This window comes from Pseudoalteromonas luteoviolacea (assembly GCF_001750165.1).
Lineage (GTDB): Bacteria > Pseudomonadota > Gammaproteobacteria > Enterobacterales > Alteromonadaceae > Pseudoalteromonas > Pseudoalteromonas luteoviolacea_G.
This window is the reverse complement of sequence record NZ_CP015411.1, coordinates 2,173,432-2,288,774: the sequence shown is the minus strand read 5'-3', so window position 1 is coordinate 2,288,774 and position 115,343 is coordinate 2,173,432. Positions and strand designations below refer to the sequence as shown.

The following is a 115,343-nucleotide window of genomic DNA, read 5'->3' as shown; positions in this document are numbered from 1 at the left end:
GCATAAATATAACTTAATCGCCTTTTATTTCCTTTCATTTTTAATGAAGATATTTTTATCAAATCTAGATAAGCTAAAATAATCATAGGAACTTACTTTAAACGCTCTACGGAGACATCCAAACCCAAGATGAACCCACTCATGATAACTCTTTGCTGTTAACCAAAATAATATTCCTATAAATTGCATTAGTTAACGCCTAATTCAATTGATTTTTAATACACACCAAAAAATTAAAAACTATTTTAATCATATAGTTAAGTATTTGAAATTCATTCATAACACGGGTATGCTTAAAGCGCTTCATTACATAATAACAATCAATTATCAAAAAAATGAAATAGAGGCTCTATGGCAAAGCAGTATTGGATTGGTGAGTTTTTTGTCGATTTGTCCAGAAATCAAATTACACAAAATAAACAGCCACAACTTGTTGCACCAAAAGCGCTGGCGGTATTAACTTGCTTGGCAGAAAAGCAAGGTAAGGTGGTAAGCCAAAACACATTGCTGTCTGAAGTTTGGCCAGATACCATCGTTTCTCCAAACAGCTTACAACGAAGTATTGCACAACTTCGAAAAGCACTAGGTGACGATGGAAAAGGACAAATTTATATTAAAACACATTCAAAGCAAGGCTACAGTTTAGAATGTAATGTCCGCTGGCAACCAGAATCTCAAACAGATTTGCATGCAAAACCGATACTCCCCGAATGCCAAAATAAAATAGGCCATCTCGAAAAGAATAATGATGTGCCTACTAAACTTTTGAATTGGCGTACAACACTTACTTTCCTCTTTATCACGTTAGCACTTAGCAGCCTTATCGGCATTCGTTATGCAACTTCCGATGAATCCCAACTATTTTCGGTTGGAGAAATACGTGCATTGACCGCTTCAGATGGACGAGAATTTGCCAGCATTTACTCCCCAGATGGCAAATACATTATCTTTCATCGCTTTTCAATGGAAGAATGTGTAAACAATATCTGGGCAAAAAACTTAGAAACTCAACAAGAATACAAACTCACTGAAGACATTGACAGCTACGGTACTCATAGCTTTTCACCTGATGGAAAGCAGCTGGTTTTTATTCGCACCATGGACTGTGAACAACCAACAACACAAAAGAAATGTTACCAGTTAATTAGTATGGACTTTAAAAAAGCGTTGCGAGAGCCGCAGCCTATGAACGTCTTACTTGAGTGTAAAACTTCGGAGATTCGCTTACCTCACTGGTTAAAAAACAATGACATTGCGCTGCTTCATAGAGAATCAACTCGGTCACAGCTGATCAGCTATTCCCCTAAAGACAAACAAAGCAAAGTGCTGTACCAAGTGGATAATGGCAATATTATTTATTATGACTATTCAGTAAAAGATGACCTATTTTCCGTCATTAGCATTCATAAAGATAGCAAGCACTACGTAGAAATCCTTGACTCAAACGGTGAGCTAATCTCCAGTAACCCTATAGTGTTTACACCTGATTCGGAGCGCAAAAAGTATTTAGTTGCAAACTTTTCCCCCATTGAGAACCACCTTATTTTTAGTACTGGTAGACAATTTTTTACGTTGTCCTATAACGGCGAAGTTAAAAACATTAGCATACCGCTAGATCAACCTACGTTTTCACCAAATTTTCACCCTGATGGAGAAAGAGCCCTAGTCATAAAAGGAAACTATGACAGTGATATTGCCGTAATTCCAATGAATCATTTAAGATCTGAACAGCTATCAGTAAACAGCCATATCATTGATCGTTCAGCCGTTGCAGAGGATACAGCGATTGCTGAACCTATTGGAAACTTGATCGCCTTTTCTTCTAACCGTTCAGGCAATGAACAAATATGGTTAAAAGGAAATCAACCCCTAGTCCAATTAACTAAGTTCCCCATTGATAGTTATATTTCAGGTATGCACTGGGATGAACGTGGCGAAAGCATATTAGCTAATGTAAATAACAAACTTGTTCAAGTACATATCAACGGCGAACAACAACATTATACGACCCCGCATTTAATTTTAGAACTACTACATTGGCACAGAGCAAGCGATAAAGTGCTCACCTTTGCCAACATTCGCGGGGTTCAAAAGTTAACCGAATACGATCTAAAAACATCACAGTTTAAAGTGGTAACAGATAAACGTATTAATTGGGCTGATAAAACAAACAACGGACTGCTAGTTTACACAGACAATATGGACCGATTTTGGCTGGTAGATGGCATTGACGCAGAGCCAATCACTGCGTTAGACAATCAAGGTGGAGATAACAAACGGTTTATAATTAAAGATAGCACTATTTATGGAATGAACAATGAGTTAGAACTTTGGTCATATAACCTGATAAATCAACATTTTAATACTCTTGGTTCATTGCCATCTAATACTATTAACATTGATGATATAGACAAAGAAAACGTACTAATTACAGTCAGAATAGCTTCTAAAAAAGAGGTCGTTGAAATTGTCTTAAAAGAATAGAATGTGCGAATTTCTCACTTGCTGCTTTATTAACTTTGTTAAAGCAGCACAGTCAATTCAATGTACAAACGTCACCATTAACAGTAAAAGCACCTAAATCAAAATTAAATCTTTGCTTTTTCTAGGTGTAACTCCCTCATTAAGAGAAATAACGGCAAGCCAAGCGATACTCCAACAATAAACGTACTTAAAATTGGCAACCACAATCGATTGATTTTTAGCTGCCTGCCTTCGTAAATGATGAAAGTCACTAATACAAAAGCAGAAACAATCACATCTAACCATGCCACAGAAGACAGTGGATTTGTGCTAATTTGAGTATATAGTAGAAAAACATTCGGCCCACTCTCAGCAAGCCAAGGAAGAAAAACACTGTAAGGCAATATCGTACCTAAAATACATAAAACTCCATAGATGTACTTCATTATCTTCCCTATATGCTTATTTATAAGTAATTAACGCTATTTATTGTCTAAAAAGAAACCATACTATAACGGAGGTCAAATTAACTACCCAATTGTACTGCAGAACATGTCATCAATAGTTCTGTCGTGAACCGCGATCTCAATAGGTGGCTGCGATTTCCATAAGACCTGTGGCAAGTCCTCTCAATAAAGTTAGCTTAAGGCCTCTAATAAAATAAGCCTTAAGCTGAGACTTTAAGTTAAACAACACCATACGCCAACATTGCATCCGCCACCTTTATAAACCCAGCTATGTTTGCACCATCAACGTAATTAACCCTTCCATTTTGAGTGCCATACTTCACACATTGGTCGTGTATTTGCTGCATAATGGTGTGTAACTTTTGCTCGAGTTCTTGCTCAGACCAAGACATTCGGATGCTATTTTGAGACATTTCTAATGCAGACACAGCCACACCACCAGCATTTGCGGCCTTGCCTGGCGCATATAAAATACCTCGTTGATGAAAAATATGTACTGCTTCTGGAGTACAAGGCATATTTGCGCCTTCAGATACCGCAATACACCCATGCTCAACTAAAATAGCCGCATCTATCTCATCGAGTTCATTTTGAGTTGCACATGGAAACGCAAGATCAGCCTTGATATGCCATGGCTTTTTGCCTTCAAAAAATTCACACGAGAATTGCTCTGTTAGCGTACTCAATCGCTTCCTTTGGCTCGTTTTTATATCTTTAATGAGATTGAGTTTATCTTGATCTAATCCCTCACGAACCAGCAACGTGCCACCCGAGTCAGACAGTGTCAGTACCTTTCCTCCCAATTGAATGATTTTCTCAGCACAATGCAACGCAACATTACCGGAACCAGAGACCAGACAAGTCTTTCCTTTTATTTCGTCATGCTGATGCCCTAACATGGATTGCATAAAGTATGCGTTACCATACCCAGTTGCCTCAGTTCGAATTAAACTTCCACCAAACTCAAGCGACTTACCAGTTAATACACTCTCAAACTGATGTGTTAAACGTTTGTATTGACCAAATAGATAACTTATCTCTCTAGAACCGACTCCAATATCGCCAGCTGGGACATCCATATTAGGCCCAATATGTTGATACAGCTGTGTCATAAATGATTGGCAGAAACGCATAATCTCACGATCAGACTTTCCCTTTGGATTAAAGTCTGATCCACCCTTGCCTGCACCGATGGGTAGTGTGGTTAAGCTATTTTTAAATGTTTGCTCAAAACCTAAGAACTTTAACACGCTTAAATTAACCGAAGGGTCAAAACGCAGCCCGCCTTTATATGGCCCTATTGAGTTATTAAACTGAACTCTATAGCCACGGTTTATACGAATGTTCCCCTCATCGTCTTCCCAAGATACTCTAAAAGAGACCACTTTATCTGGCTCAGTCATCCTTTCCAAAATATGTGCTTGTTTGTACTGAGGATGTTTATTGATAAATGGGATAACCGACTCAGCTACCTCTTTTACAGCCTGATGAAACTCTGGCTCATGAGGATTACGTTTTATCAGCCCTTCCATAAAATGCTCAAGTGTCAAATCGTCGTACATTTTTTACCTTCTTATCCGTTAAAATAGCTCTTTTTAAGAGCAAGCTACATTCAAGTTTTGGTATTTGTCATGATTACTCAGCTTTGATAAGCCAACATTTGGCGTTTTTAAAACATTTCTTTCGTAATATCAGGACATGCTGACTAGCAAAAGCGAGTGAGTATCTTTCTTAAAATATAGTTCGCTCTGTGACGTTTTATAAGACCGGTGATCACAGTAATCTTATTCAATTGGACAATCACACCGTGTTGATATTTATATACAAACAATATTTAGGTTTTATGTTGACGACAATACACCATCATACTTAGCCATGTTCAACCACAAGATAATGACAATGTGAGATTACTTTCAACAGCTTTGACTGGATTTGGAGTCAAAGCAACACACAGTACTTATGCCTGAAAACAAATTAATTTACTCACTCTATACAGGGCTGCTTGACGAACAATCCGATACAAACAAAACCATTCTAAAAATAAGAATGATATACGCTATTTATCGAAATTTTCAATCTTATAAATTAAACATAAGATGACTCCATCAAAGCAAAAAATTAATGAATTGGAGAAATGCTCATGTCTAATATTCTTATCATCGGTGCCGCAGGCCTTAACGGCATTGCAACCATTAACGCCCTTTTCGCTAAGGCTGACTTAAAAGATACAATTATTGCTGGTGTGCGAAGTGAAGAAAAAGCACAAGCACTAAAAAATCGTTTTCCAAACTTAAAGACGCGCATTATGGATATCGAACAGCCAGATACCTTGGCTTCCTCAATGCGAGGCGTGGATAAAGTCTTCTTCATTACAGGAAACATTCTTGAACGCGAGCAACACGCCAAACTAGTAATCGATGCTGCAAAAGCAGCAACATCGGTCACAGACTTCATATTTTACTCTGTTTTTGGCGCAGAATATGAATCGATTTTATTTGGACGTCAGTTCCGTTTTGGTGAGAAATACCTTGAAAATTCAGGCCTTAAATGGACGCATCTACGTACAATTTTCTTCCAAGACAATCTACTTGGTTGGGCTGACGGTATAAAGCAAGGCACCCTTTACCTCGGTACAGGTGCAGGTAAATTTGCCCCTTTAGTAGTGTCCGACATTGGTGAAATCGCTGCCAATGTCTTAACATCTAACACTCATCAAAATAAGGCCTACAACATCACAGGCCCTGAACTGCTGAGCGGTGCAGATATAGCACACATTTTTAGCACGACCTTAGACTCAGAAGTTACACATGTCTCACCGAACAATGAAACCACATTAGCATCATTAATTGATACTGGGTGGCCGCAGTGGCAAGCAGAGGGATTAATTGAGCTATTTAACCTATTTGCGGACAACCAGGCTGCTGTGGTTAGCCCTGATGGAGAGGCGCTGCTTGGTAGAAAGCTCACAACCCTTAAAGAGTTCATTACGGAAAATCGTACTGCATTTATCTAAAACATCAATTAATCGATATTAAACTGGTGAAGCGTCAAAAACCCGCTTTCAAACACGCTCATCATTTAACCGCCTAACCTGCTGGGTTAGGCGGTCAATAAATTAGAAAACAATAACGCTGAAAAGGCTAAGCAATCGTATCTAACATGAGGATTGATTTAAATTATCCAACTTTTTAAGTAACAAATTGATATACCCTCTACACAGCAGCACGACGTATATAAACACAACGGTATTTGTGACATGTAAAGTGAGCCATATTTGCTCAAGGTTAAATAAATAGCCGACCATTTGAACTGCGCCAGCAAACGAAAACACAAAATAGAACGCCACTAAGACCTTGTGAGGTATAAGTGCAACAGCTGCTTTGAGTTTAGGAAATTGAAATGTTTGCTCAGGCCAACATGATTTAATTAAATTAACTTGATAGAAAAGGATTTGCGCGAGATACAAAACACCTACAATCAAAGGGATTTCTGTATTTTCTATTAAACGGTAAGTAAAAAACAGCACAAATGGAATGGCATGTATGCAAGACCACCAATACCCCACATGTGTATTACTCATTTCTTGCCGATACAAAGCTATTAATGGACCAAGTAGTAACGGCGAGGCATGAATAAAAGCGATTGCAAACCATGGGATTTCAAATTCAAGCAAGCTTAAAAATTCAACGGCAGGTGACAAAATCATTACCCAACACAGCGCAAGTTCAAACCGCTGAAATTTGGGAAGCCCCTGTTGGATTGATATCAAGGATACCGTAATCAAAAATACAATCACTATGCTCGATAAATAGCTGATCTGTAATACATCTATCAACACACTTTAAAACCTCAATATTACTTTTATTTACTAAAATCTAATTTATGCACTCTGTTCAATGTAGCTTTTGACGACAAGTTTTCAAATCGAGTGCCTGAAAAAGGGGAATTTCTCCTTTGGCCATCAAAGAACAACTTTACTAAGAATTTAAATGCGTGTCATTAACATTAAAAGTAATTACCGAAGTCTTCAATCCAGAATGAAACTAAACTAGAGACAGTAAAAGTAAGGAACAGCACACATAGACACATCAAATTCAGCATTCATGTACACGCGAGTGTAACTTCACATTACACAATTAACCTGCGCAAAGGTACGTGAACTCGGCTCGTTATGGAACATAATTAGGGATAGAAATAGATTTAGATCAAAGGTGAAATTATTTTTAAACTTTTTATCGATTAATTTTTTGCATCAATAGTCATATAAAGACAATCAAAAATTCCATATTCATAACTCCAACTTGATCGACAGTCCACTGGTTGAACACGACAATTAACTTTCTTTTTTATCCTATATCATTATTTGAGCTAAGTATCTTAAGTGAATACAAACTTAAAACAATAAAAATTAATTAGTTAGATTTTAAGAAAATATTTTCATAACAGTCAAAAATTACATTATCGGAATATAAAATTGGTTACTTAAGAAAAATTTAAGAATAAAAAACCACAAAATTGAAGTTTTACATATGAAAATAATCATCAATCAGATCGGTTTTCATAGGGGTTTACACAATAAAAATTAGTCGTTAGGTTGTTAATCAATCCGCAACGGATGAAAAAAAGCTAGATATTAGAGCCCAGCTAACTATTTGCTTTCATTTTCAAGTACCGTTTCAAAATTGCTGTATACATTATAAATATATCAATAGCAGCGGATTAAATAGAATTCGGCGCATGAATAAATTTATATTCGAGATGAAAGACCCTTCTAAGGATACACATCTGCGTCAGACCAATAATCAGGAAATGTATCCTGTAAAATACAATGGAGTTACCAATGAAACTTAAATTACTCGCAGCGCTTACATCTAGCCTATTAGCCACTTCAGCATTTGCTCAGACAGCTATACAGGATCTAGATGGTTACAACAGATCAACATCTTATGTAAATGGTGCTGTAGATCGTATCGTGACAGATTCGTTAAGTGCACGTTCCTTTGAGGCTTGGGTTTACTATAAAGAAGCAGGCTCTGAGTGTACAAGTGGATACATTTTTGACGAACTAACTGGCCAACAATATGGTACCGTCAACATGGGTACTGGTGGCATTGGTGCGACTATGGTCGATACGGTTCACTTCAATGCAGGCTTCTCAGATGAGCAATTAAAGCGCAATCGTGTATTAGCTTTAAACTGCCAAACTTTAGCCGGCGATCAGTACAAGGTATATCACAAGTTCTCAGCATTACCGGAGATCACTTGGGAGACAAACCTAGTTGGAGTTGGTGAATATAAAATGCCAGATTGCACAGGTGCAAGTTCACACTGTGGCGGCCGTGGTTGGTATGATCAAGTAAGCTACACATCATCACTACATATTGATAATAAAAACAAAGATACGTACTGCTCTGCAACAATGAATGAAGGCTTTGAGTCTCGAGTATTTAACGGTTATGACAGCACGCCGTTATTCCACACAAATCATTATGGTTTAGAAAACGCTGTGTACAATTACTCAGGCCCGGCATTCAGACAAGTTGTCACTTGTCACAGCCCGGTTGGTAGAATCCAACGCACTCAAGTATGGGTTGTTTCTGGTGAAAACGATATCAACCTTGAAGTAGATTACACAGTTTATAAGTAATCGATACTTCTAAAACCTTAAAAGAAGCGCCTAGCGCTTCTTTTTTTGTGTGTACCCTCGCCGCTTGTCAACACGACTAAATAAACGTGTCAACGCTATATACGATGGGCCACACAAATAAAAAAGGCGCCTAATGGCGCCTAAATTGATACGTCATTTCGTTACTTAGTGTAGCCACGAGGCATTGACGAGTCTGTTGTATATCGCTCTGTTAACTTGTCATGGCGAGACTCTGTTGTTACTTGTTCACCATTAATCCAAATTTTATCAACACGCGTGCTGAACTCAAAAGGATCTGCGGTCCAAAGTACAACATCTGCACGCTCACCTTTAGCAATCTTGCCGCCTTCAATACCAAATGCATCTGCAACATTCACAGTCATTGCCTTTAATGCACCTTCATGTGTCATACCATTAGCTACCGCAATACCGGCGTTAAAGCGCATTTGATAAACATTGTGACTGCCGTCACCTGCTATATTTAAGATAACGTTAACACCCGCTTTTTCAAGTGTGCCAGCATTACCTAAATGTGCATGCAATGCGTCAAAACCTGTTGGTAGGTTCGCAACTGAGCTAATAATAACTGGAACTTTAGCTTTAGCTAGCTCATCTTTTACTAATACTGCATCTTGGGCACCATCAATAATCAGATTCAAACCAAACTGTTCTTTCAGTTTAATCAGTTCAAGTAATTGAGATGCACGAGAAGCAGATGCTACAACTGGTAGATCACCTTTTAAAACTTGTGTTAAAAGCTTTTCTTCAGCCGACGGGTCTTTATCATCCTTTTTGTCTTTTTTCGATGTTAGCTTTTTCTTCTGTTCAGATAGTTTCTTAGCAAACGCTTGCAACGACGCAGCGCGAGAACCATCGCCGCTGACAGCACCTAAATCGACAATAAGTGCAGATTGACTGTCTGTGACACTACCAAATTCGCCAGATAAATCAGCAACGAAGCCAAGACCCATAAATACGCCACTTTCACCCCACGGTAAAGAAGGAATACTCAAGTTTTGTGTCAAGCCTCCTTTTCTCGCATACGGGATCAAGCTAGAGCGTGGATTAAATGCACTGCTTGGATCAAACTCAATGCCTGATTTGTCATACGCATCTACTGAACGAGAAACCGCGCCCACTTCTACCAAGCCAAGTTGATTCATTGTGCCTATTAGGCCGGGAGTCAACACTTTGCCTTGTGCATTTACAGTGACATCAGCATTAAAAGATTTCGGGTTTACAGCCGTAATTTTTCCGTTTTCAATTAACACCGTCGCGTTTTCTAGTACACCTTGCTTTGTTAGCGTGTGCACAGTCGCATTTGTAATCGCTGTTACTTGTGCAAATACCGCTGAAGAACTCAGCAATGCACCAGTTAAAATAGATAATTTAAACTTGTTCATGGCGACTCCCCTAGCGCTGGCCTAACATAAAATCACTAACCGCTTGATATTTACTGTCGTTGCGGTCATATACCTTGGCACCATCAATAAATACTTTCTCAGCTTTTGAGTACACGCTAAATGGACTTTGATCCCAAATTACGACATCGGCTTGTTTACCAGATGCAATTGAACCTGTTAAATCTTCAATACCTAGAGATTTTGCCGCATTGTAAGTGATCCATTTAATCGCATGCTCTTCTTTAATATCGAAACCGACTTCATTTGCTGAATACATCACTTTTGCAGCTTCATGATTCAAACGTTGAATTGTCGTGTCAGAATCAGAGTGTATAACCGCACACGAATTTTTAGCTGCATCCACAATCGCTACGTTTTCAAGTGACATGTCATATGCTTCCATCTTGAAGCCCCACCAATCCGGCCAAAGTGCAGCACAGTTGCCATTTTCACCTAGTAAGTCAGCAATTTTATAAGCTTCAATACCGTGGTGGAAAGTACCTGCGTGATAACCAAACTCTTTTGAAAGGTCAATCATCATGGCCATTTCTTCTGCTTTATAACAGTGGTTATGGATCAAGATTTCGCCGTCAAGTACACCGCGCAGAGTATCAAGCTTAATATCACGATGTGGTGCATCTGGGTTCATACCCGCTGCATACTCTTTATCGTATTGTTCCCAAGCACGCTTATATTCTGTCGCTTCAATCCAAGCTTCACGATAACCTGCCATGTTACCCATACGTGTTTTTGGCGCAACGCCTTGGCCACCATATACACGCTTAGGGTTTTCACCACATGCCATTTTCAAACCATATGGTGCTTCAGGAAACTTCATGCCCTGCATTGTTTCCGATGGCACGTTTTTAAGCGTTACCGCTCGTCCACCAAATAAGTTTGCAGAACCAGGTAAGATTTGTAGTGATGTTATACCGCCTTCACGGGCTCGGTTAAAGCCAGGATCTTGAGGCCATACCGAATGCTCAACCCAAACTTGTGCAGTATTTGGGTGTATCATTTCGTTACCATCTTGATGAGATTCAACGCCAGGATTTGGATATGCACCTAAATGTGAGTGGTTGTCGATAATGCCAGGTGTTACCCATTTACCTGCTGCGTTCACCGTCGTGTCTGCGCTAACAGCTAAATCTTTACCAACTTGGCTGATTTTACCATCCACGATGTAAACGTCAGCGTCATCGATTCTTTCACCAGTACCAGTCAGTACAGTGGCATTGGTTATCAAGGTACTTGAAGTTGAATGAGGCTTGTAAGTACTTGGATATGGATTTTTCTCGATTGTGACTTTATCTTTTTGAGGACCAGTGTCTTGCTGGCAACCTAAAAGAGCTGTGCTAAGAGCAAGCACGATCACAGAGGGTTTGAACATATTCATATTTTCATCTCTGTAGTTTTTGTGACTGTAGTTATCAAACAGACTGTAGCGAAATTTCACAAAAATTTCGATGTAAAAACCTCAAAATGCCATAAATTACGATAAATTACGTGAGAAATTGCAATACTGTATGACATTCAGGCACATTTGTACCAACGGGGATTAAATTTCAGACACACTTACACACACTTATACATACTTTTGAAATAGGTTTTAATAGAACTAGAAAAAGACGCTAAAAGCTTTGAAACGTAGCGCTATTGAACTGTTAATCAAGTTTTATCGAAAATTTTTTTTAAGCATTACGAAACAACTATGAGATATATTTTCACTTAAGATAGATAGACTTATAGTTGCAAGAATACAAATACATAATTCCTTACATTCGTACAATCTTCCCTTACAGCAATTTATCTAATTGAGGCCAATACTGAAAAGGAATCGCACTTAACGACCTGCTTGGAGAACAAAGATGAAAGTACTAATGATTGCTACACTAACTGCGCTGGTATCTATGTCTAATGCACATGCTGTGGAGTTTGTCGCAGCTGATAACAGCCACGCTACTAAACTATGTATGGCGTTTGCCTCTGATCGCCCTCATGTGATGCTAAAAGCATTGCGAGGCCAGCACACAGCCAAACCACGCATAGCCAATAAACTAGAGTGTAACGATATGAGTTTAGACGAGTTTGCACAGGTTTATAGCCTGACTCGTACAGCCAAATTTATGAAAATAGATTTAGAAACCAAAACATCAATCAAAGATATTGCTAAAACAGAAACCTCGTTACCAGCAGTCTTAACAGGTTCTAAATAATGCTAAGTGGCATGGTGTGCATCAATTCTTAAAAATGCACACCATATTGCAAGACTTATAAAACACTTGCCAATATACCAAACACACCACCAAATACACCGCCCCAAACAACCAACCACCCTAAGTGGGTTTGTATCATATTTTGAACAATATTCTTTACCATCACAGGTGTTAGCTCGTTTAATCTTTCATCAACAGCATGTTCGATGGCCTTGCGAATTGAATCCAATGATTGCCCATTAGTTAGCACACCTGAAATTTTTTCTTTAAACTCAGGTTGCTCACTCATTTCCGTTAAAGCTTCTTTCATTTTCTCAGTAAAAGTATCTCGCATAGGTTCAATGGCTTCTTTTCCTCCGACCATAGCAAGCATGGCCCCGAATTGAGAACCTTCAATAACTTGCACTAACTTATTGAATGCAATAGACAGATCTGCATGCTCAATAACAGGGTTTAAATCTATATCAATCTGATTCTTTTCTGCAAAGCTTTTCAATTTATCTTGATTAAAGAACTCTCCTAAAATCAGATCTTTAATCGCAATTTTAAACTCTTTGAATTTAACGGTAATCACACCTGAACCATATAAACCAGGGACTTTTTCAAATAGCATATGCACTGCAAGCCAGTTGGTGACAGCACCAGATAAGGCAAATAGCCCCATTGTAAAGACCAAGTCATTGCCTGAGCCGTATCCTACTGCGACTAAAATAGCTGCAATTAGATTTGTTAAAGCACTTTTATTCAATGTAAACATCCAAAACATTTCAAAACTTTGGCTATTCTATTCGATTTAAATTTGCACTCAAGTATTTGTGTTATAGCAAAAATCGTTCATAGTTAGATAAAGTGCTCACACGCCATCGGGCTAACTATGTGGAACCTAGTAAACCAGTACATCAGTGAAGCGATTCATGACAAGTTTGAATTTACTCGAAAAACACAACTGCCGAGCAACCATAAATCCAAAAACTACCAAATAGAAAATGATAAGCACCGTTTTTTAGTCAAAGTTGATCATATCAGTGCACTTGAACGATACGAATGTGAAGCAGATAATCATGCTTTACTCACACGAGACAGTGATTTCTTAGTTGCAGACCCAATTACCATAGGGTCAAGCCTTGAATACTGCTTTAGTGTGTATGAGTGGCTGCCTTCTCAACTAGACAAAGAAGACTGGTATTTATGTGGTAAAACACTCGCAAAGATGCATAATCGGCATGAACAGGAAATGTTTGGCTTCGAACAAGACAATTATTTTTTAGGCCTTGCTCAACCAAATCAATGGCATAAAAAATGGTCTGTGTTTTTTGCAGAAGAACGAATTGCATGGCAATTGCAATTATTGCAAGAAAAGAGCATTGTACTTGTCGAAATTGATGATTTTGTCGAGTATATCAAACCTTTAGTGAACCACCCAGTGCAGCCTTCCCTGTTACATGGCTTTTTTTGGCGAGGTAACATTGCCTTTTCAAACGATAAACCGAGCGTATATTGCCCTGCTTGTTACTACGGTGATAGAGAGGTTGATCTAGCTAATAGCGAACTCTTTGCCCAATTACCAGAAGCATTTTACACAGGCTATAACGAAGTCTATGAAATAGAAAAAGGCTATCAGCAGCGTAAGTCAATTTATCAATTGTATAGTTTACTCTGCCATGCCAATGTCTTTGCTGGCGATTATGTCATTCAGTCCAAACAACAGATCGAACAGATCCTGAAATAGCTGTCATGGTGCGGTAATAATTGCAAAAACTGCTATAGTAAGTAAAGGAGTTTAAGACGGTTGTTGGAGCCATATTATGAAACAGCTGTATAACCAACGGATCAGCTGCCCCCACTGTGGTCATCACATATTTGTAGATTTAGACATCAGTGAGGGCGATCAGGATTTCTATGAAGATTGCGCCGCATGTTGCAACCCTATTCATTTGAACATGCACATAGACGAAGCAATCAACAAATTGGAATTACGCATCGACAGTGACGACGAACAAATTTTTTAGCCCATAGGGCTTAAGGTGTTTTTACGTAAATAATGCTCAACAGTGTTGACGATGGTGTAAGTTTGCTGGTCGACTTCAATGTTGAGCCTATCACCTCGTTTTGTCTGCCCAATGTTAGTAATAGACAGTGTCTCTGGAATTAAGTGTAGCCAGAAACCATCCTCGTCTACTTCTCCTACAGTCAGACTTGCGCCGTTTACTGAGATAAAGCCTTTATAAAACACGTATTTTGCCCAAGCTGCATCTAATAACAATTTGATCTTAACGTTGTCAGCTGTTTTGATCACACTCTCTACAGTCGCCATATCGTGGATATGACCTGATACAATGTGCCCACCAAGTTCAGTGCCAAAAGTAACTGAGCGCTCAAAGTTTACTTTGTCACCACATCTAAGCTGGCCCAAATTAGTCAGCTTTAATGACTCATCAATCACATCAAAACTGACTTGGCCGACGACATCTGAATGACTGGCCTCAAAATGCACAACAGTCAAACAACACCCGTTCACGGCGATACTGGCACCAATTGTTAGCTGCTGCAAATGCTCATTGCCAACGGATAATACCAAGCGCATAACGCCATCATTTAATAAAGCACTAACCACTGATGCCTGAGTTTGAACAATTCCCGTAAACATGTTTTTTCCGAGGTAAAAATAATGCCGCTATTCTACCTGAAGGTAATCCCACTCGGAAACAGATTTACACACTTATTTCGTAGATAAAAATAACAAACTTCAATAGAATACATTTTTTAAAATTTGCTGAGTTTTAAGATGAAGTTTGAACTCTGGGAAGCCAAAAAATTAATAAGACTGGCAACGCCTGTTCTGTTAGCGCAAGTCACCCTTGTCATGATGTCAGTTGTAGACACCATGATGGCAGGACAAGTCAGCCCAAACGATTTAGCTGCTCTCTCCATTGCAACTGGCGCGTTGCATCCACTAATGTTTTCTTTACAGTCAATTCTTTTAGCGCTGACGAGTATGGTTGCCCATAGTGTAGGTGCAAATGACCAAGACAGTATAAAACGCTATTTTCAGCAAGGTTTATATTTAGCTGTGATGCTTTCTTCAATTGGCTTTATCGCAAGCTATTTCACCCCCTACTTATTTGCCAGTACTGGCACTAGTCCTGAAATTGCAGGCATGGCGCAAGATTATATCGATTATGTTAAATATGGTCTGGTCGCTTTTTTAATCTTCTCAGTGTATCGAAATGTAACCGAAGGCATGGGAAACACAAAAGTGGCTTTTTATATCGGTTTACTTGGGCTAGGGATCAATGTGGTCGCCAACTACATCTTCATTTACGGGAAGCTCGGCATGCCAGCGCTTGGAGGAGCCGGCTGTGGTGTCGCCACCAGCATCGTAATATGGACAATGGCTATTGCACAGATATGCTACAGTTTGAAAAGTAAAGAGCTCAAAGGAAAATGGCTGATTAGTAACTTTATGCGACCACATAAAGACACTATTTTACAGATAACCAAGCTTGGATTACCTATCTCGTTTGCAACTTTTTTCGAGGTTACACTATTTGCGTGTATCCCACTTTTTATTGCCGACTTAGGCGCTGTAGCGGTATCTGGTCACCAAGTTGCAGCAAGTGTAACTATGATTTTGTTTATGCTACCACTGAGCTTGTCTATGGCTATAGGGATCCGAATAGGTAATATTAGCGGCCAAAATAACATTGAGAAACTTGTCAATGCCACGTTCACGAGCTTTATCTTAGCGGTAGGCGTTGCAGCGATTGTCGCACTGACAACCTATTTAGTGAGATATGATATAAGCTGGTTATACACACAAGATAAAGAAGTTGCAATGCTTGCCTCCAGTATCATTATTTTAGCGTGTATTTATCAATTGCCAGACGCACTTCAAGTATCGGCAAATGGTGTTTTACGCGGTCTAAGATACACAAAGCCAATAACAGGTGTCACGTTTATCTCTTATTGGGTAATCGGCTTTACGCTCGGATACGTATTAGCCAAAACAGATTATATTGTGCCAGCAATGGGCCCCACCGGCTTTTGGGTAGGCATCATTGTCGGACTTTCAGTAGCCGCAGTGCTGCTAATTTATTTTGTCAGGAGAAAACTTGTTGAAATGCAAACTGCTGCTATTAGCACTTAGCACTATATTATTGGGGTGTTCGCCAAAGCCTAGTGATACCAATCAAACTTATACCGAGCGCTTAGGTAAAGTCTTTGATACCGACGGGTTACAAATAGAAAAGCTGAGTGTGTTACCACACTCAGCAACTGATAAACCACTGTCCAGTTACACGATTTCCGTCATTGATCTTGCCAAATTAGGACATTGTCGAGTATCCACTCACATCGCAAACCACAATAATCAGTTAGGTAAACTTGCCAAACCCAGTGAGCAATTTAAATATAGTCTGAACTTTATTCAACTCGCCCAAGCCTGTATTAATAACGATAAAACGCCAGATGATGTGCGGCAGGCATTGACCATGGCAAGGCAAGAAAAACTTGCCCAGCTCTACCCTATGCTCGCTTACGTATTTACCCATGAAAAAGAGCTCACTCAGTTTTTTACTTTGACATTCAGTGAAATCCAGCTCGAAACCAGCCAAGGTGAAATACGTGCATTAGAATCATTAAATACACTAAGCAGCTTGATAGATTCATTACAAGAGCCTAGCCTTGCAAAGGGCGATACACTAACTACCGCACTTGAGAAACTCAACAACAATAATTATGTTCAGAGCTTAATCACCAGTACCAGAACACAGATTAAGTGGAACCAAACAACTACGGCATGGCTTAGCACTTTAAACTTAGATAACAAGGTCTGTCCTGCTGGAAAAAACAAGAAACGCGCCAAGGTGCTCAATAACGTTTTTCAAAAATTTTATATTCAAGATATCCAAGCTTACCAATCACAGCTAGCTAAGCGTTTACATGATATCGAGCCTCACTTTGCGGCTTTTTCGAATAAATTTGGTCAACACGACTACCCTAATGTCATTACACCTTTACTTGGAGAGTTGAAACAATCAGCGAAGGAACATGTTTTTTGGTGGCAAAATTTCTACAAAGTGTGCAAAGTTAATCCGTTGTGATCGAAAAAACCGCAGACAAACAAAAATTTAGCAAAGATACTTGATCCATTTCGCAGAGCACTATATATTAGCCGCCGTTGCCAAGAAACACGGCACATAGTACGACCGTAGCTCAGTTGGTTAGAGCACCACCTTGACATGGTGGGGGTCGGTGGTTCGAATCCACTCGGTCGTACCAACTTAATTTAGTTAAGTTATAAAACACTTTTATGATACGACCGTAGCTCAGTTGGTTAGAGCACTACCTTGACATGGTAGGGGTCGGTGGTTCGAATCCACTCGGTCGTACCAACTTTAGCTAAATTAAGAAACTCTCTATAGTACGACCGTAGCTCAGTTGGTTAGAGCACCACCTTGACATGGTGGGGGTCGGTGGTTCGAATCCACTCGGTCGTACCAACTTAACTTTGTTAAGTAACACATCTATAGTACGACCGTAGCTCAGTTGGTTAGAGCACTACCTTGACATGGTAGGGGTCGGTGGTTCGAATCCACTCGGTCGTACCAAATTTTTCTCTTTTCTTTATATCCCATTTTATTAAATCTCTATTTTCTACTCTGTTGTAAACTTCAATATTTCTACTATCAATTTTAATTTATTTGGCCCATTCAAAGCTTACTTTTACAGCCATTTTATTTGCATTCGCTTTTCGATTAATCTCGACATCCTGAACTTGTATATGGACTCCACTTGTTTGACAACATGTTTTTTAAAATTAAAGATGCTTGCGTATATACGGTTTCTTTTGAGAGCGCTACTCTCTAACCTTTGATTTATTCGCACCTTCTGTCCTAAACGCTTCGTTAGTGTATTCTCACTTCAAGTTCAGACAGGTTTTCAGAAGGTTGGTCTTACCTTTTAATTACATTGTTGTCGAACTCTTTTTAAAATGTTTTTTAAATCATTGCGGGTTGGTAATTCGTACCTTGTTTTAGCATTGCCCAAGCAGTTCTGATATTTTTATTCACCAGCGCAATACAAGCTCGCTTTACACCTGAACGAGCAACTAACCTTAACAGCCATTGCTGCTTCAATGTCTTGGGCTTTTCCGGCAGATTAGAAATGTATGACAATGCCCCCAAAAATAAACAGGACTTTAGCTGTTTATCTCCAGCACATTTATCAATCCCCAGCATCACAGTTTTACCGCCACTGCTAAATTGTTTTGGGGTGACGCCTAAATATACTGAAGCACATCGTCCATTTTTAAAATGCTTCGTTTGACTCAAACTGGCAATTAGCCCCGCTGCGCCTAAAACACCTACACCTTCAAGCGCAATAACACGTTGGCATTGCTCATTTTGAGAAACAAGCAGCTCTAGGTTTTTAGTGACATCATTTAGGGATTGCTCTATGTGCTGGTACTGAGCTTTTAAGACACTAAGTAATGGCAATAATACCTCTGGTAAATCATTACGCTCAGTTAAAACCCTTTTCAATGCTTTCTTGGAGCGAGGAATAGTGATGCCATATTCATAAAATAGGGCCCTAATATGATTACCGAGTTGTGTCAGCTGTTTATCTAAAAATTTACGACTCACAGTGAGCGTTTGGAGAATTTGCTGTTCTATATTTTTTACTGGAGAAAAGGACATATTTGGTTGTATAGCAGCAATCGCAATCCCGATAGCATCATTGGCATCTGTTTTTTGTTTGCTTATATAAGGCTTAACATGTTTCGGAGACATCCCTCTCACTTCATGACCATAGGATTGCGCAACCCGTCCCCAATAATGAAAGCTGCCACATCCCTCCATTGCCACAATGCTAGGGGAAGAGTTAGCGAGTATTTGGCGAACTTTAGATGGAGACTGTGCTTTATTAAAAACAATTTCGCCATGTTTAGAGACTTTTGCGACTTGGATAATATTTTTTGCCAGATCGAGTGCAATCACGTTACGGTTATTCATATATGGACTCCTTTGTTTTGGTCGACACCACATTACACTGTATGTGAGATGTGGTGGAGTCCATATATCGCTCTGGGCTACTTGCTGAGCCTGCAACTAACGCCCATAAACACTGGACCCTGAAGCCAGTTCAGGGTGACAAATAAGGCAACTATTTAATCTGGTCGCTCTAGATGAATGTTATACGAATAACAAACGCGTCGTCCCGGACTTGCTCCGGGATCCATGTTGAGCCTGAGACTAACGATAAATAATTAGCACCAGCAAAACTGCTCACTTCAACTTCCACAAAAGAAAAACACTCACTACACACACCGTCATTAACACTTTGTAAGATTAAAGATTAGGCTTGCGCTTTTTAAGATTTACCCACTAAAAACTGGGCCCTGAAGCCAATTCAGGATGACGAATATGGCAACTATTTAATCTGTTCGCTCAATATAAATGTTATACGAATATCAAACGCGTCGTCCCGGACTTGCTCCGAGATCCATGTTGAGCCTGCGACTAACGATAAATAATTAGCACCAGCAAAACTGCTCACTTCACCTTACGTAAAAGTATTACTCAGCACCAGCTAAAATTGCTCACCTCACCTTGCGCAAAAGTATTACTCAGCACCAGCTAAAACTGCTCACTTCACCTTACGTAAAAGTATTACTCAGCATCAGCTAAAACTGCTCACTTCACCTTACGTAAAAGTATTACTCAGCATCAGCTAAAATTGCTCACCTCACCTTGCGCAAAAGTATTACTCAGCACCAGCTAAAATTGCTCACCTCACCTTGCGCAAAAGTATTACTCAGCACCAGCTAAAATTGCTCACTTCACCTTGCGCAAAAGTATTACTCAGCACCAGCTAAAATTGCTCGCCTCACCTTGCGCAAAAGTAACATTGCTCCGCAATGTGTATTTTGCACTTAACTTGATAAATATCTGTTTTTAAAGCAAACTCATCTTATCTCTTGAGTATTTTAAGGAAAGAGTATGGATACTGAGTTAGTTTCCTTTGCATTTTATCTGTTTGTGTTTGTAGGGGCTGTGATTGCTTTTAAAGATCGAAGTCGTACAGACAAACTCATGAAAAAGGTTACACACCTTCAAAAAATCATCGATTTTCAAACAGTGCAAATTGATAAGCTTAAACAAGCATTGAACGAGTCTGCCTCAGCGCCCCTCTCCACTGATTATCCAGCAGCACAAATAGAATCAATAGAATCTAATACCGTGCAGACTGACAATCTGGAGCAACCACAATTATCTACCCCAGCAAAGCCAGACGTAAAAAGTTCGCCAAAGCAAACGATACAAAAGCAATTTACGCTACCCGAATTCAATTTAGATACTCTACTTAAAGGCAATGGTATTTTCTGGTTAGGTGCATTTGTTTTATCTATCGGTGGAGTTTTCCTCGCTAGATACTCTATTGAATCAGGCCTTTTGCCACCCGCAGCACGTGTTATTTTAGGCGCTCTTTTTGGCTGTGCCTTAATCACCGGTGCTGAACTGGTTAACCGCTTTAAAACTAAGCTCAATGTGAATACACCTTATATCTCTGCGGCGCTTGCCAGTGGCGGTGTAATCACCTGCTTTGCTATGGTTTTGGTGTCGTTTAATCACTATCACTTTTTACCTGCCAACCTCGCCTTTGTCTTTTTAGCTGTTATTGCTCTGTGCGCAACCTATTTGGCGCTGCGCTTTGGGCCTGTGCTTGCGGGCATTGGGATCATCGGTGCGTATGCTGTACCGGCGCTTGTCTCGACTGGCTCTAATAATATTGGGGCGTTATTACTGTACGTGGCTTTTGTGTCTTTATCTGCTGTATGGGTTGCTGATTACGTTAAACAAAAGTGGCTGTGGTGGCAAAGCTTTGTTGGCCATTGTATATGGTTTATCGGTGCCATTGTTTTAGGTGATAAAGGTGACTTTGCTGCTATTACCCTTTACACAGTTGCAACCCTATATTTTTATGTGATCTCAAACCTACTTGGCTGGCGGCTTAATTTAACCATGCATAACCCTCTGCCCATTAAGTCATTATTGATGGCAAGAAAAGAACAAGTCGCTACCCTTATCACTCTATTCTTGTTCGCCATTTACCTGATGTTTTCACCCGTGCTCAGTCACATGGTTGCAGCCGCTTTCATTGTCGCTACCATCGCTTTTGCTTCAGCTTACAGGCATAGTGCTCTTGATACTTGGCCATATTTGGCGCTGTGTTTTGCTTTGTTTATGTTTGGCACCATGCATCAAAAAGTCGATTTTAATGACATCCTTTATCCATTTACTGGCAAGTATTTGTTTATTCAAATCGCTGCATTGTTCGGTACGGCCTTCAGCGTGTTGATGATCAAGCGTGATGCGGCTCGCCATGCTTATTTACTGCTACTTGTGTTAGTGCCGCTCAGCCTATTTGGTTTCAGCTATATTTCTCTGCCTATGGACAGTGACGCCACCCTCTACCCTGTTTGGGCGTTTGAACTTCTGCTCATCGCCGCTGGCGCGGCACTTGCAGCTGCCAAATCATCGATATCTTTACAGCGCGTGACGTATTTAGTGTTAGCAAATGCCATGCTGACTCTGTGTTTGACCATGTTGTTATCTGCAAGTACGCTAACCTTGGCAGTAGCGGCTCAAGTCGCATCCATGAGCTATTTAAGCTGGAAATACAAGGTTAAGATCCCTGATTGGCTGTACAAAGCAGCTTTATTGGTTGTGGTTACTCGGTTATCTGTGGCCCCTTGGGCTGCTGATTACAAGCATGAAGCCATCTTAAGCATTCATTGGACACTCATCGTCTACCCGATTGCGATAGCTTTAGTGTGGTTTTCAGCGAAATATAATCCATCAAGGGTACTCAATACTTGGTTTATGGGGGTGTTTATTCACTTATGCGCGCTATTTGTCACCACCGAAACCAGTTATTTATTAGTCGGAGATTATCCTAACTTTGATAATTTAAGCTATCGAGAAGGTGTCGTGTTATCCCTAAACTGGTTAATCCTGGCGGGCGTATATTATTGGCGCAGCCAGCTAACGCACAACCTGCAAAAACTATATAAAATTGGTGGCAGCATTTTAGTCGGTGCAAGTACGCTAATGCATGTGCAATTCTCAGTGTTTGAAAGCCCATTTGTACACAGCCAAAACGTAGGCGGATTTTTTATAAACTGGCTGTGGATCCAATGGCTTACACCTATATTATGCCTGTATGGGTTTATACATTTTAAACTTGTCCAAGCACAGTTTAACCGTTTTATTTATATAGCAATGGCGATATTTGGCTTTATGTTTGTCAACGGTGAAATACGCACCTTATATAATAATGGCTTTATAAATTGGCATTTGGAGATAAAAGAAGCGGAGCTTTACACCTATTCGATTGTCTGGTTACTGATCTCAACTACAACCATTTTTGTTGCGCAGCACTTTAACCATAAACAGTTAATCAATATTGGTTTCATCGGCCTTGCCATGGTTATTTTTAAAGCCTTTATGGTTGATATGTCTAACCTTGAGGGGCTGCTCAGAGCCTTATCATTCATTGGCTTAGGTTTGTGCTTGGTGGGTGTGGGTTGGCTGTTTCAAAAAATGCAGCCAAAGTCCGTCACCAGCGTTCCTGACAAAAAGGTTTAATCACAAGTTTCATAAGCGAGTGCAAGTCACTCGCTTTTTTAATCACAAAAATATTAGCTTGTACTTTGATTTTTACTGGGCAGGACTTCTGCAAATTCGTCATCATACAAGTCAATCACACCTTCAAAACCATACTTTGGAGTCCAGCCCAATATATTTTGCGCTTTAGATGAGTCATAAACTCTGTCTAAACGCTGCGGTAAAGACCAACCACGCTGTTCAAACACCGCCACCAGTTTTGGGGATCGTGCACGTAAAACGGCCTCACAATCGTTAAACAATTGCTCACAGCAACTGGGATCAAACGGTGTTTTGCCTGAAATAATAAAGCGATTAAAGCCTAGTAACCCCTTTTCAATGGCGCAGCGGTGAGCGTTGGCCACATCACGGTAGTCTATTCCTCGATTCAGCCGATACAGTGCCATTTTCTCAACTGGCTCAGGAAAGCATCTCGACATTTGCAGAACAGTTACGGGCAAAGCAAGCGTATTACTTATCGCCTCGAGTCGTTGCTCAGCAGCAAATTTTGTATAGTGGTAGACGGTTTTAGGTAAAGGTTTTGTCTGCTCTGTCACCCACCCTGCTCGCCCATTCGGCGTGCTAGCATGACCATATAACGCCGTGGTACTTGTAAACACAAACTGCTTTACGCCATTGGCGCTGGCAAGCTCTGCTAGTTTTATTGTTGCTGCAACATTCACTTCATGAAACAGCTCGTCACTTACATGACCGATGTGCGGCGCATGGAGTGCCGCCGTATGCACAACCACATCAACGCCTTTAAGGGCCAGATATAAAAGTGCTTCATCTCGAATATCGCCGATAAAATCTGTAGTTGAACAAGGAGTGTTGTCTAAACCCTTCACGTTATAACTGCGCGCTAAGTGAATATAAATGGCTCGACCAACGCGTCCGGCAGATCCTGTTACTAAAACCTTCATAAACCACTCGTTCTGAATATCTTGTTTTTATTGTAACAAACGAAAAAGGGCCATTAAATCGGCCCTTGGGAGTGACTCAACAAAATAGCTTTGAAGATTAGTTTAATTTCTTTTTCTTAGTGACTTTTTCTGTATGGCCAAGTACACGAATTGACCAATTGGTGAATGTGCCCGGTTTGGCATTATTCTCAATTGTATAGCGGCTGCGTGGCTGACCAAACGGGTCGGTGACTATCGTGCGCTGTTGATTATTCATATCAGTAATATGTAACTTCCATGTGCCAACAGATCTTTCATCCCAGAATTTATAACTGAGTAGTTTATGATCGTCATAACCAAGTATGCTCTTTTCAGATGGCGCGATATAATCTGTATTTTGTCCAATCAGATTATTATTTGGCGACATTAATATGCTACGAGTGCCACTAGGTGATTCTAGCTCTACTTTTAAATCAGTAATACGGCCATGCTCAGCACTTAAACGTACTTGCACGCCCTCAATAAACATATCTTCAGTCACTTCAATTTCTGAAGTGGTTGTGTGTGTGATATCTTCTAAAATCGGCTTGCTAAAGATGTCGTGCTCGCCAAACCATTGAGTTTTTACAAAATCTGCTGGTAAATTTTCAACGGCATAACGGCGAATAAGCTCAGCTGCTTTATCAACATCGACTAGACCAAAGCCATAATAAGGCGAAAACTCAACACCCGCAGCATTGCTAGACCAGCCTTCCAATGCCACCACATTAGACACCGTAATGTCTTCCATATCTCGGTTTACTTTAGTGGCCGTATTGGCCAGTAAGTGCCTGATATCTCGTGCCGACAAGTCATGCCCCTGTTGCTCAGCAGCCGACATTAGCAATGCGACTGCGCCTGTTACATTTGCTGCCGCAGACGATGTGCCATTTACGCTAAAGTAATAGTCCTGAGGACCCGTGCACACTTGCTCTCGACCTTGATATTTCTCACGCCAATCGCAGCTCAATGTTGTTGTGACCATACCTGGCGTGTTGCGATCTGCACCTGCGGGCGCAGTAACAAAGATATTACTACCCACAGTAGAGCTATTGGTTAGCCTACCATCAGCACTCACACCACTGACATTAATTTTCCAAAAACTAGTTAAATGACCACTATTTGCATTGTGAAATGGGAGGCCGCCATTATTTATTGCATGGTGATATCCCGGCGTATCTATACCATTAGGCCCATACGCATTTATCAATGTTCGAAAGTGACCATTTCCCGCAGCCTGAACAAAAAGTGCGGTGCGTTTGTCTTGCTCTGTTGACAGTGTGATGCGCTCCATCACCTCGTCTCTAAGCCTAAAGTTAACCATCTGAATGGCCTCGCCAGTATCAGGATCCGTGGTTGTATACGCATAGTTATACGGCGTACTATGCACAGGAGTTACCCCAAAACTCGTATTAAAAACACGGGAATTTTGCGCAATCGAGCTTTTGCCATTTTTCAGGCCAACACCACGATGATAAGCCCACTGCTCATGACGACTCATGTATGAACCCAATCTATTGTGCACAATCACATCTGCTTCTGGAGCGACGCCTCTGATCCCAATATCGTTTTGCACAGCTGCGATCAAGCCAGCCATATAAGTCCCATGTGCCGACGCCCAAGGCTCCGTTGAATCAATATTGGGATCAAAAATTAAGTTGTCGATCAAATCCGAATGAAGCTCATCTACACCTGTGTCAATAAGCGATATTTGCACGCCTTGGCCCTTATGTCCCCAAAGGTGAGATTGCCACAAGTTCAAGTCGTGCCCTGCAACTGTATTATCTAGACTACCATCATTGAGTAAATTCCATTGTAGAGATAGGTATGGATCTCCATTTGGGTCTAACCACCTATTTTCATATTGACGGTCTGTTGGGTTTGCATTGACTTGGCATGCTAGCACAATAGCTAAACCAATTGGCGCAAATTTATACTTCATAGCATTTTCCTTTTTGTATTCATACTGCTAGAAACGAATTAGGAATAAAAACATAACACACGTACCCATTTTATGTACATAGTAATAAGTAACAAAATATTTTTATAATTAAATGCAAAAATTGAGAGGGATATAAACATTTAAAATAATTTAAATTACATATTTTGAATTTTTGATAGAAAATAGTTAATAACACCAAAAAACTCAGAACTATATTTTTTCGCATTAAAATTAGTAGCTTAGATTCTTGCATTGTAATAGTTCAGTAGTTTTATTTATTAAAAACCAAACAGGTAGTAAAGTTTAGGCATTAACTAACTTCTAATGGAAAGAATTTACTTATAATAAAATTTTCAATATGAACGAAGTAGTATTTAGCGTGGAGTATTTAAATTAAATATAGAAAAGTAAATTTATTTAAATGTAACAACTAATAATTGGTAGGGAAAGTATTCTTCTATAAGTAACCTTCACGGATATAAAGGCTACTTATAAAGGCAAATTATTAAACACCAAGTAAACTATTCAGTGCCGAGTGCACTTGCATCTTGGCCTTTTCTTCAGAGTAAGGCGTGACAGCCAAAAGCGGAAAATCAAGGCGTTGTTTTAACGTCTCTAGGTTCGCATCATACTCTGCCATATTTGGGTCAATTTGATTAGCAATCCAACCAACACATTTTGCGCCTGACGCCTCAATGGCTTGGGCCGTTAAAAAGGCATGGTTTAGACAACCTAACTTCATACCAACCACTAGAATAACGGGTAGGTTTTGCTCTGCAACCCAAGTAGACAGAAAGTCTGTATCATTGATTGGCAATGCCCAGCCACCTGCGCCTTCGACCATGGTAAACTCAGCACCTAGCGTAGAAATATCTGCCAGTTTATTGGTCAATTCTTGCTTTGAAATATGCACATCAACGCGACTTGCTGCAATATGGGGTGCTATTGGCGGGGCAAAGCAAAACGGGTTAATTTGTTCATATGTGCCGTGCACATTGGCCGCTTCCATTAAAGTTAAAGCATCTTCGTTGACCAGCTCGCCAAACGCCTCTTCTGCACCGGCGGCAATGGGTTTAAAACCAAGGGCCTTTTTCTTCTTTGATACAAGGTACTTCAACAGCAAACTGGTGACATAGGTTTTGCCAACTTCAGTATCTGTGCCGGTAATAAAAAACTGACTCATTATTTTGTTAACTCCAAAAATGCCACTTCGTAACTAACATGGGCAAAGCCATCAACGAGTGGATAGGCTTTTAACAAGGCTTGATAACTTTCTTTACCCACTAAACCACGACGCGTATCTGTATTATTTAACTGATTTGCACCGATGCTTTTTACCGACTTAAGTGCCTCGCGTGGGGTATTATAGATATCAACCAAGCAACGTTTACTCATCGACCGGATCGAAAACCCTGCTTGCCTTGCAATCTGCTGTATGTCTTCAAATCGCGTAAATTGGTTTACATGACAATGACCATCTACACCCTGCCAAGCTTTAGCAATTTCACGCAAAGAGCCATCAATAACAATGGATAAATGCGCACTGCCACCAGCCTTTAACACGGTATTCAGACGATTAAATAACGTTGGTAAGTCACTGCTCCACTGCATCGCAAAATTGCTAAATACACACTCAACAGACTCTGCTTGCAAAGGCAGTGCATCCATATCCGCACACACTTTCATGGCAGATGCTGGGCCTTGTTTTAGCATGCCTTCGCTCAGGTCTAACGCCACTAACGTATCGCACTTTTTAGATAGCACGCTACAATGTTGCATCGGCCCTGCCCCCAAATCCAACATTGTATTATAGCGACGGTTTAAACCTGCAAACAAGATTTCGGCTGAACGCTGTTGTACATTGGCATGCTTGATATATTGAGCAGACGCGCGTGAAAACTTATCTGCAATATTCAGTTTTAACATCGCACTCATATTACCTCCTTGAGGCATTCAACCAAGTATTCGATGTCAGCTTGCTGGTGTGCTGCGGTCAGTGTTACACGTAACCTTGCCGTATTGTGTGGCACCGTTGGCGGTCTAATTGCAGTCAGCCAAATACCTTTTTGTGCAAGGCTTTGCTGCGCATTTAGGGTGCTTTGCGCATCACCCAAAACAATAGGCTGAATCGCACTATTTGATGCCTGTACTGGAATACCTGCATCCCTACAAAGCGCTTTAAATTGCGTAATGTGGCGATGTAGTAAATCACGAGCATTATGACTATCACATAATCTTGATAACTGCGTCGAGGCAATTTCAGCTAAAGCTGGTGATATGGCCGTTGAGTAAGTATATTCACGGTTAAACTGTACCATGTAATCAATCACTTTTTTGCTTGAGAGCACAGCAGCGCCTTGACATCCCATGGCCTTACCGAATGTGATCACTAAAATATCCGGCCTCACACCGGACTCGACAGAGCCTAAACCATTTTCACCGCACACACCGAAACTGTGGGCATCATCAATCATCAACCAAGCGCTGTGGGTATCAGCCAAAGACTTCAGCTCATGCAACGGCGCACCATCGCCATCCATTGAGAAAATACCTTCACTGACAATAAGCTTGTTTTGGACTCGTGTTTTTTCCAAACGCGCACGCAAATGACCCATGTCGTTGTGATTAAACCTGACTAACTTAGCGCTGCTGTTCAGCCCACCATCGATGAGGCTGGCATGATTGAGCTTGTCTTGAAACATAGCACTATCTTGGCCAGCTTTATTATCATGAAATAAAGTGCTGAGCACACTAAAATTAGCGCCAAAGCCACTGGCAAATAGTATGGCTCGCTCATAACCGAGCAGCTCACATAATTTAGCCTCTAGCAATCTGTGGGTGCGCTGATATCCAGTGACCAGAGCTGAGCTCTTACTGCCAGCAACAAAGTCACCAGAGATAGTTTGATCTCCAAGCGCTAAATAATCATTACTGGCAAAGTTTAAGTATTGCTGCCCATCAACTTGGATATGACGAGCAGACACTTTATCTATGCAGGTACGGCGACGCTGCAGCGCGTCACGTGCTTTGTCTTCTAGCGCTTGATCTATAAATTCAAACGCCATTTATTTTGCTTCGTAGAACAGCTCTGACGTTGCTTTGTCTGCAATTGCAGAGTTAAGAGACGCTTCATACGCTTCATCTGAGTAGTCTTCACGAGTCTCAGGCTTCATACCTAGCTTTTTAAGTAGGTTCATATCCGCATCGGCTTCAGGGTTTTCTGTAGTTAGTAGCTTATCACCATAAAAAATCGAGTTTGCACCAGCAAAGAAACACATTGACTGCATTTGCTCATTCATCGCAGTACGACCTGCTGATAAACGCACATAGCTCTCTGGCATCATGATACGTGCCACAGCAATAGTACGGATGAACTCAAAATGATCTAAATCATCCACATCTTCAAGCGGCGTACCTGCTACTTTAACTAGCATGTTAATTGGCACACTTTCTGGTTGCTTTGGTAAGTTTGCTAACTGCATTAATAAACCATAACGGTCTGCAGCCTGCTCACCCATACCCACGATACCACCAGAACAAACCTTCATGCCTGCGTCACGCACGTGATCAATGGTGTTTAGTCGGTCTGCATACGTACGTGTTGTGATGATCTGCTCATAATATTCAGGTGAGGTATCTAGGTTGTGATTGTAATAATCAAGACCTGCGTCTTTTAAAGCATGTGCTTTTTGGTTGTCTAGCTTACCTAGCGTCATACATGTTTCTAGGCCAAGTGCGCTGACTTCTTTAACCATTTTTTCAATGTATGGCATGTCTCTGTCTTTTGGATCTGACCAAGCAGCACCCATACAAAAACGCGTTGCGCCCTTTTCTTTTGCCAACTTTGCTTGGTTTACAACCTTTTCAACTTCCATCAGTCGTTCTCTTTCTAGGTCTGTTTTATAATGACCTGACTGTGGACAGTATTTACAATCTTCTGGACATGCGCCTGTTTTAATAGACAGAAGAGTAGAGATCTGGACTTCATTTTGTTTGAAGTTTTTGCGATGAACGCTCGCAGCATAAAATAGTAAGTCGTTAAAAGGCATTTCAAATAATGCTTTTACTTCTGCGTGTTTCCAATCGTGACGAACGATGCCATATTCCATAACTTAATCTCTTCTTTTTCTGGTTTTTTTCGCCAGATAATTTGACGGTGATTGGCTTAGTCTACTTCTTGCTTTAGTATTGTCAACGAGTGACGAGCAAACAAGGTTTACAAATGAATAAAAATCAACCAATCGATCTGAATTTTGACAAAGCCCACATCTGGCATCCCTATACGTCAATGATCGATCCGCTGCCTGTTTATCCAGTGACACACACAGATAAGAATCGCATATTTTTAGAAACTGGTGAGTCTCTGATAGATGGTATGGCCTCTTGGTGGAGCGCTCTGCATGGTTACAATCACCCAAAACTTGTTAAAGCAATGACCGAGCAAGCCAGTCAAATGAGTCATGTTATGTTTGGCGGCATTACTCATGCTCCTGCTGTCAATTTATGTAAAAAGCTCGTCGAGATCACACCTGAGCCCCTACAACGGGTATTTTTGGCTGACAGCGGCTCTGTGAGTGTTGAGGTGGCCATTAAAATGGCGTTGCAATATTGGCTTAGTCAAGGTCATCACTCGAAAAATAAATTAATGACAGCCAAAAAAGGCTACCATGGTGATACCTTTGCTGCGATGAGTGTCTGTGATCCCGTCAACTCGATGCACAGCATGTATCAGGGTTTTTTACCTGAGCATATTTTTGTTGATGCACCACAATCCAAGTTTGGCGAAGAGCAAAACGACGCTGAGCTAATCACCTTAGAAAATACATTTAAACAGCACCACAATGAGCTTGCAGCCTTCATCATTGAGCCAATTGTGCAAAACGCGGGCGGCATGAACTTTTATAATACCGAATACCTTAGAAAACTCCGCCAACTTTGTGACAAATACGACGTGCTGTTAATACTCGACGAAATTGCCACAGGCTTTGGTCGTACCGGTAAAATGTTTGCTTGCGAACATGCTGACATCGCCCCTGATATTTTGTGTATTGGCAAAGCATTAACAGGTGGATGTATGACATTGTCAGCCACTTTAACCACAGACAAAGTTGCGCTGGGAATAAGCCAAGGTGAAGCAAAAGTACTTATGCACGGCCCAACCTTTATGGGCAACCCGTTAGCTTGTGCAACGGCAGTTGCGAGTCTTGAATTGCTTGAAGAAACGGATTGGCACGGCAATGTCACCCGTCTTAATAACGCAATGCAAGACTTACATCGCTGTGAATCACTCGAGGCAGTCAAAGAAGTCAGAACACTCGGTGCAATTGGGGTAGTTGAGCTATTTGATGTGGTCGACGTAGCAAAAATTCAAAAATTCTTTATCGAAAAAGGATTATGGATCCGCCCATTTGGCAAACTCATATACATTATGCCCCCTTACATTACTTCTAATAGCGACATCGCTCAGTTAATCGACGGCATATATCAAGCGATTGAACAAAAAGCTTACTAAAATCATAAGGTGTCAGCCTATACATCATATAAGAACTGACACCTTCTATCGCCACAGTGTTTATTTCTCACACAAGTCTGTATAAAATCCAACCACATACGATGAAAACTATCATTTTTTCAGGGCCTTTAACGATTTGTACCTGAATTTACTTCAGCTTTTTGCTATAATGCGTCTCTTTTTTAAAATCTAGCAAGCTGAGAAGTAGTAAGTATGCAACAATCCGTCCAATTGCAGCCGGCAGAGGCCTATCAGCCACCTCGCTTTACTGTGTACCAACACCGTCAAATTGATAAGATCGAACAGCTTGATAAGCTGCCTGAGCACCTGCGCTTTCAAATGAAAGTCGTTGCCAACGTATTCCCATTCCGTGTAAATAATTACGTTATCGACGAATTGATTGATTGGGACAAGGTACCAAATGACCCAGTATTCCAGCTAACATTCCCACAGCGCGGTATGCTTGATGACGAGTCATATGATGAAATGGCTGCTTTATTAAAGCGTGAACATACGCCAGAAGAAGTATTTGAACTGGCAACTAAGCTAAGACAAAAGCTTAACCCGCATCCGGCGGGCCAAATGGACAAAAACGTACCGTCTTTTGAAGGCGAAAACGTTGAAGGTGTTCAACACAAGTACAAAGAAACAGTTTTATTCTTCCCTGCACAAGGTCAGTACTGCCACTCTTATTGTACTTTCTGTTTCCGTTGGGCACAGTTCGTTGGTAAAGCAACGCGCTTCAACAATAACGATGAAGAGTTGCTACACAGATACCTAGAAGAGCATACCGAAGTGACAGATCTTCTGATGACGGGTGGCGATCCTATGGTAATGCGTACCGTTAAGCTACGTAAATACCTAGAGGCACTAAAAGAGCCAAGATTTGACCACATCCGTACTATTCGTATCGGTACTAAGTCTTTAACTTTCTGGCCATTCAGATACGTAACTGACCCAGATGCAGAAGATCTATTAGCTCTTATTAAAGAACTTGTTGACGCTGGTAAACATGTTTCATTTATGGCGCATGTCAACCATAAGCAAGAGCTTCGTACTGATGTTGCGAAAGAAGCGATTAAGCTTATTCGTAAAACAGGTGCACAGATCAGAACGCAAGCGCCTTTACTTAACCACTTAAATACAGATCCAAATATGTGGGCTGAAATGTGGAAAGAGCAAACACAAATGGGCATGATCCCTTATTACATGTTCATCGAGCGTGATACAGGTGCAAAGCGTTACTTTGAATTACCACTGCACAAAACGTGGGAAATCTTCCGAGATGCCTACAAGCAAGTATCAGGTGTGAGCCGTACGGTGCGTGGCCCGTCAATGAGTGCAGGCCCAGGTAAAGTTGAGATCTCTGGCGTGACAGAAATCAATGGCGAAAAAGTATTCGCTTTGCGCTTTATTCAAGCTCGTAACCCTGAGTGGGTACAGCGCCCGTTCTTCGCGGAGTATAACGAAAACGCACATTGGCTAGACGACTTGAAACCAGCATTTGGTGAAGAAAAGTTCTTCTGGCAAGAAGAATACGAAGCGATGTAAAACATAAAAAAGCCGACTTAAAAGTCGGCTTTTTACCATTCAAACATATGTGCCATTTTACTGATGGTTTTAAGTGCTACACCATGCTGATTACGTTTCGCATACAAGTGTTGTAGTGACTTATCTTTCACCTCACCAACAATGACTTCTTTTACTTGATAATTCATCGCATGTGCCGCGCTCACATACGCAATAAATTCCCACTTTTTAATATTCGTATTATCTAAAATGACCAGAGGGATGCCTTCAGCGAGCGCATTGACAAAACGCGCAATATTCAAATTGTGATATTGAGGTAGCTTCGCCTTGTTAAACTCATAATTACCCTGCTCGTCTGTAAAATAATCATCTGTAGAGCAAATTGTATATTGTGATTGATCACCAGCCACCAGCTCGTCGGCTAATGTTTGCGCGTAGTGTGTTTTACCAGATCCTGGTAATCCTCTTAAAATAAAAGCTTGTTTCATTTAATGAAAATTCATTCCGACTTTTTTTATTAATAACCGAGCTATAATGCCATAAAAATTGACCTTCGCACAGTGCTCTATACCACCACAAATACAGTGATTAGCCAAATTTTGGCCATTGTAGTCAAATTTTTTTAAAATTGGGTCATTTGGTAGTTTTTTTATGTAGCCAACGGGGGTAAGATACCGATCACGTGACTTCAAACATAACAAGCAGATTGCGTTAAAAAAACGAGTCACCGCAGAATTTGCGCTCAGTGCATTGAAATTTGCGCTGATGAGCATATATAGACAAAAACAAGCTGGGCAAATATGCCCTTATTACAAATCATTTTGGAGTAAAGATGAGCCACATAGCGATAACGGAGCTACTAGCAGGCACCGTTGCGGTAGACAGCCAAGTTACAATCAAAGGCTGGATCCGTACACGACGCGATTCAAAAGCGGGTATTTCATTCCTTGCCGTCCACGACGGTTCTTGTTTCGACCCTATTCAAGCAGTAGTACCTAATTCGCTTAATAATTATGAAGAAGTAACTCGTCTTACTGCTGGTTGTTCTGTTGCAGTCACAGGTGTACTTGTAGAGTCTCAAGGTAAAGGTCAAAGCTTTGAACTACAAGCGAACTCTGTTGAGGTATTAGGCTGGGTAGAAAACCCAGATACATATCCAATGGCAGCAAAACGCCACTCTATCGAATATCTACGTGAACACGCACATTTACGTCCACGCACTAACGTTATTGGTGCCGTGACACGTGTTCGTAACTGCTTATCACAAGCAATTCACAGATTCTTCCATGAGCAAGGCTATATGTGGATCAGCACGCCAATTATCACAGCGAGTGACTGTGAAGGCGCAGGTGAAATGTTCCGTGTATCTACTTTAGATATGAACAACCTACCTCGCACTGACAAAGGCGATGTTGATTACAACGAAGATTTCTTCGGCAAAGAAGCATTCCTAACCGTATCTGGCCAGTTAAACGGTGAGACATACGCAAGTGCAATGTCTAAAATCTACACCTTCGGCCCGACATTCCGTGCAGAAAACTCTAACACTTCTCGTCACCTAGCAGAATTTTGGATGGTTGAGCCTGAAGTTGCATTTGCTGACTTAGAAGACATTGCGAACCTTGCTGAAGATATGCTTAAGTATGTATTTAAAGCAGTGCTTGATGAACGTCGTGACGATATGGAATTTTTCGCACAACGTATCGAAAAAACAGCGATCTCTCGTTTAGAAGAGTTTGTTGAAAAAGATTTCGCACAAGTTGATTATACTGATGCAATCACAATCCTTGAAAACTGTGGTAAGAAATTTGAGTTCCCAGTTGAGTGGGGTGTAGACCTTCAGTCAGAGCACGAACGTTACCTTGCTGAAGAGCACTTCAACGCGCCAGTCGTTATTAAAAACTACCCGCGTGATATCAAAGCTTTCTACATGCGTCAAAACGAAGACGGTAAAACAGTTGCAGCAATGGATGTTGTTGCACCTGGCATTGGTGAAATCATCGGTGGTTCACAGCGTGAAGAACGTTTAGACGTACTTGATGCGCGTCTAGAAGAAATGGACTTAGATAAAGAAGATTACAGCTGGTACAGAGACCTTCGTAAATACGGTACAGTCCCACACTCAGGCTTCGGTCTAGGTTTCGAGCGTCTAGTTGCTTATGTAACAGGTATGGGTAACGTACGTGACGTTATCGCATTCCCACGCACTAAAGGCAGTGCAACTTACTAATTCAAATTCGTTTGAATAAAAAAAGCTCTGTTTTCACAGAGCTTTTTTTATGTCTTGCTACCATCTGACTTTAGAATGTTAACTTGCACACATGGATGCTGAGGCAAGCTCAGAATGACGTAGTTGGGTATCAAAATTGCTGAGGCTCTAGGACAAGTCCAAAGTGTCGGCGCTTACAAATAACACCATCACTCTGAACTTGATTAAGGGCCTATTTTTTAAGCTTAAATACATCCTTTAGCACACAGCTAATAGGCTCATTGAACAAAACGATTCCACTCGTTTTTATTTGTTCAATACATAGCTCTTACATGCACCAAGTTCGGTGTAGCGATGTGCATGGCCCAAGGTTTCAGGCGCAACACCATGTAAAGGTCCGCCATTCACACGCCAGTTTTTACCTTCAAAGCTGACTACATCCCCTGTGCTATAAACACTTGGATACGGCTGCCACTGCTCTGCACAAGGCTGACACTTAGGTAGCTCTTTGGCAATCACATCTAACAACTTATAGTCATCGTCTCTTGAGTCTTGGTGCAATTCCCAAATGAAGATGCCAGGGTAACCATTTTCAGACACAAAATCTGTTTTTGTTTTTAATAGCTCAGGCGTTTCCCAAAAATGCATAGAGTTATCTAGTTCGTAGTAACCTTGGTTATAATCTACGCCCTCACCTTTTACTATCGTATCAACGATTTCTCGTGCAGTTAGCGTTTTGACAGGGCCGCTAACTAATGGGAATGATTTATTGTAAAACGGCACGCCCAAACTGGTTTTAGCCACATCATATTTAGTGATCATGCTTTGACTCCACTCTGCTGGATGAACTAAACCACCATGGATATACTCCCAAGCCGCATGATGATTTTTGGGTGAACCGCCCCAACCTCCAGTGTAGTCATACGCCATAAAGCGAATGATATCGGCATGATCGTCCAAATCTTTATGAAAATTAATCCCTGACCATCCACCTGCCTGTACGTCTACAGACACCTCTAAGTGAGATGGTAATTTTTCACGTAACTCTTTGACTAAATCAAGCAGGTAGCCACTCTCGACTGGGTTTGGTTGGTTATAGGTACTCCAATCTTCCCAATCGACATCGATACCATCCAATTTATGTAATTCGGCATAAGCAACCAAATTATCGACCAAGTTGCTTCTGGCCTCGGCATCCATTGATAAGAAATCAACGCCAGCACCACCTACAGATAGCATAACACCCGTATTGTTCGCATGAGCATGCTCGACAATATCACCGATATATCTATCAGCCTGTGTCGTATCCATCGTGCCATCAGGACGAGGGTAAGCAAAAGCAACTATTATGTGCGTAAGTTGATCAGTCGCTAAGTCTTTAACATCCAAATCACCACCAGCTGGATAGTCCCAAGTAGAGTAAAACCCTTCGACTCTAGGACAAGACTCAGCCGCATCCGCACTCATTGTGATCGTTCCAATCGCAGCCGCGGTTAATGCCGCTATACAAGTTTGTTTAAACATAACCTTTCTCCATGTTGTAAAAATGTATCCTTAATTTAAGTAACATGAATACAGGTCATAGAATATTGAATTATTATACTGACATTTTTTCCCACTTCATGACTTTAATGCTAATAATCACAACAAATAAATACGCGTACTCAGGTAAATTAACAATCGCAAAAAAAAGTATTATTTAATGCTTCGTATTAAAAGCATGACTCTTCATTACAGTGGCTACTAGCCTAAATACATTGATCCAAGCTTCTCTCAGTTCTTGATTCCATTCACTTCCAAGCCCCTTTTTCAACGTATAAAGCAACGCATTGCCTACAAATGTAAAGTGCTGCGCTTTTACACCGTAACCAACATGTCTTTCTGCCAATTTATGTAAAACTGGAACAAGTCCATCTAGGTCATCCAATGAATTCACAGCAATCTTAAGTGTCGCCATTAACTTTTGGCCCTGACTTTTTATACTATTTTTAAACAACCTTTTTAGCGATGGGTCATATTCAAATAAGGTCGTATAAAATATCTCCGCCGCCTGCTCAGCTATCGGCTCTACCTTTGCGAAACTTTGCTGTACCAACTGCTTTTGTCTCGTTGTTAAACTCATTCTGACACTCAAAAATTGTATGTATTTTTACAACTCTAGACCCTATATCGTCATCTTGCTAATAATACCTATATGAACAATAAACCAAGGTATTCCCCCCATTGGATTCGAACCCCCCTTAATGAGAAAAAATCAATTTAATCCTTGAGAGAATAATTAAAATTCCATCCATTTTTTATGTGGACTAATTAAATAGCGGGTTCTGCACTAAAGACTTGAGCCTATTCATTTAGCGATTATCAGAGAATGAATTTGATGGCACTACAACATTACGAATGGCGTTATAGCACTTGCAGTATATTCAGAAGTACACTTTTGAAGCATTTATCATGTAAACGTGATTAACGGAGCTGACAGCTATCTCATAGATAAAAATACCAAAAAGTAAGATCGCGTATAACAAATACGCAAGCTCATAAGGTTTATCAACACTTTAATCTGTATGCATTGAATACCATAATATTTGGTCTATCATCGAGCAGCTATAGCCCGATAACAAGACAAACTGACTCTATGTTGGCAAGTCATAAAAACAACCAAGCTGGCCGAAATGAAGCCAGCGTGATCGGGTTACTTTTTCCTAGAGTAGAAGTTAGCAAAGATAAAATCTCGTTCTTCAATGCTTGCATGACAATTTGAACACATGTGCTTAATAGCCGGCTCACTGCCTTTTCCTGACAGAATAATTGTCCCTTCTTTATCGAACTGCACATATTCCCAATCACCAAATCCTTTTGAATACCCCTTTTCACGCTTAATCATCATGGTGACCGTCAGTGCGTCGTGTGGTGCGCCAGATTGGGACGAAAAATTCTCTTTTAAAACAATTGTGCCTGGTTTATACGCCTTAAAATTGGGCTCTGCAACTTCATCTTCATCCTCTTCTTCTTCATCATAATCTTGATAATACCGTAGATACTCTAGATAATTATTTTCGTATACTTTTACATCTTGGTTTAAAAACACCACGATAAATTGCTGCCAGTGTAATCCGGAATGCTCAAACCCTGTCACTCTATTCCATTGCGTTCTATAATCCTTTAACGCTTCTTCGTATTTCTCTGGTACTTTGAAAGGATATACGCCAAACGGATTTGCTAAAGCCGGACATGCATACAAACCAATACTGACACATAGCATTTTGATTATACGAGTCATGTTTAACTTTCCTAGTTAAGAGCAAGCTTCAAAGTTGCCCGCTTTTTACCTTTATACATCACATCAACGCTGGTTTCTTGCCCTTTAGCCAACTTGAGCTTAACCAGATCATATTTAGGAATTTGTAATACAAACTCGGTGTGCGTACCTACGTCAAGATTAATAGGATATACCTTTTGTTTTTTCGTAAATGGTAAAACCTGATATGCATCGGAGTTCACATTGGCGATATAGCTGCGCATTTTAGGATGGATTTTACATCCAATTCGAGTCAGAGTATTCTCGCTCCAATCGGCAGATACTTTTGTAGTCTGGCCTTGATTCATCAAGCCAACGTCAAACTTTACGCCCGAGTTGGGGTCGTTTGCAAAAATATTGTGCTGAAATTCATCAGAGTTCTTAAATGTAATTTCACCATTTTTACCTATCACAACGGCTTTTTTATCGAATACCTTATTAGACTGATCAAGCTCTGCTGTACTTGGACCCTTTCCCCCTTTTGCGTACACAACCCCAACAAAAGATGGTCTCTTAACAAATTCCAACTCCCCAGTTAATACTGCTGCATGTGCTGAAAACATCGAACATAAGCCTATGCCAATTAACATATAGTGTTTCATCTCTACTCCTTAGTTTGGTAATTTAGGTCGCTGTATTACAACAGGATCAGTTAATGCAGCCATAAACGCGATGAGGTCTGCTTTTTCTTGTGGGTTTAAATTAAGCGGTACTATCAACGGACTGACATTTTTAACATTAACTGCACCTTGGTCATAATGCTCAACAACTTCCTCTAAACTCGCTAAGGAACCATCGTGCATATAAGGTGCACTCATAATGATATTTCTTAGGCCAGGTGTTTTAAACGCCCCTTTCAATTTACTATTGGGGTCAATTAAAAATCGGCCATCATCATTATCCTCTATGCCAATGTTATGAAAACTATCATCGGTAAAGTTAGCGCCATCGTGACATTTCACACAACGCGCCTTACCTACAAACAGCTTTAAACCTCTGACAGCTGAATGGGACATCGCTTCTTTTTCGCCAGCCAAATATTGATCAAAAGCAGAATTGTCGCTAATGATGGTTTTTTCAAATGCCGCAATTGCTTTGCCTATATTTTCAAATGTGACTGACCCATAAATTTCTTTGAATTCCTTTTTGTAAAAAGGGATTTTTTCAAGTCGACCCACAGCTTCTTTTGGTGTCATCTGCATCTCAACATCTGAAACAATAGGCCCCAGCGCTTGCTCTTCTAGTGTCTGCGCACGACCATCCCAAAAAAAAATAGCTGACCACGCAAGGTTATAAAGGTGCGGCGCATTACGTCCTAAAATATCTCCACCGCTGCCAATTCCCTTCGCTAATCCGTCACTAAAACCGAGTTCAGGGTTATGACATGTTGCACAAGACTGGTTCTGGTTTTTTGACAATCTATGATCGAAGAAGAGCATTTTACCTAACTCAATCTCCCGTTCAGTCGGCTCTTCGTCATCAAAATACTCTATATCATCCACATCTGGTGTTGCTAAATTACCATACGCTGGCGAATCAACAGCCCCCACGTTGGCGCTCAACCCCAGCGCCAACGCAACCAAAACCCACTTGTTACAATTCATTCCTCGCCCCCACAATGTCTATCATCAATTGTAAATATTTGGATATAAACTTTGACCTTATCGAAGGATTGTCTATATTTTTCAATAAATCAAAAAATTAGTAGCTTTTAATAAAAGTTTAGTAAAACCATGTAATTAGGTACAAATCATCAACCTAAGCTACTAACAATCAGAGCTCACAACAAAATATGAAAATTTCTCGTTTCGTTCCGGGCGTTGCTGCACAAATGCTGTTAGCGTTTGGCGTCATTACCTCTTTAGGTATATTTAGTAACTTCTTCGTTTACCTGAGTACGGGTACACTTGCTGGCAATTTTACTCAGGTCTCATCAGTCTCAATCCCTTTAGTAAATGTAAATTCTGATTTAAAGATGCATATACTTGACTCTCTAATTGCATTAGAAGAGCAAATCATCACAGGCAGTAATGAACGAGCACAAAGAGACACCAAAGCGAAACGCAAGGAAGCATGGCAAGAAATAGAGCAAGACTTTTCACAATTAAGTAATTTTGCAAAACAAACTGGCTTTAGTGACGCAAAGCTAGCTGTAATCCGCACCAATCTACTCAAACTAAAACAAGAACAGTCAGTAATATCCAACATTGCTAATACGCTTGATAATGAGCCTGCCGTTAAATTGTTGGTGACAGAGGCAATCCCGCTCGCCGAGTCTATGGTACTGCTGTTAGCACAACTTATTGAAATCGAAAGTGAGCAAGACCTTGATGAAGACAGAATAGAGTTATTTAAACTGCTCGTTGATTCTGAAATCAGTTTTGCTACCGCAATTTCCGAATTGCGCGCTTTTCTGTTAACGCGAGAGCAGAAGAATATAGATGGATTTGACCAAGCATGGTTTAAAAATAGTGATGCATTTGTTTCTATACTTGATGATTATGAAGAGTTATTTACCGACCAACAATTAGAATACTGGGAGTCATATAGTGAAGAGCGTGAAAAGCTCGCGCCAATCACAATTTTAGCTTTTGAAAAGCAAGCCAGCGAAGAGTCTAACTTTGCCACCCATCACCTAAGCAATACAATTAAGCCTCTCACTGAGACCATTTTTAATGAACTACAAGAAATGAATCAACATGTTGAGTTGGTAACCAAGCAAGGTATTGAAGATACTCAAAGTGCCCTGTCGAACATGTTTGTTGTCCTCGCTTTAAGTTCAGTGTTAACAATCATTATCGCTAGTGTAATTAGTGTCATGTTTAGCAGCAAATTACGTAACCGTGTCAAATCTTTACTGAACCGCGCTAAGAATATCTCAGTCGGAGACTTTAAAACCAAACAAGATTACTTTGTGATCCGTTCAGATGATGAATTGAACCAGCTTTCAGAGAGTTTTAATCATATGACACTCTCTTTATCTTCGACTATTTCTACAGTGAGACGACAATCAAGACAAGTTGGACATTCGGCACACCAAGTTGCCGCCATTGCTACAGAGATAAGCACGGTCGCAAAAAATGAAAACGCCAGTTACTCAGAGGTTATGCGCGTCATCGAGTCATTTATGGATCTACTAGTTGAATCTGGGCAAGCCATAGAACAAAGCCAAACGGTATTAGAGCAGGCAAAAACAGAAGCAGATACTGGTATACAAGCCGTTGAAAGTAACCTAGATGAAATGGTGAGGACTGTTGAGGTCGTGACCCTAGCATCCGCAGGCGTTGAGGAACTTAAGTCTGCAAGCGAACAAATTGAATCAGTTACAGATGCGATATCAACAGTTGCAGACCAAACCGCTTTAATAGCCCTTAATGCGGCTATTGAAGCTGCTAGGGCTGGCGAACAAGGGCGCGGCTTCGCAGTTGTCGCCGATGAAGTTAGAAGTTTGGCACAGAGAACAGCAAACTCAACCGATGAAATCAGAGGGGTAATTTCTCAGCTCACTCATAAGGTCGTCGATGTGACACGCTTGATGGCAGATATTATTCATCAAGTTGATATCAGTAAACAGCGCTCAGATGAAAGTGGTCAAGCATTAAGAGCAATGACCAATACTATCGACAGCATTATCTCGGCAAATGACCAAATTGCCCACCGCTCCGAGCAACAAAGTCATCAAATGCATGAAATGCAACTCAAGCTTCAACACCTATTCTCTTCTCTTCAACAAAACGCAGAAAAAGCACAGATGGTCTCTATGATTGGCGCAGACCTCTACCAAACGTCAGAGCTTGTAAATAATTTAATGGATGGGTTCCATTTCGATGAAGATAAAGATGCAATCAAAAAGCGTCATGAAAAACGGCGTTCAGACCGACTTGAAGCGAAAATCAAAATCAAAATTACCTCTTCTGAAGACAAGGAGTACTCGACAATCACAAGGGAGCTTAGCTGTGTTGGTTGTGGCGTAACGTTAAGCAAGCAATTAAATCAAGAGCTCGATATTGACACTAATTTAACTCTGATAATGTATTTACCTAGAAAGAATTACAAAGAGTATATGAGCCAATCTCCAATGAAGATTTCTGCACGAGTAGTAAGAAAAGAGGAGAAAAATCAACAATACACGTACTACGGAATGGAATTTTTAGTTGAAAATGACGAAAGGCAGGCTGCACTTTCTGAACTGTATGAATTTTTTGACCAGTAAAAATATCAATAACATGCTCAGCACTCGCTGAGCATGTAACTTTAAAGATAACCTAAATTATAGGATCTCTAACAGCTCAACATCAAAGATAAGTGTTGAGTAAGGTGCGATTGATGCACCAGCACCACGCTCACCGTAAGCAAGATCGTGTGGAATGTATAGACGTAGCTTAGAACCAGCAGTCATAAGCTGTAGCGCTTCAGTCCAGCCTTTGATCACGCCATTTACAGGGAACTCAGCAGGTTGACCACGGTCGTATGAGCTATCAAATACAGTGCCGTTGATTAAAGTACCGTGGTAATGAACACGAACTGTTGAATCAGCAGAAGGCTTATCACCCTCACCTGTAGTGATAACTTCGTACTGAAGACCAGACTCAGTTACAGTTACTTCAGCGCGCTTTGCATTCTCTTCTAAGAAAGCAGTGCCTTCCGCAGCTAGTACTTTTGCTTCTTCTTCACGGCGAGCTTGGATTTCGCTGTTGATTTTTTCGAAAGCAGCTTGGATCTCAGGGATCTCAACGCGGAACTCACCACCAGTGTAAGCGTCTTTCATACCTTCAAAAACTGCGTTTAAGTCAAGGCCTTCGAAAGGGTTAGCTTTTAATTGCTCGCCCATTTGTAGACCGATACCGTAGCTCGCTTTACCAGCGTCTGTATTGAATAAATCTGACATATAAATTCACTTTATTTATCATTATAAAAGGACGCGCAGTGTAGCATATACAAAGGACAACTTATAGGGCGACAAGCAAATACACACCCTATAAATACTGGCTTATGCGTTATTCTCAAAGTTTTTTGATTTTAACTGCTTCACCAAAAATGTCGCAAACGGTAAAGATAATACCAAGCCAATAATTAGCTCATTGCTATAACCTGCAAGTTTATCCCCAAAAAAGACACCAAAGCCCACTACGCCAAATAATGAAATGACGATTGATGCCAAAAATGGCCATAACTTTTCGTATTTAGTAACTAGATGCCCAATAAGTGCATTATATAAGAATGTGTATAAAAGCGTTTGCCAAAGCGTTGGCTGTGGCTGACCATCTATTGACATAATTACTGCCATTTCTAGGCCGCTTAAATAAAAAAAGCTAAAGACAATCCATAACGAACAATGTTTAACAACATCCTGAGCCATCGAACTCTCCAAACGAAAAAAACCGCCATTATTAGGCGGTTTTGGGAATGAGGTGGCGGAGAGATAGGGATTTGAACCCTAGATACGCTATTAACGTATGCCGGTTTTCAAGACCGGTGCTTTCAACCACTCAGCCATCTCTCCGTTATTGGCGCGCATAATAAGGGCTATTCATAAATATGTAAAGTACTTTTTTGATAATTTGACAATAGTATGAAATAACGCAGTTCAGTAATATTGTTTTGGTCGTCTTGCCAAAAACGCACAAACAACACTGACTATTATTATGCAAAGAAGCACAGCACTTGAATCGACAGCAATATGAATCATCTTTTCCCAACTACTTACTTTTTGTGCCAACAGTGGAATAACCGATATTGATGCAACAACCATAAATATTCGCAAGGCTGCAAAAAAATCAAAACGCTTATTAAAATTCATCCAAGCGGTAAGCAAAACAAGTAATAAAACTGGTGATGTTAGAGATAACCAAGCATTACTGACATAACCGAGTAGGTAATGGCAAATAATACAACCTACCCCACCCCAAATTATCCAGACCCACCAGTTCTCTCGTCTCTTTAGAAATAAATCTCCCATAACCTATCTTCTTATATTTATTCACAGGTAACAAACTAGGTACATCCATACTAAGACTTCTTAGACTAACAAAAACAGATTAAAAAACAACCAAGGCATACTGATTTATTTTACCAGATCAAAAATACCCTATAAGAAGAAACAAACCATGAGTAACAAACGTTACATTTCATTCGCCATATTCAATTAGCATTAGTTTTAGACTATATCTTGGCTCATTAATTTAACTAAAAAATCGTTGTTATATTAAAAACTTAATATATGACAAATAATCATGTTCCCACATACGATTCAACTTGACTTCAATTAAAATGTAACGATAATGCAAACCGTTATCATTTAACACTATATTTGGTACAAATTACTTCCCCGATTATGTAATAAGGTGATGTAATTTTCCATTTGAGTTAATGACATTTATTTGTTCTTTGGATAGGATTTTATGGACAACTCTACTTTGCAATCTTCTAACTCACGTCGTAACACACTCCGCTTGGCGCCTGTAACTGTCGCTTTAACAGCTGCGCTAACTGGCTCACACGCTTTTGCTGAAACAATTGCAGATGACGCTCAAACAGCGAACGAAATTGAGCGTATCTATGTGACCGCATCTACTACTGGTAATTATTCAGATGCGGCAACAAAATCTGCAACAAAAATGATTTTATCACTAAAAGAAACGCCACAGTCCGTTTCTGTTATTACTCAGCAGCAATTAGAAGATTGGAAGTCAGTCAATATCAAAGACATCCTGCAACACACAACCGGTGTTTATGCCAGTTCATCCAGAAGCCTAGATAGACCGTTTTTTGTCGCTCGTGGTGAACGTATAAACCTAGTGCAAGTAGACGGTGTACAACAGTTTCCTGGAGGCCGCCGCTCAGACGTCAATGGTGACGCAATTGCCTATGAGCGCGTAGAAATTTTACGTGGAGCAAACGGCTTGATGACAGGCGTAGGTTCACCGACCGCAACAGTAAATTTAGTGCGCAAACGTGCCATTAGCAAAGAGCTTGATGGTCATGTCGGTGTGACAACTGGACGTTGGAACAATAACCGTGTCGAGCTAGACATTTCAACCCCACTGAGTAGTGACGGAAGCATCCGTGGACGAGTAGCAGCTGCACATTATGACAAAGACTCGTTTATCGACAGGTACAGCCAAGAAAAAACTTCGGTATATATGACTGCTGAAGCAGATATTACTGAAGCCACACTGTTTCGTGTAGGTTATGAATATTCTGATACTGAGTCTTTAGGCGCAATGAACTCGCATGCAACACCGTATTATTTTATCGACGGTTCATTGATGAACTTAGAAAGAGGTTCAACAGGCTTAGCAGCGAACTACAGTTCATGGCCTCTTGAAGAAAACACCATCTTTGCAAGTTTAAACCACGGTTTTGACAATGGTTGGCAATTAAATACCATCGCAACGTACAACACCATCGAAATGGAAGGCGGCAACCTGTTCTTTGTTTGGACAAACGATTTTTATGCTAAAGATGGCTCTGTAAACCCTGAAGTTGGCCACGGATATAACTTTGTGATCAGCGACTCGAAAGACACACAAAAAACTTTTGATATCAACTTACAAGGTGGATTCGATTTCTTAGGCCGTGAACATGATTTGATCGTTGGCTTCAACATGTTTGATAGAGAACGTATTGGCTACAATAAAAAAGATGGCCAACGTGATATCTCGATTGATAACATCAATTACTTTAATTGGACAGGTGATATCGAGCGCTATTCATACCAGCATATAGATACCGCAAATTACATTACAAATCACGAAAGTAATGGATTTTATGTTGCGACTCGTTTATCACTCACAGATAATTTAAAATCAATCATTGGAGTTAGACAAACAAATTGGGAAGTCGTTGAGCACAGAACCAACCGTAAAACTCAGCAACTTGCTCATAATATTAAAGGCAGCTACGAAGTAAGGAATGAACTCACTCCATATGCAGGTCTAATTTATGATCTAAATGATGAATTTAGCTTGTATGCTAGTTATACCGATGCATTCGAACCTCAAAATGCTTATGATAAAAACGATAATTTACAAGCTCCTATAATTGGCGAAAGTATTGAGGCTGGTCTAAAAGCTGAAATAGGCCTACTTAACTTCTCCTTTGCTGTATTTGAAAGCAACAGAAATAACGTTGCCAAAGCAGATCCTGCATACGCTCAGCAGCAAACGCCAAATGGTAACACGGTGACCATGCTGATCGATGAAACTCAAACAAGCGGTTTTGAACTCGAATTAAGCGGTGAAGTTCACCCGGGCTTTAACGTGTACGCGGGGTATTCATATGCAAGATCAGAAGACGAGCATGGTTCACAGCTTAATACCGAAGTGCCTGAGCAGTTATTAAACATCTACACAACCTATCAGCCAACTGACTTAATTGAAGACTTAACAATTGGATTTGGCGTTAATTGGAAAGATAGTTACTGGGTTAAAAGCTCTCGCCCATCAGGCAATTTTGACTACGGCCTCAATAGATGGGATGAAGTATCTCCAATTGAAGTGGATGAAATTCGTACTCATGGGTCAATTACGTTGTTTAATCTCATGGCCCGTTATGACATCACGGATAACCTTAGCGTTTCTTTGAACATTGACAATGTATTCGACAAAAAATATTACGATGCCATTTCAACCAGCCAAGGGCGTGTAAACTGGGGTGAGCCACGAAATTGGAAACTATCAGCTAGATATAGCTTCTAATTTGTTACTCTTCAGAAACAAAAGCGAGCATTGATGCTCGCTTTTGTTCATGCAAGAACCCTTCCAATGTAAACTTTTTGTTACATGCAAATTGTTGTTTACCCTACTTAAGTTAAAGTTTTAGTCATTTCAGTAAGAAGTCTTACCTCTGTTTATTTTTCATTCAACGCTTGAAATCTTGGTGTATCTCAGATTATTCATATACAAGCTCAATTTCGAGCTCATAAAGGAAAAGATACATCATGAAAAAGGTTAATTTACTACTCTCTGCACTCACAGCTGTTGCTGCAAACACCTATGCAACGCCGCCGACTGACATTCAACCCAATGTTGTAGGAGGCATAGAAACACCAGCTTATTCAAGGCCATACCAAGTGGCATTACTAATGAATGGCCGCCAAGGCTGTGGTGGTACGTTAATCAGCCCTGATTGGGTATTAACAGCAGCACATTGTCTAGACAGTGCTTCAACATCAAGCTTAACAGTCAGAGTGGGGGCGCATTCCATCAGTCGCGGGGATGGTCAAACACTCAGAGTATCTCAGATTATCAATCATGAAAGATGGCGTGGTGCCAATGGTATACGCTCAGGTTATGATATCGCACTTTTGAAGCTAGCTTCACCAGCATCCAGTCAATACACACCAGCAAAATTACCAACTGCAGAGATTGAGTCTCAATATGCAAACGTTGGTGCATACGTCACTGTTTCTGGATGGGGACTCACCTCCAATCAAGGCAGGCCCAGTGACGTGCTGCGAGAAGCTGAGCTACCAGTTATCAGCAATAACAGTTGTAGCTCTTTGCTGAACTTTTCAATTCCTGGATCAGTAATATGTGGTGGTGGCGAAGGAGGTCGTTCAGCGTGTAACGGCGATAGTGGCGGTCCCTACGCAGTTCGCGTCGGGAATGACTTCTACAGCATTGGTACTGTCAGTTGGGGAATTGCCTGCCAAGGCGCAACTGCATTTACTCGAACAACTAGCTACCTAGATTGGATCAAGCAAAAAACAGGCATTATTGATATTCCGAATGATAAGCCTCCAGTTGCTGACTTTAGATATAGTGTCAATGGCACATCCGTTAACTTTACAAGCACCTCAACGGATGACAAAGGTATTACTCAATTTAATTGGAACTTCGGCCAAGGTAACGCATCTTCAAGCGCTGAAAACCCCAATCATGATTACAATACCAATGGAGAATTTAATGTCACTTTAACCGTCACCGACACCAAAGGACAGACCAATAGTACCTCTAAAGTTGTCCGTGTTGGAACACCGCCTAGCTGTGGAGAGAATTGGTTAGCAGCGAAAAGTTATTCACCAGGCGACAAAGTAACATTCAATGGTGCTGTATACGAAGCAATTTGGTGGTCTCAAGGTGCCCAACCAGACCTATATAGCAATGTTTGGAGAAAAGGTGGTGATTGCGACGGTTCATCGGATCCAGTCCCTGTTGCAGACTTTAATGTCGTTCAAAATGGACTCACTGTTTCACTTCAAAATCAAAGCTCCGGCGCGACTTCTTACGCATGGGGTTTTGGTGATGGGAAAACTAGTTCTGCAAAGTCACCAACACATACGTATGTTGCTAAAGGCCAATACACAATTACACTTACAGCTAAAAGTAATCAAGGAAAATCAGCAACACTAAGTAAAGTTGTCACTGTTGGCGACTCGTCAGGTGGCTGTAATGGTTTACCTTCTTGGTCTGCTGAAAAGGTATATTTCAAAGGGGACCGTGTCGCACATAACAATGTGATCTACGAAGCAAACTGGTGGGTTCAAGGAGAAAACCCAGCTAACTCTGATGATTGGGGCCCTTGGACTCGTATCCAATCTTGCAATTAACAAACTGATAGTAAAATGTAAATTTTACTTTTAATGCGATTGAGTCCCATGTAACCTTGTACGAAAAATTACCATTATAGAGAGCATGGGACTTAATCAACATAACCGCACAGAGCTAACCCGTTTAGGTGAGCGTATACAAAAAACATTTATTGCCGTAAGCAATGCCTTGCCTGAACATGCACAAACAATCGGCGGTTTCGCAAAATTACTAGAATACAATCGTTCAAATAGCCAACGCTTTTTTGCGGCATGTAAAGCCAGCAGTGGCCTGCAAGTCTTAGTTGAGCTCCCTGGTACTCATGCACTACAAATACTTTCTATTAAGCTATCTCCCCTGCTTCCCTCATCACTAATGAGCCAAGTTAATCAAGTCGTCGAGCTGTTTGCTCAGTGCATTGAAAATAACGCAAAAAGTCATGCCGACTTAAAACGCTTGATCCAATCTCCTAAAAAAGTAGAAACTCATTCTAAAGAGTCAGATCACAAGGCACAGCTTTATCATGCTGCGAAAGCGCTATTAAAATTTAGTGTTGAAGAGGTTTTTTGCATCTATATTTTGCGCGAAAATCAGAACGATCCAAGTTTCTTGCAAGAAGTCACACTGATCAGTAAATCCGGTATTGAACGACTTGTCGGCGCGGTCCCCTTTGTACAATTTTATACTCACCCTCACCCTGAACATTTCGACGGCCCAATTGAAGTCACTGGGGACACAGCACTCAAACCCAATGAATTTACGCTCGGTGTATCCAAAGAGTTTTCAAGTGATGGTTTTTTGCAAGCATTTAGTACCTACTCCCCGAGTAACTCAGGCTTGGTCTTCGACCCTCTACCCAGCAGAAAAAGTGACGTTACGTTTGTTTTTAATAACCCTGATGAAGTGGTGAATCCGCTCGATCACAAAAGTCCATGTAGCTCAACCAGCTTATCTATCAAAAACCCTGTTAAAAAGCTCACGATGCTAGTCTTACTTGAAAAGCAAATTGACCGATGTAGTACTGTTAATATTGGTTGCTATCATAGCAACCAAAAAGTAGAAGAAGGTAAATTAAAGGCCAGTGATTTGTGGACAGAAAGATTTCCTGAGTTTCCAGAATTAAAAATCACGCCGTTAGAAAACGATTTTGCTCACAGTCTATTACCAGAAAATCAGAAGGATAAATTAAGGTATTTACTTAACGTCAGTGGCATAGCTGCTGATAATTTCATCTGCTACGCCACTGAGGTAGATTACCCAATTTGGTCAAGTACCTATAGAATCTACTTTGAACATCAATAGTTACAACTCATTGAGATTATCGAGATGATGTTGAGCCTTTTCTAAAATTAACGCCCTCTGTTCTGGGGGCTTTTTACGCCAAGTCGCGTATACCATACGATTACGAGGGTTAGCGGCAAACTGTGCCTCATGGGCATCCATAAATTGCCAATACATTGCATTAAGTGGGCATGCATTATCCCCTGCCACGGATTTAATGTCGTAACGACAATCGGAACAATAGTCACTCATTTTATTAATATAGTTGCCGCTGGCAGCATATGCTTTTGAGCCGACAATGCCTCCGTCTGCAAATTGACTCATCCCGCGCGTATTCGGCATTTCTACCCATTCAATGGCGTCGATATAAACACCTAAATACCAGTCATCAACTTGTCTGGGGTCAATACCTGCTATTAGGCAAAAATTTCCTGTTACCATTAAGCGCTGAATATGATGGGCATATGCGTAATCTAAAGACTGCTTAACTGCATGCTTTTGACAATTCATATGCGTCTTACCATCCCAAAACCAGTCAGGTAAATCTCGTTTTGCATCTAGCTCGTTAAGCTCAGCGTACTTTGGCATGTTAACCCAGTATATGCCACGTACAAACTCTCGCCAGCCTATGATCTGTCTAACAAATCCCTCAACTTGCGCGATATCCACCTCCCGTTGATTTTGCATAAAATGCGCGATGACCGTATCAACTACAAATTGAGGGCTGATTATTTTACTGTTCAGCGCAAACGACAGCCTCGAGTGATACAAACTCCATTGCTTTTTTGTATACATATCATCAGCTTTACAAGTCATCGCATCTTGGAAAAAACCAAATTTCGATAGTTGAGTTTCGCAAAATGTGATCAGCAACTCTTTCGCTTGCACTCTTGTAATTGGCCACAAACTGTTTGCTTCGTAGGTACCAAATGTATTCACATTATGTCGTTGCAGCCTGTCCCCTATATCACTCACATCGTTAGCAAAAATTAAAGGCTCGGGTATATCTGATAAATCCTTTTGTTTCAGTTTATTTCTGTTATTGCTATCAAAATTCCATTCGCCGCCATACGGCTTCTCACCATCCATCAAAATATTAAAGCGTACTCGCATTTTCCGATAAAAAGATTCTAATCGGTGCTTTTTACCCGCAGTAAAATAGTTGGAAAGTTCGCTATCCGACAAATAAAAATGCTCAGATTCATATGCACACGTATCAAGATCTATCTCAGCACAAAAAACACTCAGCTGCTCTCGAAGACGATATTCATCGGGCAATTGATACTCAAACTTAGCAACGCCATATTTGCGAATAAGGTGATTTATTAGTGCTGGCAAAGTGTCAAACGAATGCGTGTCATCAAGCGTGAGATGAATGACATGATGACCTGCTTTTTGCAATGCAACTGAGAATGCCTTCATCGCAGCAAAGAAAGCACATACTTTTTGGATATGATGCTTCACATAACTCGTTTCTTGATTCAGCTCAGCAATCACATATAACGTGCTTTCATCTTTCGAACTATACCAGCTATGACTGGCGTTAAGCTGATCACCTAAAATTAAACGCAGTGTTTGATAAGTTTGGGGCATAATTCATTAACTCTCTTTCTGACGGTTTGAAGCACAGCGCTTAGAACAATATTTGACATTAGCCCAGTCTCTTTCCCACTTTTTTCGCCAAGTGAACGGACGATTGCATGTCACACACACTTTCGTAGGCAAATTTACTTTTTTATGCACCGTACTTACCTTACATGAATTGCCAAAACACGTTTGGCCTCAATCGCTACATCCTCTCTCTTTTTCCAGTACCACATAAGTGCTTGAGCTTGAGTATAGCTTTGTTTTAAATCAATAATGGGGGTTGGGTAATCGACACCAAGTTCGATACCGTACATCATTTGTTCCATCTCAGTTAAATCCCAGGGTGCATGAACTAAAGGCGCTGGTATATTAACCAATTCAGGGACCCATTTTTTCACAAATACACCATCAGGATCTTTGTCTTCACCTTGCTTTACTGGGTTATATATGCGAATTGTATTTATCCCAGTAACCCCTGCCTGCATCTGAAACTGACTGTAGTGTATTCCTGGTTCGAAATCTAAAAATAGCTTTGCTAAGTGGGTCACGCCCTCACGCCAGTCTAATTCTAAATGGTGGCATAGAAAACTCACCAACATGGCACGCATTCTGAAGTTCAGATACCCTGTTTTAATTAAGCTACGCATGCATGCGTCAACCATAGGCACACCGGTGTTACCTTCCTGCCAAGCTTTTAATCTTTCCGCAGCCACATTGCCTGTTACTCTTGGCATGCCTTCATATGCACGGTTCACACACCTGAACTCCATATCACATTCACTTTCAAACTTTTGAATAAAATGGCAGTGCCAGTGCAATCTTGATGTAAAAGCCACAAGAGAGCGCCTCCAATGCGGTTTTTTCCAATTGTCTAAAACAGTTTGATATACCTGTCTCAAACTCACATTACCCCAAGCGAGATGAGCAGATAACCGAGAACAGTGCTGTTGAGACTTTTCGGGACTGGAAAGAGAAAACGCATATTCCTTCCCTCTCTCATTAAAGAATGAGTTTATAACTTGCCAAGCGAGTGACTCTCCACCTGGCTGAAAATATGCAGCCTCTGCTTCATAATGAAAGCACGAGATGTCTACATGCATGGAAAAATGCTTACCAATAGAAAACCAATTCACCTTGTCAGGTTCAATATCTGCCGCGGCCTCGCGCATAACCCTTTGCCAATTCTTATCCCAACAGGTTCTGGCTTTGAGCCCTCTTATCACGGCACCTTGAGGAAACTCTTTCCAATTAATTCCATGTCTATCACACCAAAATGCAACTTGCTTATCCCTTTCAAAAGTAAATCCTAGCCCTACCTCTTGGTGGGAGTACAATGCATCTATACCAACCTCTTGACTAATCTGCTCAAGCACCTCAATGATATTCCCATAAGCGCAATAAAGGCTGTCAGAGGGAATGCGTTTTGAAATATCCTCAAGGGATTGAGAAATGAACCTCAAATGCCTGCGCGATGTATGCTTATCTTTGATCATCGCTGGCTCAAAACAATACAGTAGAAGCACGTTTTTTCCCGAGTTTGACGCTTCATAAAGCGCAGCATGATCTTGTAAACGCAAGTCCCTTTTTAACCATACAACACTAATGGCCATGCTTTGTACTCATCACAGGCCAATCAACCATATCAACATCACTGGCGATCTGCTCCCCGTCACTGCTCCATTTATTTTGAAATGCACCGTCTGGGTCATACATTTGCGCTTGTTTTCCAATATTGAAATGTCTGCCTCCTCTGGGGTCGTCGCCAACGCCTGCAATATACTGCCAATTTCCCCAATTAGAAGCGACATCATAGTCAATGAGTTGTTGCTGAAAATAAGCGGCACCATAGCGCCAATCCACTTGCAACTCGTTCACCAAGCAACTTGCCACAATCTGCCTGCCTCGATTAGACATGAACCCAGTTTCATTCAACTCTCTCATACACGCATTCACAAGTGGGTATTCAGTTGTACCATTACACCAACGCTTGAACCGCTGTGGATAATATGTTGTTAAAGGTCGAACTCCCCTTTCTCCGGCAAACTTAAATAAGTTACTCCCTTTTTGGATCGCTTTATGATGAAAAAAGTCTCGCCACATTAATTCAAATCGAATCCAATAAGTAGAATCATTTGCACCTTGTTTCTGTTCATACATATCAAGTCTGTTAATAATTTGTCTTGGTGAGATGTTGCCTACTGACAGGTAAGGACTAAATTGCGTAGAATTATACTTTCCATCTAGTGCATTTCGAGTTAACTTGTATGACGATGCGCTCTGGGTCGAAAAGTACTCTTCTAAATATTTATGAGCTACATTTTCCCCGCCTTCAATTTGGCCAGCACTACTGTGTATTTCATTATCAAGTTTATATCTATCGTCGGCTGTTAAAGCATCGCCCACCGATAAAGGCAGAGGCAGAGTTTCTGAAAACATATCTTCAACAGGTAAAGATACTGTCAATTTATCTGCTTTTTTTCTAAATTTGGAGAAAGATCCAGTCAGATCTTTTGCTTCCAGCTGCTGCGGGCCAAACATGAGGTTGTTATGCTGATGAATAAACCGCACACTGTCGTTATCAGACTTGATATGCTGTAAAGTGCGTCGTTCATCGTAACCGCTCCCTAAATGACAGCCAACGACCTCAATACCCATATGGGTGATCAAACGGTTTAAAACTGCCCTGCTATGGCCCTTGAAAATGTATAATTCATAACCAAGTCGTTGTATTTTCTCTGACAAGTCAACTAATGACTGCTGGATAAACTTGAATCTCTTGTCTCCAAGGTGGACATGATTAAAATTTGTTGCCGAAAATAGGTATTCATCTAACACATAGATAAACATAATGCTGTTAGATGCATAAAGTGTAGAGTTGAGGGCTAAATTATCTTGAAGCCTCAAATCGTCGGTAAACCAATAAAGAGCTTTACTCATAACGCTTGATTAATCCTGCCTTACAAACGGTTATTAAGCTCTTTTGTACGTAGCAAACATCAATCTAGATTTATATAAAATAAAACAATAAAAAAGGTAAGCGCATTAAATAAAGCGGGAGAGGCTCGTTAGAGCCCAATCAGCTCTAACGAGTAAATATTTTAAGCGATACTCGCGTTGATATCTCTTAGTGCTTGTGCTGGATCTTCAGCTTTTGTAATTGGTCTACCAATCACTAAATAGTCACTGCCAGCTTGAATCGCTTTGGCTGGTGTCATGATACGCTTTTGATCACCTGCATCACTTCCCGCAGGTCTAATTCCCGGCGTGATCAGCTTAAAATCATTACCAAGCTGCACTTTCAATGTCTCAGCTTCTTGTGCCGAACATACAACACCATCTAAACCTGATTCTTTTGCTAGCTTTGCCAAGTAAAGTACTTGCTCTTGAGGCGTTTTATCAATGCCCAATTTACTAAGCTGTGCTTGGTCCATACTTGTCAAAACCGTTACGGCAATAAGCAAAGGTGCTTTGTCGCCATATTGACTTAACGCCTCTTTTGCTTTTGACATCATTTCTGTACCGCCGCTCGCGTGCACATTAACCATCCACACTCCCAATTCTGCTGCTGCAGTAACAGCTTTTGCAACCGTGTTTGGAATATCGTGAAATTTCAGGTCAAGGAATACGTCAAATCCTAGATCTACTAGCTTTTTAACAAACTGAGGGCCAAAGTAAGTAAACATCTCTTTACCCACTTTTAAACGACACTCATCTGGTGAAAGCTGAGACACAAATGCTAAAGCCGCACTCTCGTTGTCATAATCTAATGCAATTAGCACTTTCTTTTGTTCAATATTTGACATAATTACCTTAATTTTCTTTTAAAAGAATCACATACAATATCAGTATCCATCTAAGCCACGACTGGGTATAACAGACTCCCAAGTTTTACACGACGGACATAACCAGTATAGTTTATGACTTGTAAAGCCACATTTGTTACATTGATAATCCGGCTTAGTGGATATGTAAGATGTAACTAGATGATCAATCTCTTCTAACACATCTTGAATTTTTACATTTTTAGCACTCAACAACTGAAGTAAATAACTAAAACCTCGGATTGAAGGCTCCCTTTTCAAGCTATCAGTCAAAAAAACGATGGCCTCTGCCAACTTTCCTGATTCGACTAACCCCTGGCAGTGCTTTATTCTTATTGTCACACCTGCACTTGGCAGTAACTCTTCAACTAGCCCGTAAAATTCTGTGGTGATATTCAGTGCTTCATAACAGGATTGAAGCTCATTGATAATAAGCGGTGCAATTTGAGGGAATTCAGAAGTTAGCTTTCGCCAATAATAGATTGCTTTAACATTGTCTTGACGATCATGTGCGTCAAGCCCTAATTCGTATAAAGGCCTCACAGCTTGGTGATTGAGTTTTGTTGCTTTTTCAAAGTACTTGGTATCATTTGACTCAATTGCAACTTCACAGTAAAAGTTTGCAATCGCGGCACAACTCGCTTTATCAGCAAAAAGTTCAGAATATGCCTCATACATATTAACACCTTTTTGCCAATCTCTAGTTTGTGAATAAAGCTGGATCATTGGCTCTAGTGCCTCATCAAAACCCGCTTTGACAAGCACAACTAAATTAGATTCTGCCCCATCTAAAAGTCCTGCCATAATATAATCTTTCGCAAGCTCTAATCGACATGATTTTACCAGTTCAAAATCGAGATTAGGTTGTTCAATTAATAATTCATGAATTTTAATTGCCCTGTCCAACTCCCCTCGTTTTCTAAACAAAGTGGCCAGGGTCAGGTAATGCTCTACAGAGTCAGCAGAGACTTCTAGAAGTTGTATAAGGTGTTCGAGACCTTGATCTTCTTCCCTATCAAGCAGGAACTTAAGGCCTTTACTGTATTCTGATGTGATTTTTCTATTTTGCTCGTGTGCTAAATTTTTAGCACTGTTCTTACCCATTACATACCCATAGGCAGCGGCAACAGGAAGCAGCAAGAACAAAAGCTCGATCATGATTTGCTTTGATCTTTATTCAATAATAAGTTGTTCGTTTTATGTAACTGATGATTTTTCTGCTTCAGCCTTACTATTGAGGCTAAATTAAACAAAACTCCAAGTAGTATACCTGAAAACAGACATAAACTAAGGAGTGTCGCTAACGGCATTTCGGCACTTGCAACGATAAAGTTTACTTCCACAACATTCGGATTCTGTGTGCCTACTACAAACGCCACTAAAAGCAACACCAAAAGTAGTCCTTTTTTTAAAACTCGAACCAAATTAGGTATCTCCAATTACCCTTCGAGACTGGCGTTTACGCGATCTCTTAATTCTTTACCAGGCTTAAAGTGCGGTACATATTTACCATCTAACTCAACTGTTTCACCCGTTTTAGGATTACGACCAGTTCTAGGTGAGCGATAGTGCAGAGAGAAACTGCCAAAGCCACGGATTTCGATCCTATCAGAACCAGATAGTGAACCCGCCATTTGTTCTAAAACTTCTTTTACTGCATTTTCTACGTCTTTTACAGGAACATGTGCATGCTGTTCAGCAAGTTTTTCTATTAATTCAGACTTTGTCATAACGTTTCCTTTAAATAAAAAAAGAAGGGCTAAAGTGCCCTTCTTGATTAGACTTAAGAATTAGTCTTTTTGAGCATTTTTGAAAGCTGCTGCCATTGCATTTTCGAATGCTGGCTCTTCTTTCTTAAGCTTCTCTAGAGCTTCTTTCTCTTCAGCTTCGAAGATAGCTTTAACAGATAGGCTGATCGCACGGTTCTTACGGTCAACACCTACAAATTTAGCTTCAACTTCGTCACCTTCAGAAACAACAGAAGTTGCATCTTCTACGCGCTCTTGAGCGATGTCAGCTACACGGATGTAACCTTCAACACCTTCAGCAAGCTCAACAGTTGCGCCTTTAGCGTCAACTTCAGTCACTTTACCTTTAACAATAGCACCTTTTTTGTTTGCGTCTAGGTAGTTATTGAAAGGATCAGCTTCGATTTGCTTAACGCCTAGTGAGATACGCTCACGCTCTGGGTCAACCTGAAGAACGATTGCAGTGATCTCGTCGCCTTTCTTGTACTCACGTACAGCTTCTTCGCCTGGAGTGTTCCAAGAGATGTCAGAAAGGTGTACAAGACCGTCGATGCCGCCTTCAAGACCGATGAAGATACCGAAGTCAGTGATTGACTTGATCTTACCAGTAACTTGATCGCCTTTGTTCTGTAGACGAGCAAATTCCTGCCAAGGGTTAGCTTTACACTGCTTAAGACCAAGAGAAATACGACGACGCTCTTCGTCAATTTCAAGAACCATAACTTCAACAGTGTCACCTAATGAAACAACTTTTGAAGGGTGGATGTTCTTGTTAGTCCAATCCATTTCAGAAACGTGAACTAGACCTTCAACGCCTTCTTCGATCTCAACGAAACAACCGTAGTCTGTAAGGTTAGTAACGCGACCAGTAAGCTTAGCACCTTCTGGGTAACGACCAGCGATAGCTGCCCAAGGATCTTCGCCAAGTTGCTTAAGACCTAGAGAAACACGAGTCTTCTCTTTGTCAAACTTAAGTACTTTAACAGCGATTTCGTCACCAACATTTACGATTTCACTTGGGTGCTTAACGCGCTTCCAAGCCATGTCAGTGATGTGAAGTAGACCGTCAACACCACCAAGATCTACGAACGCACCGTAGTCTGTAAGGTTTTTAACGATACCTTTAACTTCTTGACCTTCAACAAGGTTAGCAAGAAGCTCTTCACGCTCTTGTGAGTTCTCAGATTCGATAACTGCACGACGAGAAACAACAACGTTGTTACGCTTCTGGTCAAGCTTGATTACTTTGAACTCAAGCTCTTTACCTTCAAGGTGAGCAGTGTCACGTACAGGACGAACATCAACAAGTGAACCAGGTAGGAAAGCACGGATTGAATCAACTTCAACAGTGAAACCGCCTTTAACTTTACCGTTGATCATACCGATAACAGTTTCTTGCTCTTCACATGCTTTCTCTAGACGGATCCAAGCTTCGTGACGCTTCGCTTTCTCACGAGAAAGGATAGTTTCACCGAAACCGTCTTCGATTGCATCTAGTGCTACATCTACTTCGTCGCCAACAGCAACTTCTAGTTCACCAGCAGCATTTTTGAATTGCTCTGCAGGGATTGCACTTTCAGACTTAAGGCCAGCATCAACAAGAACGATGTTGTTCTCGATTGAGATAACTGTACCTTTAACGATAGAGCCTTGCTCTGCTTCAAAACCCTTTAGGCTTTCTTCAAATAACTGCGCAAAATTTTCTGACATACTAAATACGTCTCATATATAAATGTACCAATAAGCGACCATGCTGCATGGGGTAGTTAAAAAAACACCGGCGGCCCTGCCAGTGATATGATTAATTAGCTAACTTTTGGAAGTTTGCCGGCCAACACTGCTTCATCAACAAGTTTAAGGACTTGCTGGTATACTTGGTCAGCATCTAAAGTCGTGGTATCAATATGAATAGCATCATCAGCCGGCACCAAAGGTGCAACTTTTCTATTCATATCTCGTTCATCACGGGCTTTAATGTCTTCTAAAAGGCCCTGTAGTGTAACATCATGACCTTTTTCCTTCAACTCATTAAAACGTCTCTTTGCACGCTCTTCAGCACTGGCCGTGAGATAAATTTTTAGCTCTGCTGATGGGAACACAACAGTCCCCATATCTCTTCCATCTGCGATAAGGCCATTTTCAGTTCTGAATGCACGCTGTCTGCGTAGAAGCGCCTCTCGAACCCGTGGAAGCATCGCTATTTTTGAAGCTGTGGCACCCACCTCTTCATTTCGAATAGTACTCGTGACATCTTCGCCTTCAAGCACTATCTTAGATTTTTTCGACGCACTATCAATCATAAACTGAACATCGAGATTAGCCGCTAAAGGTACTAGCGCCTCTTCGTTATCCAGAGCGATTTGATGATGTAACACTGCAATAGACAACACACGATAAATCGCTCCACTGTCTAATACATCCCAATTTAACTTCTCAGCCAACAAACGACACACAGTCCCTTTACCAGATCCGCTTGGGCCGTCTACGGTGATTACGGGCATTGCAGCCTGCATTAAAACCTCCTGAAATGCACACCTTATATAAATCGGCGCTCATTATACGCAAGTTTGATGAATAGATCCTTATCAACATGTAACTTTTTGTTCTATTGTCGAATTTGTATCTTAATTGGGTATGAGAGCGTGTAAAAAACACGCTCTTAGTTTAGCGTTTAGTGCTGTGAAATTGACGCTAATACGTCAAAATATGTTGGGAAGGTTTTTGCTGTACAACCTGGATCATTAATCGTGACTGATTCACCTCCAACTGCCACCATAGAGAAACACATTGCAATTCTATGGTCATTATAGGTGTCAATCTCAGCTCGTTTAAACTCTGCCGGCGCTTCAATTTCAATGAAGTCTTCGCCTTCGACGACGTTGGCACCAATTTTCCTAAGTTCTGTAGCCATTGCATACAAACGATCGGTTTCTTTAACTCGCCAATTATAAATATTACGAATCGCCGTTTTTCCTTTCGCAAACAAAGCAACGGTCGCAAGCGTCATCGCTGCATCGGGTATCTCATTTGCATCGATATCAACACCAACAAGATCTCCTTTAGTTACAACCAACTTCTCGTCAAACCATTCGATTTTGGCACCAACTTGCTCCATTACTTTTGCAAAGCCAATGTCACCTTGTACACTTGCTTTGCCTACGCCATTTATTTCTATCTCACCACCTGCGATTGCTGCAGCGGCAACGAAATAAGAAGCTGAAGAAGCATCACCTTCAACCATAATACTGTTCGGAGATGTATACCCTTGTTGGCCTTTAACATAAAAAACTTGATAGTTATCATGCTCCACAACCACACCAAACTGTTTCATAACACCTAAAGTAATATCAATATAAGGTTTTGAAACCAATTCACCTGAGATCTTGATTTCACTATTACCATCAAATAAAGGTGCAGCCATCAGGAGCGCTGTTAAAAACTGACTTGAAATACTGCCATCAATCTCAACAGTACCACCTTTGAGTTTCTTACCTGATATGTCAAGAGGCGGATAATGTTCGTTTTTTAGGTAAGTCACATCTGCGCCCAATACATCAAGTGCATCAACCAGGTGACCTATCGGACGTTCCTCCATTCGAGGCTCACCTGTCAACGTAAACTGGCCTTCTGTCGCAGCCAATACCGCAGTCAACGGACGAAAAGCAGTACCAGCATTACCTAAAAACAATGGCTGTGCAGGTGTTTTAAATTGACCGCCACTACCATAAACTTTAGCAACCGTTTTATCCTCATTTAAATCTACTTTAACGCCCATCACATCCAATGCACCTAACATATGACGAATGTCATCGCTATCAAGCAAATTGCGTACTTCAGTAACACCGTCACATAATGCTGCAAGTAAGAGAATACGGTTTGATAAGCTTTTTGAGCCCGGAAGCGTCACTGAGCCAGACACTTTTTTAATTGGTTTTAAAGATAACTGTTCCATCAGCTGTGCTCCGCTGCAAACTTTTTCATAAATACAATTAATGCTTCAATGCCCTCAATCGGCATTGCGTTATAGATACTTGCGCGCATGCCACCGACAAAACGATGACCCTCAAGCGCCATTAACCCGTTTTGTTCTGCTTGCTCAAGAAAGGTGTCATTAAGTGCGTCATCTTTAAGCCAAAACGGTACGTTCATTAATGAACGACAAGTGCTCGCTACTTTATTGTAATAAAAATCAGAGCCATCAATATAATCGTATAACAACGCCGCTTTTTCTTTATTGTGCTTTTCCATTGCAGGCACGCCACCAATTGACTCTAGGTATTTAAATACCTCCGCAGCTAAGTACCAAGCGTATGTTGGTGGTGTGTTGTACATGCTGTTTTGCTTTGCTTCGATTGCGTAATCTAAAATTGCAGGGCGCGGTAACCCTTCTCTTTCTAATAAAGACTTACGAACAATTGCAATGCTCAAACCTGACGGGCCGATATTCTTTTGTGCGCCAGCATATATTAAATCAAAATCATCGACATTAATTTCACGGGATAAAATCATTGAAGACATATCCGCAACGATTGGCGCTGTTGGATGCTTTGGCACATCAAAAATTTCAATGCCATCTATGGTTTCATTCGGGCAGTAATGGACGAAAGATGCATTTTCAGGTAGTGACCAATCTGAAACCGGTAAAATATCAAATTGACCCTCTTTGTCCGTACGAATATCAACAGATTCAACCTGCGTAAACTTTGCGCCTTCTTTCGTTGCGCCAATTGACCAAATACCATTCTCAACATACACACCTGGTGCATCATCCAAATGTAAGTTTAAAGGCACCGCTGAGAAATGACCTCTGCCGCCACCGTGCATAAATAGCACTTCAAATTCATCAGAGATATTCATCAACCTTCTTAAGCTAGCTTCACATTCTTCAGCCAACTTAAGAAACGGCTTGGAGCGGTGGCTTATTTCCATTACAGATACGCCTAAACCTTGCCAGTTGATAAACTCTGCTTGCGCTTTCTCCATTACAGCAGGGGGCAACATCGCTGGGCCTGCACAAAAGTTATAAACAGTCATATTTTCCTCATTCCAAATAAAACGTGCCGCCAAGCAGCAAAGGGTTGCTTATACAACGCGACACGGAAATAAACTTTCAGTCTATGAATTTACATCAAATACAGGGTCAGATGAAACAAAATTCTGGGTCAAATTATTTAATTTGGTTGAATTTTTTTAATAAAAAAGCGGCCTAAGCCGCTTTTTTATTTATTCAGAATCTTGTTCTGGTTCACTCGGTGGTGTTTCTTCACCTTGAGCGTCATCCACAACAGCATCTTCAATATCATCTACTTCAATTTCTTCGATACGCTGAAGCCCGACAACTTGCTCATCTTCTATTGTACGGATCAATATAACACCTTGCGTGTTACGTCCTACTGTAGAGACTTCATTTACGCGTGTTCTAACCAAAGTACCTCGGTTAGAGATAAGCATAATTTCATTGTTGTCTTCAACCTGAACTGCACCAACTACGTTACCGTTACGCTCAGTTACCTTAATTGATACAACCCCTTGAGTCGCTCGGCTCTTGGCTGGGTATTCATCCAACGGCGTACGCTTACCATAGCCATTTTCTGTTACCGTTAAGATAGCACCGTCGTTTTTAGGCACAATCAATGAAACAACTTTTACGCCATCTGGCATCTTAATACCACGGACACCCGTTGCAGTACGACCCATCGGACGTAATGCCAACATCTCTTCGCCTGTTTCAGGGTCAAGTTTCACTTCACCTGTTTCTGAGTCACGCAGTTTCTCATTAAAGCGAACGACTTTACCGTGGTCAGTAAATAACATGATGTCATTACTACCATCAGTGATATCAGCACCAATTAGGTTATCACCTTCGTTCAAGTTGATTGCGATAATACCGCTTGCACGCTGACGACTGTATGCAGTCAGTGGTGTTTTCTTAACTGTACCATTGGCTGTTGCCATTAAGACGTATTTGTCTTCTTCATATTCGCGAACTGGTAAAATCGTTGTGATACGCTCATCTTCTTCAAGAGGCAATAAGTTAACAATTGGCTTACCACGTGCTTGTCTTGATGCCAGTGGTAATTGATATACTTTCAACCAGTACAATCTACCCGCTGTCGAGAAACAAAGTATTGTGTCGTGTGTATTAGCAACAAGTAGACGCTCGATGAAATCTTCGTCTTTCATTCTCGTTGCTGCTTTACCTTTACCACCACGGCGCTGTGCTTCGTAGTCAGATAGAGGTTGATACTTCACGTAACCTTCATGAGATAGTGTTACAACAACATCTTCTTCGTTAATAAGGTCTTCAAGGCTGATGTCATGTGCTGCGGCAGTGATTTCCGTGCGACGCTCATCACCATATACTTCTTTGATTTCAACCAACTCATCACGGATAACTTCCATCAAACGCTCAGGTGATGAAAGAATGTGTAGTAGCTCAGCAATTACGTCTAATAGTTCTTGGTATTCACCTAAGATCTTCTCATGCTCTAAGCCTGTCAGCTTATGAAGACGTAAATCAAGAATTGCCTGTGCTTGTTGTTCAGAAAGGTAATATTGACCATCTCTAATACCAAGCTCATCTGCTAACCAGTCAGGTCTCGCAACATTTTGCTCGCCTGCGCGCTCAAGCATAGGTGCAACAGAACCAAGCTCCCATGCACGCGCGGTTAATGCCGCTTTCGCTTCAGATGGTGTTGGTGACTTACGAATTAGCTCAATAATTGGGTCGATGTTTGCCAGTGCAATAGCAAGACCTTCTAGCGTATGTGCTCTGTCTCTTGCCTTACGTAAGTCGTAAACTGTACGACGTGTGACCACTTCGCGACGGTGAATAACAAACGCTTCTAGCATTTCTTTTAAGTTGAAACACTTAGGTTGATTGTTATCAAGTGCAACCATGTTCATACCAAACACGGTTTGTAGCTGTGTCTGAGCATACAGATTGTTAAGAACAACCTCGCCTACTTCACCACGCTTAATTTCAATAACAATACGCATACCGTCTTTGTCAGATTCATCGCGTAATGCACTGATACCTTCCACTTTCTTATCTTTTACTAGTTCAGCAATTTTTTCGATAAGACGCGCTTTGTTAACCTGATAAGGGATCTCGTGGACAATAATCGTTTCTTTGCCCGTTTTCTCGTCAGTCTCAATCTCTGCACGAGCACGGATATAAACTTTACCACGACCAGTTTTATAGGCTTGTTCGATGCCTTTTTTACCACTGATGATTGCCGCAGTCGGGAAATCAGGGCCTGGAATATATTCCATTAGCTCTTCAATGGTGATGTCAGGGTTTTGAATAATTGCCAAGCAACCATTGATCACTTCAGTTAGGTTATGTGGCGGGATGTTTGTCGCCATACCAACTGCGATACCTGAAGAGCCATTCACTAATAAGTTTGGCACTTTCGTAGGTAGTACGTCAGGGATCTGCTCTGTGCCATCATAGTTAGGTACGTAGTCGACCGTTTCTTTGTCAAGATCAGCAAGAAGCTCATGAGACATCTTTGCCATACGTACTTCGGTATAACGCATTGCCGCTGCGGAGTCACCATCGACAGAACCGAAGTTACCTTGGCCATCAACAAGCATATAACGTAGAGAGAATGGCTGAGCCATACGTACGATTGTATCGTATACTGCACTATCACCATGAGGGTGGTATTTACCGATGACGTCACCGACTACACGAGCTGATTTTTTATAAGGTTTGTTCCAGTCATTTCGTAGCTCGTTCATTGCGAAAAGTACGCGACGGTGAACTGGCTTCAGTCCGTCACGTACGTCTGGCAATGCACGCCCTACGATTACGCTCATGGCGTAATCAAGGTATGAATTTTTCAATTCATCTTCAATATTGACCGGGAGGATTTCATTGGCGAGATCAGTCATTTGATACCACTTTCCTTCAGAGTCTTGCCCTTTTGTGTCACACTAATAGCAACAAAGGGTTAAGTTATTATTTATTCGGCTGCCGATAGTAACACAGGTAAATTCAATTTGCAGTCGTAAAATGTCTGGTATTTTTATAAATAGCCAATACAATGCGCCCAGATAAACGAGGAAGCTTTTTATGACCGAACATCAAAATGTAGACCACCAAGAAATCGCAAAATTCGAAGAAATAGCCGAAAGATGGTGGGATACAGAGGGAGAATTTAAACCGCTACATGACATCAACCCATTAAGGTTGGACTTCATCAACGACAAAAGTGCCGGATTATTCTCGAAGAAAGTACTTGATGTTGGATGTGGTGGCGGGATCCTAACTGAAAGTATGGCTAAGCTTGGCGCAGAAGCGACAGGCATTGATATGGGCCAAGAACCTTTAAATGTCGCTAAATTGCACAGCCTTGAAAGCGGTGTCAGCGTAGATTATCAAAAAATACCCGCTGAAGTTTTCGCTGATGAGCATCCTGAGCAGTTTGACGTAGTTACTTGCATGGAAATGTTAGAGCATGTGCCAGACCCTGCAGCAATCATCGCCGCTGTCGCAAAAGCAGCAAAGCCCGGAGCCAGCGTATTTTTTTCTACTTTAAACAAAACACATAAAGCTTATTTATTAGCTGTGGTCGCAGCGGAAAAACTTTTAAAAATGGTGCCTGAGGGCACACATGATCACAACAAATTCATCCGCCCTTCAACTTTAATTAGTTGGGCCGAGCAACATGGACTAAAAGTACGTGCCGCTGCGGGAATTAGTTATAACCCATTCACTAAAACGTTTACCCTGACAGATGACGTAAGTGTAAATTACCTACTCCACTTCGAGAAACTAGCATGATCCAAGCCGTTTTATTTGATTTAGACGGCACTTTACTTGATACCAGCGATGATTTGGGTGCCGCGTTGAACCATGTTCTTACAGAGCATGAATTACCCACACTTTCGAAAAGTGAATATAGCCCCGCCATTTCTAATGGCGTCAAAGCCCTGCTTGAAGTTGGGTTTAAAGATAAGCTAGTCAACTATGACTTAGCGACCTTGAGGCAACAAGTTTTAGACTTTTATGAAAGTAATATTGCTATCCACAGTCATTGCTTTGACGGCATTGACAAACTATTGCAGTATTTACATCAAAATGGCATCGCCGTGGGAATAGTCACCAACAAACCTGAGTTTTTGACCTTTCCCCTTTTAAAGCATATAGAAACGTTGAGAAATATAGAAGTTGTCATCTGTGGTGACACGCTCGAGGTTGCTAAACCTCACCCTGCTCCACTATTGTTAGCCGCTGAAAAGCTCGGGGCCAATGTATCTCAAACAATCTATGTAGGCGATGCAGAACGTGATATCGCAGCCGCTAAAGCGGCAAATATGAGATCAGTAGCTGCATTGTGGGGCTTTATACCTTCTTTAGAAGTGGCTCGGTCATGGCAGGCTGACCTAAACTTAAAACACCCGACAGATATAATTTCGCACATATAGTGAAGAATTATAATTTGAGACACTACATATTGTGTCTTACACTTAGTTGGGTAAAGAATTGAACATAAAAAAATCATTCAGTTTTTTTGCAAAAAAAAGGCAAAAATTAGTGAGCTTAAGTTGATTTTTTTACGCACACAGATTCCGTGGATAGCAGAAGGTTAGTAAATACTAACACATGTAATTTATCCCAATGTTATCCACAATTTGAGTGAAGTTGTTCTCTTGCAAAATAATATCAACCACACTATCTTGTGATGCACTTTCAAATAGGCACCATATCTAGTGGTGATTTCCTAGCCAATATAAGAATTTGGGAATACGGGCATAGCTTATGAACCAACAATTATCTGTCAGTAAAAGAAACGGTCGTAAAGAGCCGCTTGATTTAGATAAAATCCATCGTGTTATTACTTGGGCTGCGGAAGGCCTAGATAACGTTTCAGTTTCTCAAGTTGAATTGAAGTCTCATATCCAGTTTTACGATGGGATCCGTACTGAAGATATCCATGAAACAATCATAAAAGCAGCTGCTGATCTAATCTCTAAAGATACGCCTGATTATCAATATCTTGCAGCGCGTTTAGCAGTGTTTCATTTAAGAAAAAAAGCATACGGTCAATTTGAGCCACCACATCTATATGACCACGTCGCAAAACTTGTTGACGACAAGCGCTACGACGAACACCTATTGAAAGATTACACTCGTGAAGAATTCAACGAGTTGAATGACTACATTGACCATAGTCGTGACATGACTTTTAGCTACGCTGCGGTAAAACAGCTAGAAGGGAAATATTTAGTACAAAACCGTGTTTCTGGCGAAATTTATGAAAGCGCGCAGTTTTTGTACATACTAGTAGCCGCTAGCCTATTCTCAGATTATGAAAAAGACACGCGTTTAGACTACATTAAACGTTTCTACGACGCCGTGTCACAGTTTAAAATCTCACTACCAACGCCTATTATGGCAGGTGTTCGTACACCGACGCGTCAGTTTAGTTCATGTGTACTAATTGAGTGTGATGATAGCTTAGATTCAATCAACGCCTCTTCTTCTGCTATTGTTAAATATGTGAGCCAACGCGCTGGGATCGGAGTAAATGCAGGTCGCATTCGTGCACTTGGTAGCCCTATCCGTAACGGTGAAGCATTCCATACTGGTTGTATTCCATTCTACAAGCACTTCCAAACAGCAGTTAAAAGCTGTTCACAAGGCGGTGTGCGTGGTGGAGCGGCCACTTTATTCTATCCGCTTTGGCACTTAGAAGTTGAAAACCTACTGGTGCTAAAAAATAACCGTGGTGTTGAAGAGAACCGTGTTCGTCACTTGGACTACGGTGTTCAGTTCAATAAAACGATGTATGCGCGTTTACTAAAAGATGATTACATCACGCTATTCAGCCCTTCGGATACTCCGGGACTATACGATGCGTTCTTTGAAGACCAAGAACGTTTCGAAGAGCTCTATTTAAAGTATGAGCAAGATGAGTCAATTCGTAAAAAGCGCATCAAAGCAATTGAGCTATTTTCAATGTTTGCTCAGGAACGTGCAAGCACGGGTCGTATTTACCTACAAAACGTTGATCACTGTAATACACACAGTCCATTTGACTCGAAAGTTGCCCCTATCCGTCAATCTAACTTATGTTTAGAAATTGCGCTGCCAACTAAACCGTTGAACAACGTCAATGACGCTGAAGGTGAAATTGCACTATGTACACTATCTGCATTCAACTTAGGTGCGATTGAAGATTTATCTGAGCTTGAAGAGCTGGCAGAGCTTGCAGTTCGTGCACTTGATAACCTACTAGACTTCCAAGACTACCCTGTTCCAGCAGCACACACTGCAACAATGGGACGTCGTACTCTGGGTATAGGTGTCATCAACTTTGCTTACTACCTAGCTAAAAATGGTAAGAGATATTCAGACGGCAGTGCAAACGGCTTAACGCATAAAACGTTTGAAGCAATTCAATACTACTTGATGAAAGCGTCTAACGAACTTGCAAAAGAGCGCGGTGCATGTCCTAAGTTTAATGAGACAACATACTCTCAAGGCATTATGCCGATCGATACTTATAAAAAAGACATCGATGCAATCTGTGACGAGCCACTTCACCTTGACTGGGACGCGCTAAGAGCAAGTGTTCAAGAGCATGGCATGAGAAACTCAACGTTATCAGCGCTAATGCCTTCTGAAACATCATCGCAGATCTCAAACGCGACAAATGGTATTGAACCGCCTCGCGGGCATATCAGTGTTAAAGCAAGTAAAGACGGTATCCTAAAGCAAGTTGTGCCTGAGTATGAGAAACTTAAAGATCAGTACGAACTACTATGGGACATCCCTTCTAACGATGGTTATTTAGGCCTAGTTGGTATCATGCAGAAGTTTGTCGACCAAACAATCTCTGCAAATACAAACTATGACCCAACTAAGTTTGAAGGCGGTAAAGTACCAATGAAGCTGTTGCTAAAAGACTTATTAACAGCATACAAGCTTGGTGTTAAGACACTTTACTATCATAACACCCGTGATGGTGCTGCTGATGCACAAGACGAGTTGAAGCCTGAGCCTGAAGATGATGGCTGTGAAGGCGGCGCTTGTAAGATTTAATAAGCATTTAAATTAAAAAGCCCAGCTAATAGCTGGGCTTTTTAGTACAAGCATACTCTACCAATTTATAATCCTTGCTTAATGACTTTTGCCTTCACGCAAACTTGCTGCGCTTTTTTATAAATCTGATAAAACGCACCGCTTAAGGAAAGCTGATAGCAATTAAACAATGTGTTTACTGGTAACTGCCAAAAAGACGCCAATAAAGGAGCAGCTGATCCTGTTGCTCGGTCTTCTTTGCTGCCATATTGAGGAGCAAAATATCTAAAATAAAGGCTGTTAGTTTGCAAACCATCAGCTGTGGTGACCAGCAAAGCCCTACGAGTATATTTGCTATATTCCTCGGCTATAAAGTCAAAGTCGATCAGACTGTACTTATTTACGACTTGTGCAACAAAATACCCATCACTGTGCTCTGTTTGCTTAACAGTACTTAGGGATTGATTAAATATCGGTGATATTTCACAAAATGTCGTGGTGGTTTCAAGTGTTGTTTGAGACAAGTACATCTCATAAAGATTTTCATCTTCACTGAACACACGTATTGTCCGGCTTGAAGACTTAAAAGTGATTGCTTGGGGCTCAGCGAGAGAATCGCAGGTCATTATTACATCAGCGGCGGCAAGCGTGGCATGGCCACAAAATTGAATTTCACCATATGGCGAAAACCATTTGATACCATAGACCCCATCATCATAGTAAACAATAAAAGCAGTGGCAGCTATATTGTTATTGATAGCAATGCGATGAAGGTGTTGTGTGTTACAAAACTCACTGATGTCCTCGCATATGACCACAAATGCGAGATTACCAATGTAATTACCCGAGCAAAACACTCGCCGAACACCGCACATTCTCATATCAAGTTGCCCACGCATACATCATATCTATGCTATCTAAACTTGGTCATAAAAAGTTATTGGCGCGCTTCTTTCACTACTTGCCACAAAGAGTCTACAAAATACGCATTGCTATCAGTAAAATGCTTGACCACTGTAAAACCAGTTTGTTGAGAGAGCTGACTTATATCTTTCTTTGAGAATTTATACGAATACTCTAGGTGTATCGCTTCATATGCATCAAATTGAAAAGCTCGTTGCAGTGCCGAAATATAAACCTCTTGCTTTTCAGTCGACAGTACATAGCTTTCCATAGCACCCAATACGGGATTATAAACACCAAAATGCTGAAACTTATCCAGCTTGAAATTTCCACCTAGCTCAGTGTTGATACGATTCAACAGGTTAAGATTAAACTGAGCAGTTAACCCATCGGCATCATTATAAGCGGCAGTAAGCTTCTGCACATCTTTTTTTAAATCATAGCCAATAAACACATAATCAGAAGCCTCGAGGCTGGCCCAAAGTTTTCGAAGAAAACCAAGACTTTGCTCCCGATTAAAGTTACCTATGTTAGAACCCAAAAATAGAACTAGCTGCTTGTTTTTAGATTGTCCCCTTACCAGTTTCAGGCCATCAAAATACTCCGCTATCACACCATGAATAGTTAAATTATCATTCGGCACTATATTTTCTTGTAACATGAACATGGCTTTTTCTGAGATATCGATTGGGTAAAAGTTGACTTTACAGCCACTTTGTAAAAAGCCATCAATAATTAACTGACTTTTATGTCCATCCCCAACACCTAGTTCAATAATGTCAATTTCTTGCTCATCAATCACACCAGCTAACTGATTTTTGATATTGGAAATGATTTCAACTTCTTTTGTGGTTAAATAATAGTCTTGATGCCGAGTAATTTTTTGGAAAATTTCACTACCGGTATCATCGTAAAAGTACTTTGCAGATAAATGCTTCCGAGTCGCACTCAACCCAGTCAGTACATCAATTGCAAACTGATCATCATGTGATACTTCTCCACCGGAGGTTCGGGTTAAAAGTCTAAAATGTGTCATTCAATATCCTTAGCTAGTCTGATGCCAGAAAACATCCAGCGCTGATGTGGTTGATAAAAATTTCGATAACTATGGCGATAATGATCACTGGGTGTAGCCACACATCCACCTTTCAAAACAAACTGGTTGCACATGAACTTACCATTGTATTCGTTTAGCATCCCCTGATATGGCTTGTAACCGGGGTAGCCCGAATAGTGGCTTTTCGTCCAACACCAAACCTGGCCAAAATGCGCGTCACTCGCTACAGGATGGTACATACTTGTCTTATTGTCGCTTCGCTTCTTACTATCAGGTGTCACCGTACAAGCAGAGCTAGCTGATAAATAAATCTCTAATTCTTGCTCTATGGGTAGTCTTACGCCTTTCCAACTGGCAAACGCGTCGGCTTCAAAATAGCTAACATGTGTGACAGGAAGATTGAGGTCTAACGGCATCAAACCATGTAGTGTAAACTCAAACCATTCCTTGCCTATCTTTTTCCAGTACAAAGGATGAGCAATTTTCTTGTCGGTTAACCACTCCCACCCCAGACTCAGCCAAAACTCTGCTCGGTCATATCCACCATCTTGAATAAACGCCAAATATTCGCCATTTGTGATTGTGTTTTCACTAATAGCAAAAGCATAGTTATAGATCTTGTGTCTTGGTTTTTCATTATCATAAGCAAACCCACTATCAATAGCACCGACTTCATAAACGCCTTCGTCAAACGTACACCATTGTGCTTTTTCTAGCGTTAATATGGTGTCTAACGCCTGATCGCAATAAACAGGGGAAAGAGGATTACAGCCTAATATATATTTGATATCCATAAGCAACAGCTCTTGATGTTGCTGTTCGTGATGTAACCCGATTTCTAATAAAGATAGTACCGATTCGTCCACGTTAGCTAAGGATAAAAAGTCCACAACTTGCTTATCTACATAGCTTCGGTAATCAATGACCTCATCAACCGTTGGTCTTGACAGGTCACCCCGTTGGCTTTGCAACCAATGTTCGCCAGCTGATTTATAGTATGAATTAAATAGCATGCGATACCCTTGGTGAAATCTTGTGTAATCAGCCATGTGTTTTACTAAGATAACTTCTTCAAAAAACCACGTCGTATGACCTAAATGCCACTTCGGCGGGCTAACATCAGCAATAGGTTGAACTGTATAATCTTCAACTTGTAAGTTTGCGCATAAGGCCGTTGAATATGCTCTGATCCTAAGGTATTTATTAATTAAATGTGTAATTTTTACTTTCTCAATTGGTTGCCGTCGATTCATAAACTACCTGATTGAAATGTCTATCCTGTGTCAGAAGCCTATTTATCACTGTATCTAACAAACAGACCACGATATTATCTCAGCGTAATACAATGTTAACCCAATGTTTCAATTTAGCTAATTTATTTCAATTTCATATAAAAAAACCTTTAATACCCAACTTAGACCATACATTGGCATCGTAACCTCACCAACATCAGCTTACTTAAGGCAGTATCCCTTTGTGCCTTTCAAATATGCATGTCTCAAACACTTCTATTTATGTCTAAGTGTATTTTTTATTCTGGGATTTACCTTGTAATCAATCTAAACATTTAAAATTGATAGCGCTCAGAGATACGTATCGCTCTCAACTTAATTAAATGACGATGAATATCCTCAACAGACGCGGTTTCATGGTCCAATTGGAACTCATAATGATGGGCAGTGTCGTGATTAAGACAGTCTGTGATATTTAACATAATTTCCAAGCCGCCACTGATTTTCATCAAAGTTAAGTCCAGCATGTAAGGCATACCTAACAGTGTCTTGAATATACTATCCAAAAAGGGACGGATGTATTGTGGTGTTTCTCAACTATGGGAAACACCATGGTCGGGCTAAATAATAAAGAAGGTATTACCGTACTGGTACGACATATGGAAACTTAACAGGGTGTCGATTAAAGGTATTTGCATAATCAGTGACCTTACGCCCAACCAGTAAGCTTAGCACTGCGTCCATGCCGTCGTCATTGGGTTTACGTCCATTGACTTTGGGGTAGCCATACTCAGCACTGCTACCCACCTTGTAAGAAATCATATCAGGTAACAATTGCGCTGCAACTGAGTCCGCATATTCGACAGGGTTAGACAATTTCCCATCAAGAGCGACAGCCCTTAACACCATCCCAGATATCGCATACCTTCGTGACATATCACTATCAGGGCGGTGTTGAATATGCTCATTCACTTCCATTTTGTTATTTGCCAAAAACATATGTGTCACAAGCGGGTTTGCCACTCGATTCACTTGTACCCACTGGTCAACATTGTACATCGCACTACTGGCATACACGTTAATATTTTTAGGCAACATGTCGTTTGGCACTTCAACTAAAATGATGCTGCTATTAAAGTCTTTAAATAAGTCAACCCCATTATTGAACTGAGACAAATCAAGTTTCCCTTTGCCAATCAGAGTTGTTAAAAACCCGACAATGCCTTCGGAATTTCCAACAAATGGATCTCGTGCTGCACCGCTCCATACCTTTACGTCATTCTTAAATTTGACGGTTTTGCCTATTTTAGCCTTACCAAATATCTTACCTTTTGTACCAACAGCTTGATTCGCGCCATCTACGAGCCCAAAAACCAATTGTTCACCTTCTACATGTGCTGTAATCGTTATTCCACCATTTCGAAAGAATTTATCATTGGCAATATGAAAGCTGTAAACACCTTTGTCTCCAAAAGCAGCACTGCCTTGGGTGGTTGGATTCACATCCATCATAAATGCAGTGTAACCACGGCGCTCTGAGTCAAATACAAACATATCAGTCAGATCAAATTCAGGGTGCTCCTGAGCCAACTTACTTTCAAAGTGATGACTGGCAACTGCTGGCACTGTACTTACACTCGCACCGATAGCAAAAACAAACGCTGCTATCGTAGACTTATTGGCTGATATTTTAAGCAATTTAATCATGGCGGTCTCCTATAAACCGAGTTGCTATTAAAAAGTAGGTGTCGAGTTTGATTTCTTGCTCTATCCCCCTCACTTTTTGCCTTTGAGCTATTTAGTTAACTCAGCTGCGAGCACGTAAACGCGCAAAGCCGCTGGTTAGCACCAATATTGAAATGCCTAATAAAGCAAAGTCCTTGATTAAAAACTGCCCTAGAAAATTTAAAAATGGGAAACCTCCCTCTTTGTCTTCCCAGATTGGCAGCACAAGTAAAGTGCTCACAGTCACTAAAAAAGTCATGGCACCCATTACTCCACCAATAATTCCCGCACGCGCAGACCACACAGACATAATCAATAAAGTGGCAGTAATAATTTCAATCATCCCAATGAAATACGATGCCCCTGCAAAACCAAATACGGCATACAACCAAGTTAACCAAGGGGTGCCATTAATGATGGGTTTTAATGCTTCAACTTCCGTGGGGGTAAATTTAAGTGCGCCAATCAGAAGTAATGGTAGGACAACCCCAAACAGTGCAGTACCTTGCCCAACCTTGTACGTAGAATTAATCGAATGAGTAAACAAAAGCAGCCTCCTTAATAAATTTGTGAGCTATGTGATCTCGATACCGTATCCAGATGCCAAGCAAAAATAGCGACTGTTATCGTGTTTTATGCTTTAACTACTTTCACATCCGCAGCAGTTTATGTGTTGCTGGCAATCAATCTATTAACGGCTTGGGATAAATTATTAATCACCTCACTCGGATGAACCATGACCAAAAAAACCAACTTTATGTCAGTTCGTACAAAAAAAGCTGAGGCAAGCGCTTTTTTGGAGTGTTCTCCAACAACCTATAAGAAATAAAAGGTAGATAGTTCTAGATTTAGACCTATGAGGTACACCTATCTCAATGTATTTTTAGGCCAAGTAATGAAGCGGTTTGAATTGTTGAAGTGAAAAGGCTGCCAGTTGCAATAATTATAAAATAACTTGCGATTGTAAAAATGAAACGCGGGCTAATATCACCCGCAATATATCCCCAGAAAACCGGAACAGTACCTATATTACTAGCTAAAAATCTGCTTACGTGTTTTATATAAGCCTACTGCCATCAAAGTGCAAAACAACCAAGGCATAACAAACATTGGCGCACCGGTTTCAAAATAAAACTGAGTCACGCTATAAACGTCGTTAAACCCCTCCCACACAAGCATAAATAAAAGGTAGTACCAAGCCCATTTTTGACCCTTTTTAAGTGCAAATTTTGAAATAAGAACAATTGGTACTGCCGCCGATACGATATTGACACTTGCCAGCATCGCTAAAAGTGCCACAAATGGACCCGCTTGCGGATCTACAGCAGCAAGCTGAGAAAAACTAAAGTCATAACCTATGAATAACAAATGTCCATAGCGACATATCGTTAGAAATAGAGATATTGGAAGTCAATAACATAAATAGTCCCGCCATCAAAGGTATTAACCCAGCGTACATTGCCCACTTCCAACCTGTTACTTCATTCTTTGTTTCATTCATAGTGACACGCTCCATTTAAATAAACGATAAAGTCAGCAATTTTACTGTTTCGTCTTGTACAAACTATGATGTTTAGTGCAGCATATATGTCAAATCGTACTTTTTTGGTTCATATTGACCAATAGGAGTAAACCCGTGTTTAATCACCTTTCATCGCTATCGAGCGCCCAAATACCTAATGCTGGAAACAGCTTAATTGGGGGAGATGCATTATCTGATATCTTAAATGCGCTTCGCCTTCAAGCTAGCAGCTATTTTTGCACCGACTTTTCAACACCTTGGGGAATAAAAGAGCAAGAAACAGACTATGGTACTTTTCACTTCGTAGTTCGAGGCAGTGCTTGGTTAAACATGCTTGATTCAAAGCATGCTACCTACCTCTCTACCGGAGATATTGTTGCATTTCCAACAGGTGCGGCCCACCAAATTGGCGATCAACCAAATGGAGTCTGTATATCGGGAGACGAACTTTTAACACAAATACAAAACGACGAAAACCCGTTTTCAGAGGGTGAAAGCATAACGACATTATTGTGCGGATACTTCAAATATCAGCAACACGTCCAGCTGCCAATATTAAGAGATATGCCCAGCTTTTTGCATATAAAAACAAATGAAGAACCGTCATTGCTGTGGTTAAACAACCTAGCCAATATGCTGGCCCATGAATCCCGCTCTACATTGCCTGGCGGCACCGTCATTGTTGATCGCCTCACCGAGGTACTTGTCATTCAATTGCTACGATGGCATGTCAATACACAACATTCTGGTACGGGGTACTTTCGGGCACTTGCAGATACACGACTTAGTCTTGCTTTGAGCCTGATCCACAAACAACCAGCCCAGGCGTGGACAGTTGAGCGCATGGCACATTCCGTCGGTATGTCTCGTTCTGCGTTTGCAAATCTATTTCATGAAATCATCGGTATGACGCCACTGTCCTATCTCAGTCAGTGGCGAATGCATATCGCCCAAGACCTACTCAAAGAAGGAAAAGAATCGATGATAAGCGTTGCAGAGCAAGTTGGTTACCGCTCAGAGGCTTCATTTAGCAAAGCCTTCAAAAAAATAATTGGCATCAGTCCGGGTCAATTAAGGCGACAAAAAAAGTAACTTGGTTCATCAGACGTGCAAGTAGACACTTTTAAATTAGGGTTTTGCCATTAGGCCTAAGCATTAATATGCAATATAATGTCGGAAAACAATCACAACTGTCAAAATCAGGGGGCTCTAGGGTTATCATTAGCATTAAACTGCTGAGAAAAATGCCCAAAACAAAGTACTTAAATCAAGCCTATGAAATTAGTGTTACATATTAAAAGCGACTAACAGAACTTAGTCGCCCTATTCAAACTGTGACAGCGAATTTAAATAAACTTTTTAATGATAAAGTCGACTTTGACACGTTTAGCCTGCCCTAATATTTTTTGCACCGGTGCTGGGTAATCTTGTAATGTTTCAAGATCATCTGCTCCACTCAGTTTTCTACAATGAGATAGAATCGAGTTTTTCTCATCATCTATGAATGACTTCAATGCGTGCTCTCTATCTTCTATCAAAATGCCATTTTCAATATCGAGACCCCAAGCTCTTGGGTTTAAATTGTGGCCAGTCATCAAGTGAACTTGATTATCTTGATTAATACCTTTTAAATGAAATGAGTTATCGCCGTCTTTCCATAGATACACATTTAGTAAACCTTGTTCTATATATCTTTTTTGCGACTTCAAGAACTTATGTAAAATACGCTCATAAAGATAAGGGAGCGCACCAATCCGACTAAACGGCTTATCTGGTGAAATATAAAAGTCATTTGCGGTCTTGTCGCCAACGACAATGGTGATCGACTTACCTTGCTTCAGCAAACGACGTAAAGAGCGCAATAAAGGGGCTGGGAAGTTGAAATAAGGCGTATATAAAATCAATTCCTGTTCAGTGGTATCAAATATCGTCTTAATCAATCTATTAAGTTTATTTGTTCTTCGGCCAAAACCTAAAAAAGCCCTCACATTTAGACCATTAGATTCATCAGCTTTAGACATATCATAATTAGCCTTTTTGAGTGAGCGCATTAATTTCTTTTGCGCCAACTTAATTTCACTAAATGGCTTTAAAGGCCTTTTGTCAATCCTTGGAACAGCCTCGGAATTTAACAAGTGCTTCTCAATAAACGTCATAAAGCTATTTGCTAACTTCGCATTTTCTAAAACAAAGTAACGATCAAGGCGATACCGTTCTTCTTGATGCAGGTATACATCATTGATACTTGCTCCGCTGTAAAGAACCGTATCATCAATCACAAACCCCTTGAGATGAAGTACACCGAATAGTTCTTTGGCTTTGACTGGCACGCCATACACTTCAACATTTGAATTGAATTGCGCCAAATAATCACAATATAAGCGTGCATTACCTTCAGATTTTGCCTCACCAATTAAGCCTCGCTGGGCTCTGTGAAAATCGACCAGTATTTTGATTTCTAAATTTGGGTTGTTCAGCGACGCATTATGCAACGCAGACAATACACCTTGACCTGCTGTGTCATCTTGTAAGTACAGTGCTGCGATATAAATTCGCTTCTTTGCCTGACCAATCAAAGACAAAAGTTCACTGTGATAATGTTTAGCGTCTGTTAAGACTTTACAGCTGCTCGCTTCTAAAGCAAAGCCAGGGTTGTCCTGCCAAAATGCCATATATACCTTTAAGTCTTGGGCTACTGAGAATTTAGTAGCAAAAAAAATTCCTTAAAACATAACAAAAAAAAATAGAAAGGTCATGAAGATCCGACAATTTAAGCTCCATTGGCTTACTTTTCCATCAAGTACACTAAATTTGACAAGTTCACGATTTCTAAAATTGCTTTATTTGATTTTTATTTTACTTCTGGGTTGATTTACTTAGAATCGGCATCATTGTAATGCTAATACTAAATTTTAGGATAGAAATTCATGAGTGATAAGCACTGTAAACTATTGATCCTTGGATCAGGCCCTGCTGGTTACACTGCCGCTGTTTATGCAGCACGTGCAAATTTAAACCCTGTTTTAATCACAGGTATGCAACAAGGCGGTCAGCTGACAACAACAACAGAAGTAGAAAACTGGCCTGGTGATGCACATGGTTTAACTGGCCCTGCTCTTATGGAGCGTATGAAAGAGCATGCAGAGCGTTTTGAAACAGAGATTATCTTCGATCACATCAATAAAGTTGATGTTACTAAACGTCCATTTACCCTTACAGGCGACCAAGGCACTTATACTTGTGATGCATTAATCATCGCAACAGGTGCATCTGCAAAATACCTAGGTCTAGAGTCTGAAACAAACTTCCAAGGTCGTGGTGTTTCGGCTTGTGCAACTTGTGATGGATTCTTCTACAGAGGACAAAAAGTTGCTGTAGTTGGTGGTGGTAACACTGCTGTTGAAGAAGCGTTATACCTTTCTAACATTGCAGACGAAGTACATGTTGTTCACCGTAGAGATAGCTTCCGTAGTGAAAAAATCCTATCTGACCGCCTATTAGAGAAAGCGAAAAACGGCAATGTTGTTCTTCACTTTGACCGCACTTTAGACGAAGTACTTGGCGATGACATGGGTGTAACAGGTATTCGTATCAAAGATACAAACTCTGATGCAACTGAAGACCTAGACCTAGCAGGTGTATTTATCGCTATCGGTCACAAGCCAAACACTGACATGTTTGAAGGTCAACTTGAAATGAAAGACGGCTACTTAGTTGTAGAGTCAGGTCTAAACGGAAACGCAACGCAAACCAGCGTAGAAGGTGTTTTCGCTGCAGGCGATGTTTCTGACCACATTTACCGCCAAGCTATTACATCCGCTGGCACAGGCTGTATGGCTGCACTGGATGCTGAGCGTTATTTAGACAACCTTAAATAATGCTAAAGCACGCCATAATTCGTGGCGTGCTTTACACTTCAATTTGCTAAACTTGGTTTAGCTAAAGTCTGACACGAAACTAAAGTCTGATATGACACAACAGTTGTTCCACTTATCACTGACAGATTACATATTCCCGCCCTGCCACTATGCATTAAAAGAACCCGATGGCTTGTTAGCTATTGGTGGATGCTTAAACACCCTAAGATTAAGAAAAGCCTATCAGCTTGGTATATTTCCTTGGTTTAATGAACGAGAACCCATCATGTGGTGGTCTCCAAGCGAACGCGGAATCATTGAGTTTGACGACTTCCATATTGGTCGCACACTGAGAAAAGCAAAAAATAGACTGAATCCAAAAGTTACAGTAAACAAAGTGTTTGAACAAGTTATCACTCAATGTAGAGAGCAAAGACTCCATGAAGAAGGTACTTGGATCAACAAAAATATGTTGAAAGCATACTGTCAAGCCCACAGAGAAGGCTTTGCCCATAGCTTAGAAGTCTGGGTCGATGGCGAGTTAGTTGGTGGACTTTACGGTATCATGGTTTCAGGTGTATTTTGCGGCGAATCCATGTTTCACAATCAACCCAATGCATCAAAGTTGGCAATGTGGGCATTGGTAAATTGGCTTAAAAAACATAATGCTCATTTTATAGATTGCCAATTGGATAACCCCTATTTAAGTTCAATGGGAGCAAAAGTCATTCCCAGAGAGGAATTTTTGACTAAACTAAAAGAAGCAAGTGGATATCACCCTGTACAAACCATGTGGCAACCACAAGACATAGGGGCAATATATGACTGAACACTTTCCTTCTAAAATAGGCCTCAGTCAACAATTTGATTGCAGCTACTTACCGAATAGAAAAGAGCAGCTATTAGTAATATTGGACAGTGAATGTTACACAGCACCTCGGTTTGAAGCGTTATTATCATTAGGTTTTAGACGCAGTGGTGACCAAATATATCGCCCACACTGTCCACTCTGTAGTGCTTGCCAGTCGATACGTGTTTTAGCCAAGCAATATACTCCCTCAAAATCACAAAAGCGTAAATTTAACAAAATCCGCGACGACTTCAGTGTAAAAGTTAGTTTTGAGGAAAAAGATAATTATTTTCCGCTTTACGAAAAGTATATTAATTTAAGGCACAGTGACGGCACGATGTACCCACCCAATAGGTTGCAGTACGAAAGTTTCTTATTTTGTCGCTGGATGCCGATCTCATTTATCGAACTTTGGCACAAAAACACACTCGTTGCTGTTGCAGTAACTGACACTATGCCGAATGCATTATCCGCAATTTACACATTCTTCGACCCCGACTTTGAGCACTTAAGTTTGGGTACAATTATGATAATGGCCCAAATTGAGCTCGCCAGCTCAGAAGAAAAAGACTTTGTTTATTTAGGTTATCAAATAGACGAATGTAAAAAAATGCGCTACAAAAAGCAGTTTTCACCAGCTCAACAGCTTAAAGAAGATACATGGATAAATATTTAAGTTACTAATTTAAGCTCTTACCTTTACTTATTGTGTGCTTTTGGGCAAAATCTCCAACGATAAACTTATACAGAGGTGATACGCTCCAAATGGCGAAAGAAGACGTTATTGAAATGCAAGGCACGGTCCTTGAAACTTTACCAAATACAATGTTCCGTGTTGAATTAGAAAATGGTCACGTAGTTGTGGCTCATATTTCTGGTAAAATGCGCAAAAACTACATCCGTATTTTAACAGGTGACAAAGTCACTGTAGAGTTAACCCCTTACGATTTAAGCAAGGGTCGCATCGTTTTCCGTGCACGTTAATTCTACCGTCTCGCCAGCATCATTGTGATGCTATAAGACGTATGTAGCAAAAAACCTAGCCTTGGCTAGGTTTTTTGCTTTTACACAGCGTTTAGGAAGCACAGCCACCCATTTAACTTATAATGACGGCTGTATCTATTCTTAACTATGCAGACACTAACTCTTGTTCAAAATCGAACTCGAGTTCATTCGCTTTGACTGTTACTTTCACATTGCCTCCATCAATGAGGGAGCCAAATAAAATTTCATTCGCCAGAGGCTTTTTAAGGTTATCTTGAATAACACGTGCCATCGGCCTAGCACCCATCGCTTTGTCATAACCGATATCAGCAATCCAATCTCTAGCTTCATTGGTAAGCTCTAAGTTCACCGACTTCTTATCAAGCTGTGCTTGCAGTTCAACAATAAACTTATCGACAACCTGTAAGATCACTTCTTTCTCTAAATGGTTAAACCAAATAATGTTATCCAGTCTGTTCCTAAATTCTGGTGTGAATACTTTATTAATCTCAATCATTGCATCATGAGAGTGGTCTTGCTGTTGGAAGCCAATCGATTTGCGAACCGTTTCCTGCACACCTGCATTTGTCGTCATAACAAAAATAACATTGCGGAAGTCAGCTTTACGACCATTATTGTCAGTTAATGTGCCGTGATCCATCACCTGCAGCAAAATGTTATAAATATCAGGGTGAGCTTTTTCAATCTCATCTAATAACACAACTGCGTGTGGATGCTTTATCACGGAGTCTGTTAACAAACCACCTTGCTCAAAACCAACATAACCTGGAGGTGCACCGATTAGACGGCTTACAGCGTGACGTTCAGAGTACTCTGACATATCGAATCGAATAAACTCAATCCCCATACATTTAGCAAGCTGTTTAGTCACTTCTGTTTTACCTACACCAGTTGGTCCTGCAAATAAGAATGAACCGATTGGCTTTTCTTCATTGGCAAGGCCTGAGCGTGATAAACGAATTGCAGAAGTCAGCGCATCGATTGATTCATCTTGACCAAACACTAGCATCTTAAGGTTTCTATCAAGATTCTTAAGCACCTCTTTGTCACTAGAAGACACATTCTGCTGAGGAATACGCGCAATTTTAGATACTATTTGTTCGATGTCTGATACACCAATTGTCTTTTTGCGTCTAGACATAGGGAGTAAACGTTGATTCGCACCCGCTTCATCAATCACATCAATTGCTTTATCAGGCAAGTGGCGTTCATTGATATATTTGGCACTCAGCTCAGCCGCTGCTTTTAACGCTTTTTGTGTATAACGAATACCATGGTGCTCTTCATAACGATCTTTTAGGCCGTATAGAATCTTTGCTGTATCAGCAACACTTGGTTCAACAACATCAATTTTTTGGAAACGACGGACTAATGCTCTGTCTTTTTCAAATATATTCTTAAATTCGGAATACGTGGTAGAGCCTAAACAGCGAAGTTTGCCGCTAGATAGCAATGGCTTAATCAAATTCGACGCATCCATCACGCCGCCAGACGCGGCACCTGCACCAATGATAGTATGAATTTCATCGATAAATAGGATAGCATTTGGCTTTGCCTGAAGCTCTTTGAGTAACGCCTTGAAGCGCTTTTCAAAGTCACCTCGATATTTTGTACCTGCTAGAAGCGCTCCCATATCTAATGAGTAAACGACAGCGTCTTCAATTACTTCAGGAACTTGATCGTTAACAATACGATAGGCCAAGCCCTCTGCGATTGCTGTTTTACCAACCCCCGCTTCACCCACTAATAAAGGGTTGTTCTTTTTACGGCGACACAATACTTGGATGGTTCTTTCTACTTCTTGATCACGTCCCACCAAAGGATCTATCTGACCAGCTTTCGCTAACACATTTAAGTTTGCAGTAAAGTTCTCTAGCTTTGTTTTTTCTTCACCTTGAGCTTCTGCACCTTCTTCATTGATATCCTCGTGCTCTTCCGGTTCAGGATCATCATCAGACTTTGAAATACCGTGGCTGATGAAATTAACTATATCTAACCGGCTGACATCCGCCTTTTTCAATAAATATACGGCTTGGCTTTCTTGCTCTGAAAAAATAGCGACTAATACGTTTACGCCGGTAACTTCGTTTCTACCAGAAGATTGGACATGAAACACTGCTCTTTGTAAAACACGTTGAAAGCCTAACGTGGGCTGAGTTTCCCTGTCTTCCTCTAATTCAGGGATTATCGGCGTTGTTTCATCAATAAATTCCGACAAATCTTTTTTCAAACTGTCAGTATCTACGCTACAAGCATTGAGCGCTTCACTTGCAGATGGGTTATCAATCAGTGCAAGTAATAAATGCTCCACCGTCATAAATTCATGACGACGAGTACGAGCTTCACGAAACGCGGTGTTAAGTGTAATTTCTAAATCTTTATTTAGCATTGGCAACCCCCAACGAGAATAAATAAGGTCATTCTTGCTCACAGCTACACAGGAGCGGATGCTCATGATCGCGAGCGTATCTGTTCACCTGCTCAGCCTTTGTATGGGCTATGTCTGCAGGATACATTCCACATACCGCTTTTCCCTCGTGATGCACTTTCAACATCACTTCAGTTGCTCTTTCGCTATCCATGTTGAAAAAAGTCGTTAACACTTCGATGACGAAATCCATCGGAGTGTAATCATCATTGTTCAAAATCACTTTGTATTTCTTAGGTGGCTGTAACTTTTGCTTCTCAAGGTCTTTAACCTCTTCCAACACACCTGAATCTTTTATCCCACTCATAATTAAATATAGTCTTGTCTTATATACTCAAGCAAACTTGAATTAAAAAATAAATAAAATGTTAAAAAACTGCACTAAAAAACTTGACTGTATGGTTATTTAAACTACATTCTAGTCCTAGTTGTTCATGATATGGACAGCTTAGCAAATTTCAAAGGTTAGATTAACTTAATTAGTCAACTTATAGAAGGATGTAGAAGTATGGCTTGCGGAAAAGTCAAATGGTTTAACAACGCCAAAGGGTTTGGTTTCATCGTAGAAGACGGCAGTGACGAAGATATCTTTGCACATTACTCGACGATTGTAATGGATGGATACAAAACGCTTAAAGCTGGTCAAGATGTAACATTCGAGCTACAGGAAGGGCCTAAGGGCTTACATGCTACTAATATTGCACCAAAAGTTGGTGAAATGGCATAGCAAATTCTAAAGGCTCTACAAGCGGGCTTCGAAAGTAGCTCGCTTCATCTCTTTTCTCTTCAAAACGCCCCTTGTAACATATTTTTCTATAACTTAAGTAAATTGCATTAGCAGCATTACGATTAGATTGGTACAATCCCTGCCGATGTCCAGGTCTGTTAGTTATTGCTATTACCTAACTTCAGTAGGAATAACTAACAAACTTGCTAATTACAAAGAGTTTAAGCTTTTTAAAAGCTAATTTTTTTGCTATCCAATCGTCAAAATAACGTTGGGTAACATAAGTTAGCAAGATTTTGCTTATTGTTGAACGGTCGAAATTGGCCCAAAACTATCTAGGAATGATGATGACATCAAAAATTATTTATACAAAAACCGACGAAGCACCAGCTTTAGCAACATATTCTTTGTTGCCAGTAATTAAAGCTTATACTAAAGCAGCTGGTGTTGAAGTAGAAACAAGAGACATTTCTTTAGCTGGTCGTGTGATCGCTAACTTCCCTGAGTTTCTTACTGAAGAGCAAAGAATTGCAGATGCACTATCTGAGCTAGGCGAACTTGCTAAGACGCCTGAAGCAAATATCATCAAATTACCTAACATCAGTGCTTCAATCCCTCAACTTAAAGCAACTATTAAAGAGCTACAAGAAAAAGGCTATGCACTTCCTGATTACCCTGAAGAGCCAAAAGATGACAAAGAAGCTGCAATCAAAGCAACTTACGACAAAATCAAAGGCAGCGCAGTAAACCCTGTACTACGTGAAGGTAACTCTGACCGTCGTGCACCTGGTTCTGTAAAAGCATATGCTCAGAAAAATCCACATTCAATGGGTGCTTGGTCTGCAGACTCTCAGTCATACGTTGCAAGCATGAGCGAAGGCGACTTCTTTGGTTCTGAGCAGTCTACTACCGTTGCTGAAGCAACCGACGTTCGTATCGAACATGTTGCAGCAGATGGAACTGTAAATGTACTTAAGCAAAGCACGCCTCTACTAGCTGGCGAAATCATCGATGCGTCTCGCATGAGTGTTAACGCACTTCGTACTTTCTTAGCAGCTGAAGTAGAAGCGGCAAAAGAGAAAGGTGTTCTGTTCTCGCTGCACATGAAAGCAACCATGATGAAGGTGTCAGATCCAATCATCTTTGGTCACGCAGTTAAAGTATTCTACAAAGAAGTATTCGAAAAACACGGTGATACTTTCGAGCAACTAGGTGTTGACGTTAACAACGGTATTGGTGACGTGTATAACAAGCTTGCTAAGCTTGATGACGCAAAACGCGCTGAAATCGAAGCAGATCTTGCAGCTGTTTATGACGTTCGTCCAAGCATTGCAATGGTTGACTCAGATCGTGGTATCACTAACCTACACGTTCCAAGTGACGTTATCATCGATGCATCTATGCCAGCGGCTATACGTACAAGCGGTCAGATGTGGAATGCAGAAGGCAAGCAACAAGACACAAGTTTTGTTATTCCAGATCGTTGTTACTCTGGTGTTTACCAAGCAACTATCGACTTCTGTAAAGAAAACGGTGCTTTTGATCCTCGTACTATGGGTACAATCCCTAACGTAGGTCTTATGGCACAAAAAGCGGAAGAATACGGTTCACACGACAAAACGTTTGAAGCCCCTTCAAATGGTGTTATCCGCGTAGTTGACCAAGCAGGTAACGTACTACTTCAGCACGATGTTGAGCAAGGCGATATCTGGCGTATGTGTCAGGTTAAAGACGCACCAATCAAAGATTGGGTGAAGCTAGCTGTTAATCGTTCACGTGCATCTAATACTCCAGCAGTATTCTGGTTAAACGAAGAGCGTGCACACGATGCTGAGCTTATCAAAAAAGTAAATGCATATTTACCTGAGCACAACACAGACGGTCTTGATATCCGCATTCTTGCGCCTGTTGAAGCGACTAAGTTCTCACTAGCACGTATGAAAGACAGCCAAGACACTATTTCAGTAACAGGTAACGTATTACGCGACTACTTAACTGACTTATTCCCAATTCTAGAGCTTGGTACAAGTGCGAAAATGCTATCTATCGTTCCACTAATGAACGGTGGTGGCCTATTCGAAACTGGTGCAGGTGGTTCAGCGCCTAAGCACGTTCAACAGTTCGAAAAAGAAAACCACTTACGTTGGGATTCTTTAGGTGAATTCTTAGCGCTAGCAGCGTCTCTTGAGCACCTAAGCCAAGTAACTAACAATCCGAAAGCACAAGTACTTGCAGATACGTTAGATGCAGCAACGGGTAAATTCCTTGATGAGAACAAGTCACCTTCTCGTAAAGTAAATGAACTAGATAACCGTGGTAGCCATTTCTATCTATCTCTTTACTGGGCACAAGCGCTTGCTGCACAAGACACAGATGCTGAGCTTAAAGCTAAATTTGAAGCGGTTGCTAAGCAACTAACTGAAAACGAAGCTGCTATCGTTGCAGAACTAAACGATGTTCAAGGTCAAGCAATGGATGTAGAAGGTTACTTCCAACCAAATGACGACAAAGCGTTTGCTGCGATGCGTCCAAGTAAATTATTTAACGATGCATTAAACCTAATCGCATAAGTTAAATTCAAGCTTTGAAAGGCAGCCCTGTGCTGCCTTTTTTCGTTTTCATGCTGAAGTATGGTGAGACTTTTGTTAGTATGCGCCCATTCATATTACCTACTTGTAAACTATGACATACAAAAATAGTAAGCGCCCTAACGCTGCTCGGAAAAAGCCAAACAACACCTCACAAAGACCATCACGAGGGGCTAAAAAACCACCAGTAAAACCTGAAGATGTCAAAATAGTTCTGTTTAACAAGCCATTCGATGTACTGTGCCAATTTACTGATGATCAACACCGTAAAACGCTTGCTGATTATATCGATGTTAAATCAGTTTATGCAGCGGGTCGCCTTGACCGAGATAGTGAAGGCTTATTGCTACTTACAAACTGTGGAAAGCTGCAACACAAACTGACTGAACCGAAAAAAAACACCAATAAAACTTACTGGGTTCAGGTTGAAGGCGCACCAGATGAGCATTCATTAAATCAGCTCAGAAAAGGCGTAGAACTCAAAGATGGCTTAACTAAGCCCGCGCAAGTTGAGGTAATAAAAGAGCCAAACGTGTGGCCGCGCACGCCACCGATCAGAGAGCGTAAAAATATTCCTACAACTTGGTTAAGTATTACTATTTCGGAAGGACGCAACCGTCAAGTTCGTCGAATGACTGCACACATAGGCCACCCAACACTCAGGTTGATCCGATACTGTATTGGCAAATATACACTTAATGGCCTAAATAACGGTCAGTATAAGGTTTTGCAGCCAAATAAAGTCTAGAGTGTGTCTTTTGAGGGCAGCCAAATGCATGCTATACTCACGGCCTTTCAAATATTACATATAGATGTACAGCGATATTATGAGCGATAACAGTAACATTAAAGTCATTGTCGGCATGTCTGGCGGCGTAGATTCTTCAGTTTCAGCTTACCTTCTAAAAGAACAAGGTTATCAAGTCGAAGGCTTGTTTATGAAAAACTGGGAAGAAGACGATAACGATGAATACTGTGCTGCTGCTGAAGATCTAAAAGATGCACAAGCTGTTTGTGAAAAACTGGGCATTGAATTGCACACAGTTAACTTTGCAGCTGAATACTGGGATAACGTATTTGAATACTTCTTAGAAGAATACCGTGCTGGGCGTACGCCTAACCCCGATATCATGTGCAACAAAGAAATTAAGTTCAAAGCGTTTTTAGAGTTTGCTGCTGAAGCATTAGGTGCAGATTACATCGCGACCGGCCACTATGTTCGCAGAGAAGAGCGTGACGGCAAGTTTGCGATGTTAAGAGGGTTAGATAATAACAAAGACCAAAGTTATTTCTTATATACATTGAGCCATGAGCACGTTGCGCAAACCCTGTTCCCAGTAGGTGAAATCGAAAAACCTGAAGTACGTCGAATTGCTGAAGAGCAAGGCCTAATTACGCATAACAAAAAAGACAGTACAGGTATTTGCTTCATTGGTGAGCGCAAGTTCAAAGATTTCTTACAAAAGTTCCTACCTGCTCAACCAGGTGTTATCGAAGACGCTGAAGGAAATCAAGTCGGTGAGCATGAAGGCTTGATGTACCATACCCTTGGCCAGAGAAAAGGCCTATTGATAGGCGGTATGAAAGAAGGCTCTGGTGAACCTTGGTACGTAGTAGATAAAGATGTAGAACGCAATGTACTTGTTGTTGGACAAGGTAAAGATCACCCTCGCCTTTACAGCAACGGCCTGAATGCAAACCAACTTCATTGGGTTGATCGTGAAGGCCCACAAGGCACGACCCGCTGTACAGTGAAAACTCGTTACAGACAAGAAGATATCCCTTGTACTTTATTAGTAGGTAAAGATGGTATGGCACGCGTGTTATTTGATGAGCCACAAAAAGCCGTAACACCCGGTCAATCTGCTGTTTTCTATTTGGATGATGCTTGCTTAGGTGGTGGTATCATTGAGTCGGTGATTAAATAATGCAACCAAAAGCCGTTATTCCTCTCGCTGCTATTTGCCAAATAGCTAAGCTTGTCCAAAAATGTGCTCGTTATGGTACCTTCAATGAAAATGAGGTACATACGTTTTTACAGAGTATATTAAATACAGCACCTCAAAATCCGGAAGACGTTTATGATGATCACTTTGCACTCAAAGGTGGTTATCAAGCGCTAGTCGCTCAACTATCAAGTGACGGTGAAAAAGATGTTGAAATAGTGAAATACGTTGGCAGCCTCTTACAATTAGAAAGAGCCTTATCATCAAATGATACTGTTTTTTCCGAGCTAGCTAAACGTATAGAACAAGTCGAAAGACAGAGATTACATTTCAATGTCTATGACGAGCAAATTCTAGGTGCACTCGCTGATATCTATACCCAAGTTATCAGCCCTGCTGGACCAAAAATCCAAGTTTTTGGTAAACCAGATTTATTACAGCAAACACATATTCAACATAAGATCCGTGCTTTGCTGTTAGCAGGTATTAGAAGTGCCGTGTTGTGGAGACAATTAGGCGGAAAACGCCGTCACTTCTTTTTCTCTAAGAAAAAGATTATCCACACAGCACAACAATTTTTTTAAAATATCGTTCAAAAAACCAATTAGTTAGGAGAAATTATGGAGCTTTCAGCGTTAACCGCTATCTCTCCAGTAGATGGTCGCTATGGTAGCAAAACCACAGAACTGAGAAGCATCTTCAGTGAGTTCGGTCTAATCAAATACCGTGTTACTGTAGAAGTTCGTTGGTTACAAGCTTTAGCAAAAGCTGACGCAATCAAAGAAGTCCCTGCATTCAGTGACGAAGCGAATGCGCTACTTGACGACATCGTGGCAAACTTCAACGAAGAAGATGCACAGCGTGTTAAAGACATCGAACGTACAACTAACCACGATGTTAAAGCAGTTGAATATTTGCTAAAAGAGAAAGTTGCGGATAATGCAGAGCTGCAAGCGGTAAATGAGTTCATTCACTTCGCTTGTACATCTGAAGACATCAATAACCTATCTCATGGTTTAATGCTTAGCGAAGCACGTGATCAAGTATTACTTCCTTACTGTGATAACCTGCTTAATGCCATCAAAGAAAAAGCGATTGAGTATAAGTCAGTACCGATGATGACGCGTACTCACGGTCAGCCAGCATCACCTTCTACTATGGGTAAAGAATTTGCAAACGTTTATGTTCGCCTGCAGCGTCAACGCGAACAAATTGCAAATGTATCACTACTAGGCAAAATCAACGGTGCTGTAGGTAACTACAATGCTCACCTAAGTGCCTACCCTGAATATGACTGGCATGCACACGCTGAATCATTTGTGACAAGTCTAGGCTTAACTTGGAATGCGTTCACGACTCAAATCGAGCCGCATGACTACATTGCAGAGCTATTTGATGCGATTGCACGTTTCAACACAATTCTATTAGACTTTGACCGTGACGTTTGGGGCTACATTGCACTAAACCACTTCAAGCAAAAAACAATTGCTGGCGAAATCGGCTCATCCACAATGCCGCACAAAGTAAACCCAATTGACTTTGAAAACTCTGAAGGTAACTTAGGTTTAGCAAATGCTATTTTTGCTCACCTTGCGCAAAAACTACCGGTATCTCGCTGGCAGCGTGACCTTACAGATTCAACCGTTTTGCGTAACCTAGGTGTTGGTATGGGTTATACTCTGATCGCATATCAAGCAACACTTAAAGGCATCAGTAAGCTAGAAGTAAATGCAGATCGCCTACTTGCAGAGCTTGACGATAACTGGGAGCTGCTCGCAGAGCCAATCCAAACGGTTATGCGTAAATATGGTATCGAAAAGCCGTATGAAAAGCTTAAAGAATTAACGCGTGGTAAGCGTGTTAATCAAGAGATCATGGCTGAATTCATTGACGGCCTAGATTTACCTGACACAGTTAAAGCTGAGATGAAACTAATGACTCCAGCTAACTATATTGGCCGTGCAGAAGCATTTATCGACGAATTAAACTAATCTATATTATTAGATTTTATTAAGCGAAAGGATAAGCGAATAGCTTGTTACTTTCGCTTTTTTTATGGAGAAAATATGTACCAGCTGTCTATTAACAATATGAGCCCTGAAACCTTTTTAAAAGCGTATTGGCAAAAAAAGCCTCTACTGATCAAGAGAGGTTTTAAAAATTTTCAAGACCCTTTGTCAGCAGAGGAGCTTGCAGGGTTAGCTATGGAAGACAGCATAGAGTCTCGACTAATCACAAATCATGACGAAAATTGGTTGGCACACCATGGACCATTTGAGAATTTTGATAAATTAACTGAAACCAATAGTACCCTGCTCGTTCAAGCTGTTGATCATTGGCACCCACAAGCAGCCCAATTACTTGAACCATTTCGTTTCATTCCAAACTGGCGCATTGATGATTTAATGATTAGCTATTCAACACCCAAAGGAGGGGTTGGACCTCATTTAGACCAATATGACGTATTCATTATTCAAGGTGAAGGTAAAAGACACTGGCGTGTTGGTATGCCAGACGAAAATTTAAAACAGTTCACCAAAGACAAAGCGTTGCTTCAAGTTGAACAATTTGAAGCAATCATCGATGAAATTCTTGAACCGGGTGATATTCTCTACATTCCACCGGGTTGCCCACACGAAGGTTACGCCGTTGAAAATGCACTAAACTACTCTGTCGGATTTAGAGCACCAGACCAAAAGGATCTGATCAGTAGTTTTGCTGACCATATCATTGACGAGGAAGCAGGAAAAAATCGCTATAATGATGCTGACCTCAACTTGAGAGAGTCCATTGGTGAAATTAATTCCGATGACAAACTCAAAATCCAAGCTATGTTAACTACATTAATAGAAAATGACTCACTGTATAGTCAATGGTTAGGCACTTATTTAAGCCAACCAAAGCATGATATGGACTTAGCTCCACTAGATGATGCATTAGTAGCAGAGTATTTAGAGGATGAAGTTGAGCCCCACGATATCGTTATTCGCTCAGGTGGTGTAAGGGCCATTTACCAAATCACCGATACAGATATTTTGCTGAGTGTTAACGGTGAAAATTACTCTCTTCCCAGAAATACACTGGAACAGGTAAAATTGTTAACAGATAACACAAATTTTTCCTTTGAACAGGTAAAACCAGCATTGATTAGCTTGGAATTTAAAGAAACGTTAACTAAGCTTATAAACGACGGGCTTTTTTACATAGAAGCTTGGTCTTAAATGCCTGACTGACAGGGCCAACCGAACAAATACAAGGTGTCATTCTCATGGCACCAACAATAATAATAGGGGTTGATTTTTCCCTTATTCGTCAGGACGTGTTCTATGATTTTTCGCAAAGAGGTAATCATGATTTATCACGTCGACAAAGTGAGTTGGAAACAAACTCAGGGACAGCTGCGCCAAATTCGTGAAAGAGTGTTCGTTTGTGAATTGCACTTACCAAAACAAGTAGAGTTCGATCAACATGACAAAACAGCCGATCATGTATTAATACGAGATGAAAACGACCAAGCTGTTGGTACTGGTAGATTGTGCAGCGATGGACTAATAAGTAGAATCGCAATTGTTAAGGACCATAGAAATAGACAAGCTTACCAATCATTGATTGGTTATCTAGCTGATCTCGCTCAACAGAAAGGGTTAGAAGACGTTTTTGTGCAGTGTATTTTGGACGAAGTCCCCACTTTTCTTAAATCGGGATTTAGTAAGCAAGGTGGCGTGTTTATGGAAGCAGGCATACCAAGACAGAGGTTAAAATGCCCTGCTTCAATGATTAACTCAGAACCGTTTACGATGCTACACTAGCCCACAGCTTGTCGTTGTTGTAAATTGCATAAATATCATGCGCCTTATTGACCAGTAAATTAGCAAAATCAACTTGTGTCTGATCTTTAACGCCCGCAGAGATAATACCATCTGCCTTTATTTGCCACTGGAATGATAAATGCCTAAGTGCGTCTCTTGCACTATTCGCAACTTTTGTTTCAACAGCATCTGTTGGTACTTGCCCTGAAACAGCCCAATATCCTTTTCCTTTTTGGTCTTCCAACCTCCAAATTGCAATTGCTGGTGGCAGTATGCGGCACTCTTTCTCAATAACTTTAGTGGTGATAATTCCTTTATCAGCTAAGTAACGCTGTGCTGCCTGTAGCTGCTCTCGTTGCCATAACTGGAGTGACTGCTGCTCTTGCGATTTTGACATAATTAAACCTGCTTACTTCTTAATTTTAAATCATCATATACCTTACCTTCACTCTATTAATTTCATTAACTAGTTGCAACAAAGAAATGGCAAAGTGTAGAGACAAATTAAAATTTGCACAATAATCATACTTTACTAGGCTAAAAATAACCCAGATGAAGAATAAGTATTATGTTTTTGTTTGTTGCCTACATTATACCTGTAGTGATATTGGTGATCGGACTACTTTTTGTGGAATCTATACTGATTACACTCATTTTGGTTGTAATGACAGTCGTCGCGATGGTGCTTCAAAATCTCGCACTTAAGCAGAATAAAGCTGAGGTAACAGATGAGTCTTCAACATCTAACACAGACAATATACAAGAACATAAAGAAGATTTGGCCTGCTTAGAGCAGTTAAGCAGCGTCATCATCCCCCAACTGATAGCACAAGTATCCAGTGCTCGAGAACAAACAAAAAGCTCGGTCGTTAATATGTCTGGAGAGTTTTCGCAGCTGGTTGCTAGCATTTCAGATACGCTAAACAGAACAGCGAATGATGGCAGTAACAGTCTGCAAGATGTGTCTGAATCAAGCAGAGAAAAGCTCAATGATGTGCTCGCCTATATTGAGCAAACCAATGATTCTCAGGCCCAAATGACAGTAACGATTAAAGATTTAGTGGACAAAAGTAATGAGCTGCAAACGATGTCTGTTGATGTATCTAAAATTGCCGAGCAGACAAACCTATTAGCGCTAAACGCATCTATTGAAGCTGCGCGTGCAGGTGAAAATGGCAGAGGCTTTGCGGTTGTTGCAGACGAAGTCAGGTCATTGGCAAACTCTAGCGGTGAAACAGGTGTGCGCATCGGTCAGCTAATAGAAAGCATTGCAAATGCCATGCGGACCTCAATGGATATGATGAATAGTGAACTAGAAAATAAACAAGCCCTCACTGATAAATATCGAACTGACATAAATAATGTCGTAGACGAATGGCTTGCTTTATCACAGCAAGTCGAAACACAAGCCTCTGAGCTACACACTTCTAATATAGAAATAAGGGAAAAGATTTCTCACATTATGATCGACTTGCAGTTCCAAGATCGGGTCGACCAGATACAAGATAGCGTGACAATTGCTTTGAACATCATGACCGAAGAGATTGACCAATTTATTCTCAATCGCAGGAAATCTCAAACAGCTAAATTCAATCACCAAAGGATCAGTAACGAACTGAAGAAAACCGCAGCAACCAACGAGCAGCGCAGCATCTTATCAAAAGGTGGCGATGACGATACGGTTGATGATTTAACTTTCTTATGAGGCCATTATGAGTAAAACCATATTAGTAGTAGATGATTCTGACTCACTCAGACAAGTCGTCAACATAGCCTTAACCGGCGCAGGCTTTAACGTCGTGGAAGCGAGAGATGGCAAAGATGCACTAACCAAGCTCAATGGTAACAAAATACATCTGATAATCAGTGATGTAAATATGCCAAATATGAATGGTATTGAGTTTGTGAAGCAAGCTAAGCAGCTTCCCCAATACAAGTTTACCCCTGTGATAATGTTAACCACAGAAAATCAGCAAAGCATGATGGAAGAGGGAAAAAAAGCGGGTGCAAAAGCATGGATGGTAAAACCATTTAAGCCTGCACAAATGCTGCAAGCGGTATCAAAACTTTTAATGATGTAGAGAGCATATATGTCGGAGTGTTTTAAATTTCCTTCTGAACTGACGATTTACGAAGTTCAAGAAACGTTCAATGAAATCAAGTCTTATATTTCGGACAAAGAGAGTGTTTCATTTGATTTTAGCGATACCACAGAAGTAGATTCTGCTGGCTTGCAACTCATTATTTGGGTTGTTTATCACAGTCAAAAAATTGGACTAAAAATCGATGCCATCTCTACAAATGAACTCATTGAAAAGCGATGTAAAAAATTAGGTGTTGGAATGTCAGCACCTCAAAATGACTAAGGGGTAGTCATGTCTATCGATTTGTCGTCTGCTATAGCCACTTTTGTTACTGAGTCAAAAGAACTCTTACAAGAAATGGAAAATGGACTCTTAGATTTAGAATCTGAGTCCTCCGAAGAGCATACCAGCGAAATTATTAACGCGCTATTTAGGGCCATTCATACAATAAAGGGCAGCGCCGGCATATTCGATTTTGAGCACGTTGTCACGCTAACCCATATCGCAGAGACCCTACTCGAAAGCGCTCGCAATGGAGAGTTACAACTAGATAAAGATTTGATTTCCCTCTATCTAGAAACCAGAGATGCAACAGAAATACTGATTACTCTTGCGGCGAGTGAGACAGAACCTGATCAAGAATTATTAAGTAAGGTTAATCATCTCGTTGGGTGCTTCTCAAAATATATTGATGCAGAATCTGGCAACCCTGATGAAGGCAATTCTGCACCAGAAGGCTCTGGGAACTTATTAGACAATCAGCGCTGGATACTCTTTTTTGTGCCGAACGAAAATGTCTTAAGGAATGGGCTCGATCCCTATTCCTTCATACATTATTTAGATTCTGAAACACAGGATCTCAAAGTAAGTACTTGGTTTGATGCTATGTTTGGACCACAGCAGTTTGATCCAGAATCTAATTACCTTTCATTCATTCTTTCATTTGATACGGATAAAACTGAAGAAGAAATAAAAGACGTATTCGAATTCATCCTCAGTGAGGCACATGTTGCTATACTGCCTCCACATGGGGACGCAGACATTTTAAAATCCAGCATTCAGAAATATCAAGACATTGATTTTGTGACAAATTCGCTTAAAGAAGCTGATCCGGCACTTACAGATATTATTGAACTACTAAGTCAAAAAAAAGAGGCCGCAAACACAGAGTCAGCAGTGGCAAGCCCTACCCCTTCCTCTGGGGCAAACACCTCAAAAATCCATAAAAGTAAAACATTGCGTGTTGAGGCGCTTAAATTAGACCGACTTATCGATCAAGTTGGTGAAATGGTTATCACTGGAGCAAGAACAAATTTGCTAGCGCATGAAACGGGCAACGAGACGTTGATCGAGGCAATGGCTCTACTTGAACGGCTTGTCGAGAACATCCGAGACAGCTCTTTAAAACTGAGAATGGTGCAGATTGGAGAAACATTCAATAAGTTTAAACGGGTCGTCAGGGACATTGCTGATGAGCTAGGCAAACAGGTCGACTTAACGATTGTCGGTGCTGAAACTGAGCTTGATAAAACCTTTGTCGAAAAAGTCAGTGACCCACTCATGCATATAGTCAGAAATGCCATAGATCATGGGATAGAGGACCCTGAAACAAGACGAGCACAGGGCAAGCCTGAACAAGGCCAATTAACACTTAAAGCCTATCATGATTCTGGCTCTATTGTCATCGAAGTCAGTGACGATGGAAAAGGCTTAGACCAAGAACGGATCCTAAAACGTGCTGTAGACAGGGGTCTAGTCAGTGCCAATCAAACGCTACAAGAAAAAGACATCAACTTACTTATCTTCGAGCCTGGCTTTTCAACAGCTGAGTCAATCACAAATATTTCTGGACGTGGTGTGGGCATGGATGTTGTCAAAAGAAATATTGACAGCTTAAGAGGCAGTGTTGAAGTTGAAAGTACACCAGGGCAAGGCTCTACGATTTTAATCAGACTCCCTCTCACCCTTTCAATCATTGATGGTTTCATGTTTGAGGTGCACAAAGAAAACTACGTGATCCCTTTGGATACCGTTGTGGAATGCTTAGAACTACATGAAGTGGTATCTGAACAAGATATACAAGACAAGAGTTATATCAATTTAAGAACCGAAGTATTGCCATTTATCCGACTTAGAACTTTATTTGGCATTGAAGAACAAATCGACCATACCAGAGAATCATTAGTAATTGTGCAATTTGGTACATTGCGCGCAGGTTTGGTCGTCGACTCACTCAAAGGTGAGTTTCAAACTGTAGTAAAACCACTAGGAAGGTTGTTCGAAGGACTCAAGTGTATTAGCGGTGCGACAATTTTAGGAAGCGGAAATGTAGCAATCATTCTAGATGTTTCTGCCCTGATAAAGTCTGCAATTTCAGTATATGAAGCGTTAGAGAAAAAGCATTAGTTAATTCCGGAGAGCTAACATGTTTAAGAACTTTACCATTCGCAACAAAATTATACTTGCGATGTTTACCATGGGGGTGTTGCTGTTAGTCATAGCAATGTCTGTTCAACTTAAAAACGGAGAGATTGAAGAGTTCGCAGTTGACGTCGGTAAAGTAGACATACCTGAAACAATCTATGCCTTAAACATGCTGGATGAATTAGGAGATATGAATAGTAATGTATTGGAATACATTGCTGGTGAGTCTGATGAAAGCGAAGACTTTAGGTCAAATTATAACGAATTTACTCGTTATCTAGAGGACTTAAAACAGTTAGGCACAGTCAACAATTCTTTACTGCGCCAGCTAGAAGAGCTGGTCAGCCGCTACGCCAACGAAAATCAAGAGTTGATTTTTGATCGTTTCGATCCTCTCCTTGAAGCCAAAGCCATTGATAAATACGATTACTTAAATAAAGAGTTTGCAATCCCTCTTGAGCAACTGCTCGACACGTTGAAAGAAGAAGAAGTTGCAGATGCGGGCAGCAGTGGTGACTTTAATGAGGTGGTGAATGACGACCTCCCTGGTGTTAGATATTATTTGGAGCTGATCGATGAGCAAGGCGACATGATGAGTTCCATGAACGCATATATGCGTGGCGCGCTCGGCGCAGATGCAGCGTTTGAAAAAGATGCCAGAACCTTTACAGGCTTTCTAGCCGACCTCAAGCCATTAGAAAGAAAGCCCGCTGAAATCAAAGCGCTTAGCGAAGTCGAACGAATGTATATGGAACTATATAATGGTGGTAAAGAGATTTTCGCCATGTACGACCCACGTGACAAAATTAAAGCGTCCAGTGATGTTGACCGTTTAGAGCACGAGGTATTCAATAAAATTGAAGACCTGCTTGAAGAAATCTCCAATGAGGCAATTAAAGAAGGTGATGAGTCTCTCAATGCCTTGGTCACCGCGGCAAGAGAAAGTATCTCTTTGGTCTGGGCATTACTTGTTGTTGCCATTGTGTTGGCCACCGCAACGGCTGCTTTTCTTATCCGTGGCATCGTTATTCCAATCAATGCCCTCGCAGAAGCAGCTGAAGATTTACGTTCGGGTGAAGGTGATTTGACGAGACGTATACCGGATTTCGGGAATGATGAAATCGGCGAAACAGCGCGCAGTTTCAATGGATTCATAGAGCGATTGCAAAATATCCTACTTGATATCCAAGAGTCGGTGGAGTCTATAGCACATAGCACTAACGAAGTTGGAACAACTTCAAGAATGCTCAGTTCTACTTCAAATCAACTTGCGGCAAGCGTAGAGGAAACCTCAGCTTCTTTAGAGCAAATGAGTTCTTCAATTTCAATGAATACAGAAAACTCAAAAGTTACCAATGACATCGCTAAACAATCAAGCAGTGAAGCCAATGATGGTGGACGTGCTGTAAAAGATACAGTTAAAGCCATGACTCAAATCGCTGAAAAAATTGGGATAATCGAAGACATTGCATACAAAACCAATTTACTGGCTTTAAACGCAGCCATTGAAGCAGCCAGAGCGGGTGAACACGGTAAAGGTTTTGCCGTGGTTGCAGATGAGGTTAGAAAATTAGCGGAACGCTCTCAAGTTGCAGCGCAAGATATCAGTACACTTGCGGATAACAGCGTGAAGATAGCCCAACACGCTGGCGGCATGTTAGACAGAATGGTGCCTAACATTGGTAAAACCGCAGATTTAGTTCAAGAAATTACGGCTGCTTCTACGGAACAAAGCACCAGTGTTGCCGAAATAAACAGAACAGTATCGCAATTGGATGAAATTGCACAACAAAATGCATCTGCGTCTGAAGAATTAGCCTCAACCGCTAAAATGGTTCAGGACCAAACCAGCGACATTCGTTCAACAGTGAACTACTTCAAACTCAGCAATGATAGGCAAATGTTGAAGTTAAGACGCTCTGTACAAGAGTCGAAATCTTCAAGCTCAATGCAAGAAGAAGGCTATACGCCATTTGATGAGTAAATGTTATGACTGATCATACAACCCAAAATAGTTTCGTCGACAAAGACAAGTATTTGGCGTTTGAGCTCAATCATGCGTCGTACTCCATTAATATTTCATTAGTAAAAGAAATTATGGAGTATATTGAGGTGGACCCGATCCCAATGGCGCCAGAATTTATCATTGGTGCCATTAACTTACGCGGCGAGGTCATCCCGGTTTTCGATCTGTCTTTGCGACTTGCAAAGCAACCACAAGAAATCACTAATAGAACATGTATCATCATTGCTGAATGTCAATTTAACGCCCAAGAAATTACCATTGGGCTCAAAGTCGACATGGTTACAAAAGTGTTAGATATATCAGGCGCAGATATAGATAGTGTGCCAAGCATCGGCGGTCAATTTCACAGCCGCTTTGTACTCGGTCTTGCCAAACTACCAGACAAACTCATGACCATTTTAGATATCTCAAAAATACTCACATTAGACGACATCAAGTTAATAGAAGATCTCAATAATGCTGAGTTAAGTGAAAGTGAGCAGACTGATGAAGCTTGTGAGGACAGTCCGACACTTGAAAGCGCTACTGATGAAATACCAGATGAGGTAAATCATGAATGATAGTCACCAAGAGATTGCCCATATACAACAAAAAGGCGAACTGAGATATTTATTTGTCAAAGTAGGTCATGATCACTTCGGGATCCCTATTGATTCTGTCAAAGAAGTCATTGAACTTGTAGACACTACCATGGTGCCTATGTGCTCCGATGTTATCCGTGGTGTCATTAACGTTCGCGGTAGCGTCATACCCGTATTGGATTTGCAAAGTCGGCTAGGCCTCAAGTCTACAACCCCCTATGATAAATACAGTTGTATTGTATTATATGATTTCTTTGACCAATCCCTTGAAGAATCTATGACGCTTGGCATGTTAGTTAATAGCGTTGTATCCATCGAGTTTATCGATTTAAATAAACTTGAATCATCCCCCTCTTTTGGCTCTAACATTCCAAGGCACTTTGAATGGAAGATGGCAAAAATCAATAACAAGCTCACCACGTTATTAGACATAAAGAGAGTGCTCAATGTGAATGAAATAAACTCCTCACTAAAACATGAGCAAGAACAGTTTTTTATAGATTACTGCCAAAGGTAAACATGGCCAATGGCGATCAGTAAGCTCGAGTTTAATCAATTAAATAGAGTGCTTGATGAACATACAGGGATACGGTTGAATTCATCAAAATCGGATATCATGGCCAGTAGACTAAGCTCACGCTTAAGGGCCACTAAATGCCAGACACACAATAAGTATTATCAGTTAATCATTAGCCCTGATGGCAAAAAAGAACTTGATATCTTCATCGACAAGATGACAACACACGAAACCTATTTTTTTCGTGAACAATCTCAATTTGAATTTTTATATCAATACTTTAGAGGAAAGAACAGTCGCCAAGTTCCGATTAAAGCGTGGAGTGCAGCAGCATCTACAGGTGAGGAAGCCTACTCTATCGCAATGGTGCTAGATGACTTGTTTTACGGCGGAAACTGGTCTGTGACTGGCACAGACATTTCCCCTACAGCGGTTGAAATGGCAAAAGAAGCCTGCTTTGCCATGTCCACATCACAAAAAATACCTAAAAAATACCGTCGGGCCTACTGCCTCAAAGGCGTTGATCACAATGAAGGGACATTTACAGTCAATAAAGCCATCAAAAGTCACTGTACTTTCTATGTTGATAATTTGCTACGTCTAAAAAATGTAGACTATTCTTTTGATATCATATTTTTACGTAATGTCTTAATTTACTTCGATGAAATCAAGCAAAAAGCCATTGTTGACAACATAATACATCGATTAAACCATGGCGGTTTGTTATTTTTAGGGCATTCTGAGTCACTCAGAAAAAAGCGCCCTGGACTGGAGTTAATTCAGCCCTGTATCTATAAAAAGGTTAGGTTATGATTAGCGTGTTTATCGTCGACGACTCTGCGGTAATGCGGCAACTCGTGGGTGAAATAATCAAGCATGATAGAGAGCTTAAATTGATTGGTTCGGCACCAGATCCTTTGCTGGCTGAGCGGAAAATGAAACTCTGTTGGCCTGATGTTATATTGCTGGATGTAGAAATGCCAAAAATGGATGGCATTACATTCCTGAAAAAAATCATGCAAGAAAAGCCTACACCTGTGATCATGTGCTCTGCTCTTACACAAAAACATACTGAAACCGCAATGGAAGCACTTGCTTCTGGCGCTGTAGATGTGATTGCAAAGCCCACTCAAGGTCTAACAGATTTCTTGAATAACCAAGGCATAACCCAAATTGTTGATGCCATAAAAGCAGCAGGTAAGGCTAAAGTTAAGCCCATGCGTTACCTCGCAGAAGAATCAGTCAGGCACAATCATACCGTAGATGAGGTGTTACCCGCAGCTTCACCTGATGAACTAAAGCCTCCCATAACGCACGACAAGGTCATTGCCGTCGGTGCATCAACGGGTGGCACGGAAGCCCTCACTGGCTTTTTATCTCTCCTGCCGCCTGATACTCCGCCCATAGTGATCGTTCAGCATATGCCTAGCAAATTCACCCATGCGTTTGCACAACGGTTAAATACGGTTACTCGCCACACTGTGGTTGAAGGCGAAAATGCGATGCGCCTGAAAGCTGGTTATGTGTATATCGCTCCCGGTGGTAAGCACATGTTGGTAAAACGTCAAGGTAGCGACTACTATTTAGAAGTACGGGATGGCCCGTTAGTAAGTCGACATCGCCCCTCAGTGGATGTGTTGTTTAGATCAGTTGCACAATCTGTTGGCCGTAACGCCATTGGCGTCATTCTAACAGGTATGGGTGATGACGGTGCCTCAGGTATGTTAGACATGAAGCAGGCTGGTGCTATTAATTTTGCCGAAAGTGAAGCTAGTTGTGTTGTTTTTGGTATGCCAAAAGAAGCAATTGCAAGAGGCGCTGTAGATAAAGTCTTTTCGCTCAGTAATATCCCGTATCAAATTTTAAAAGTGTTAAGGTGTTAGCTATGCAAAAAAGCCTGTTAGAACTGCTAAGTATCATCTACGTTGCTTATGAACAAGATGGTACTATCACAGGAATTTCTGATAAAGCCAGTAATTTAATAACACTCAGTGTGGGTGATAATATTGTCAATTGCCCTACTTTAAAATTTTTTGATGAAGACTTTAACGACTTAGAAGCAAAGAAGGTGCTTTTTGAATCTTGTTTTGATCAGCTCGAACTTGGTGTGAGTGTTGATAATAGTAATGTACATTGGGTGAGATTTAGTTACACGAAAAAGAATGAACTTACCTTTGTTAAGGTCGACTTAATTGAAGAGCTAGTCGCGATTAGACGCTTAAATAAACAACTGGCCATCAGAGACCCTCATACCGGATTACTATACCGAGAAGCATTTATTGCAAAGGTACAGGAACTGGATACACCTGGAGTCATGTGTTGTATTCGAATATGTAATTATCAACGAATATCTGAGGTTTGGAATATTGGCGTCGCAAACTTAGTTTTTATGGAAGTGTTATCACGTTTTCAAGGCGAATATGAACAAGGGATATTTTCCAAACACTCATCCGATTGCTTCTGCGTATTCATCCCTAACTCATCCCCAATCAATATTGAAGCCCTTTACAACCACCTTAACGAGCCATTCGAATTTAACGACAGTAGTTTCTACAGTAATGTCGCCCTTGGTTATTACAAGGAACTAGGTAAAGACGATCATGAGCTGAGCCTCAACAAGGCTGAAATGGCGACTTTTGACGTACTGTCGGAGAAGTTAAGACTCGTCGAATTTCAGGAAGGGTTAGCGCGGCAAATTGAGCGACAGAACAAAATAGAAACCGCCCTAAGAGACGCTCTGCACAATGAAAACTCTAACAATACCTTCAGCGTCGTATTACAGCCATTGCATGATACTAAAACAGAGTGTTTAATCGGTGCCGAGTGTTTAATGAGGTGGACGCTAGACGGTCAACCAGTCTCACCTGTTGAATTTATTCCGATTGTTGAAAGTACCGGCGACATCAACAAACTTACCATGTTCACCCTCTCACAGATAAAAGAAGCTAAAGACAGGCTCAGAAGTGAAGGGATAGAGCCTAAAAACTATATGTTCGCTATTAATATTAGCGTGGTAGAAATATTAGATGTGAACTTTGAAAACAAATTGCTAAGCGCATTGTCTGAATACAAAATTGATCCTCGTTGTATCAAACTTGAACTGACAGAATCAGCGTTGATTGACAACTTTTCATACGTCAATGAAGTGCTTGTTTCACTGCAGGGTAAAGGCTTTCTCATTTCAATCGATGACTTTGGTACAGGCTTCTCCAGCTTAAACTATCTTTGTAAATTACACTTCGATGAAATTAAAATAGACCGCTCATTTGTCACGAACGTTGTTAAAGATGGTAAATTGCAGTCAGTCTTCAACTCGATTGTTTCATTGGCAAAAAACCTTGATAAGCCACTGGTTGCTGAAGGAGTCGAAGATATGGAACAAATGATTTATGCTAAAGCGAAAGGCGTGCAATATGTTCAGGGCTACTACTACAGTAAACCGCTCCCTATTGACGCCTTTGTTGAATATGTTTTAGAGGACAAGTCAAGCTATTTACATTTTGAAAGCTAGTCCAATACTGCCAAATTACCCACCACCAAGTACGCGTGCGGGCTCAACTTTAGTTGCCTGCCATGCTGGATAGATACTAGAAATTACTGATATAAACACCGTTGCCAACAAGACGATAACAATGTCAGTCATATCTAGTTTGCTCGGTAAAAACTCGATAAAGTATACCCCCTGCAATGGGTTACTCCCATCAATAGATGTCCAAAGCATGAATAGCTCTGAAATATTGAGCGCGATGAGTGTACCAACTAGCAAACCACAAAAAGCACCTACTAAAGCATAACTTAGCCCTTGCACGGCAAATGTCATAAAAATAGTGCTGTCTCGCGTACCCATGGTTTTTAAAATAGCGATGTCTGCTTGTTTTTCTTTTACTTCCATCACCATAGAAGAAATAATATTAAAACTGGCAACCGCGATGATTAAAAACACAACTAAGTAAACGATAGTTCTAACCATTTGAATATCTTGATACAAGCTACCTTGTGTTCTAAACCAGCTTTGTACGTAAACAAGGTCCGGCAATGCACGGCCTGCACTCATCGCAATTTGATGCGCATTGAATACATCATCGACTGATAGCCGTAGTCCTGTAACAGTTGTACTGTCCAGTGACAAAGCCTGTTGGACTTTATCTAAACGTACTATGGCAAGATTTTTGTCAACTTCCCCACCCATAGAAATAAGCCCTACCACATTAAATGACACACGTTTTGGTGCCGCTAATGCATTTTTAGCGTGCTGATTAGCAATTAGAACAGTGACTTTATCACCTTGACTTACACCTAATTGTGTTGCAATACCTTTACCCAGAACAATCTCATTCTCACCTAAGTTCTCTAGTTTAAGCGGGTTGATATAACGATGGATGCTAGACACCTGATTATGTTTGCTTGGCTCAATTGCTTTTAACTGTGCAGCTTTCAACTTGCCTTTATACTGCACCATACCTGTGACATTTATCTCTGGTGTTGCACTCACAACACCTAACTGATGTTCGAGCAACTCTACCTTTTGAGGCCAATCCTGAATTGGCTCATAAGGTGCTTGATAACTGACATGTGGAACTACTGACAGTAACCGTTCCTTTAATTGCTGTTCGAAACCATTAATCACTGACAAAGCAACAATTAATACTGTCACACCCAAAAATACACCAATGGTTGATGCTTTACTCAAAAAGCCGATAAAACCAGTTTGATGCTTTGTTTCTCGTAATCGTTTGCTTAAAAACAGGCTAAGCATGCGTACGGCCACCTTCTTTTTGATACTCAACAAGGACACCGTCATCAAGTTGTACGACGCGTCCTAGCTTTTCGGCAAGCTCAAGGTCATGCGTCACGATTACAAAACTGGTATCAAACTCTTTGTTTAATTCATTCAATAGCTCATAAATTTTAAGTGCATTATGCTTATCCAAATTACCAGTTGGCTCATCAGCAAGTACCAAAGAGGGCTTAGTTACGAGCGCTCTGGCTATTGCAACACGCTGCCTCTCTCCGCCTGATAACTCTGAAGGGCGATGGTCAATACGGTGACCAAGTCCTACTTTTTCAAGCATTTTCGCAGCTTCATTTTTAGCATCTTGCTTCGGTTTTCCACCAATCAACAATGGCATCGCAACATTTTCTAATGCACTAAAATCCATTAACAAATGATGAAATTGGTATATAAACCCCATATGTTGATTTCGAAAGTCCGCTTGCTTGGCTCGTGACAATGTCTGCACATCAGTGCCTTTAATTCTTAATGTTCCCTCTGTTGCAGAATCAAGAGTACCCAAAATGTGCAACAAAGTACTTTTCCCCGAACCTGAACTACCCACAATCGAGAGCGTTTCTCCTTGTGCTAGAGATAAATTCACACCTTTGAGCACGGAAACTTGATTGCCTGCCTCTTGGTATGACTTGTTGAGTGCTTGGCATTGGATCACAGGATCATTCATATCTTAAAACCTCAGCAGGCATCACTTTCGCTGCTTTTTTCGCAGGATAAAGTGTTGCTAAAAAACTTAATAATAAACTGGTAAAAATAATAAAAGACAAACTAACGCTATCGAATTTTACAGGCAGTTCCATCCCCCCTAACAGCGATAACCCAATAAGGCTTAGAACTTCATTGATATTTGCAGCAAGTAATAAACCACATACCGAGCCAATAAACGTCCCCACAAGCCCGTTATATAAACCTTGGACCATAAATACCTGAGCAATTTTACTTGGCGTAAACCCTAGAGTTTGTAATATAGCCACTTCACCTTGCTTCTCACTGACCATCATAGAGAGCGCAGATATAATATTGAATACAGCGACCACCACAATCAACGCAAGTAATAAAGACATTACACGCTTCTCCATCGCCACTGCGGCAAATAAAGCCCCCTGCTGAACTTGCCAATCTTGATAATGAAACTCAGATAACAGCTGTTTATTACTCGACTTAAAATCAGATACTGAAAACGCGTCATCTAACGTCAAACTCACATCGTATTTATTTGGTTGCTTTTTTAATAACTTCATAAGACTTGCGCCATCAGCAAAAGCCAATGTTGTATCCGCTTCACTTCGAGAGTTATATATTGCAGCTACAAAAAACAGCCTCTGTTTCGGTACTCGACCTAATGGGGTATAGCTGGTTATATCAGGGAAAATAACACGAACTTTATCCCCAATACTCACATCTAATTTGTTAGCTAAAAAACGGCTAACTGCCAATTGGTAAGGCTTCTTATGCATTGCACTTACGCTACCAGACTCTATATGCGGGTTTATTGCCGTTGGATAGCCAGAAAACGAGCCTTGCAATCTAACCCCAACAAGCTCTTTATTCGTTTGCAATATGACATCAGACGTGACGTAAGGTGAAGCGCGCTTCACACCAGGTAAAACTGATAATGTATTTAAGCTAGTTGCAGGTTGATTATTATCTTTTTCAGAGAGCTGTACATGTGGGATTAAATCAAGCATGGCATTTTTCAAGCTTTGTTCAAAGCCATTCATAACCGAATTAACTGTTATTAAAGACATTAATCCAAGTGCTATTCCCGCTATCGAAAAAAATGATATAAAAGAAACAAACGCATTTCCCTTGGAAGAACGACTATATCTAAGCCCGACAAAAAGGCTAACCGATTGAAACATATTAAAATTTATTTCTTTAAACTCTTCTAATTGGGTAATGCTAACACAGATGAGATCCACTGGTCACACCTTGATGTGTAAAAATTTTTTAATTATCCGCTACTTAATGTCTCGAATTGGTGTAAAATGCGTGAAATCTTGCGGTATGGAAGTTCTATGTTATCCCTAGACAGATTTAAGCATATGAATTTAAAGGGGGATTTATTCGGTGGTGTGACCACTGCTATTATTTCTCTCCCCTTAGCCCTCGCCTTCGGGGTAGCTTCTGGTGCCGGTGCAGAAGCAGGAATGTGGGGCGCTATTCTCGTCGGTTTCTTTGCTGCCTTATTTGGCGGTTCTACCTCTTTGATTTCTGAGCCAACAGGTCCGATGACGGTTATTATGACCGCTGTTCTGACCACTATGATGGCACAGTACCCCGAAAATGGACTTGCAATGGGCTTCACTGTTGTAATGATGGCTGGGGCATTTCAAATACTACTCGGCACATTAAAACTCGGTAAATACGTAACTTTAATGCCCTACAGCGTTATATCTGGCTTTATGTCAGGGATAGGCGTCATACTCATCATATTGCAGCTTGCCCCTTTACTGGGCCATCAAGCGCCTGCAGGAGGTGTGTTAGGCACATTAAGTGCACTACCTAACCTTCTCTTTGATTTACATTTTGCCGAACTATTTTTGGGTATTTTAACGCTCGGTATCTTGTTTTATTTACCACAAAAATATCGCCAATATGTGCCAGCCCAACTGGTTGCCCTAGTTGCTGTAACGTTAGTCTCTATCATACTTTTTGATACTGACAGCATAAGCAGAATTGGTGAAATACCTAGTGGCTTACCGTCAATTGTGTGGCCAACCTTCACTGCCGAACAGTTTACTTCAATGGTGATTGATGCACTTGTCCTAGGCACATTAGGTTGTATTGATACACTACTCACTGCGGTAATCGGTGACAGCTTGACTCGGACTGAACACGACTCCGATAAAGAATTGCGTGGCCAAGGCGTTGCAAATATGATCTCAGGTTTATTTGGCGCATTACCAGGCGCAGGTGCAACAATGGGCACTGTCGTCAATATTCAAGTCGGTGCGCGCTCGCCCCTTGCTGGTATTATTCGCGCACTGATCTTAATGGCTGTTGTCTTTGTTGCGGGCGGTTTAACTGAACCAATTCCGATGGCAGTACTTGCCGGTATCGCCGTTTATGTAGGCTACAACATATTAGATTGGAGCTTCATCCAACGAGCCCATAAGTTAAGCATTAGCCAAATGGCTATTATGTATGGTGTAATGCTATTGACCGTATTTGTTGATTTAATCGTTGCTGTTGGCTTGGGCGTGTTTATCTCTAACATCATGGTCATTGAGCGATTAAGTCGAGTACAAGAACAGCATGTTAAAGCCATAAGTGACAATGACACTGATGAAGAAGTACCATTAAGCAATCATGAAAGAGCCTTACTAGAAAAAGCACAAGGCAAATTACTGTTTTTCTATCTCTCTGGACCAATGATTTTCAGTGTGTCAAAAGCCATTGCGCGACAGCACAGATATATCAGTGAATACAAAACCATGGTATTGGATTTAAGTGACGTTGCTATGCTAGACGTCACAGTAAGTTTAGCAATTGAAAATGCGATCACCGACGCAGTTGATGCTAATGTTCAAGTTTTTATCTACTCTCCCAACCAAGAGACGAGTGAAAAGCTTAACAAGATTAATATCCGTGAAAAGCTCGGTACCGATGCTTTCTGTCATAGTCGTGAGGCGGCACTTAACAAAGCGCTTGAAGCCATGTCAATATCAACAACACAGAGCTAGTTTGACTTCAAACCATCGGCAATAAATTCAAGCAGTTCTCTGACTGAAGTTGGTAAATATCGTCTGGGTGGGTACACCGCCCAGATGCCTTCTGACTCCGGTCTGTACGTATTCAGTACTTCCACCAGCTCTCCCTGTTCAATGGCTTCCGTTAAATAATAATGAGGTAACTGCGCTAACCCTAACCCTTGTTTGGCAGCGTCAACCAATGCCCAACCACTGTTGCAACGAAGTCTGCCTTTCACACTCATTTGGCGCTCTTTACCGTCATCTATAAAGCGCCAAACACTGGATTGGCCAACCAAACAAACATGTTGTTCTAGATCTTTGATGTGCTTTATCGGTGTCGTTTTAGCTAAATATGCTGGAGAACCGCACACCAAGGTTTGCCGATGTGATAGTAACCTTGCCCTCATTGACGAGTCTTTCAAGTTCCCCAATCGAATCGCAAAATCAAACCCCTGCTCTATCAAATCAAGCTTGTTATTATTGAGCTCCATATCAATTTGTATATTCGGATACAAAGCCATAAATTCGTTGACCAACGGCATAATATATTGCTCACCATACATCACAGGCGCGGTCATTTTTATTTTACCTGCTGGCTGGCTATCTCTCTGTCGCAGTGCTGAAGTTGCATCATCCAATGCATGTTGTAGGTGTTTTGCATGAGATAAAAAGACATTTCCTTCTGTTGTTAAAGACAGTTTCCTTGTCGTACGATTTAATAATTGGTAACCAAGTGTACTTTCAAGGGTTTTAACCCGACGGCTAACTTGTGCAACAGAGGTATCGAGTTGCTCCGCAGCGCCTGTGAAAGAGCCATAGACTGCGACTGCTACAAACTCATCTATTCCAATCCATCTATCCATTATTACAAATCCGTAAAAGTCTTTTATTATTTTCGAGATTATCAAAATTCTAATAAAGGTTATACTTAAGCTTCTCTATAAATTAGGAAAACAAGAACATGGCTCAATTTATTAAATCTAAAGCCGCCATCGCGTGGGGCCCAGGCAAGCCACTCAGCATCGAAGAAGTCGATGTCATGATGCCTCAAGCTGGCGAAGTATTAGTTAAAATTACTGCAACGGGCGTATGCCATACAGATGCATTTACGCTGTCAGGAGAGGATCCTGAAGGTGTGTTTCCTGCAATTTTAGGGCACGAAGGCGCAGGTATCGTTGAAGCCATCGGTGAGGGCGTGACGGGTCTAGAGATAGGCGACCATGTTATCCCTCTTTACACGCCTGAGTGTGGTGAATGTAAATTCTGTACTTCAGGCAAAACCAACCTTTGCCAAAAGATAAGAGAGACACAAGGTAAAGGTCTGATGCCTGACGGCACGACTCGCTTCTACAAAGATGGCGAGCCAATCTACCATTACATGGGTACTTCGACCTTCTCTGAATACACTGTATTACCTGAGATTTCTCTTGCCAAGGTTAACAAAGAAGCGCCTCTTGAAGAGATCTGTCTACTTGGATGTGGCGTTACAACTGGTATGGGTGCTGTACTAAATACCGCCAAAGTGCAAAAAGGTGACACAGTTGCTATTTTTGGTCTTGGTGGCATTGGTTTATCCGCGATCATTGGTGCCACAATGGCTGGTGCAAGCCGTATCATTGGTGTTGATATCAATACAGATAAATTTGAGCTTGCTACCAAGCTTGGCGCAACTGATTTAATCAACCCAAATGACTATGACAAGCCGATTCAGGAAGTCATTGTTGAAATGACCGATGGCGGCGTAGACTTTTCATTCGAGTGTATAGGTAACGTTAACGTGATGCGCAGCGCATTAGAATGCTGCCACAAAGGCTGGGGGGAATCAGTTATCATCGGTGTGGCTGGTGCTGGCCAAGAAATTTCAACTCGCCCTTTCCAGCTTGTTACTGGACGCGTTTGGCGTGGTACAGCTTTTGGCGGTGTAAAGGGCCGTTCAGAGCTGCCTGAGATAGTTGAAAGATATATGGCTGGTGAGTTTAAACTCAATGACTTTATTACTCATACCATGGCGTTGGATGACATCAATGATGCATTTGATTTAATGCACAAAGGTGAGAGCATTCGTTCAGTTATCCATTACTAAAAAGAACATTAAAAGCGGTAAATTAACATGCGCCGCTTTTACCATTCTATAACTCATATTTTAAGTTGCGTAATATATGGAATTAATCAGCGAAAACAAAGTATTTGGTGGCATACATCAACGCTACAAGCATCAAAGTGCCTGCAACAATTGTGAAATGACATTCGCAATTTTTTTGCCAAAACCAGTCGATGCAACCGGTAAATTACCAGTGTTGTACTGGCTTTCGGGACTTACATGTACCGATGAAAACTTCATGCAAAAATCAGGAGTGTTTAAGTATGCGAGCGAACATGGTATCGTCATTGTTGCACCTGATACCAGCCCTCGTGGCGATACCGTTGCTGATGATGAAAACGGCAGCTATGATTTCGGACTTGGCGCTGGCTTTTATCTAAACGCGACCCAAGTGCCCTACTCTACTCACTATCGTATGTATGACTATATCGTCAGTGAACTTCCCAAGCTGATCGAGTCAAACTTTTCAGTATCAAACAAAAAAGCCATCAGTGGGCACTCTATGGGTGGACACGGTGCGCTGACCATTGGCCTAAAAAACAGTAAGCAATATGAAAGTATTTCTGCATTTGCTCCAATTACAAATCCAATGGACTGCCCTTGGGGGGTAAAAGCATTCACAGGTTATCTAGGTGAAGATGAATCTCTTTGGGCTCAATACGATGCAACCAAACTTATGCTAGAAAACACTGCTGATAGAAAGATACCTATCAAGATAGACCAAGGTGGTGATGACGTGTTTCTAACCGAACAGCTTAAGCCCGAATCATTGCTTAACGCAGCTAAAGCTATTGGTTACAAAATCGATTATCAGCTTCACAACGGATACGATCACAGCTATTTCTTTATTAGCTCTTTCATTGAGCAACATGTTCAATTCCACGCTCAATATTTAAAATCATAAAAACAAAAAAAGGCGCTACTCCCTAGCGCCTTTGTTGCTTAACATTAATTCTATTTGCTGATATCTGCATACTGGTTATTTCCAGTTAGCTTGATCGCCTCTTCAAAACCTGGAATTTGTAACTCGTGTTGATCGATAGTCAACTGAGACTCATTAACCATACCGTTACCAAAACGATAAATCAGCTCATACTTCCCTAAATCGGCCGCTTGCTTGTAAGTTTGCTGGCTCTCAATGGTCTTTGCTAGCTTCTGCTGATATTGCGTTATCACGGCTTCTCCATGACGTTTAGCCAACAGACCTGCTGTTACTTTTGGAGAAAATACAGTTGCAGTCGCATTGTTACCACCGAATCCTTTGGAATTAATGAACGCAATATCCATCTCACCACAATCATAGTGATAATTACGAATATCTAGATGTTCATCAAATACATCATCAGCAACTTTATCAATTGTTGTGATACCTGGCATAATATTGTGACTAAATACGCCAAGCGCGATGGCCAACTGATCACCCGATGCTGGTGCAATTGTATGACCAACATAGGCTTTCGGCGCTGCAAGTTTCCAACCGTTGATTGAAAATGCTTCAGCAACTTTATGATAGATAGCCGATTCAGTTACACGGTTTTGCGGTGTGCTAGAACCATGTGCCAAAATAAAGCTGCGTTTTTGCAAAGATTCCTGGCCAACAATTTCTTGGGCCAATGCAACAGATTTCGCCATTGTAATATAGTTGCCTGGACCAGGTGCAGTGATAGACTTTTTAACGCCGTCGGCATTTACAAACACATCAACCACCGATCCCATCACCTCTGCGCCTAGCTCCAAAGCGAGTTTGTCATCCATTAGAATTGCAACTTGAGCACCTTCTCCGATAGTGAAACCACAGTTTTCTCCAAATGGACGACTCGTTCTACGGTGGTCAACTTTGTCTGCGTTATCAAGCTTTTTTAAACCTTCTTCGTTTGCAAGTGCTCCCATGTTGCCAAAGCCTTCAATGACTTCTGGTGTCAAAGCACATTCAACACTGGCGACAACAGCCACACGTGTACGACCTGCTTGGATATCATTTACTGCTGCGCGTAAATTATATAAGAAAGTTGCGCAAGCGCCCGCTGTTGAAAAAGTAGTGCCAACACTGCCCGTCACATAAGCATTAATGAAGTCTGTAGACATGGTATTTAAACCAAGCGCTAGTTGCTTAGTGCTCACACGATCGCCTCTTAAGCGGCTTCTCACTAGACCACCTAGTCCTTCGTTGTCCATTTGACCAGCAACCGATGCTGAATAAGTACCAATCTCATCAGGCTTAACGCTAGACATTACGTTTTCCCAGTCAAGGCCTGTTGATTTAATCGCATCAGTCGCAGCGAAGATAGTTGCTTGTAAACCTCTAGGCTGATAGCGGCTGTTATACATTTTTGCAGGTTCAAAACCCGTTGGTAACTGACCAGCTGCTTTTATCGGGTTATCTCTGTAGCTGTCATGTTTTACTTCAAGTTGCTCAGGTACATGCACATTCACCGTTTTGGCATCAACTTCCTCAACTGACCAACTGCTTGGTACTGGTGTCGGTAAGTCTCTTTTACGACAAGTGAAGCGAAGACCTTGCTCTGTATTGGCTGTAATGGTTAACTTTTGCTGCCAATGTGTAGCATCAACATCAAAGTGGTTCTTTTCTATTTTACGAATTAATGTACCAGCAATAACCTGATCACCTACTTTGCTTTCAACATCTGCTTTGGTAATCACTTCACCATCTTGTGTGATCAAGTTTTCCCCATCTACAGAAACTAAATTCATTAACGTAGCGAGACCTAAAAAGGTATCAGCTCTGTCATTCTGATCTAGTTTGTCCAGAACGATTCTGCGATAGGCTTGGTGAAAAGATGTTCTACCTGCGGCATTAATACCACCCATACCGACAATAATAGGTAATGCTGTCATACTTAACTCTTTAATACTTATTTGTTGCAATAATTCTAGAATGAAGTAGATAATATAGCTTTACATAATTCGCCACTGAATTGACATTTTTCGCCAAAAAACAAAATACGCTGAAATATATGGAAAAAATTAAAATTGCCCTTAGCCTATACGAACAATTATTGATCACCAGTATTACCTTGCCTATTGAAATGTTGCGAGCTGGCGAAGCTTACGCGAAACGGCATAACAAAGGCGCGTTCAAACCCTTAGATATTCATTGCCTAAGTGAAAATGGTGCTCAAATAGAGACTAGCATTGGCATCAGCATGTCTGTTCAATCTAATTTTCAAACTCTAAAAAATTACGATTACATCATTGTGCCAAGTATTTGGAGAAACCCTCGACCTGTTGTGATGCGTAACCCCAAACTTGCAAAAAACTTGGGCGATGCTTGGGAGCAAGGTGCCACCATCATAGGTGTTGGTACCGGTGTGTGTTTCCTGGCAGAATCTGGTATTTTAAACGGCCACTCTGCTACTACCCACTGGCACTATGCTAATCAATTTACAAAAAGCTATCCTAACGTAGACTTAAAGCCAGATTATTTCATTACACAGTCAGACCGACTTTACACGGTAGCAAGCCTCAATGCGCTAGCTGATGTCATTGTACATTTAATAGGCCAGTTTTATGGTAAAGATGCAGCAAATCATGTCCAACAGAACTTTTCTCACGAAATTAGAAAACCATACGAAGAGCAAAGATATTTAGAAGGTGCCGTAGATAGGTATAGTGATGAACAAATTGCAGCAATTCAATTTTGGCTAAAAAACAATGCTAACTCAGTTGAGTCTTTGGCTTCAGTCGCACAACAGTTTGATATGAGCTACCGAAGCTTTAACAGACGCTTTAAAACAGCGACAGGGAAGACGGCTATCGCTTACCTACAAGAGGTTAGGTTGCAACAAGCTTGTGAACTACTAGCCTCTAGTAATTTAAGTATTCAAGAAATCGCGCTGACTGTTGGATTTAACTCACAGAGTCAACTATCACGTGCGTTTAAAGAGCAAATGAATCAAACACCGAGTTCATACCGTAAAATTGTCAGAAAAAAGCTATTTTCTTAGTGCAACTCGCGACCAAATCACATCCTGTTTATTAGGCATTTTGCTCGGTTGATTTTGTGCTTGAAAAATGGTCTTAAACCCCGTCTCTCTTGCTAGATTCAAAAGCTCCTCACAGCTTGTAGGAAAAACATGTGTTCCCACACCCGCAGGTCCATTTCTCAAGGAGATTGCACATACCCCGTTTAAACTTAATAACTCATACAGTCGGCGAATG

Annotated in this window: 100 protein-coding genes and 5 tRNA genes (1 of these 105 running past the window's edge); 50 read left to right on the top strand and 55 right to left on the bottom strand. The window is 40.9% G+C overall.

Annotated features, from left to right (window positions below; genetic code table 11):
- Nucleotides 1-351 precede the first annotated feature (351 nt).
- Nucleotides 352-2,484 carry a winged helix-turn-helix domain-containing protein gene (locus tag S4054249_RS09755; RefSeq protein ID WP_046355266.1) on the top strand — a complete coding sequence of 711 codons (2,133 nt, stop codon included), beginning with the start codon at nt 352-354 and terminating at the stop codon, nt 2,482-2,484.
- 104 nt (nt 2,485-2,588) lie between these two features.
- Here the strand turns inward: S4054249_RS09755 and S4054249_RS09750 are convergent, their stop codons facing one another.
- Both S4054249_RS09750 and gdhA read right to left on the bottom strand, forming a co-directional pair.
- Nucleotides 2,589-2,909 carry a DUF2834 domain-containing protein gene (locus S4054249_RS09750; RefSeq protein ID WP_046355265.1) on the bottom strand — a complete coding sequence of 107 codons (321 nt, stop codon included), beginning with the start codon at nt 2,907-2,909 and terminating at the stop codon, nt 2,589-2,591.
- Between the two features lie 239 nt (nt 2,910-3,148).
- On the bottom strand, nt 3,149-4,492 hold the full coding sequence (gdhA, locus tag S4054249_RS09745; protein WP_046355264.1) for an NADP-specific glutamate dehydrogenase: 1,344 nt from the start codon (nt 4,490-4,492) through the stop codon (nt 3,149-3,151).
- Between the two features lie 578 nt (nt 4,493-5,070).
- Here gdhA and S4054249_RS09740 point away from each other — a divergent pair.
- Nucleotides 5,071-5,943 (top strand): SDR family oxidoreductase, encoded by an 873-nt coding sequence (locus tag S4054249_RS09740; RefSeq protein ID WP_230851832.1) that lies wholly within the window; start codon nt 5,071-5,073, stop codon nt 5,941-5,943.
- Nucleotides 5,944-6,084: 141 nt separating this feature from the next.
- On the opposite strand, the gene S4054249_RS09735 is transcribed toward S4054249_RS09740, so the two are convergent.
- A complete protein-coding gene (locus S4054249_RS09735; protein ID WP_046355262.1) occupies nt 6,085-6,768 on the bottom strand; it encodes a hypothetical protein in 684 nt (227 codons plus the stop codon).
- A 1,002-nt stretch (nt 6,769-7,770) separates the two neighbouring features.
- On the opposite strand from S4054249_RS09735, the gene S4054249_RS09730 reads away from it, so the two are divergent.
- On the top strand, nt 7,771-8,577 hold the full coding sequence (locus S4054249_RS09730) for a hypothetical protein (protein ID WP_046355261.1): 807 nt from the start codon (nt 7,771-7,773) through the stop codon (nt 8,575-8,577).
- A 161-nt stretch (nt 8,578-8,738) separates the two neighbouring features.
- Here S4054249_RS09730 and S4054249_RS09725 read toward each other — a convergent pair whose 3' ends face one another.
- Together S4054249_RS09725 and S4054249_RS09720 are read right to left on the bottom strand one after the other, a co-directional pair.
- The gene (locus S4054249_RS09725; RefSeq protein WP_046355260.1) at nt 8,739-9,980 is read right to left on the bottom strand and encodes an amidohydrolase family protein; all 1,242 of its coding nucleotides are present in this window, start codon (nt 9,978-9,980) and stop codon (nt 8,739-8,741) included.
- 10 nt (nt 9,981-9,990) lie between these two features.
- Entirely contained in the window at nt 9,991-11,376 is a 1,386-nt protein-coding gene (locus S4054249_RS09720; protein ID WP_046355292.1) for an amidohydrolase, read from the bottom strand.
- A 472-nt stretch (nt 11,377-11,848) separates the two neighbouring features.
- On the opposite strand from S4054249_RS09720, the gene S4054249_RS09715 reads away from it, so the two are divergent.
- The gene (locus tag S4054249_RS09715; RefSeq protein ID WP_052960911.1) at nt 11,849-12,196 is read left to right on the top strand and encodes a DUF3718 domain-containing protein; all 348 of its coding nucleotides are present in this window, start codon (nt 11,849-11,851) and stop codon (nt 12,194-12,196) included.
- A gap of 55 nt (nt 12,197-12,251) precedes the next feature.
- On the opposite strand, the gene S4054249_RS09710 is transcribed toward S4054249_RS09715, so the two are convergent.
- Nucleotides 12,252-12,944: a hypothetical protein gene (locus S4054249_RS09710; protein ID WP_046355290.1), complete on the bottom strand. Its 693-nt coding sequence runs from the start codon at nt 12,942-12,944 to the stop codon at nt 12,252-12,254.
- A 126-nt stretch (nt 12,945-13,070) separates the two neighbouring features.
- Here S4054249_RS09710 and S4054249_RS09705 point away from each other — a divergent pair, with 126 nt between their 5' ends.
- Nucleotides 13,071-13,925 (top strand): fructosamine kinase family protein, encoded by an 855-nt coding sequence (locus S4054249_RS09705; RefSeq protein WP_046355259.1) that lies wholly within the window; start codon nt 13,071-13,073, stop codon nt 13,923-13,925.
- A gap of 76 nt (nt 13,926-14,001) precedes the next feature.
- Nucleotides 14,002-14,205, top strand: a complete 204-nt coding sequence (locus S4054249_RS09700; protein WP_023399951.1) for a CPXCG motif-containing cysteine-rich protein — start codon at nt 14,002-14,004, stop codon at nt 14,203-14,205.
- Here S4054249_RS09700 and S4054249_RS09695 read toward each other — a convergent pair.
- Nucleotides 14,202-14,843 (bottom strand): riboflavin synthase, encoded by a 642-nt coding sequence (locus tag S4054249_RS09695; protein ID WP_046355258.1) that lies wholly within the window; start codon nt 14,841-14,843, stop codon nt 14,202-14,204. The two genes, S4054249_RS09700 and S4054249_RS09695, sit on opposite strands and share 4 nt — an antisense overlap.
- 138 nt (nt 14,844-14,981) lie before the next feature.
- On the opposite strand from S4054249_RS09695, the gene S4054249_RS09690 reads away from it, so the two are divergent.
- The 6 genes from S4054249_RS09690 (at nt 14,982) to S4054249_RS09665 (ending at nt 17,805) form a co-directional block, all read left to right on the top strand.
- Nucleotides 14,982-16,343: an MATE family efflux transporter gene (locus S4054249_RS09690; RefSeq protein WP_046355257.1), complete on the top strand. Its 1,362-nt coding sequence runs from the start codon at nt 14,982-14,984 to the stop codon at nt 16,341-16,343.
- Complete coding sequence (locus tag S4054249_RS09685) at nt 16,309-17,298, top strand: DUF3080 family protein (protein ID WP_046355256.1); 990 nt, start codon at nt 16,309-16,311, stop codon at nt 17,296-17,298. The genes S4054249_RS09690 and S4054249_RS09685 overlap by 35 nt, the downstream gene beginning before the upstream one ends.
- Before the next feature lie 101 nt (nt 17,299-17,399).
- Nucleotides 17,400-17,476: transfer RNA gene (locus tag S4054249_RS09680), tRNA-Val, on the top strand.
- Between the two features lie 36 nt (nt 17,477-17,512).
- Nucleotides 17,513-17,589: transfer RNA gene (locus tag S4054249_RS09675), tRNA-Val, on the top strand.
- A gap of 31 nt (nt 17,590-17,620) precedes the next feature.
- Nucleotides 17,621-17,697, top strand: a tRNA-Val gene (locus tag S4054249_RS09670).
- Between the two features lie 31 nt (nt 17,698-17,728).
- A tRNA-Val gene (locus tag S4054249_RS09665) sits at nt 17,729-17,805 on the top strand.
- A gap of 390 nt (nt 17,806-18,195) precedes the next feature.
- Here the strand turns inward: S4054249_RS09665 and S4054249_RS09660 are convergent.
- On the bottom strand, nt 18,196-19,209 hold the full coding sequence (locus tag S4054249_RS09660; RefSeq protein ID WP_046358670.1) for an IS110 family transposase: 1,014 nt from the start codon (nt 19,207-19,209) through the stop codon (nt 18,196-18,198).
- Between the two features lie 987 nt (nt 19,210-20,196).
- Here S4054249_RS09660 and S4054249_RS09655 point away from each other — a divergent pair.
- Nucleotides 20,197-22,845, top strand: a complete 2,649-nt coding sequence (locus S4054249_RS09655; protein ID WP_046355297.1) for a DUF2339 domain-containing protein — start codon at nt 20,197-20,199, stop codon at nt 22,843-22,845.
- A gap of 53 nt (nt 22,846-22,898) precedes the next feature.
- Here S4054249_RS09655 and S4054249_RS09650 read toward each other — a convergent pair whose 3' ends face one another.
- The 6 genes from S4054249_RS09650 to bioB form a co-directional block, all read right to left on the bottom strand.
- Entirely contained in the window at nt 22,899-23,786 is an 888-nt protein-coding gene (locus S4054249_RS09650; RefSeq protein ID WP_046355298.1) for an NAD-dependent epimerase/dehydratase family protein, read from the bottom strand.
- A 97-nt stretch (nt 23,787-23,883) separates the two neighbouring features.
- Entirely contained in the window at nt 23,884-25,746 is a 1,863-nt protein-coding gene (locus tag S4054249_RS09645) for a S8 family serine peptidase (RefSeq protein ID WP_046355299.1), read from the bottom strand.
- 505 nt (nt 25,747-26,251) lie between these two features.
- The gene (bioD, locus tag S4054249_RS09640) at nt 26,252-26,929 is read right to left on the bottom strand and encodes a dethiobiotin synthase (RefSeq protein ID WP_046355300.1); all 678 of its coding nucleotides are present in this window, start codon (nt 26,927-26,929) and stop codon (nt 26,252-26,254) included.
- Complete coding sequence (locus S4054249_RS09635; protein ID WP_052960915.1) at nt 26,929-27,681, bottom strand: methyltransferase domain-containing protein; 753 nt, start codon at nt 27,679-27,681, stop codon at nt 26,929-26,931. The genes bioD and S4054249_RS09635 overlap by 1 nt, the downstream gene beginning before the upstream one ends.
- A complete protein-coding gene (locus S4054249_RS09630; protein ID WP_046355302.1) occupies nt 27,678-28,811 on the bottom strand; it encodes an aminotransferase class I/II-fold pyridoxal phosphate-dependent enzyme in 1,134 nt (377 codons plus the stop codon). Before S4054249_RS09630 ends, S4054249_RS09635 begins: the two co-directional genes overlap by 4 nt.
- Nucleotides 28,812-29,855 carry a biotin synthase BioB gene (gene bioB / locus S4054249_RS09625; protein WP_039608952.1) on the bottom strand — a complete coding sequence of 348 codons (1,044 nt, stop codon included), beginning with the start codon at nt 29,853-29,855 and terminating at the stop codon, nt 28,812-28,814. It abuts the gene before it with no gap.
- 113 nt (nt 29,856-29,968) lie between these two features.
- Between bioB and bioA the strand changes: the two genes are divergently transcribed.
- Both bioA and S4054249_RS09615 read left to right on the top strand, forming a co-directional pair.
- Nucleotides 29,969-31,258 (top strand): adenosylmethionine--8-amino-7-oxononanoate transaminase, encoded by a 1,290-nt coding sequence (bioA, locus tag S4054249_RS09620; RefSeq protein WP_046355303.1) that lies wholly within the window; start codon nt 29,969-29,971, stop codon nt 31,256-31,258.
- Nucleotides 31,259-31,471: 213 nt separating this feature from the next.
- Nucleotides 31,472-32,809: a KamA family radical SAM protein gene (locus tag S4054249_RS09615; protein ID WP_046355304.1), complete on the top strand. Its 1,338-nt coding sequence runs from the start codon at nt 31,472-31,474 to the stop codon at nt 32,807-32,809.
- A gap of 32 nt (nt 32,810-32,841) precedes the next feature.
- Here S4054249_RS09615 and S4054249_RS09610 read toward each other — a convergent pair whose 3' ends face one another.
- On the bottom strand, nt 32,842-33,276 hold the full coding sequence (locus tag S4054249_RS09610) for an AAA family ATPase (RefSeq protein ID WP_046355305.1): 435 nt from the start codon (nt 33,274-33,276) through the stop codon (nt 32,842-32,844).
- A gap of 344 nt (nt 33,277-33,620) precedes the next feature.
- On the opposite strand from S4054249_RS09610, the gene asnS reads away from it, so the two are divergent.
- Nucleotides 33,621-35,018 carry an asparagine--tRNA ligase gene (gene asnS, locus S4054249_RS09600; RefSeq protein ID WP_046355307.1) on the top strand — a complete coding sequence of 466 codons (1,398 nt, stop codon included), beginning with the start codon at nt 33,621-33,623 and terminating at the stop codon, nt 35,016-35,018.
- A gap of 285 nt (nt 35,019-35,303) precedes the next feature.
- Here the strand turns inward: asnS and S4054249_RS09595 are convergent, their stop codons facing one another.
- The 5 genes from S4054249_RS09595 to S4054249_RS09575 all read right to left on the bottom strand — a co-directional run bounded on the left by S4054249_RS09595 (nt 35,304) and on the right by S4054249_RS09575 (nt 39,899).
- The gene (locus tag S4054249_RS09595; RefSeq protein ID WP_046355308.1) at nt 35,304-36,521 is read right to left on the bottom strand and encodes a glycoside hydrolase family 18 protein; all 1,218 of its coding nucleotides are present in this window, start codon (nt 36,519-36,521) and stop codon (nt 35,304-35,306) included.
- 175 nt (nt 36,522-36,696) lie between these two features.
- Nucleotides 36,697-37,119 carry a globin family protein gene (locus tag S4054249_RS09590; protein WP_046355309.1) on the bottom strand — a complete coding sequence of 141 codons (423 nt, stop codon included), beginning with the start codon at nt 37,117-37,119 and terminating at the stop codon, nt 36,697-36,699.
- A gap of 570 nt (nt 37,120-37,689) precedes the next feature.
- Nucleotides 37,690-38,277, bottom strand: a complete 588-nt coding sequence (locus S4054249_RS09585) for a cytochrome P460 family protein (RefSeq protein ID WP_046355310.1) — start codon at nt 38,275-38,277, stop codon at nt 37,690-37,692.
- A gap of 11 nt (nt 38,278-38,288) precedes the next feature.
- A complete protein-coding gene (locus tag S4054249_RS09580) occupies nt 38,289-38,897 on the bottom strand; it encodes a hypothetical protein (RefSeq protein ID WP_046355311.1) in 609 nt (202 codons plus the stop codon).
- A gap of 9 nt (nt 38,898-38,906) precedes the next feature.
- A complete protein-coding gene (locus S4054249_RS09575; RefSeq protein ID WP_052960916.1) occupies nt 38,907-39,899 on the bottom strand; it encodes a cytochrome-c peroxidase in 993 nt (330 codons plus the stop codon).
- Between the two features lie 188 nt (nt 39,900-40,087).
- On the opposite strand from S4054249_RS09575, the gene S4054249_RS09570 reads away from it, so the two are divergent.
- Entirely contained in the window at nt 40,088-42,508 is a 2,421-nt protein-coding gene (locus tag S4054249_RS09570) for a methyl-accepting chemotaxis protein (protein ID WP_046355312.1), read from the top strand.
- 57 nt (nt 42,509-42,565) lie between these two features.
- Here S4054249_RS09570 and S4054249_RS09565 read toward each other — a convergent pair whose 3' ends face one another.
- The 4 genes from S4054249_RS09565 to S4054249_RS09550 form a co-directional block, all read right to left on the bottom strand.
- Nucleotides 42,566-43,183 (bottom strand): FKBP-type peptidyl-prolyl cis-trans isomerase, encoded by a 618-nt coding sequence (locus tag S4054249_RS09565; protein ID WP_039608961.1) that lies wholly within the window; start codon nt 43,181-43,183, stop codon nt 42,566-42,568.
- 102 nt (nt 43,184-43,285) lie between these two features.
- Nucleotides 43,286-43,654 carry a hypothetical protein gene (locus tag S4054249_RS09560; protein WP_046355313.1) on the bottom strand — a complete coding sequence of 123 codons (369 nt, stop codon included), beginning with the start codon at nt 43,652-43,654 and terminating at the stop codon, nt 43,286-43,288.
- Between the two features lie 53 nt (nt 43,655-43,707).
- Nucleotides 43,708-43,798 (bottom strand) — tRNA-Ser (locus S4054249_RS09555).
- 84 nt (nt 43,799-43,882) lie between these two features.
- Nucleotides 43,883-44,254, bottom strand: coding sequence for a hypothetical protein (locus S4054249_RS09550; RefSeq protein ID WP_046355314.1), 372 nt, complete (start codon nt 44,252-44,254; stop codon nt 43,883-43,885).
- A gap of 442 nt (nt 44,255-44,696) precedes the next feature.
- Between S4054249_RS09550 and S4054249_RS09545 the strand changes: the two genes are divergently transcribed.
- The 3 genes from S4054249_RS09545 to S4054249_RS09535 all read left to right on the top strand — a co-directional run bounded on the left by S4054249_RS09545 (nt 44,697) and on the right by S4054249_RS09535 (nt 50,129).
- On the top strand, nt 44,697-46,994 hold the full coding sequence (locus tag S4054249_RS09545) for a TonB-dependent siderophore receptor (RefSeq protein WP_052960917.1): 2,298 nt from the start codon (nt 44,697-44,699) through the stop codon (nt 46,992-46,994).
- Nucleotides 46,995-47,236: 242 nt separating this feature from the next.
- Nucleotides 47,237-48,847, top strand: a complete 1,611-nt coding sequence (locus S4054249_RS09540) for a trypsin-like serine protease (RefSeq protein ID WP_046355315.1) — start codon at nt 47,237-47,239, stop codon at nt 48,845-48,847.
- An 85-nt stretch (nt 48,848-48,932) separates the two neighbouring features.
- On the top strand, nt 48,933-50,129 hold the full coding sequence (locus S4054249_RS09535) for a hypothetical protein (RefSeq protein ID WP_046355316.1): 1,197 nt from the start codon (nt 48,933-48,935) through the stop codon (nt 50,127-50,129).
- On the opposite strand, the gene S4054249_RS09530 is transcribed toward S4054249_RS09535, so the two are convergent.
- The 13 genes from S4054249_RS09530 to gyrA form a co-directional block, all read right to left on the bottom strand.
- Entirely contained in the window at nt 50,130-51,701 is a 1,572-nt protein-coding gene (locus S4054249_RS09530) for a cryptochrome/photolyase family protein (protein WP_046355317.1), read from the bottom strand.
- Nucleotides 51,702-51,707: 6 nt separating this feature from the next.
- Nucleotides 51,708-51,851 carry a DUF2256 domain-containing protein gene (locus S4054249_RS25865; protein ID WP_080928310.1) on the bottom strand — a complete coding sequence of 48 codons (144 nt, stop codon included), beginning with the start codon at nt 51,849-51,851 and terminating at the stop codon, nt 51,708-51,710.
- 5 nt (nt 51,852-51,856) lie between these two features.
- Nucleotides 51,857-53,305 (bottom strand): cryptochrome/deoxyribodipyrimidine photo-lyase family protein, encoded by a 1,449-nt coding sequence (locus tag S4054249_RS09525; RefSeq protein WP_046355318.1) that lies wholly within the window; start codon nt 53,303-53,305, stop codon nt 51,857-51,859.
- Nucleotides 53,295-54,632: a DASH family cryptochrome gene (locus tag S4054249_RS09520; protein ID WP_046355319.1), complete on the bottom strand. Its 1,338-nt coding sequence runs from the start codon at nt 54,630-54,632 to the stop codon at nt 53,295-53,297. Before S4054249_RS09520 ends, S4054249_RS09525 begins: the two co-directional genes overlap by 11 nt.
- Nucleotides 54,633-54,793: 161 nt before the next feature.
- Complete coding sequence (pyrF, locus tag S4054249_RS09515; RefSeq protein ID WP_046355320.1) at nt 54,794-55,498, bottom strand: orotidine-5'-phosphate decarboxylase; 705 nt, start codon at nt 55,496-55,498, stop codon at nt 54,794-54,796.
- Between the two features lie 39 nt (nt 55,499-55,537).
- A complete protein-coding gene (locus S4054249_RS09510; protein ID WP_046355321.1) occupies nt 55,538-56,674 on the bottom strand; it encodes a lipopolysaccharide assembly protein LapB in 1,137 nt (378 codons plus the stop codon).
- A complete protein-coding gene (locus tag S4054249_RS26915) occupies nt 56,671-56,826 on the bottom strand; it encodes a LapA family protein (protein WP_230851914.1) in 156 nt (51 codons plus the stop codon). The genes S4054249_RS09510 and S4054249_RS26915 overlap by 4 nt, the downstream gene beginning before the upstream one ends.
- A 129-nt stretch (nt 56,827-56,955) precedes the next feature.
- Nucleotides 56,956-57,246 (bottom strand): integration host factor subunit beta, encoded by a 291-nt coding sequence (gene ihfB / locus S4054249_RS09500; protein ID WP_023401704.1) that lies wholly within the window; start codon nt 57,244-57,246, stop codon nt 56,956-56,958.
- Between the two features lie 60 nt (nt 57,247-57,306).
- Nucleotides 57,307-58,974, bottom strand: coding sequence for a 30S ribosomal protein S1 (gene rpsA, locus S4054249_RS09495; RefSeq protein ID WP_046355323.1), 1,668 nt, complete (start codon nt 58,972-58,974; stop codon nt 57,307-57,309).
- 95 nt (nt 58,975-59,069) lie between these two features.
- Nucleotides 59,070-59,777: a (d)CMP kinase gene (gene cmk, locus S4054249_RS09490; RefSeq protein ID WP_046355324.1), complete on the bottom strand. Its 708-nt coding sequence runs from the start codon at nt 59,775-59,777 to the stop codon at nt 59,070-59,072.
- A gap of 158 nt (nt 59,778-59,935) precedes the next feature.
- The gene (gene aroA / locus S4054249_RS09485; protein ID WP_046355325.1) at nt 59,936-61,216 is read right to left on the bottom strand and encodes a 3-phosphoshikimate 1-carboxyvinyltransferase; all 1,281 of its coding nucleotides are present in this window, start codon (nt 61,214-61,216) and stop codon (nt 59,936-59,938) included.
- Nucleotides 61,216-62,298 carry a 3-phosphoserine/phosphohydroxythreonine transaminase gene (gene serC, locus S4054249_RS09480; protein WP_046355326.1) on the bottom strand — a complete coding sequence of 361 codons (1,083 nt, stop codon included), beginning with the start codon at nt 62,296-62,298 and terminating at the stop codon, nt 61,216-61,218. Before serC ends, aroA begins: the two co-directional genes overlap by 1 nt.
- A gap of 189 nt (nt 62,299-62,487) precedes the next feature.
- A complete protein-coding gene (gene gyrA, locus S4054249_RS09475; RefSeq protein ID WP_046355327.1) occupies nt 62,488-65,163 on the bottom strand; it encodes a DNA gyrase subunit A in 2,676 nt (891 codons plus the stop codon).
- 181 nt (nt 65,164-65,344) lie between these two features.
- Between gyrA and ubiG the strand changes: the two genes are divergently transcribed.
- From ubiG to nrdA, 3 genes are all read left to right on the top strand, one after another.
- Nucleotides 65,345-66,055 (top strand): bifunctional 2-polyprenyl-6-hydroxyphenol methylase/3-demethylubiquinol 3-O-methyltransferase UbiG, encoded by a 711-nt coding sequence (gene ubiG / locus S4054249_RS09470; protein WP_046355328.1) that lies wholly within the window; start codon nt 65,345-65,347, stop codon nt 66,053-66,055.
- Entirely contained in the window at nt 66,052-66,699 is a 648-nt protein-coding gene (locus S4054249_RS09465; protein WP_046355329.1) for an HAD family hydrolase, read from the top strand. The genes ubiG and S4054249_RS09465 overlap by 4 nt, the downstream gene beginning before the upstream one ends.
- Before the next feature lie 334 nt (nt 66,700-67,033).
- The gene (nrdA, locus tag S4054249_RS09460; RefSeq protein ID WP_046355330.1) at nt 67,034-69,319 is read left to right on the top strand and encodes a class 1a ribonucleoside-diphosphate reductase subunit alpha; all 2,286 of its coding nucleotides are present in this window, start codon (nt 67,034-67,036) and stop codon (nt 69,317-69,319) included.
- 65 nt (nt 69,320-69,384) lie between these two features.
- On the opposite strand, the gene S4054249_RS09455 is transcribed toward nrdA, so the two are convergent.
- The 8 genes from S4054249_RS09455 to S4054249_RS26540 form a co-directional block, all read right to left on the bottom strand.
- On the bottom strand, nt 69,385-70,197 hold the full coding sequence (locus S4054249_RS09455) for a PhzF family phenazine biosynthesis protein (protein ID WP_046355331.1): 813 nt from the start codon (nt 70,195-70,197) through the stop codon (nt 69,385-69,387).
- Between the two features lie 38 nt (nt 70,198-70,235).
- Nucleotides 70,236-71,237, bottom strand: a complete 1,002-nt coding sequence (locus S4054249_RS09450; protein ID WP_046355332.1) for an L-histidine N(alpha)-methyltransferase — start codon at nt 71,235-71,237, stop codon at nt 70,236-70,238.
- Nucleotides 71,234-72,511, bottom strand: a complete 1,278-nt coding sequence (gene egtB / locus S4054249_RS09445) for an ergothioneine biosynthesis protein EgtB (protein WP_046355333.1) — start codon at nt 72,509-72,511, stop codon at nt 71,234-71,236. Before egtB ends, S4054249_RS09450 begins: the two co-directional genes overlap by 4 nt.
- Nucleotides 72,512-72,825: 314 nt before the next feature.
- The gene (locus S4054249_RS09440) at nt 72,826-73,017 is read right to left on the bottom strand and encodes a hypothetical protein (RefSeq protein ID WP_046355334.1); all 192 of its coding nucleotides are present in this window, start codon (nt 73,015-73,017) and stop codon (nt 72,826-72,828) included.
- Nucleotides 73,018-73,129: 112 nt separating this feature from the next.
- Nucleotides 73,130-74,197 (bottom strand): DUF4331 family protein, encoded by a 1,068-nt coding sequence (locus S4054249_RS09435; protein WP_046355335.1) that lies wholly within the window; start codon nt 74,195-74,197, stop codon nt 73,130-73,132.
- Between the two features lie 100 nt (nt 74,198-74,297).
- Nucleotides 74,298-74,762, bottom strand: a complete 465-nt coding sequence (locus tag S4054249_RS09430) for a DUF417 family protein (protein ID WP_046355336.1) — start codon at nt 74,760-74,762, stop codon at nt 74,298-74,300.
- 485 nt (nt 74,763-75,247) lie between these two features.
- Nucleotides 75,248-75,583 carry a hypothetical protein gene (locus S4054249_RS09425; RefSeq protein WP_046355337.1) on the bottom strand — a complete coding sequence of 112 codons (336 nt, stop codon included), beginning with the start codon at nt 75,581-75,583 and terminating at the stop codon, nt 75,248-75,250.
- Nucleotides 75,564-75,716 (bottom strand): hypothetical protein, encoded by a 153-nt coding sequence (locus S4054249_RS26540; RefSeq protein WP_155401362.1) that lies wholly within the window; start codon nt 75,714-75,716, stop codon nt 75,564-75,566. The genes S4054249_RS09425 and S4054249_RS26540 overlap by 20 nt, the downstream gene beginning before the upstream one ends.
- 135 nt (nt 75,717-75,851) lie before the next feature.
- On the opposite strand from S4054249_RS26540, the gene S4054249_RS09420 reads away from it, so the two are divergent.
- Nucleotides 75,852-76,829: an AraC family transcriptional regulator gene (locus S4054249_RS09420; RefSeq protein WP_046355338.1), complete on the top strand. Its 978-nt coding sequence runs from the start codon at nt 75,852-75,854 to the stop codon at nt 76,827-76,829.
- Nucleotides 76,830-77,083: 254 nt separating this feature from the next.
- On the opposite strand, the gene pssA is transcribed toward S4054249_RS09420, so the two are convergent.
- Nucleotides 77,084-78,409, bottom strand: a complete 1,326-nt coding sequence (gene pssA, locus S4054249_RS09415; RefSeq protein ID WP_046355339.1) for a CDP-diacylglycerol--serine O-phosphatidyltransferase — start codon at nt 78,407-78,409, stop codon at nt 77,084-77,086.
- 255 nt (nt 78,410-78,664) lie between these two features.
- Between pssA and trxB the strand changes: the two genes are divergently transcribed.
- The 4 genes from trxB to infA all read left to right on the top strand — a co-directional run bounded on the left by trxB (nt 78,665) and on the right by infA (nt 81,428).
- Nucleotides 78,665-79,615 carry a thioredoxin-disulfide reductase gene (gene trxB / locus S4054249_RS09410; protein WP_039608983.1) on the top strand — a complete coding sequence of 317 codons (951 nt, stop codon included), beginning with the start codon at nt 78,665-78,667 and terminating at the stop codon, nt 79,613-79,615.
- A gap of 91 nt (nt 79,616-79,706) precedes the next feature.
- The gene (gene aat, locus S4054249_RS09405) at nt 79,707-80,423 is read left to right on the top strand and encodes a leucyl/phenylalanyl-tRNA--protein transferase (protein ID WP_046355340.1); all 717 of its coding nucleotides are present in this window, start codon (nt 79,707-79,709) and stop codon (nt 80,421-80,423) included.
- A complete protein-coding gene (locus S4054249_RS09400; RefSeq protein ID WP_046355341.1) occupies nt 80,416-81,120 on the top strand; it encodes an arginyltransferase in 705 nt (234 codons plus the stop codon). The genes aat and S4054249_RS09400 overlap by 8 nt, the downstream gene beginning before the upstream one ends.
- An 89-nt stretch (nt 81,121-81,209) precedes the next feature.
- Nucleotides 81,210-81,428, top strand: a complete 219-nt coding sequence (gene infA, locus S4054249_RS09395) for a translation initiation factor IF-1 (protein WP_023401681.1) — start codon at nt 81,210-81,212, stop codon at nt 81,426-81,428.
- Nucleotides 81,429-81,573: 145 nt separating this feature from the next.
- On the opposite strand, the gene clpA is transcribed toward infA, so the two are convergent.
- Nucleotides 81,574-83,838 (bottom strand): ATP-dependent Clp protease ATP-binding subunit ClpA, encoded by a 2,265-nt coding sequence (gene clpA, locus S4054249_RS09390; RefSeq protein ID WP_046355342.1) that lies wholly within the window; start codon nt 83,836-83,838, stop codon nt 81,574-81,576.
- Nucleotides 83,839-83,866: 28 nt separating this feature from the next.
- Nucleotides 83,867-84,184, bottom strand: coding sequence for an ATP-dependent Clp protease adapter ClpS (clpS, locus tag S4054249_RS09385; protein WP_039608987.1), 318 nt, complete (start codon nt 84,182-84,184; stop codon nt 83,867-83,869).
- 201 nt (nt 84,185-84,385) lie between these two features.
- Here clpS and cspD point away from each other — a divergent pair, with 201 nt between their 5' ends.
- The 8 genes from cspD (at nt 84,386) to S4054249_RS09345 (ending at nt 92,947) form a co-directional block, all read left to right on the top strand.
- Nucleotides 84,386-84,604 (top strand): cold shock domain-containing protein CspD, encoded by a 219-nt coding sequence (cspD, locus tag S4054249_RS09380; RefSeq protein WP_023401678.1) that lies wholly within the window; start codon nt 84,386-84,388, stop codon nt 84,602-84,604.
- Nucleotides 84,605-84,951: 347 nt separating this feature from the next.
- The gene (locus S4054249_RS09375) at nt 84,952-87,174 is read left to right on the top strand and encodes an NADP-dependent isocitrate dehydrogenase (RefSeq protein ID WP_046355343.1); all 2,223 of its coding nucleotides are present in this window, start codon (nt 84,952-84,954) and stop codon (nt 87,172-87,174) included.
- Between the two features lie 112 nt (nt 87,175-87,286).
- Complete coding sequence (locus tag S4054249_RS09370) at nt 87,287-87,940, top strand: pseudouridine synthase (RefSeq protein ID WP_046355344.1); 654 nt, start codon at nt 87,287-87,289, stop codon at nt 87,938-87,940.
- 79 nt (nt 87,941-88,019) lie between these two features.
- Nucleotides 88,020-89,120 (top strand): tRNA 2-thiouridine(34) synthase MnmA, encoded by a 1,101-nt coding sequence (gene mnmA, locus S4054249_RS09365; protein WP_046355345.1) that lies wholly within the window; start codon nt 88,020-88,022, stop codon nt 89,118-89,120.
- Entirely contained in the window at nt 89,120-89,722 is a 603-nt protein-coding gene (gene hflD / locus S4054249_RS09360) for a high frequency lysogenization protein HflD (RefSeq protein WP_046355346.1), read from the top strand. Before mnmA ends, hflD begins: the two co-directional genes overlap by 1 nt.
- Before the next feature lie 36 nt (nt 89,723-89,758).
- Nucleotides 89,759-91,129: an adenylosuccinate lyase gene (gene purB, locus S4054249_RS09355; RefSeq protein ID WP_046355347.1), complete on the top strand. Its 1,371-nt coding sequence runs from the start codon at nt 89,759-89,761 to the stop codon at nt 91,127-91,129.
- 75 nt (nt 91,130-91,204) lie between these two features.
- A complete protein-coding gene (locus S4054249_RS09350; protein ID WP_046355348.1) occupies nt 91,205-92,359 on the top strand; it encodes a cupin domain-containing protein in 1,155 nt (384 codons plus the stop codon).
- Nucleotides 92,360-92,488: 129 nt separating this feature from the next.
- Nucleotides 92,489-92,947: a GNAT family N-acetyltransferase gene (locus S4054249_RS09345; protein ID WP_046355349.1), complete on the top strand. Its 459-nt coding sequence runs from the start codon at nt 92,489-92,491 to the stop codon at nt 92,945-92,947.
- On the opposite strand, the gene S4054249_RS09340 is transcribed toward S4054249_RS09345, so the two are convergent.
- Complete coding sequence (locus S4054249_RS09340) at nt 92,931-93,344, bottom strand: DUF4826 family protein (protein WP_046355350.1); 414 nt, start codon at nt 93,342-93,344, stop codon at nt 92,931-92,933. The two genes, S4054249_RS09345 and S4054249_RS09340, sit on opposite strands and share 17 nt — an antisense overlap.
- A gap of 231 nt (nt 93,345-93,575) precedes the next feature.
- Here S4054249_RS09340 and S4054249_RS09335 point away from each other — a divergent pair, with 231 nt between their 5' ends.
- Genes S4054249_RS09335 through S4054249_RS09290 form a run of 10 tightly spaced genes read left to right on the top strand, consistent with a single transcriptional unit; the run spans nt 93,576 to nt 104,090 of the window.
- Nucleotides 93,576-94,652 (top strand): methyl-accepting chemotaxis protein, encoded by a 1,077-nt coding sequence (locus S4054249_RS09335; protein ID WP_230851831.1) that lies wholly within the window; start codon nt 93,576-93,578, stop codon nt 94,650-94,652.
- Nucleotides 94,653-94,659: 7 nt separating this feature from the next.
- On the top strand, nt 94,660-95,028 hold the full coding sequence (locus S4054249_RS09330; RefSeq protein WP_039608997.1) for a response regulator: 369 nt from the start codon (nt 94,660-94,662) through the stop codon (nt 95,026-95,028).
- Nucleotides 95,029-95,037: 9 nt separating this feature from the next.
- Nucleotides 95,038-95,313 (top strand): STAS domain-containing protein, encoded by a 276-nt coding sequence (locus tag S4054249_RS09325; protein WP_039608998.1) that lies wholly within the window; start codon nt 95,038-95,040, stop codon nt 95,311-95,313.
- 9 nt (nt 95,314-95,322) lie between these two features.
- Complete coding sequence (locus S4054249_RS09320) at nt 95,323-97,437, top strand: chemotaxis protein CheA (RefSeq protein WP_046355351.1); 2,115 nt, start codon at nt 95,323-95,325, stop codon at nt 97,435-97,437.
- A 19-nt stretch (nt 97,438-97,456) separates the two neighbouring features.
- Nucleotides 97,457-99,439, top strand: coding sequence for a methyl-accepting chemotaxis protein (locus S4054249_RS09315; protein ID WP_052960919.1), 1,983 nt, complete (start codon nt 97,457-97,459; stop codon nt 99,437-99,439).
- Nucleotides 99,440-99,444: 5 nt separating this feature from the next.
- Nucleotides 99,445-100,041, top strand: coding sequence for a chemotaxis protein CheW (locus S4054249_RS09310; protein WP_080928312.1), 597 nt, complete (start codon nt 99,445-99,447; stop codon nt 100,039-100,041).
- Nucleotides 100,034-100,579 (top strand): chemotaxis protein CheW, encoded by a 546-nt coding sequence (locus S4054249_RS09305; RefSeq protein WP_046355352.1) that lies wholly within the window; start codon nt 100,034-100,036, stop codon nt 100,577-100,579. The genes S4054249_RS09310 and S4054249_RS09305 overlap by 8 nt, the downstream gene beginning before the upstream one ends.
- A gap of 9 nt (nt 100,580-100,588) precedes the next feature.
- Nucleotides 100,589-101,392: a CheR family methyltransferase gene (locus tag S4054249_RS09300; protein ID WP_046355353.1), complete on the top strand. Its 804-nt coding sequence runs from the start codon at nt 100,589-100,591 to the stop codon at nt 101,390-101,392.
- Nucleotides 101,389-102,462: a protein-glutamate methylesterase/protein-glutamine glutaminase gene (locus S4054249_RS09295; protein WP_046355354.1), complete on the top strand. Its 1,074-nt coding sequence runs from the start codon at nt 101,389-101,391 to the stop codon at nt 102,460-102,462. The genes S4054249_RS09300 and S4054249_RS09295 overlap by 4 nt, the downstream gene beginning before the upstream one ends.
- Nucleotides 102,463-102,464: 2 nt before the next feature.
- Complete coding sequence (locus S4054249_RS09290; RefSeq protein ID WP_046355355.1) at nt 102,465-104,090, top strand: bifunctional diguanylate cyclase/phosphodiesterase; 1,626 nt, start codon at nt 102,465-102,467, stop codon at nt 104,088-104,090.
- A 15-nt stretch (nt 104,091-104,105) separates the two neighbouring features.
- Here S4054249_RS09290 and S4054249_RS09285 read toward each other — a convergent pair whose 3' ends face one another.
- The 3 genes from S4054249_RS09285 to S4054249_RS09275 are packed head-to-tail and all read right to left on the bottom strand — an operon-like array spanning nt 104,106 to nt 107,230.
- Nucleotides 104,106-105,335 carry a lipoprotein-releasing ABC transporter permease subunit gene (locus S4054249_RS09285; RefSeq protein WP_046355356.1) on the bottom strand — a complete coding sequence of 410 codons (1,230 nt, stop codon included), beginning with the start codon at nt 105,333-105,335 and terminating at the stop codon, nt 104,106-104,108.
- Nucleotides 105,328-106,035 carry a lipoprotein-releasing ABC transporter ATP-binding protein LolD gene (gene lolD, locus S4054249_RS09280; protein ID WP_046355357.1) on the bottom strand — a complete coding sequence of 236 codons (708 nt, stop codon included), beginning with the start codon at nt 106,033-106,035 and terminating at the stop codon, nt 105,328-105,330. Before lolD ends, S4054249_RS09285 begins: the two co-directional genes overlap by 8 nt.
- The gene (locus S4054249_RS09275; protein WP_046355413.1) at nt 106,028-107,230 is read right to left on the bottom strand and encodes a lipoprotein-releasing ABC transporter permease subunit; all 1,203 of its coding nucleotides are present in this window, start codon (nt 107,228-107,230) and stop codon (nt 106,028-106,030) included. The genes lolD and S4054249_RS09275 overlap by 8 nt, the downstream gene beginning before the upstream one ends.
- A 156-nt stretch (nt 107,231-107,386) precedes the next feature.
- Between S4054249_RS09275 and S4054249_RS09270 the strand changes: the two genes are divergently transcribed.
- Complete coding sequence (locus S4054249_RS09270; RefSeq protein ID WP_046355358.1) at nt 107,387-109,054, top strand: SulP family inorganic anion transporter; 1,668 nt, start codon at nt 107,387-107,389, stop codon at nt 109,052-109,054.
- Here S4054249_RS09270 and S4054249_RS09265 read toward each other — a convergent pair.
- Nucleotides 109,051-109,926, bottom strand: coding sequence for a LysR family transcriptional regulator (locus S4054249_RS09265; RefSeq protein WP_046355359.1), 876 nt, complete (start codon nt 109,924-109,926; stop codon nt 109,051-109,053). The genes S4054249_RS09270 and S4054249_RS09265 overlap by 4 nt on opposite strands.
- A gap of 98 nt (nt 109,927-110,024) precedes the next feature.
- Between S4054249_RS09265 and S4054249_RS09260 the strand changes: the two genes are divergently transcribed.
- A complete protein-coding gene (locus S4054249_RS09260; protein WP_046355360.1) occupies nt 110,025-111,146 on the top strand; it encodes an S-(hydroxymethyl)glutathione dehydrogenase/class III alcohol dehydrogenase in 1,122 nt (373 codons plus the stop codon).
- A gap of 76 nt (nt 111,147-111,222) precedes the next feature.
- Nucleotides 111,223-112,068, top strand: coding sequence for an S-formylglutathione hydrolase (gene fghA / locus S4054249_RS09255; protein ID WP_046355361.1), 846 nt, complete (start codon nt 111,223-111,225; stop codon nt 112,066-112,068).
- 50 nt (nt 112,069-112,118) lie between these two features.
- On the opposite strand, the gene S4054249_RS09250 is transcribed toward fghA, so the two are convergent.
- The gene (locus S4054249_RS09250; protein ID WP_046355362.1) at nt 112,119-114,020 is read right to left on the bottom strand and encodes a beta-ketoacyl synthase; all 1,902 of its coding nucleotides are present in this window, start codon (nt 114,018-114,020) and stop codon (nt 112,119-112,121) included.
- Nucleotides 114,021-114,139: 119 nt separating this feature from the next.
- Here S4054249_RS09250 and S4054249_RS09245 point away from each other — a divergent pair, with 119 nt between their 5' ends.
- Entirely contained in the window at nt 114,140-115,129 is a 990-nt protein-coding gene (locus S4054249_RS09245) for a GlxA family transcriptional regulator (protein ID WP_046355363.1), read from the top strand.
- Here S4054249_RS09245 and S4054249_RS09240 read toward each other — a convergent pair.
- A protein-coding gene (locus tag S4054249_RS09240) for a class I SAM-dependent methyltransferase (protein WP_046355364.1) crosses the window boundary here: on the bottom strand, nt 115,118-115,343 show its 3' end. It continues 374 nt past the right edge of the window; the window shows 226 of its 600 coding nt (coding positions 375-600); the start codon falls outside the window, past its right edge — the gene reads right to left on this strand; its stop codon occupies nt 115,118-115,120. The two genes, S4054249_RS09245 and S4054249_RS09240, sit on opposite strands and share 12 nt — an antisense overlap.

Excerpts from the sequence above, each read along its gene's own strand:
- S4054249_RS09755 (WP_046355266.1), top strand. The coding sequence starts at position 352 with ATGGCAAAGCAGTATTGGATTGGTGAGTTTTTTGTCGATTTGTCCAGA.
- S4054249_RS09750 (WP_046355265.1), bottom strand. The coding sequence starts at position 2,909 with ATGAAGTACATCTATGGAGTTTTATGTATTTTAGGTACGATATTGCCT.
- gdhA (WP_046355264.1), bottom strand. The coding sequence starts at position 4,492 with ATGTACGACGATTTGACACTTGAGCATTTTATGGAAGGGCTGATAAAA.
- S4054249_RS09740 (WP_230851832.1), top strand. The coding sequence starts at position 5,071 with ATGTCTAATATTCTTATCATCGGTGCCGCAGGCCTTAACGGCATTGCA.
- S4054249_RS09730 (WP_046355261.1), top strand. The coding sequence starts at position 7,771 with ATGAAACTTAAATTACTCGCAGCGCTTACATCTAGCCTATTAGCCACT.
- S4054249_RS09725 (WP_046355260.1), bottom strand. The coding sequence starts at position 9,980 with ATGAACAAGTTTAAATTATCTATTTTAACTGGTGCATTGCTGAGTTCT.
- S4054249_RS09720 (WP_046355292.1), bottom strand. The coding sequence starts at position 11,376 with ATGAATATGTTCAAACCCTCTGTGATCGTGCTTGCTCTTAGCACAGCT.
- S4054249_RS09715 (WP_052960911.1), top strand. The coding sequence starts at position 11,849 with ATGAAAGTACTAATGATTGCTACACTAACTGCGCTGGTATCTATGTCT.
- S4054249_RS09705 (WP_046355259.1), top strand. The coding sequence starts at position 13,071 with ATGTGGAACCTAGTAAACCAGTACATCAGTGAAGCGATTCATGACAAG.
- S4054249_RS09700 (WP_023399951.1), top strand. The coding sequence starts at position 14,002 with ATGAAACAGCTGTATAACCAACGGATCAGCTGCCCCCACTGTGGTCAT.
- S4054249_RS09695 (WP_046355258.1), bottom strand. The coding sequence starts at position 14,843 with ATGTTTACGGGAATTGTTCAAACTCAGGCATCAGTGGTTAGTGCTTTA.
- S4054249_RS09690 (WP_046355257.1), top strand. The coding sequence starts at position 14,982 with ATGAAGTTTGAACTCTGGGAAGCCAAAAAATTAATAAGACTGGCAACG.
- S4054249_RS09660 (WP_046358670.1), bottom strand. The coding sequence starts at position 19,209 with ATGAATAACCGTAACGTGATTGCACTCGATCTGGCAAAAAATATTATC.
- S4054249_RS09655 (WP_046355297.1), top strand. The coding sequence starts at position 20,197 with ATGGATACTGAGTTAGTTTCCTTTGCATTTTATCTGTTTGTGTTTGTA.
- S4054249_RS09650 (WP_046355298.1), bottom strand. The coding sequence starts at position 23,786 with ATGAAGGTTTTAGTAACAGGATCTGCCGGACGCGTTGGTCGAGCCATT.
- S4054249_RS09645 (WP_046355299.1), bottom strand. The coding sequence starts at position 25,746 with ATGAAGTATAAATTTGCGCCAATTGGTTTAGCTATTGTGCTAGCATGC.
- bioD (WP_046355300.1), bottom strand. The coding sequence starts at position 26,929 with ATGAGTCAGTTTTTTATTACCGGCACAGATACTGAAGTTGGCAAAACC.
- S4054249_RS09635 (WP_052960915.1), bottom strand. The coding sequence starts at position 27,681 with ATGAGTGCGATGTTAAAACTGAATATTGCAGATAAGTTTTCACGCGCG.
- S4054249_RS09630 (WP_046355302.1), bottom strand. The coding sequence starts at position 28,811 with ATGGCGTTTGAATTTATAGATCAAGCGCTAGAAGACAAAGCACGTGAC.
- bioB (WP_039608952.1), bottom strand. The coding sequence starts at position 29,855 with ATGGAATATGGCATCGTTCGTCACGATTGGAAACACGCAGAAGTAAAA.
- bioA (WP_046355303.1), top strand. The coding sequence starts at position 29,969 with ATGAATAAAAATCAACCAATCGATCTGAATTTTGACAAAGCCCACATC.
- S4054249_RS09615 (WP_046355304.1), top strand. The coding sequence starts at position 31,472 with ATGCAACAATCCGTCCAATTGCAGCCGGCAGAGGCCTATCAGCCACCT.
- S4054249_RS09610 (WP_046355305.1), bottom strand. The coding sequence starts at position 33,276 with ATGAAACAAGCTTTTATTTTAAGAGGATTACCAGGATCTGGTAAAACA.
- asnS (WP_046355307.1), top strand. The coding sequence starts at position 33,621 with ATGAGCCACATAGCGATAACGGAGCTACTAGCAGGCACCGTTGCGGTA.
- S4054249_RS09595 (WP_046355308.1), bottom strand. The coding sequence starts at position 36,521 with ATGTTTAAACAAACTTGTATAGCGGCATTAACCGCGGCTGCGATTGGA.
- S4054249_RS09590 (WP_046355309.1), bottom strand. The coding sequence starts at position 37,119 with ATGAGTTTAACAACGAGACAAAAGCAGTTGGTACAGCAAAGTTTCGCA.
- S4054249_RS09585 (WP_046355310.1), bottom strand. The coding sequence starts at position 38,277 with ATGACTCGTATAATCAAAATGCTATGTGTCAGTATTGGTTTGTATGCA.
- S4054249_RS09580 (WP_046355311.1), bottom strand. The coding sequence starts at position 38,897 with ATGAAACACTATATGTTAATTGGCATAGGCTTATGTTCGATGTTTTCA.
- S4054249_RS09575 (WP_052960916.1), bottom strand. The coding sequence starts at position 39,899 with ATGAATTGTAACAAGTGGGTTTTGGTTGCGTTGGCGCTGGGGTTGAGC.
- S4054249_RS09570 (WP_046355312.1), top strand. The coding sequence starts at position 40,088 with ATGAAAATTTCTCGTTTCGTTCCGGGCGTTGCTGCACAAATGCTGTTA.
- S4054249_RS09565 (WP_039608961.1), bottom strand. The coding sequence starts at position 43,183 with ATGTCAGATTTATTCAATACAGACGCTGGTAAAGCGAGCTACGGTATC.
- S4054249_RS09560 (WP_046355313.1), bottom strand. The coding sequence starts at position 43,654 with ATGGCTCAGGATGTTGTTAAACATTGTTCGTTATGGATTGTCTTTAGC.
- S4054249_RS09550 (WP_046355314.1), bottom strand. The coding sequence starts at position 44,254 with ATGGGAGATTTATTTCTAAAGAGACGAGAGAACTGGTGGGTCTGGATA.
- S4054249_RS09545 (WP_052960917.1), top strand. The coding sequence starts at position 44,697 with ATGGACAACTCTACTTTGCAATCTTCTAACTCACGTCGTAACACACTC.
- S4054249_RS09540 (WP_046355315.1), top strand. The coding sequence starts at position 47,237 with ATGAAAAAGGTTAATTTACTACTCTCTGCACTCACAGCTGTTGCTGCA.
- S4054249_RS09535 (WP_046355316.1), top strand. The coding sequence starts at position 48,933 with ATGGGACTTAATCAACATAACCGCACAGAGCTAACCCGTTTAGGTGAG.
- S4054249_RS09530 (WP_046355317.1), bottom strand. The coding sequence starts at position 51,701 with ATGCCCCAAACTTATCAAACACTGCGTTTAATTTTAGGTGATCAGCTT.
- S4054249_RS09525 (WP_046355318.1), bottom strand. The coding sequence starts at position 53,305 with ATGGCCATTAGTGTTGTATGGTTAAAAAGGGACTTGCGTTTACAAGAT.
- S4054249_RS09520 (WP_046355319.1), bottom strand. The coding sequence starts at position 54,632 with ATGAGTAAAGCTCTTTATTGGTTTACCGACGATTTGAGGCTTCAAGAT.
- pyrF (WP_046355320.1), bottom strand. The coding sequence starts at position 55,498 with ATGTCAAATATTGAACAAAAGAAAGTGCTAATTGCATTAGATTATGAC.
- S4054249_RS09510 (WP_046355321.1), bottom strand. The coding sequence starts at position 56,674 with ATGATCGAGCTTTTGTTCTTGCTGCTTCCTGTTGCCGCTGCCTATGGG.
- S4054249_RS26915 (WP_230851914.1), bottom strand. The coding sequence starts at position 56,826 with ATGCCGTTAGCGACACTCCTTAGTTTATGTCTGTTTTCAGGTATACTA.
- ihfB (WP_023401704.1), bottom strand. The coding sequence starts at position 57,246 with ATGACAAAGTCTGAATTAATAGAAAAACTTGCTGAACAGCATGCACAT.
- rpsA (WP_046355323.1), bottom strand. The coding sequence starts at position 58,974 with ATGTCAGAAAATTTTGCGCAGTTATTTGAAGAAAGCCTAAAGGGTTTT.
- cmk (WP_046355324.1), bottom strand. The coding sequence starts at position 59,777 with ATGCAGGCTGCAATGCCCGTAATCACCGTAGACGGCCCAAGCGGATCT.
- aroA (WP_046355325.1), bottom strand. The coding sequence starts at position 61,216 with ATGGAACAGTTATCTTTAAAACCAATTAAAAAAGTGTCTGGCTCAGTG.
- serC (WP_046355326.1), bottom strand. The coding sequence starts at position 62,298 with ATGACTGTTTATAACTTTTGTGCAGGCCCAGCGATGTTGCCCCCTGCT.
- gyrA (WP_046355327.1), bottom strand. The coding sequence starts at position 65,163 with ATGACTGATCTCGCCAATGAAATCCTCCCGGTCAATATTGAAGATGAA.
- ubiG (WP_046355328.1), top strand. The coding sequence starts at position 65,345 with ATGACCGAACATCAAAATGTAGACCACCAAGAAATCGCAAAATTCGAA.
- S4054249_RS09465 (WP_046355329.1), top strand. The coding sequence starts at position 66,052 with ATGATCCAAGCCGTTTTATTTGATTTAGACGGCACTTTACTTGATACC.
- nrdA (WP_046355330.1), top strand. The coding sequence starts at position 67,034 with ATGAACCAACAATTATCTGTCAGTAAAAGAAACGGTCGTAAAGAGCCG.
- S4054249_RS09455 (WP_046355331.1), bottom strand. The coding sequence starts at position 70,197 with ATGCGTGGGCAACTTGATATGAGAATGTGCGGTGTTCGGCGAGTGTTT.
- S4054249_RS09450 (WP_046355332.1), bottom strand. The coding sequence starts at position 71,237 with ATGACACATTTTAGACTTTTAACCCGAACCTCCGGTGGAGAAGTATCA.
- egtB (WP_046355333.1), bottom strand. The coding sequence starts at position 72,511 with ATGAATCGACGGCAACCAATTGAGAAAGTAAAAATTACACATTTAATT.
- S4054249_RS09440 (WP_046355334.1), bottom strand. The coding sequence starts at position 73,017 with ATGCTGGACTTAACTTTGATGAAAATCAGTGGCGGCTTGGAAATTATG.
- S4054249_RS09435 (WP_046355335.1), bottom strand. The coding sequence starts at position 74,197 with ATGATTAAATTGCTTAAAATATCAGCCAATAAGTCTACGATAGCAGCG.
- S4054249_RS26540 (WP_155401362.1), bottom strand. The coding sequence starts at position 75,716 with ATGAATGAAACAAAGAATGAAGTAACAGGTTGGAAGTGGGCAATGTAC.
- pssA (WP_046355339.1), bottom strand. The coding sequence starts at position 78,409 with ATGGCATTTTGGCAGGACAACCCTGGCTTTGCTTTAGAAGCGAGCAGC.
- trxB (WP_039608983.1), top strand. The coding sequence starts at position 78,665 with ATGAGTGATAAGCACTGTAAACTATTGATCCTTGGATCAGGCCCTGCT.
- aat (WP_046355340.1), top strand. The coding sequence starts at position 79,707 with ATGACACAACAGTTGTTCCACTTATCACTGACAGATTACATATTCCCG.
- S4054249_RS09400 (WP_046355341.1), top strand. The coding sequence starts at position 80,416 with ATGACTGAACACTTTCCTTCTAAAATAGGCCTCAGTCAACAATTTGAT.
- infA (WP_023401681.1), top strand. The coding sequence starts at position 81,210 with ATGGCGAAAGAAGACGTTATTGAAATGCAAGGCACGGTCCTTGAAACT.
- clpA (WP_046355342.1), bottom strand. The coding sequence starts at position 83,838 with ATGCTAAATAAAGATTTAGAAATTACACTTAACACCGCGTTTCGTGAA.
- clpS (WP_039608987.1), bottom strand. The coding sequence starts at position 84,184 with ATGAGTGGGATAAAAGATTCAGGTGTGTTGGAAGAGGTTAAAGACCTT.
- cspD (WP_023401678.1), top strand. The coding sequence starts at position 84,386 with ATGGCTTGCGGAAAAGTCAAATGGTTTAACAACGCCAAAGGGTTTGGT.
- S4054249_RS09375 (WP_046355343.1), top strand. The coding sequence starts at position 84,952 with ATGACATCAAAAATTATTTATACAAAAACCGACGAAGCACCAGCTTTA.
- S4054249_RS09370 (WP_046355344.1), top strand. The coding sequence starts at position 87,287 with ATGACATACAAAAATAGTAAGCGCCCTAACGCTGCTCGGAAAAAGCCA.
- mnmA (WP_046355345.1), top strand. The coding sequence starts at position 88,020 with ATGAGCGATAACAGTAACATTAAAGTCATTGTCGGCATGTCTGGCGGC.
- hflD (WP_046355346.1), top strand. The coding sequence starts at position 89,120 with ATGCAACCAAAAGCCGTTATTCCTCTCGCTGCTATTTGCCAAATAGCT.
- purB (WP_046355347.1), top strand. The coding sequence starts at position 89,759 with ATGGAGCTTTCAGCGTTAACCGCTATCTCTCCAGTAGATGGTCGCTAT.
- S4054249_RS09350 (WP_046355348.1), top strand. The coding sequence starts at position 91,205 with ATGTACCAGCTGTCTATTAACAATATGAGCCCTGAAACCTTTTTAAAA.
- S4054249_RS09345 (WP_046355349.1), top strand. The coding sequence starts at position 92,489 with ATGATTTATCACGTCGACAAAGTGAGTTGGAAACAAACTCAGGGACAG.
- S4054249_RS09340 (WP_046355350.1), bottom strand. The coding sequence starts at position 93,344 with ATGTCAAAATCGCAAGAGCAGCAGTCACTCCAGTTATGGCAACGAGAG.
- S4054249_RS09330 (WP_039608997.1), top strand. The coding sequence starts at position 94,660 with ATGAGTAAAACCATATTAGTAGTAGATGATTCTGACTCACTCAGACAA.
- S4054249_RS09325 (WP_039608998.1), top strand. The coding sequence starts at position 95,038 with ATGTCGGAGTGTTTTAAATTTCCTTCTGAACTGACGATTTACGAAGTT.
- S4054249_RS09320 (WP_046355351.1), top strand. The coding sequence starts at position 95,323 with ATGTCTATCGATTTGTCGTCTGCTATAGCCACTTTTGTTACTGAGTCA.
- S4054249_RS09315 (WP_052960919.1), top strand. The coding sequence starts at position 97,457 with ATGTTTAAGAACTTTACCATTCGCAACAAAATTATACTTGCGATGTTT.
- S4054249_RS09310 (WP_080928312.1), top strand. The coding sequence starts at position 99,445 with ATGACTGATCATACAACCCAAAATAGTTTCGTCGACAAAGACAAGTAT.
- S4054249_RS09305 (WP_046355352.1), top strand. The coding sequence starts at position 100,034 with ATGAATGATAGTCACCAAGAGATTGCCCATATACAACAAAAAGGCGAA.
- S4054249_RS09300 (WP_046355353.1), top strand. The coding sequence starts at position 100,589 with ATGGCGATCAGTAAGCTCGAGTTTAATCAATTAAATAGAGTGCTTGAT.
- S4054249_RS09295 (WP_046355354.1), top strand. The coding sequence starts at position 101,389 with ATGATTAGCGTGTTTATCGTCGACGACTCTGCGGTAATGCGGCAACTC.
- S4054249_RS09290 (WP_046355355.1), top strand. The coding sequence starts at position 102,465 with ATGCAAAAAAGCCTGTTAGAACTGCTAAGTATCATCTACGTTGCTTAT.
- S4054249_RS09285 (WP_046355356.1), bottom strand. The coding sequence starts at position 105,335 with ATGCTTAGCCTGTTTTTAAGCAAACGATTACGAGAAACAAAGCATCAA.
- lolD (WP_046355357.1), bottom strand. The coding sequence starts at position 106,035 with ATGAATGATCCTGTGATCCAATGCCAAGCACTCAACAAGTCATACCAA.
- S4054249_RS09275 (WP_046355413.1), bottom strand. The coding sequence starts at position 107,230 with ATGTTTCAATCGGTTAGCCTTTTTGTCGGGCTTAGATATAGTCGTTCT.
- S4054249_RS09270 (WP_046355358.1), top strand. The coding sequence starts at position 107,387 with ATGTTATCCCTAGACAGATTTAAGCATATGAATTTAAAGGGGGATTTA.
- S4054249_RS09265 (WP_046355359.1), bottom strand. The coding sequence starts at position 109,926 with ATGGATAGATGGATTGGAATAGATGAGTTTGTAGCAGTCGCAGTCTAT.
- S4054249_RS09260 (WP_046355360.1), top strand. The coding sequence starts at position 110,025 with ATGGCTCAATTTATTAAATCTAAAGCCGCCATCGCGTGGGGCCCAGGC.
- fghA (WP_046355361.1), top strand. The coding sequence starts at position 111,223 with ATGGAATTAATCAGCGAAAACAAAGTATTTGGTGGCATACATCAACGC.
- S4054249_RS09250 (WP_046355362.1), bottom strand. The coding sequence starts at position 114,020 with ATGACAGCATTACCTATTATTGTCGGTATGGGTGGTATTAATGCCGCA.
- S4054249_RS09245 (WP_046355363.1), top strand. The coding sequence starts at position 114,140 with ATGGAAAAAATTAAAATTGCCCTTAGCCTATACGAACAATTATTGATC.